This is a genomic window from Frankia sp. R43 (assembly GCF_001306465.1).
In the GTDB taxonomy this organism is placed as follows: Bacteria; Actinomycetota; Actinomycetes; order Frankiales; family Frankiaceae; genus Parafrankia; species Parafrankia irregularis.
Window position 1 is genome coordinate 1 of sequence record NZ_LFCW01000014.1, and the last position, 115,343, is coordinate 115,343.

General features: G+C 67.8%; 89 protein-coding genes and 4 pseudogenes. 36 read left to right on the forward strand and 57 right to left on the reverse strand.

What is annotated here, in order from left to right:
* The 17 genes from ACG83_RS38755 to ACG83_RS38835 form a co-directional block, all read right to left on the reverse strand.
* A partial coding sequence (locus ACG83_RS38755; protein WP_152991641.1) for a LysM peptidoglycan-binding domain-containing protein occupies window positions 1–1,100 on the reverse strand: 1,100 nt, incomplete at its 3' end.
* Window positions 1,097–1,525, reverse strand: a complete 429-nt coding sequence (locus ACG83_RS38760; RefSeq protein WP_083473928.1) for a pilus assembly protein TadG-related protein — start codon at window positions 1,523–1,525, stop codon at window positions 1,097–1,099. The genes ACG83_RS38760 and ACG83_RS38755, both read right to left, overlap by 4 nt.
* Window positions 1,518–2,213 carry a hypothetical protein gene (locus tag ACG83_RS38765; RefSeq protein ID WP_054571256.1) on the reverse strand — a complete coding sequence of 232 codons (696 nt, stop codon included), beginning with the start codon at window positions 2,211–2,213 and terminating at the stop codon, window positions 1,518–1,520. Before ACG83_RS38765 ends, ACG83_RS38760 begins: the two co-directional genes overlap by 8 nt.
* The gene (locus ACG83_RS38770; RefSeq protein ID WP_054571257.1) at window positions 2,210–2,737 is read right to left on the reverse strand and encodes a TadE/TadG family type IV pilus assembly protein; all 528 of its coding nucleotides are present in this window, start codon (window positions 2,735–2,737) and stop codon (window positions 2,210–2,212) included. Before ACG83_RS38770 ends, ACG83_RS38765 begins: the two co-directional genes overlap by 4 nt.
* Complete coding sequence (locus ACG83_RS47690) at window positions 2,734–3,420, reverse strand: TadE family protein (protein WP_083473929.1); 687 nt, start codon at window positions 3,418–3,420, stop codon at window positions 2,734–2,736. Before ACG83_RS47690 ends, ACG83_RS38770 begins: the two co-directional genes overlap by 4 nt.
* Window positions 3,417–5,762, reverse strand: coding sequence for a TniQ family protein (locus tag ACG83_RS38780; RefSeq protein WP_054571259.1), 2,346 nt, complete (start codon window positions 5,760–5,762; stop codon window positions 3,417–3,419). Before ACG83_RS38780 ends, ACG83_RS47690 begins: the two co-directional genes overlap by 4 nt.
* Complete coding sequence (locus tag ACG83_RS38785) at window positions 5,759–6,916, reverse strand: ATP-binding protein (RefSeq protein WP_054571260.1); 1,158 nt, start codon at window positions 6,914–6,916, stop codon at window positions 5,759–5,761. Before ACG83_RS38785 ends, ACG83_RS38780 begins: the two co-directional genes overlap by 4 nt.
* Complete coding sequence (locus ACG83_RS38790) at window positions 6,913–9,018, reverse strand: Mu transposase C-terminal domain-containing protein (protein WP_200931456.1); 2,106 nt, start codon at window positions 9,016–9,018, stop codon at window positions 6,913–6,915. Before ACG83_RS38790 ends, ACG83_RS38785 begins: the two co-directional genes overlap by 4 nt.
* The gene (locus ACG83_RS38795; protein WP_369812951.1) at window positions 9,015–9,692 is read right to left on the reverse strand and encodes a TnsA-like heteromeric transposase endonuclease subunit; all 678 of its coding nucleotides are present in this window, start codon (window positions 9,690–9,692) and stop codon (window positions 9,015–9,017) included. Before ACG83_RS38795 ends, ACG83_RS38790 begins: the two co-directional genes overlap by 4 nt.
* Window positions 9,693–10,087: 395 nt before the next feature.
* On the reverse strand, window positions 10,088–10,285 hold the full coding sequence (locus ACG83_RS38800) for a hypothetical protein (RefSeq protein ID WP_054571261.1): 198 nt from the start codon (window positions 10,283–10,285) through the stop codon (window positions 10,088–10,090).
* Window positions 10,286–10,313: 28 nt separating this feature from the next.
* On the reverse strand, window positions 10,314–11,222 hold the full coding sequence (locus ACG83_RS38805; RefSeq protein WP_054571262.1) for a type II secretion system F family protein: 909 nt from the start codon (window positions 11,220–11,222) through the stop codon (window positions 10,314–10,316).
* On the reverse strand, window positions 11,219–12,127 hold the full coding sequence (locus ACG83_RS38810) for a type II secretion system F family protein (RefSeq protein ID WP_054571263.1): 909 nt from the start codon (window positions 12,125–12,127) through the stop codon (window positions 11,219–11,221). The genes ACG83_RS38805 and ACG83_RS38810 overlap by 4 nt, the downstream gene beginning before the upstream one ends.
* The gene (locus ACG83_RS38815; protein WP_054571264.1) at window positions 12,124–13,569 is read right to left on the reverse strand and encodes a CpaF family protein; all 1,446 of its coding nucleotides are present in this window, start codon (window positions 13,567–13,569) and stop codon (window positions 12,124–12,126) included. Before ACG83_RS38815 ends, ACG83_RS38810 begins: the two co-directional genes overlap by 4 nt.
* Entirely contained in the window at window positions 13,566–14,393 is an 828-nt protein-coding gene (locus ACG83_RS38820) for a hypothetical protein (protein ID WP_054568648.1), read from the reverse strand. Before ACG83_RS38820 ends, ACG83_RS38815 begins: the two co-directional genes overlap by 4 nt.
* A gap of 4 nt (window positions 14,394–14,397) precedes the next feature.
* A complete protein-coding gene (locus ACG83_RS38825; protein WP_235498157.1) occupies window positions 14,398–15,171 on the reverse strand; it encodes an SAF domain-containing protein in 774 nt (257 codons plus the stop codon).
* On the reverse strand, window positions 15,164–15,937 hold the full coding sequence (locus tag ACG83_RS38830) for an ATP/GTP-binding protein (RefSeq protein WP_235498156.1): 774 nt from the start codon (window positions 15,935–15,937) through the stop codon (window positions 15,164–15,166). The genes ACG83_RS38825 and ACG83_RS38830 overlap by 8 nt, the downstream gene beginning before the upstream one ends.
* Window positions 15,938–16,176: 239 nt before the next feature.
* Window positions 16,177–16,701, reverse strand: a complete 525-nt coding sequence (locus tag ACG83_RS38835; RefSeq protein ID WP_235498467.1) for a hypothetical protein — start codon at window positions 16,699–16,701, stop codon at window positions 16,177–16,179.
* Window positions 16,702–17,318: 617 nt separating this feature from the next.
* On the opposite strand from ACG83_RS38835, the gene ACG83_RS47355 reads away from it, so the two are divergent.
* Window positions 17,319–18,797: a hypothetical protein gene (locus tag ACG83_RS47355; protein WP_235498477.1), complete on the forward strand. Its 1,479-nt coding sequence runs from the start codon at window positions 17,319–17,321 to the stop codon at window positions 18,795–18,797.
* Complete coding sequence (locus ACG83_RS38845) at window positions 18,794–19,444, forward strand: 2'-5' RNA ligase family protein (RefSeq protein ID WP_054571267.1); 651 nt, start codon at window positions 18,794–18,796, stop codon at window positions 19,442–19,444. Before ACG83_RS47355 ends, ACG83_RS38845 begins: the two co-directional genes overlap by 4 nt.
* 56 nt (window positions 19,445–19,500) lie before the next feature.
* On the opposite strand, the gene ACG83_RS38850 is transcribed toward ACG83_RS38845, so the two are convergent.
* The 5 genes from ACG83_RS38850 to istA form a co-directional block, all read right to left on the reverse strand.
* On the reverse strand, window positions 19,501–20,316 hold the full coding sequence (locus ACG83_RS38850; RefSeq protein WP_235498468.1) for an HAD family phosphatase: 816 nt from the start codon (window positions 20,314–20,316) through the stop codon (window positions 19,501–19,503).
* The gene (locus ACG83_RS38855) at window positions 20,313–20,765 is read right to left on the reverse strand and encodes a hypothetical protein (protein WP_054571269.1); all 453 of its coding nucleotides are present in this window, start codon (window positions 20,763–20,765) and stop codon (window positions 20,313–20,315) included. The genes ACG83_RS38850 and ACG83_RS38855 overlap by 4 nt, the downstream gene beginning before the upstream one ends.
* 475 nt (window positions 20,766–21,240) lie before the next feature.
* Window positions 21,241–21,555, reverse strand: coding sequence for an NUDIX hydrolase (locus ACG83_RS38860; RefSeq protein WP_054571270.1), 315 nt, complete (start codon window positions 21,553–21,555; stop codon window positions 21,241–21,243).
* Between the two features lie 24 nt (window positions 21,556–21,579).
* Window positions 21,580–22,368, reverse strand: coding sequence for an IS21-like element helper ATPase IstB (gene istB / locus ACG83_RS38865; RefSeq protein WP_054565634.1), 789 nt, complete (start codon window positions 22,366–22,368; stop codon window positions 21,580–21,582).
* Window positions 22,365–23,990 (reverse strand): IS21 family transposase, encoded by a 1,626-nt coding sequence (istA, locus tag ACG83_RS38870; RefSeq protein ID WP_054566491.1) that lies wholly within the window; start codon window positions 23,988–23,990, stop codon window positions 22,365–22,367. The genes istB and istA overlap by 4 nt, the downstream gene beginning before the upstream one ends.
* Window positions 23,991–24,360: 370 nt before the next feature.
* Between istA and ACG83_RS38875 the strand changes: the two genes are divergently transcribed.
* A complete protein-coding gene (locus tag ACG83_RS38875; RefSeq protein ID WP_054571271.1) occupies window positions 24,361–25,407 on the forward strand; it encodes a phosphotransferase enzyme family protein in 1,047 nt (348 codons plus the stop codon).
* Between the two features lie 14 nt (window positions 25,408–25,421).
* On the opposite strand, the gene ACG83_RS38880 is transcribed toward ACG83_RS38875, so the two are convergent.
* From ACG83_RS38880 to ACG83_RS38990, 23 genes are all read right to left on the reverse strand, one after another.
* On the reverse strand, window positions 25,422–26,708 hold the full coding sequence (locus ACG83_RS38880; protein WP_054571272.1) for a glycosyltransferase family 2 protein: 1,287 nt from the start codon (window positions 26,706–26,708) through the stop codon (window positions 25,422–25,424).
* 7 nt (window positions 26,709–26,715) lie between these two features.
* On the reverse strand, window positions 26,716–28,218 hold the full coding sequence (locus ACG83_RS38885) for a glycosyltransferase family 2 protein (RefSeq protein ID WP_152991643.1): 1,503 nt from the start codon (window positions 28,216–28,218) through the stop codon (window positions 26,716–26,718).
* A gap of 77 nt (window positions 28,219–28,295) precedes the next feature.
* Window positions 28,296–28,994, reverse strand: a complete 699-nt coding sequence (locus tag ACG83_RS38890; RefSeq protein ID WP_054571274.1) for a PIG-L deacetylase family protein — start codon at window positions 28,992–28,994, stop codon at window positions 28,296–28,298.
* On the reverse strand, window positions 28,991–29,590 hold the full coding sequence (locus tag ACG83_RS38895; RefSeq protein ID WP_054571275.1) for an NUDIX domain-containing protein: 600 nt from the start codon (window positions 29,588–29,590) through the stop codon (window positions 28,991–28,993). The genes ACG83_RS38890 and ACG83_RS38895 overlap by 4 nt, the downstream gene beginning before the upstream one ends.
* Window positions 29,587–30,702 (reverse strand): DegT/DnrJ/EryC1/StrS aminotransferase family protein, encoded by a 1,116-nt coding sequence (locus ACG83_RS38900; RefSeq protein WP_054571276.1) that lies wholly within the window; start codon window positions 30,700–30,702, stop codon window positions 29,587–29,589. Before ACG83_RS38900 ends, ACG83_RS38895 begins: the two co-directional genes overlap by 4 nt.
* Window positions 30,699–31,730, reverse strand: coding sequence for a Gfo/Idh/MocA family protein (locus tag ACG83_RS38905; protein ID WP_054571277.1), 1,032 nt, complete (start codon window positions 31,728–31,730; stop codon window positions 30,699–30,701). Before ACG83_RS38905 ends, ACG83_RS38900 begins: the two co-directional genes overlap by 4 nt.
* 149 nt (window positions 31,731–31,879) lie before the next feature.
* Window positions 31,880–32,341: an NUDIX domain-containing protein gene (locus ACG83_RS43350; protein ID WP_083473930.1), complete on the reverse strand. Its 462-nt coding sequence runs from the start codon at window positions 32,339–32,341 to the stop codon at window positions 31,880–31,882.
* A 35-nt stretch (window positions 32,342–32,376) separates the two neighbouring features.
* Window positions 32,377–32,991, reverse strand: a complete 615-nt coding sequence (locus ACG83_RS38910; RefSeq protein WP_054571278.1) for an AAA family ATPase — start codon at window positions 32,989–32,991, stop codon at window positions 32,377–32,379.
* Window positions 32,991–33,767 (reverse strand): hypothetical protein, encoded by a 777-nt coding sequence (locus ACG83_RS38915; RefSeq protein WP_054571279.1) that lies wholly within the window; start codon window positions 33,765–33,767, stop codon window positions 32,991–32,993. Before ACG83_RS38915 ends, ACG83_RS38910 begins: the two co-directional genes overlap by 1 nt.
* Window positions 33,760–34,800 carry a radical SAM protein gene (locus tag ACG83_RS38920; RefSeq protein WP_054571280.1) on the reverse strand — a complete coding sequence of 347 codons (1,041 nt, stop codon included), beginning with the start codon at window positions 34,798–34,800 and terminating at the stop codon, window positions 33,760–33,762. The genes ACG83_RS38915 and ACG83_RS38920 overlap by 8 nt, the downstream gene beginning before the upstream one ends.
* A 328-nt stretch (window positions 34,801–35,128) precedes the next feature.
* Window positions 35,129–35,986, reverse strand: coding sequence for an NAD(P)-dependent oxidoreductase (locus ACG83_RS38925; protein ID WP_063793355.1), 858 nt, complete (start codon window positions 35,984–35,986; stop codon window positions 35,129–35,131).
* Window positions 35,983–37,599, reverse strand: coding sequence for a hypothetical protein (locus ACG83_RS47360; protein WP_235498478.1), 1,617 nt, complete (start codon window positions 37,597–37,599; stop codon window positions 35,983–35,985). Before ACG83_RS47360 ends, ACG83_RS38925 begins: the two co-directional genes overlap by 4 nt.
* A gap of 182 nt (window positions 37,600–37,781) precedes the next feature.
* Entirely contained in the window at window positions 37,782–38,933 is a 1,152-nt protein-coding gene (locus ACG83_RS38935; protein WP_054571283.1) for a hypothetical protein, read from the reverse strand.
* Complete coding sequence (locus tag ACG83_RS38940; protein WP_054571284.1) at window positions 38,930–39,775, reverse strand: thiopeptide-type bacteriocin biosynthesis protein; 846 nt, start codon at window positions 39,773–39,775, stop codon at window positions 38,930–38,932. The genes ACG83_RS38935 and ACG83_RS38940 overlap by 4 nt, the downstream gene beginning before the upstream one ends.
* A gap of 12 nt (window positions 39,776–39,787) precedes the next feature.
* Window positions 39,788–41,026, reverse strand: coding sequence for a lanthionine synthetase C family protein (locus ACG83_RS38945; RefSeq protein WP_054571285.1), 1,239 nt, complete (start codon window positions 41,024–41,026; stop codon window positions 39,788–39,790).
* Window positions 41,023–44,118 (reverse strand): lantibiotic dehydratase, encoded by a 3,096-nt coding sequence (locus ACG83_RS38950; protein ID WP_054571286.1) that lies wholly within the window; start codon window positions 44,116–44,118, stop codon window positions 41,023–41,025. Before ACG83_RS38950 ends, ACG83_RS38945 begins: the two co-directional genes overlap by 4 nt.
* A gap of 85 nt (window positions 44,119–44,203) precedes the next feature.
* Window positions 44,204–44,365, reverse strand: a complete 162-nt coding sequence (locus ACG83_RS38955; protein WP_369812952.1) for an FxLD family lanthipeptide — start codon at window positions 44,363–44,365, stop codon at window positions 44,204–44,206.
* A 104-nt stretch (window positions 44,366–44,469) separates the two neighbouring features.
* Window positions 44,470–45,696 (reverse strand): methyltransferase, FxLD system, encoded by a 1,227-nt coding sequence (gene fxlM, locus ACG83_RS38960; RefSeq protein ID WP_054571287.1) that lies wholly within the window; start codon window positions 45,694–45,696, stop codon window positions 44,470–44,472.
* Window positions 45,697–46,656: 960 nt separating this feature from the next.
* Window positions 46,657–47,145 carry a hypothetical protein gene (locus ACG83_RS38965; RefSeq protein ID WP_152991644.1) on the reverse strand — a complete coding sequence of 163 codons (489 nt, stop codon included), beginning with the start codon at window positions 47,143–47,145 and terminating at the stop codon, window positions 46,657–46,659.
* Between the two features lie 203 nt (window positions 47,146–47,348).
* Complete coding sequence (locus ACG83_RS38970) at window positions 47,349–47,705, reverse strand: hypothetical protein (protein WP_054571289.1); 357 nt, start codon at window positions 47,703–47,705, stop codon at window positions 47,349–47,351.
* 17 nt (window positions 47,706–47,722) lie between these two features.
* A complete protein-coding gene (locus ACG83_RS47365) occupies window positions 47,723–49,972 on the reverse strand; it encodes an ATP-binding protein (protein WP_235498469.1) in 2,250 nt (749 codons plus the stop codon).
* Window positions 49,969–50,778, reverse strand: coding sequence for an SAM-dependent methyltransferase (locus tag ACG83_RS38985; protein WP_054571290.1), 810 nt, complete (start codon window positions 50,776–50,778; stop codon window positions 49,969–49,971). The genes ACG83_RS47365 and ACG83_RS38985 overlap by 4 nt, the downstream gene beginning before the upstream one ends.
* 392 nt (window positions 50,779–51,170) lie before the next feature.
* Window positions 51,171–52,061 (reverse strand): class I SAM-dependent methyltransferase, encoded by an 891-nt coding sequence (locus ACG83_RS38990; protein WP_054571291.1) that lies wholly within the window; start codon window positions 52,059–52,061, stop codon window positions 51,171–51,173.
* A 694-nt stretch (window positions 52,062–52,755) separates the two neighbouring features.
* Here ACG83_RS38990 and ACG83_RS38995 point away from each other — a divergent pair.
* On the forward strand, window positions 52,756–53,133 hold the full coding sequence (locus ACG83_RS38995; protein ID WP_054571292.1) for a hypothetical protein: 378 nt from the start codon (window positions 52,756–52,758) through the stop codon (window positions 53,131–53,133).
* Between the two features lie 202 nt (window positions 53,134–53,335).
* Here ACG83_RS38995 and ACG83_RS39000 read toward each other — a convergent pair whose 3' ends face one another.
* Window positions 53,336–53,794, reverse strand: a complete 459-nt coding sequence (locus ACG83_RS39000) for a MarR family winged helix-turn-helix transcriptional regulator (protein WP_054571293.1) — start codon at window positions 53,792–53,794, stop codon at window positions 53,336–53,338.
* 97 nt (window positions 53,795–53,891) lie between these two features.
* On the opposite strand from ACG83_RS39000, the gene ACG83_RS39005 reads away from it, so the two are divergent.
* The gene (locus ACG83_RS39005) at window positions 53,892–54,623 is read left to right on the forward strand and encodes an SDR family oxidoreductase (protein ID WP_054571294.1); all 732 of its coding nucleotides are present in this window, start codon (window positions 53,892–53,894) and stop codon (window positions 54,621–54,623) included.
* A gap of 1,116 nt (window positions 54,624–55,739) precedes the next feature.
* On the opposite strand, the gene ACG83_RS39010 is transcribed toward ACG83_RS39005, so the two are convergent.
* Window positions 55,740–56,156, reverse strand: coding sequence for a zinc-binding dehydrogenase (locus ACG83_RS39010; RefSeq protein WP_161934847.1), 417 nt, complete (start codon window positions 56,154–56,156; stop codon window positions 55,740–55,742).
* Between the two features lie 207 nt (window positions 56,157–56,363).
* Here ACG83_RS39010 and ACG83_RS48260 point away from each other — a divergent pair.
* The 3 genes and pseudogenes from ACG83_RS48260 to ACG83_RS39020 all read left to right on the forward strand — a co-directional run.
* Window positions 56,364–56,707: pseudogene (locus ACG83_RS48260) on the forward strand (hypothetical protein); the annotation flags it as partial.
* A gap of 165 nt (window positions 56,708–56,872) precedes the next feature.
* Window positions 56,873–57,646, forward strand: a complete 774-nt coding sequence (locus ACG83_RS39015; protein WP_054571295.1) for an SDR family oxidoreductase — start codon at window positions 56,873–56,875, stop codon at window positions 57,644–57,646.
* Window positions 57,647–57,677: 31 nt separating this feature from the next.
* The gene (locus ACG83_RS39020) at window positions 57,678–58,130 is read left to right on the forward strand and encodes a MaoC family dehydratase (RefSeq protein WP_054571296.1); all 453 of its coding nucleotides are present in this window, start codon (window positions 57,678–57,680) and stop codon (window positions 58,128–58,130) included.
* A 241-nt stretch (window positions 58,131–58,371) separates the two neighbouring features.
* Here the strand turns inward: ACG83_RS39020 and ACG83_RS47375 are convergent.
* From ACG83_RS47375 to ACG83_RS39035, 3 genes and pseudogenes are all read right to left on the reverse strand, one after another.
* A pseudogene (locus tag ACG83_RS47375) lies at window positions 58,372–58,972 on the reverse strand (transposase).
* 298 nt (window positions 58,973–59,270) lie between these two features.
* A pseudogene (locus ACG83_RS48265) lies at window positions 59,271–59,576 on the reverse strand (diguanylate cyclase); the annotation flags it as partial.
* Between the two features lie 303 nt (window positions 59,577–59,879).
* Window positions 59,880–60,506, reverse strand: a complete 627-nt coding sequence (locus tag ACG83_RS39035) for a TetR/AcrR family transcriptional regulator (RefSeq protein WP_054571299.1) — start codon at window positions 60,504–60,506, stop codon at window positions 59,880–59,882.
* A gap of 267 nt (window positions 60,507–60,773) precedes the next feature.
* Between ACG83_RS39035 and ACG83_RS39040 the strand changes: the two genes are divergently transcribed.
* The 12 genes from ACG83_RS39040 to ACG83_RS39085 all read left to right on the forward strand — a co-directional run bounded on the left by ACG83_RS39040 (window position 60,774) and on the right by ACG83_RS39085 (window position 76,201).
* Window positions 60,774–61,454 carry an SGNH/GDSL hydrolase family protein gene (locus ACG83_RS39040; RefSeq protein WP_054571300.1) on the forward strand — a complete coding sequence of 227 codons (681 nt, stop codon included), beginning with the start codon at window positions 60,774–60,776 and terminating at the stop codon, window positions 61,452–61,454.
* An 801-nt stretch (window positions 61,455–62,255) separates the two neighbouring features.
* Entirely contained in the window at window positions 62,256–63,770 is a 1,515-nt protein-coding gene (locus ACG83_RS39045; protein WP_063793357.1) for an ABC transporter substrate-binding protein, read from the forward strand.
* Window positions 63,771–63,830: 60 nt separating this feature from the next.
* A complete protein-coding gene (locus tag ACG83_RS39050) occupies window positions 63,831–64,769 on the forward strand; it encodes an ABC transporter permease (RefSeq protein WP_054571362.1) in 939 nt (312 codons plus the stop codon).
* Window positions 64,766–66,616 (forward strand): dipeptide/oligopeptide/nickel ABC transporter permease/ATP-binding protein, encoded by a 1,851-nt coding sequence (locus ACG83_RS39055; RefSeq protein ID WP_054571302.1) that lies wholly within the window; start codon window positions 64,766–64,768, stop codon window positions 66,614–66,616. The genes ACG83_RS39050 and ACG83_RS39055 overlap by 4 nt, the downstream gene beginning before the upstream one ends.
* Complete coding sequence (locus tag ACG83_RS39060) at window positions 66,613–67,455, forward strand: ATP-binding cassette domain-containing protein (protein ID WP_054571303.1); 843 nt, start codon at window positions 66,613–66,615, stop codon at window positions 67,453–67,455. The genes ACG83_RS39055 and ACG83_RS39060 overlap by 4 nt, the downstream gene beginning before the upstream one ends.
* Window positions 67,456–67,475: 20 nt before the next feature.
* A complete protein-coding gene (locus tag ACG83_RS46325) occupies window positions 67,476–67,622 on the forward strand; it encodes a hypothetical protein (RefSeq protein ID WP_200931459.1) in 147 nt (48 codons plus the stop codon).
* 22 nt (window positions 67,623–67,644) lie between these two features.
* A complete protein-coding gene (locus ACG83_RS48270; protein ID WP_369812953.1) occupies window positions 67,645–67,896 on the forward strand; it encodes an alpha-L-rhamnosidase C-terminal domain-containing protein in 252 nt (83 codons plus the stop codon).
* Between the two features lie 53 nt (window positions 67,897–67,949).
* Complete coding sequence (locus ACG83_RS39065; protein WP_054571363.1) at window positions 67,950–70,133, forward strand: glycoside hydrolase family 3 C-terminal domain-containing protein; 2,184 nt, start codon at window positions 67,950–67,952, stop codon at window positions 70,131–70,133.
* 9 nt (window positions 70,134–70,142) lie between these two features.
* Window positions 70,143–71,126 (forward strand): alpha/beta hydrolase, encoded by a 984-nt coding sequence (locus ACG83_RS39070; RefSeq protein ID WP_054571304.1) that lies wholly within the window; start codon window positions 70,143–70,145, stop codon window positions 71,124–71,126.
* On the forward strand, window positions 71,126–73,687 hold the full coding sequence (locus ACG83_RS39075) for an alpha-L-rhamnosidase (protein WP_161934850.1): 2,562 nt from the start codon (window positions 71,126–71,128) through the stop codon (window positions 73,685–73,687). The genes ACG83_RS39070 and ACG83_RS39075 overlap by 1 nt, the downstream gene beginning before the upstream one ends.
* A gap of 94 nt (window positions 73,688–73,781) precedes the next feature.
* Window positions 73,782–74,918 carry a serine hydrolase gene (locus tag ACG83_RS39080; protein WP_054571306.1) on the forward strand — a complete coding sequence of 379 codons (1,137 nt, stop codon included), beginning with the start codon at window positions 73,782–73,784 and terminating at the stop codon, window positions 74,916–74,918.
* Window positions 74,919–74,932: 14 nt separating this feature from the next.
* Window positions 74,933–76,201 (forward strand): ABC transporter substrate-binding protein, encoded by a 1,269-nt coding sequence (locus tag ACG83_RS39085; RefSeq protein ID WP_255354842.1) that lies wholly within the window; start codon window positions 74,933–74,935, stop codon window positions 76,199–76,201.
* A gap of 18 nt (window positions 76,202–76,219) precedes the next feature.
* Here ACG83_RS39085 and ACG83_RS39090 read toward each other — a convergent pair whose 3' ends face one another.
* Genes ACG83_RS39090 through ACG83_RS39110 form a run of 5 tightly spaced genes read right to left on the reverse strand, consistent with a single transcriptional unit; the run spans window position 76,220 to window position 81,153 of the window.
* On the reverse strand, window positions 76,220–77,488 hold the full coding sequence (locus ACG83_RS39090; protein WP_083473935.1) for a lysylphosphatidylglycerol synthase transmembrane domain-containing protein: 1,269 nt from the start codon (window positions 77,486–77,488) through the stop codon (window positions 76,220–76,222).
* A 49-nt stretch (window positions 77,489–77,537) separates the two neighbouring features.
* Window positions 77,538–78,566 (reverse strand): zinc-binding dehydrogenase, encoded by a 1,029-nt coding sequence (locus ACG83_RS39095; protein WP_054571309.1) that lies wholly within the window; start codon window positions 78,564–78,566, stop codon window positions 77,538–77,540.
* On the reverse strand, window positions 78,563–79,426 hold the full coding sequence (locus tag ACG83_RS39100; protein ID WP_054571310.1) for a fumarylacetoacetate hydrolase family protein: 864 nt from the start codon (window positions 79,424–79,426) through the stop codon (window positions 78,563–78,565). Before ACG83_RS39100 ends, ACG83_RS39095 begins: the two co-directional genes overlap by 4 nt.
* A 51-nt stretch (window positions 79,427–79,477) precedes the next feature.
* Complete coding sequence (locus tag ACG83_RS39105; protein ID WP_054571311.1) at window positions 79,478–80,389, reverse strand: SMP-30/gluconolactonase/LRE family protein; 912 nt, start codon at window positions 80,387–80,389, stop codon at window positions 79,478–79,480.
* The gene (locus ACG83_RS39110; RefSeq protein WP_054571312.1) at window positions 80,386–81,153 is read right to left on the reverse strand and encodes an IclR family transcriptional regulator; all 768 of its coding nucleotides are present in this window, start codon (window positions 81,151–81,153) and stop codon (window positions 80,386–80,388) included. Before ACG83_RS39110 ends, ACG83_RS39105 begins: the two co-directional genes overlap by 4 nt.
* Window positions 81,154–81,279: 126 nt before the next feature.
* Here ACG83_RS39110 and ACG83_RS39115 point away from each other — a divergent pair, with 126 nt between their 5' ends.
* The 4 genes from ACG83_RS39115 to ACG83_RS39130 all read left to right on the forward strand — a co-directional run bounded on the left by ACG83_RS39115 (window position 81,280) and on the right by ACG83_RS39130 (window position 91,860).
* Window positions 81,280–83,010 carry an IlvD/Edd family dehydratase gene (locus ACG83_RS39115; RefSeq protein ID WP_083473936.1) on the forward strand — a complete coding sequence of 577 codons (1,731 nt, stop codon included), beginning with the start codon at window positions 81,280–81,282 and terminating at the stop codon, window positions 83,008–83,010.
* A complete protein-coding gene (locus ACG83_RS39120; RefSeq protein ID WP_054571313.1) occupies window positions 82,997–85,792 on the forward strand; it encodes an FAD-binding and (Fe-S)-binding domain-containing protein in 2,796 nt (931 codons plus the stop codon). Before ACG83_RS39115 ends, ACG83_RS39120 begins: the two co-directional genes overlap by 14 nt.
* The gene (locus ACG83_RS39125) at window positions 85,789–86,484 is read left to right on the forward strand and encodes an SDR family NAD(P)-dependent oxidoreductase (protein WP_054571314.1); all 696 of its coding nucleotides are present in this window, start codon (window positions 85,789–85,791) and stop codon (window positions 86,482–86,484) included. Before ACG83_RS39120 ends, ACG83_RS39125 begins: the two co-directional genes overlap by 4 nt.
* Before the next feature lie 477 nt (window positions 86,485–86,961).
* Window positions 86,962–91,860, forward strand: a complete 4,899-nt coding sequence (locus ACG83_RS39130) for a diguanylate cyclase (protein WP_054571315.1) — start codon at window positions 86,962–86,964, stop codon at window positions 91,858–91,860.
* 91 nt (window positions 91,861–91,951) lie between these two features.
* Here the strand turns inward: ACG83_RS39130 and ACG83_RS39135 are convergent, their stop codons facing one another.
* Entirely contained in the window at window positions 91,952–93,136 is a 1,185-nt protein-coding gene (locus ACG83_RS39135) for a serine hydrolase domain-containing protein (RefSeq protein ID WP_054571316.1), read from the reverse strand.
* Between the two features lie 257 nt (window positions 93,137–93,393).
* Between ACG83_RS39135 and ACG83_RS39140 the strand changes: the two genes are divergently transcribed.
* The 9 genes from ACG83_RS39140 to ACG83_RS39180 all read left to right on the forward strand — a co-directional run bounded on the left by ACG83_RS39140 (window position 93,394) and on the right by ACG83_RS39180 (window position 107,781).
* Window positions 93,394–93,990 (forward strand): TetR/AcrR family transcriptional regulator, encoded by a 597-nt coding sequence (locus ACG83_RS39140; RefSeq protein ID WP_063793367.1) that lies wholly within the window; start codon window positions 93,394–93,396, stop codon window positions 93,988–93,990.
* Window positions 93,991–94,531: 541 nt separating this feature from the next.
* Window positions 94,532–96,958 carry a glycoside hydrolase family 2 TIM barrel-domain containing protein gene (locus ACG83_RS39145; RefSeq protein ID WP_054571365.1) on the forward strand — a complete coding sequence of 809 codons (2,427 nt, stop codon included), beginning with the start codon at window positions 94,532–94,534 and terminating at the stop codon, window positions 96,956–96,958.
* A 207-nt stretch (window positions 96,959–97,165) separates the two neighbouring features.
* Window positions 97,166–98,320: an acyl-CoA dehydrogenase family protein gene (locus tag ACG83_RS39150; protein WP_054571318.1), complete on the forward strand. Its 1,155-nt coding sequence runs from the start codon at window positions 97,166–97,168 to the stop codon at window positions 98,318–98,320.
* 362 nt (window positions 98,321–98,682) lie between these two features.
* Entirely contained in the window at window positions 98,683–100,203 is a 1,521-nt protein-coding gene (locus ACG83_RS39155; RefSeq protein ID WP_054571319.1) for a long-chain fatty acid--CoA ligase, read from the forward strand.
* Between the two features lie 257 nt (window positions 100,204–100,460).
* Window positions 100,461–101,654, forward strand: a complete 1,194-nt coding sequence (xylA, locus tag ACG83_RS39160; RefSeq protein ID WP_054571320.1) for a xylose isomerase — start codon at window positions 100,461–100,463, stop codon at window positions 101,652–101,654.
* 15 nt (window positions 101,655–101,669) lie between these two features.
* On the forward strand, window positions 101,670–103,139 hold the full coding sequence (locus ACG83_RS39165; RefSeq protein ID WP_054571321.1) for a xylulokinase: 1,470 nt from the start codon (window positions 101,670–101,672) through the stop codon (window positions 103,137–103,139).
* Window positions 103,140–103,230: 91 nt separating this feature from the next.
* The gene (locus tag ACG83_RS39170) at window positions 103,231–104,136 is read left to right on the forward strand and encodes an SMP-30/gluconolactonase/LRE family protein (RefSeq protein WP_054571322.1); all 906 of its coding nucleotides are present in this window, start codon (window positions 103,231–103,233) and stop codon (window positions 104,134–104,136) included.
* A gap of 316 nt (window positions 104,137–104,452) precedes the next feature.
* Window positions 104,453–105,742: an alpha/beta hydrolase gene (locus tag ACG83_RS43380; RefSeq protein ID WP_200931461.1), complete on the forward strand. Its 1,290-nt coding sequence runs from the start codon at window positions 104,453–104,455 to the stop codon at window positions 105,740–105,742.
* Window positions 105,743–106,074: 332 nt separating this feature from the next.
* Window positions 106,075–107,781, forward strand: a complete 1,707-nt coding sequence (locus ACG83_RS39180) for an AMP-binding protein (protein WP_054571324.1) — start codon at window positions 106,075–106,077, stop codon at window positions 107,779–107,781.
* A 484-nt stretch (window positions 107,782–108,265) separates the two neighbouring features.
* Here the strand turns inward: ACG83_RS39180 and ACG83_RS47385 are convergent.
* A pseudogene (locus ACG83_RS47385) lies at window positions 108,266–109,308 on the reverse strand (transposase); the annotation flags it as partial.
* A gap of 544 nt (window positions 109,309–109,852) precedes the next feature.
* Here ACG83_RS47385 and ACG83_RS39190 point away from each other — a divergent pair.
* The 3 genes from ACG83_RS39190 (at window position 109,853) to ACG83_RS43390 (ending at window position 115,238) form a co-directional block, all read left to right on the forward strand.
* On the forward strand, window positions 109,853–110,557 hold the full coding sequence (locus tag ACG83_RS39190) for a hypothetical protein (RefSeq protein WP_152991647.1): 705 nt from the start codon (window positions 109,853–109,855) through the stop codon (window positions 110,555–110,557).
* The gene (locus ACG83_RS39195) at window positions 110,526–112,766 is read left to right on the forward strand and encodes an alpha-L-rhamnosidase (protein WP_054571326.1); all 2,241 of its coding nucleotides are present in this window, start codon (window positions 110,526–110,528) and stop codon (window positions 112,764–112,766) included. Before ACG83_RS39190 ends, ACG83_RS39195 begins: the two co-directional genes overlap by 32 nt.
* A gap of 948 nt (window positions 112,767–113,714) precedes the next feature.
* A complete protein-coding gene (locus ACG83_RS43390; protein WP_235498480.1) occupies window positions 113,715–115,238 on the forward strand; it encodes a CocE/NonD family hydrolase in 1,524 nt (507 codons plus the stop codon).
* The last annotated feature ends 105 nt before the right edge of the window (window positions 115,239–115,343 follow it).

Here is a 115,343-nt window from a genome sequence, read left to right on the forward strand (position 1 = left end):
AGCCGGGCGGCGACCACGGCGGCGGCGAGTGCGGCGATGAGGCTGAGCGGGAGGACCGCGCCCGAGGGCAGTCGGACCGGCCGATCCTGACCCGGTGGGGCCGGGTGCGGTGCGGGCGTGTCGGTGCGTGGGGCCGGGCTGGTGTGCGGGGCCGGGCCGGGAGTGGAGGGGGCCGGGTCCGCGGGGATGGTCGGGGTCCACCCGGGAGCGGAAGGGGCGGGCGAGAAGGTGCCCGGTGCGGCAGGTGCGGCAGGTGCGGCAGTCCCGGGTGCCGTCGGTGGCAGCGGTGCCGGGGTGGTCGTGGGTGGGGTGGCGGGACCGGAGGCGTGGGGCGCGGCGGTGGTGTCGGGCCCCTCCGGAGCCATCGGGGGCGTCGGGGGTTGGGCGTCGGGCGGAAGGCGCAGGATCCAGCCGGGGCGCAGCAGGTCGGGGTTGGTGAGCGCGGTCCCGTCGGCCTGGACGCGGCCCTGGTTCAGGGTCCAGATCTCGCGCCAGCGCAGCCCGTCGCCGTGCAGCCAGTCCTCGGCCAGTGACCACAGGGTGTCGTAGGGGGCGACGGTGCACTCCAGCCCGGCCGGCACCATGGCGTTCGCCGCCGCAGGGGGCCGCGCGGCGTCAGCGGTGGGATCGGCCGGGGCGGTGACGGCCGCGGGCCGCGCGTAGGCGGTGAGGACCGCGGCCGTCGGCGGGCCGGTGCTGGCACGGGCGGTGGCGGTGAGAAGGCCGGCGAGGACCGTGCCGACGAGGACCGCGGCCAACGCCTGCGCGGGGCCGGCGGTAGGCAACCGGGGCCGGGTCCAGCCACCGGCCGTGGCCACGACCTCCACAGCCACCGACAGCACGAGCAGCGCGTAGGTGTACCAGAACAGGGCGCCGATCAGACCGAGGATCAGGTCCTGCGTCAGCGGTCCGGTCAGGCCGGCCACGACGTCATCCCAGGCGGGGACGCGGTCGGGCAGCGGCCAGCCGACCAGCCGCCACATCACGGCGGGCGCGGCGATCAGCAGCACCCCGGAGGCGGTGAGGGCGCCGAGGGCACGTGCCAGCCCGGCGAGACGGTGCAGCGGCCCGACACGGCGGGGTCTGTGTCGGCGGCTCATGGGGCACCGGCCGGGGCGGTGACGCCGTGGACGGGGGCGGCGCTGGCCTGTCCGGTGACGGTGAGCGTGTCGATCCCGACTATCCCGAGGAGCTGGGTGGGGACACGTACTGTCACCGTCACCGTCACCGTGGCGGCGGTCGCGGTGACGGTCCCTTCCGTGCCGGCGGTGGCCAGGTACTGCTCGGCCCGCCGCTCTGCGGCGGTCGGGTCGAGCTGGATGACGCCGCTGGCCCGGTAGGTGGCCAGGTCCAGGCCCTGCGCGCCGGCGCGGGCGGCCTCGGCGGCGAGGCTGACCGCGGCGGACTTCCGGTCCAACGCGAGCCCGCCGTCCACGACGAGACCGGTCACCGCGAGTAGCGCCACGGTGAGGACGACGAAGAACGCGGTCACCGTCCCCGCGTCCTTCCGGGTGGGGTCAGGCACGGCGGAACCGATCCCACCCGGCCGCGGTCACCGCGGCCGGGCTGTCCGTCTCCGGTACCCGTAGCCCGGCGGAGGGCAGGGTGGGGTGGAGGTCGGCGAGGCGCCAGTCGTCCCCGTCCCAGACCAGTTCCCAGGTCACGGAGCCGACGAGCACCGTGGGCCGTCTGGTGCCCGAGACGCGGCTGGCGTGCAGGACGGCAATGACCGGCTGGTCGGGGTCGGTGGCCAGGAGGTGGGTGCCGAGCGGGCGGAAGAACAACGCGCTTCCCGGAGCGAGATCGGGTGGGGCGTAGACATGATCGAGGAGGGTTCCCGCGGTGCGTTGCAGCAGGTAGCTCGGGGTCGCGATGGTGGTGAGAATCTCGGCCTGGTCGGCTTCTGTGCGTGGCAGGAGCAGCGAGGTCCAGCGGACCGCCGCCGAGACCGCTCCGGAGGTGCTGTGCGGGAATCCCAGCGGGACACCGTTGTCGGTGATCGTGTTCCCTGGCGGCAGGACAGGCAATGCTGCCTCTGGGTCATCACTGAGTGCCGGCGTCGAGGTCGGGGTGCGCGGCTGCTCCTGGCCGGCCCGGGTGGGAGCCGTGCAGGCCGCGAGGACAGCGAGGAGGAGCAGTGCGGCCACACAGGGCCGCGGTGCGACGGTCAGGCCCGGGTGCCGCCGGTCGGCGGTGTGCGGCGGTCGTCTCACACCTGCTCCCGTGAGGAAGAGTCTGTGCCGGCCGGCGGCCAGGCCGCCGCGGTCGCGGTGACACCGCGGTAGAGGTCGATTGGCACGGCTGCGGCGGCGGTGACCGTGCGCCCGCCGGGGACGGGAAGGCCGGCGGCGAGGTCGGACTGGTCCAGCCGGCAGGCCACTGTCGCGCGGACCACACCTCCGGGCCGGAACTGGCTGGTGTCCACCTCCACCGTCAGGGCGGTGCAGGGACCTGTGTTCCCGGTGAGGTCCGGGGCGACGGCCGCCTGGGCGGCGGCGATGGCCAGGGTGGGTGTGCGGGCGAGGCTCGCGGCACGGGCGGCGGTGTGCGCGGCGGTGTCGACCTGCCCGCGGGCGTTTACCGCCCGCCCCGCGTAGACGATCAGCAGCAGCATCAGGATGATCAGCGGTGCGAGCAGTGTCAGTTCGACCGCGGCCGACCCCGCGTCACGGTCTGTGCCCGGCCGGGTCGGCGCGCCCTGGCGCCCTCGGCGGGACAGCCCGATGATGCTGATCATGGTGTTGGCCGTTCGAGGGTTCCGGTGGCGTGGCCGGTCACCGGCAGGGAGATTCCGGGCAGCAGGCTGACCGCGTTTCCCGTGACGGTGACGGTGACCGTCTCGGGCCGGCGGTCGAGCTGGACGCCCGTGCCGGTGAGAACGGTGCCGCCGAGCTGGGCGAGGATGAGCCGCGCGGCGTCGTCTCCGGCGGTGGGTGCGGCGCCGTAGACGCGGGCTGCGTCCGCACCGCCACGGGCGGCGCTGGCCGCCACATGGCTCGCGTGCGCCCACAACGCGAACTGGATCACGACCAGGAGCATGGTGATCAGCAGCGGGGTGGCGATGACCAGCTCGACGCTGGCCGCCCCGGCATCCCTCGAGCCGCGCCCCGCCGCCCCGCCTCGGCCCGGGGCGGGGGGTGCCGCCTGCCGAGCGCGGCGGCGGGCGAGTCGCCGTGGCAGCGGGCCGTGGGGAGGCCGGGGATGACGTCCGCTCGGACGGCACGTCGCGCGGTGAAGGTGTCCCCGGAAGGCGCGTCGCGGCCTTGTGGCACCTCTGCGCGCTGCGGAGTTGTCAGCTGTAGGGAGGCCGGCGAAGATGTCCATTCGGGTGCCGTGATCGTGTCCACTGGGGGTTTCCCGTGCTTTCTTGGGGGCCGGGGTGGTTGTCCATTTCTTCGCTGTGCCTGTTCGTGTCGTCATGGGTGGCTGGTGGTGTCGTGGAGGATGTGGGCTTCTATCTGGAGGTGTAGTGCCTGTCCGAGTTCTGTGGGGCTGTCGAGGCGTCTGGGGTGGTGGCGGCGCATGAGGGTGCCGCCGCAGACGCGTTCGAGGTAGGTGAGCTGTTCGGAGAGGGAGGCGGGGGTGACGCCGGCTTCTTCGGCGGCTCTGGTGAGGTTGGAATGTCGGACGATCATCGTGAAGCGTTCGAGGCGGAGATGGGCTTGGTGGCCGGTGAGGGCGCTGCGTAGTGGTTCGGGTAGTTGGGAGGGGTGGGTTCCTGTGAGGGTGTGGATGTGGTGTGAGCCGCCGGATGGACGTAGCGGGATTCCGTGTTTCTCCGCGAAAGCCCGGAGGGTGCTGTAAACGCAGCCGATTTCGTCGGCGATGTCTGCGAGGGTGCGTTTCCAGGTGACGTATTGTTCGTGGAGCCAGGTGGGGTCGACGTAATGGATTCCGGGTTTGTGCTGCTGGCTGGTGTCGGGGTGGAGCGGGAGGATCGCTCCGGCGCGGTGGGTGGGATAGAGCGGGCGTGGCAGCGGGTGTAGCCGCACGGCTTGGCGGACGTGCTCTGTCGACATGTGGAGGGTTTCGGCGACCTGCTGCGGGGATCGGTGCTGGCGGGTGAGCAGGTCGTGGATGGGGGCGGGGTCGGTGTGTTCGAGATCGGCGCCGGGCCAGTCGTGGGTGTGGACCCAGTGCGCTGGCGGGGCCCAGCGCAGCGGCTCGTCGGTGACGCCGGCGTGGAGAAGCAGGGCGTGGGCGTGGCTGGTGAGATCGTCGGCGAGCGGCGCGGGCATCCCGAGGACGAACTCGTGGTAGGCGGGGCGTCGCGCGGGGTCGACGATCCGGTAGGGCGGTGAGGCGATGGCGAGGTTGCCGTCGGTGAGGAGTTCGTAGAGGTAGGAGCGGGCGAAATCGAGGCGGCGTCGGTGCCCGCGGCGCAGCTCCCCGGGGCCGAGGAAGCTTCTCCAGGTCGCGCGGTCGATCAGCTCGGTCGTGGCGGCGAGGTGACGGCGGCGCGTGTAGTCGATCGGGATGGGGTGGGTGTCGCAGGCCAGGGCGAGTTCGGTGAGGATGCGCAGCGTGGTGCTGCCGGCGGGGCCGCGGGTCAGTTTGCCGAGCTGGTGGGCGACGGTGCCGCCGGTGATCTGGTCGCTGACGAGGGCGGTGATCTGGTTGAGCCGCAGAGCGCTGTGGGGAAGCAGAAGCGCCGCGATCGCCGCGGGGCGGAAGGTCACCGGTTCGAGGGAGTCGTCGTCGAGGAGACGGATCGTCCAGACGGGCCAGAGCTGGTCGGGTAGGCGTGCGGCTCGCAGGACGGCCGGGTCCGGTTCGCCGCTGGTGGGGTCGGTGGTCGGGGGATGCAAGGTGGGCAGGGTGGTGGCGTGCCGGAGGCGTTCGATGGGACGCAGGAATCCGTCGCGGCTGTGCGCGATGCGGGTTGTCAGGCTGGGGCTGGCGGATTTCCAGGACTCGGGCACTGCCAGGGGCCGGGGCCCGGCCGAGTGGTGGGCGACCAGGGGCGCGAGGGGGTCGTCCGGGCGGCCAGCGGTGGGGGCGGTGAGCAGCTGGTAGGCGGTGAGCAGGGTGTCGGCCCGCAGGTCGCCCGCGACGGGTGTTCGCTGGCGGCGGGGGCGGTCGTTCGTCGCGATGTGGGCGGCGAGGATGGTCAGGTCGGTGAGCGTGGCGAGGGCTTCGTGCCGGGCGGTGGCGTCGGGTGGGAGGCGTAGCCGCGCGAGGCTGCGGTCGATCAGCTGCTGGGCGGTGTGGGCGGCGGCGGGATCGGCGCAGGTGGGGTGGGGGGGCTCGGTGAGGTCGAAGCCGCAGCGGGTGGTGGTCGCCGCGGCGGTGACGTGGCGGGTGCAATGACCGGGTGGTGTCCGTCCGGACGGGTGCCGGACGGGTTGGGTGGACCCGCAGCGCGGGCATCGGTCCGCGAGTGGCTGGCCGTGATCGAGGCAGAAGAACGTCCAGCGCAGCTGCCAGGCCAGGGCGAACCGGCCGGGATGTTCGGCCAGGCAAGTCGGGCAGAACCGGCTGGTGCGTCCCGCGGTCGCCGCGGTGCGCAGGGCGTCGGGGGTGCGCGGGGGCAGATCCGGGAGCGGAGGGTGGAACATCGCGGCGAAGGTCCGGGGGGTCAGACCGGTCGCGTCGGCGACCGTGAGCGGCGTGGTGACGGCCGGGGGCGGGTCGGCGGTGAGGCCGAGGGCGCGGGTGAGTTCGCTGGTGGTGACGCGCAGGCGCCGCGCGTAGGCGGTCGTCCAGCTCTCGAACGATTCCCCGGGCAGCGGTGTCAGGGTGAACGGGAGCCGGCGGGTCATGCCGCGCCCTCCCCGCCCAGGCGCGTGGTGGTCTGGCGGGCGGGCCGGCTGGTCAGCCGGCCCGCGCCGAGCGCGGCGTGCAGGTCACGGCGGGCTTTCTCCGCGGCCTCGTCGATGCGGACCGCGTCGAGCAGACCGGCGGTGAGGGTTTCCGCGCCGGTCCTGACGGCCCGGTAGCAGCCCCGGGCGATCAGGGACATCAGCGAGGCGAAGTGCCCGGAGCTGCGGGCGAACAGGTAGTCCGACAGGTCCTCGGCGACCGTTCCCCGGCCGAGTTCGGCGAGAACCAGGTCGCGTTCGATACCGAGGAGCAGGTTGCGCCAGGTGCGCCGCCCGGCCTCGCTGTGGATCTCGAACGGGGTCAGGGTGAGGACGTTCCACCGTCGCGCGGTCTGGGAGAACGCGGCGTCGGCGCCGGTCAGGCCCTCGGTGAGCAGCCCGCGGGCGCGTAGCCCCACCCCGACGAAGAAGAACGTCACCGGGAACGTGTTGGCGAGCCACTTGAAATGGTTGGCGACCTCCCGGCCATCGCGACGGTGGACGTCGAGGAAGTGCACGTCGTCGACGACGACGAGACGGGTCTTGCACCCGGCGACGCATTCGGCGGCGCGGTTCGCCAGGCGTGTCGCGGTGCCGCGGTCAGGGGCGGGCAGCGCGTAGAAGCGGCAGAGCATCGCGTTCAGGCTGCGGATCGTCGTGTTCGAGGTCAGCCCGAGGTAAACGACCGGCACCCGCTGCCACTGGCCGCCCGTGGCGGGAACCGTCGGCCCGTAGAGGTCGACCTGTTCGCGGTGGAAGGCGCGGGCGAACGCCAGCGCGGCGGTCGTCTTGCCCAGCCCGGGAAGCGCGTCGAGGACCGCGGCGGGTTTGACCTTCTCCCCGTCCTGCCGGTTCGATCCGCAGATCTCGTCGAGCTGCTCGAAGACGGTGTCCATGCCCGGGGTCGCGACGGGGCCGAGGTTGGCGTGCCAACGGGCACGGGTCTCGTTGTAACGCAGCCGGACGGTCCGCGACATCCCCGCGATCTCGCAGGCGCTGTGCCGCGGCGGGCGGGTCCTCGGCGGGGTGTCGACCATCGCGAACCAGCCGTCCTTGCATGACAGGTTCCAGTCCCGCTCGTCACGGTCGGACAGCACCGCGTCCGGGCGGTTCATGGCACGACCCTCAGCGCGTCGGCGTAGAACTCCTCGTCGGCGATCCTGGCCGGTTCGTCGGCGGCGGCGCCGTCCAGCTCACCGTCGCAGTCGTCGTCACCGGCCCGCCACGAACCCGCCGGTGTCCCGGCGGGTTCCAGCCCGGCGCTGACCGCCGGCAGCTCGCAGGCCGCCGCGAGGTCGCCGCCGACGGCGGCCTGCAACCGGGCCTGGCGCTGCTCGCTCGCGCGGATCGCCATCCGACGTTCGGCGGGATGACGCACGAGCCCCGCGTCCCACCGGTCCAGCAGGTCCGCCAGGGCGAGCCGGTCATCGACGTGACGGCCCTCGGCGAGCGCGAGGCGGCGGGCGTAGGCGAGCGTGTCCGCGGAGAACGGCATCCCGACACCGCCGGCGTGCTCCCAGACCAGCGTGTGCCAGCGCTGGTCGGCCGGGTCCTGGAAGTAGACCCGTGAGATGTCGTCAGTGTCGTAGCGCACCGGCCACTTGCCGGCGTGCCGACCGGTGAACGGGCTGAGCCGGTTGCGGTAGCCGCCCAGCACGGGGCCGTTGTAACGAAGCCCGTTGACCTCGATCCCGTAATGCTGGATGGTCCGCCAGGCGACCGGCAGAAGATCGAACACCAGATCCGTCCGCGCGGGCACCCGCAGCCGACCGGCCCGGACCAGACCGTGAGCGAACATCTCCGCCGGACACAGATCCAACCCCGGCACCGCCGGGTCCACCAGCCCGCCGTGCGGACGCCGGTGGTAGATCCCGACGATCCACTGGCGGATCACGGTCTCCAGCTCGTCGACGAAGAAGTAGGCGCAGCCCTGCGGATCCTTCCCACGGCTGTGGACATCCGGCCCCTTGTAGCCGGGCAACGCCGCCAGCAATCCTTCTCGCAGGGTCCGGAAGAACCGCTCCACCGGCGCCTTGTCAGTGGGGGTCAGCGGCCGGGCCGGCTGCACCGACACCCCGAGGCGCTGACACACCGACAGCAGATGCTCCGACAGGAAGATCTTGCCGTGGTCGACGACGATGCTCTCCGCGGCCACCCCCGGCAGCCCCGGCTCCGCCTCGACGACGACGGTGTCCGGCAGCCCCGCGTAGGGCAGCAGACCGCCGCCGCTGCCCCGGGCCGTGTCCACCACCAGCGACTCGTAGAGCACGACCGCCGCGTCGACGGACTTCGTCGACACCGGGGAGAGCCGCAGGCCGGTCACGCACCGCGAATACAGATCGAGCGCGACGGTCAGCTCGACCCGGACCCAGCGCAAGGTCAGCGGTTCCATCGCGAACACGTCCAACCCGGTGGTGTCCACCAGCACGTACTCACCCGGCCGGGTCGCGCGCAGCCGCCCGTAAGGCTGTGTCGGCCGGTTCGCGATCGACCGTTTCGCCGCCGTCGCGCCGGTGAACGCGTGGGTGGCCCGGGACAACTCCTCCAGCACCAGCCGGGCCCGCCGCCGCCCCGGCGCCCGCACCGATCCGGCGCCGTGCTCGGCGTCGAGCCGTGCCGCCACCCGTTCCAGCAGCAGCTGCCGGGTCGGCCGGCTGGCGTCGGTGTGTTCGTCGAGCACCAGCCGACACATCGCCAACCACCGCTCATCGACCCCGGTGAACGGATCGGCCAGCCGCACCATGCGCTGATCGACCAGCCCCGCGGCGCCCGCTGTCTGGACCGCGCGGACCCAGCGGCGCACCGTCCGGACGTCCACCCCCACCTCCGCGGCCTTCGCCGCGTAGCGGTCCATCAACGGCACCGCCATCTCGTAGGCCGCCCGCGGCTCACCGGCAGCCGCCAGCGTCACCGTTCCTGAGACGTAGCCGGTCAGCACCTCACGCACATGCCCGAGCCGCGCCAGCACCTCGGCGCGTCGCGGCCCGTCCAGGCTGTCCAGTACCGGCCCCAACGCCTCCATCGGCGCCACCGGCTCCCCGTCCGCCCCGAGCACCGAGGTCGCGGGATTCGCCAGCACCGTCGCCGTGTGCACCAGCTCCTCGCGGCCCTGCCCGTCACGCAGCCGCAGCCGCTGCGCTTCGATACCGACGACCGTGCGCATCTCGCCGTCGTGGACCAGCCTCGTCCCGATCGTCACCGTCACCGTCGCGCTCACACCACACGCTCCAGCACCGACACCGGCGACAACGGCCTGTCCAGATCGACGCGGAACACGCCCCGCCACACCAGATGCAGCAACGCCGGCCGGCACACCTCGACCGCGAACCGGCCCGCCAACCCGGCCTCCACCTCACCGAGAGCCACCCTCCCCGTGACCGTCCGATCGATCTCCTCGACGGCCTCGGCGTCGACCCGATCAGCACGCCGATAGGCCGCCAGGAACCGCACATTTCCCAGCACCGCCGCCGGCGCCCCCGACCAGACCTCATGGCACCAGCCGGCCCGCGTGAAAACCTGGCCCGCCCAGGCCAACGCTTCCGCGACCTTCTCCCTGGCCAGCTGCTCCGCCGGCTTCACATTGACCACGGTCACCAGCCCGCCCGGGTCCACCAGCAGAAAGTCCGGAACATGCCGCCGGAGCCGCCCATCCACCTCCGCGGTCAGGCAGAAAGGCTGCGCCGCGATTCCCACCACCGAACAATCGAAATCGGCGAGCAGGAGCCGGGCAAGCTCCAGCCGGCTTTCATAAACCACATGGCCCGCCATCGTCACCGACCAATACCAGCCCGAGTAGTGCGCCTGTCCCTGCCGCCATCGAAAAACCCGCCACGGACACCCAGCCACCGTCGCGGCAAGGTCAACCAGCGACAGATCCTCGTACGTCGACACCGCGCCAGTGGAATCCCTGACGCTCAATTGAGCATCAGTCACCATCGCTACCATCTCCCCAGATAGAAGACATGATCCCAACTGGCACGGTAGATCACTGGACATCAGTCCGGTCGCTGGACACGCTGCGGACAAACAGGACGCCAGTGCACAACGTCTCCGGTATCACGCAACCTAAATCCGCATAGAAATCTCCTTCCCTGCCCTGTTTCACGGGCTCGTCGAGGGCTTCCGTCGCCTTTGCCCCGGCTTGCCGTAGCCCCGGTAGTCCGCTGTGGACAGAACACCGGTCGTTGGACATCGACTGGACATATATCGCGGCCATTGGACATCTAGACCGGCGTCCCTACAGGTCCCTGACCGGACGGAGCCGGGCGGTCATCGTCGGGTGCCTGCTACTTGAACACCACGCTACGCGCGGCGTCCAGGATCTGCGGGCCGAAGATCCCGATCACGGTCAGCGCGAGCGCCGCCAGGAACGCGATCCAGATGACGGTCTCGGTGGTGTTGGAGCCCCGGTCGGGTTTGTCGGGCGGCGCCTGAGCGCATCGGTTGTGGATGCGGGACCACCAGGTCTGGAGACGGCGGGACACGGTTCCTCCGATGGTCAATGAGTGTTTTCTACAGGGATCGGGTGATTTGCGTCAGAGCGGGATAGAAGACGAACAGGATGAAACCGATCGCGATCAGGACGCCGGGGATACTCATCCGTTCGGTCGCGGCGTTGGCGTCGGCCTCGGCGTCCTGGGCCTGGCGGACGCGCAGCGCGGCGGCTTTCGCGTCCAACGACTGGCGGACGCGGGCACCTTCGGTGCCGGCGAGCGCGACCGCGTCGGCCAGTTCGACGAGTTCGGAGATCTGAAGCTCCGCCCCCAGCTGGCCGAGCGCGGTCCAGGGGCTGATCCGGGTCTCGCGGGCGGTGCGCAGCGCGCGGCGGATTGCCACGAACGGCCAGCCCTTCCCGATCGCCGCGGCGTCGGTGAGCGCGGTCTCGACGCCGGCGCCGCCGGCGAGCAGCACCTGGATCAGTGACAGATAGGCCGACAGGGCGTGGCGGAAGGTGCGGCGTTGCCGGTCCGCCTCGGCCCGCACGGTGAGGTCGGGAAGCAGGAACCCGACGACGCCGAGCAGCAGGGCGACCGCGACCGGCACCGTCCATGGAAACGGCCGGCCCCCCGCCGTGAACGCCAGCCCCACCATCGAGGGAAGCAGCAGGCCGGCCACCGCGGCGGTCACCTTCTCCGCGAGATGGGCCTCGGGGGAACGACCCAGCGCCGCCAGGTCTCGGCTCAGCGCCGCGGTCGGTAGGCCCGCGGCGCGCAGGAGACCGACGAACGGCCGGCCCATCCGCACCGCCCACCCGTCCTGCTCCGCCGGCACCGTCGACGGGGTCGGCGAAGCCGGGGCCGGGGTGGGATTGAGCCGGGCGATAACCTCCTCCAAGGAGGGCCGGGCTGGGAACAGCCACATGACCAGCGCCCACAGGCCGGCCCCGACCCCGGCGCCGAGCAGCATCAGCAGGACACTCATCGGGATTCCCGCCCCACCGTCGCCGGAGCCGTCCCCGTGGCCTGCGGCGCCATCGGATCGTCCTTTTGCAGGAATCGGCCCGGGTTGTCCATCTTCGCCATGCGCTTCAGCCACACGAACCCGGCGACGAAGATCGCCCCAACGGCGAGCAGTACCAGCTGACCGGCAGCGGTGCTGTAGGGCTCCAGGAATGCACGGTTGAAGATCACCAGTCCGCCGGCGAAGACCAGCGAGGTCACGACAACGACTCGCATCGTGGTGCGCATCCGTGCGCGGCCGACCTCGATGCGGCCCAGCATGTCGACCTGAGCCCTGGCCGTGGCGGCGAGCTGGCCGAGCAGCCCGGACAGCTGGCGGGCCTGATGTTCGCTGGCGAGGATCAGCGCGCCGATCACCAGGTCGGCCAGCGGGTCGTCCAGGTCGTCGGCGAGGCCGCGCAGCGCCGGGCCGAGCCGTTCACGGCGGTCGATCCGCGCGGCCAGCAACGTGATCTCGCCGCGGATCGCGGCCGGCGCGGTCTGCGCGGTGGCCAGGATCGCCTGCTCCAGACCGGCCGCAGCCGCGAGGGTGTCACGCAGCTGCTCGGCCCACACCGCGATGCCCTGGGTGCGGGCGACCTGACGGGTCTGGTCGCGGTCCGGGCCCAGCATCCGTGGCAGCCCATACACGGCCATGGCGATCAACAGCCCGCCGACGACCCAGCCAGTCACCGCCCCCGCCACGATCCCCGCGGCGGCCGAACCGGCGGCCCACCGGCCGAACCGCGGATCGGTCCGCCACGGCCACGCCTGCGGCCGGCGCGTGGGACGGTGCGCGCCGTCGTCGGGCACACCGCGCCAGCCGTAGACGATCAGTAGCAGGCCGGCGCCGACACCGAGACCGAGCAGCCCGAACACGCCGGTCATCCCCACCACCCCCGGGACAGCACGTCCGGGTCGAACCCGACGTCGACCAGGTCATCAAGCAGGTCCCCGGTCGGAGGGGCGGCCGGCAGGCCGCGCCGGTCGGGGCCCGGCCGGTACAGCTCGTTGGTGATCACCTGGGTTCCGTCGGCGTCGACCACCTCCCGCACCGACGAGGCGACGCGGCGGCCTCGTTCCCCGCGCGGCTCGGCCAGGTGGACGACGACGTGGATCGCCGAGGCGATCAGGAGGTTCGTCGCCTCGACAGGAAGCCGTTCCGGGCCCTGCACGGCATAGCTGGCAAGGCGGGTGAACACCCCTCGGCTCGTCGAGGAGTGCAGCGTGGTCATCGAGCCGTCGTTGCCCTGCGACATGGCATTGAGCATCGGGATCACTTCCGGCCCGCGGACCTCACCGACGATCACCCGGTCCGGGGACATCCGCAGCGCGGCCCGCACCAGATCGGAGGCGGAGATCGCGCCTTCGCCTTCGGTGTTGGGTTCGCGGACCTGCATCGCGACCACGTCCGGATGAGCCCGCTCGTCCTCGTCGAGCCCGAGCTCGTACACGTCCTCGACGGTCACCAGCCGCTCGTGCGGGGGGATCTGATCGGCCAACGCGAGCAGCATCGTGGTCTTCCCGATCGCGGTGCCCCCGGCGACCACGATGTTCTTCCGGGCCGCCACCAGCGCGGCCAGGAGCGCCTCCAGCCCGTAGTCGATCGTGCCGTTCGCGCGCAACGCCGCGAGGCTGACGTGGCGGAACCGATGCCGGCGGATACTGACGGACGGCCGTTGGGTAACGGCCATGACCGCGAAGACGCGGCTCTTGTCGGCCAGGTGGAAGTTGACCATGGGGGCGCCGCGGTCCCAGCGGCGTTCTTCTACCCCGGCGTGCGCCGCCAGGTCCCGGATCAGGTCGATCAGCTGGATGTCCGAGTCGGTGATCGCTGGGAGTCGTTGTCGGCTGCCGTCGGCCCGGCGGATGAACACCCGGTCCCCGTTGATGTTGATGTTCTCGATCGACGGGTCGGCCAGGAGCGGTTCGAGGCCGCCGAGCCCGAGGACCTCGGCGAGGACCTCCGCGAGGACACGCTGCTCGTCCTCGGGTGTCAGGACCCCCGCGCCGCGGGCCAGCTCGGCGGTGGTGTGCGCCTCGGTCAGGTCCACGAGCACAGACCGGGCGAACGCCTCACGCGCGCCTGCGGTCAGCGGCGGGGAGCCGGCGTCCTCGTCCATACGCAGCCGGCGGGCGAGCGCGGCCCGCAGCCCGTCCCGGAGCCGGCCGCGCAGGGAATCAGCCGCCGTCCCCGAGGCCCGGCCCGGAAGATCGGTCGGCGTGGGGCCCGCACCGCCGCCGGTCCAGGACGTGAGCGGAGCGGGCCAGCCTGCCCCGTTACCAGACGCCGCCGGGCGGTGCGGGTCGGGCCAGGACGGGCCCGTCATCGCCGCACCGTCCTCGTCGGCGGCAACGCGGCCCGGTCGTCGAACCCGGCTGATCCTGCGCCCAGCGCTGGGGTCGCCGCGGCGACCGGCACCGTGGCGGCGAGATAGTCCGCCATGCCTGCCACCGTCCGGCCGAGCTTGGAGCGGCTGATCCCGGTGCGGGTCTGGCGGCGGCCGACGAGCACCTCCGCGGCCGTGGTGTCGTAGGGCACCGGGCCCAGCACCCGCGACCCGAGCACGCGGGCGATCTCCCGGACCCGGTAGTCCGGTGATCGGTACGGCTGGGCGACGACGACCACATACCAGGCCGGCACGCCCCAGCCCTGCACCACGTGCATCCGCGCCGCCAGGTGCGCCAGCTCGTCATCGCGGGCCCGCGCGACCAGCAACAGCACGTCCGCCGCCCGCAGTGCCGGCCCCGCCGGCGACCGCGGATCGAGCCGGCCGCAGTCCACGATCACCGTCCGGCCGCCGGCCCGCGCCGCGGACCACAGCAGCGACCAGCCCCCGCCGTCGAGCTCGCCGAGCACGTGGCTGGCCTGCTCGGCGCCCGCCGGCGCGGGGATGACCGCAAGACCACCGGGCAGCTGGTGGGCGTGCTCCTCCGCGGAGCGCTGCCCCCCACCTCGACGGCCGGCGGCGGCGAGCGTCACCAAACCCCGGCCGCCCGCCAGCAGTCCAAACCGGGCGCCTAGATCACCGCCAGCGGGGTCGGCCTCCACCAGAAGGGGATCTCCGGCGTCTGTGGGCCAGCGGTCCGCCAGTGCCAGTGCCAGCGTCGTCGCGCCCGGCGACGCTTTCAACGAACCCACGGCGATGATCACGCGGTCACCGATTCGTTCGGTTGACCGTGACGACGCCGATCTGCCCGGCCGGTGCCGCCGCCAGCGCGTGGGCGTCGGCTTCGGCGAGCTGGAGCGAGATCACCGTCGTCTGCTCGGTGTCCGCCGCCACCACGGCCACGACTGTCGCCGGCCACGACCGGGCCTCGCCGGCCGCCGCGGTCGACACCGCACTGGTCGCGGGAGCGACGACGACCGTCACCCGGGAGCCCGGTGCCAGACCGGTGGGGAACTGGCCGGCCTTCAACGCCACCGCCGCGATCGCCTCGCCCGCCGGCGGGACCTGCGCGGCCCCGACCGCCGCCCGGCTGAGCACCGTGCCGGCGGGCAGGCTGTACGCGACCGGCTTGCCAAGCACCCGGTCCCGTTCGCCGGCGCCGACGGTGTCGACTCCGTCGGCGGAGATCCGCACCTCCCGCACGTCCTCAGCGGCCAGGACATGGCCCACCGTCACCGGCCGGGCGAGCACCAGCACCGGCTCCCGCGACCCCACCCGCGCGCCCGCGACCAGGCCAGCGACGGCGCAGCCCACCACCAGCACCACACCCAGCAGCAGATACGGAACCCGGCGACGGCGCCGCGGACCGCCGGTCAACCGGGCCGCAGGGGCGCCGCCGGTCCGCCGGCCGGCGCGGTCTGGACCGGCCGCCCGCGGCGTCGAGGGTTGGGCCGTCACCATCCGATGCTCCCCGGTCCGGACCTGGCACAGCCGTCTGGCCCGCCCGCCCTGGTGATGCCGGTCACGGTTGTCATCAGCCACCGCCTGTCGTCAGCGCGGGAACATCGATCACCCGGGCCCGCGTCGCCGACACGGTCGTCAGCCCCGGGAACGCGCCTGTCTGGCCGGCGCCGGCCCAGGTCACGTCCCAGCGGACCGTCGCCGTCACCGCGAACGTCCCGCCCGGTTCGTCGAGTGACCGGCGCTGGTAGACGTGGCCGCAGTCCGGCGACCCGCTCTTCGGATCGGCCCCGGCCGGGAACGGCGTGCCCGGCCCCGTGCAGGTCACCGTCCCGCCATCCCCCAACGTCCAGACCACCTCCACGGGCCGGGCGACCGCGCTCACCGACACCCCACCCGCCGCGGCGGTCGCCGCCACCTCGTTCCATCCGGCGGAGTCGAGCCACAGCCAGGTCGGCAGCCGCACCAACTGGTCGGCGACCGGGCTCATCACGATCGCCGGGCCGGCCAGCCTCAGCTGGTTGCGGGCCTGCTGCGCCAACGCCTCCGGGTCCGGCGTGGGCGCAGCCCCCGGGCCCGTGTCCGGAATCCACACCGGCGCCCGGTACAGCGCGTCCCGCTCACCGCTCGATGTGCACTGGTAGATGTACCAAGCGCCAGGCCCCTGCCCCGGCTGCGACGCCACCGGACGCACCGACAACCCCGACGAACCGAGCGTCGCCGGCCGCACCACCAGCCCACCCTCTCCCGGTAGCTGATAGGAGGCGGGCCGCGCACCTCCGGCGGGCGGCTGATAATCGCTGCGGACATACGCGCAATCCGCGATGTCGAGCGACGGTTCACTCAACGACCGGTCGCCTGGAGGTGCGCTATTCGGTTGACCACGCCCCGCTTCAGGAACGTCGCCGGCGGATGAGGGGCCACCGCCCGGTGCTGGGACCGGGGCCTGCCCGTCGCTGCCCGCCAGCAGGCGGCATCCCGGATAGGGATTCTGATCGCACTCAGTCGAGCCGTAGCCGTTCGCGAACGCAGGTGAGGCGCTGATACCGATCGCGAGGGCGACGGAAGCGATGACACAGCCTCGCCTCAGCACGATCCCGCCGCCCCGACGCCGAACTGCGTCACGCGCCAGAGGCCGTCGGTGTGGATGCGAACTTCCGCCATGATTCTGTGAAACCCGCCAGGCGTGTCCGTAAACGCCGAACCATCAGCCTTGTACCGCACCCAGTTTCGGCTATCACTACAGTCCGAGATCATCACGGTTTTCGGCGTATCCGGCGGCTCCACCGATGTGACCTCTGGCCTGTTGATGGGCTCGCCCCGAGAGACAAGTCCATTGGCGTGATCCGCGTAGAGGCCACCGGTGAGGACCTGCAAAGCCTCACCGGAGGCATAACGGGAAAGAGAGGGCGCCTGCCAGTCCGCGGTGCGACCAGCCTGCGCGTCGGCTTTCCACATCCCCACGTACGCCGCGACTGCGTCGCGGCGCGCGAGGTCCGCCGGGGACGTCGGCGTCGGCGACGACGGCGCGGGCGAGGAGACAGTGCCGCCGCTGACGTCCGGGTCGGGCGTGGAGCCGCCGTCCGAACCACAGGCAGCGAGGAGCAGCACGACAGCGACCACGACGCTGGCGCCGGCGGCGCTCAGCCGCGTCCGGCAACGCCGTCCTGATGTACGAGCCCGGACCGCCACAGTGCCCACCTCGCAGGAAATCCCAACGAATGGTCAACTCGCCTGGAAGGGAAAAACCCTCCATCTAGGACTACTCCGGCCGTGTTGCATCGCAGCGGTCCCGCTACGCAGCGGGACCGACATCCCAGCGGGAAATGACTCATCCGGACTAGTCGCTATCACCCGATCGGACTACTGCACTAGATCGCTGTCATGGCCCGAACAGAGGTTGTGAGGCGTGCAGGTCCTCGTTGAGCCGCGGACGGTAGGCGACAGCACGCCACCAGCGATGGGCACCGCGGACGGCACACCCCCATCCACAGGCACCCATCAGCAGCTGCGAACACATCTCAGGACCGCCGAGGCAGAGAACAGCTCGCCGACCCGGCACAGTGGGCCGCGCTGGACCACTTGGGACGATGAGGATCGAGGGCTACTGTTGGCGCATTCCGACTCGCTGTCCGCCACCAGCGGTGGTGCAGGACGAGGGAGGAGCCCAAGACCTCGTGACGAACAGGCCCAGTCTGCGGGTGGAGCAGGCGGAGCTACGGGAGCGGATGCGCACGGCGGGTATGTCCCACGACGAGATCGCCGTCGAGTTCGCCCGCCGGTATCAGCTGCGCCCCCGCGCTGCCTACCGCGTCGCCCACGGCTGGACCCAGACGCAGGCCGCGAACCACATCAACGCCCACGCCGCCCGTATCGGTCTGGACCCCCGTGACGCCGCCCCTATGACCGGCCCGCGGTTGTCGGAGCTGGAGAACTGGCCGCTGCCGAACAATCGCCGCCGGCCCACCCCTCAGATCCTCGCGCTGCTCGCCGAGGTCTACGGCACCGGCATCCACAACCTGATCGATCTCGACGACCGCGAAAACCTCGCCCCTGCCGACAATCTCCTTATCAGCAAGACCCCGAGAACCCTGCGGGTCAGCCTCGAAGAGCTGCCGAAACCCAGGGACGCAAGCCAGGCCGAGATCGCCGGAAAAGGTATCAGAACGCCCGCCCTGGCGATGACCGCGACGACCGCGACGGCGACCGGTTCCTTTGGTGGAGGATTTGACCGACAGGCGGAGATGTTCGACGTCGGCCTTCGGCTGCGATATTTCGCAGGACCCTCCACGCAAACCCCATTTCTCGATTATCTCGACGTTTTCGTCGAGGACTGTGTCGCCTCCTATGAGGCGCGGGGCCCAGCGCTTTTGTTGCCTCTTGTTGTACGCCAGCGGAAGGTCGTGCAGACCCTCGTCGAGGGCTGGCAGCTGCCCCGGGACCGGGTCCGGCTGCTGCGGGCCGCGGGGCGGCTGTCGGGGCTGGCCGGCTATATGGCGGTGAACCTCGGGGACTTCCCACTCGCGCGCGCCCACTGTGTGGAGGCGTTCACCCTCGCAGTGGCCGTCGAGGACCGCGATCTGGCGGCCTGGGTACGGGGCACCGAAAGCCTGTGCGCCTACTACGCCGGTGACCACCGGCTGGCGTTGGAACGGGCACGCGAGGGACAGACCCACGCCGCAGGCGGGCCGCAGGCGATCCGGCTGGCGGTCAACGGCGAAGCCCGCGCTCTAGGCCAGCTCGGCGACCGCGACGGCGTGCGGGAAGCCGTCGGCCGCGCGTTCGAGCTCGCCGAACGCGCCGAGCTACCCGAGGGCATGTCGCCGTGCATCTCCTTCGGCGCCTACAGCCTCGCGCGGGTCGCGGCGAACGCCGCGACCGCCCACGTCGGCACCGGCGACACCGCCCTCGTCCAGAGCTACGCCCAGACCGCCAGCGGCATGCCGGGCGCGGACCGTTCCCGGTGGAGCGACGTCCTGATCACCCTCGATGTCGCCACCGCGCTGACGGCCGGCGCCGATCCCGACCCGGAACACAGCGCCGCGCTCGGCGTGAAGGCCCTCACCCGCGCCGGTGCCGCCCCGATCGAGTCGATCCGCCAGCGCGGCCAGGAACTGGCCCGCCGCACCGCGCCTTGGCGGGCCCTGCCCGCCGTCGCCGAACTCGCCGAGGTGTCCCAGGCACTGCCCCAGAGCGCGCCGCGGTGAGCGAGCACGACCCGGTCCACGACGACTGGGAACGCTTCCGGGTCCTACCTTCCATGATCGATCACTGGGACCGGCCCGGATGGACCCCGGGTCGGAGCAGCTTCCACTGGTTCCTGACCTTCGACAGCGCGGCGCTACGCGACCTCGCCGCGACCTGCCAGCAGCAGCTGCGCACGTTTGACTGTCTCGACCCGGTACCCGCCGACGGGTTGCACCTCACCGTGCGCCGGCTCGCGTTCACCGACGAGATCGACCCCGCCACCCTCGCCGCGGTCACCCGCCGGGTCGCCGAACAGTGCGATCACCAGCCGGCGTTCGGGCTGCGGGTCGGACCGCTGGCCGGATCGAGCGGCGCGGTCCGCTTCACCGTCACCCCCTGGGAACCCCTGATCAGACTGCGGGACGCCGTGGACGACGTGTCCTCCGCCTGCGGCCTGCCCGCCGTCAAGCGGTGTTTCCGTCCGCACGTCGGCATCGCCTACTGCAACCGCGACACGCCCGCGGAATCGATCATCCACCGGGTCGCGGGGCTGCGTGACCTGCCCCCGGCCGAGGTCTTCGTGGCCGATCTACGGTTGGTTCGGCTGTACCGGGAAGGCCGGACCTACCAGTGGGACACCGTGGCCGTCGTCCCTTTGAGCGCCTGACACGTCTCGTCTGGTTGCCCGGGTCGGACGGCGCGAGCCGCACCCATCGGATGCCGTCATTGGTGGTCCAGCACATCGGCCGTTGGAGGGGACGCTGCGGCTTCCTCTGGCCTGGTGTGAGTGGCCCCCTGAGGGTCGCGCCCCGCGCCACGCGGTGCGGGGGTTGCAACAGGACGGGCAGGGGTCTCGCCGGTCGGGACACCGAGGGCGGTGCGCAGGTGTGGAGCGTGGAGGTCGGTGGCGGTCAGGTGGGCGGCCAGGGAGATGGTCGGGTGTGCCGGGACGCCGATGACGTACATGCCGGCGGTGCGGGCGGCGAGGACGCCGGGGGGTGAGTCTTCGATGGCGATGCTTCGCGCTGGCGTGGCGCCGAGTCGGGTGCAGGCGTGGAGGTAGATGTCGGGGTGGGGTTTGGGCTGGTCGGTGTCTTCGGCGCACAGGACGACGGGGAAGGCGTCGGTGAGCCCGATCGTGGCGAGGTGCTGGTGCACGAGGGCACGGGGCGCGCTGGAGGCGACGGCGAGGCGGTAGCCGCGGTCAGCGAGGGCGCGGACGAGGTGGATGGCGCCGGGACGGGCGGGGGCGCCGGCGGCGAGTTCGGCGAGGGCGAGGTCGAGGATGTCGCCGGCGAGGCGGGTGCTGTGGTGGGTGGGGAAGCCGAGGATGGTGGCGAGCAGGCGGCCGACGACGGGCATGGGCTGGCCGATGAGGGTGGCGTGATCGGTGGCGGTGAAGGCGCGGCCGTGGTGGCGGAACAGGGTGGTGTAGGCGCGGTTCCAGCAGATCTCGGTGTCGACGAGGGTTCCGTCGCAGTCGAACACGACGGCGTCGGGAGGTGCGGGTGGCCGTCGTTCCGATGGGACGTGGCTCATGCGGGGTGTGGAGCCGGAGCCGGTGTGCGCGGCTGGCCGTGGGGGGTGTCGAGCATGCGGGTCCAGGCGGCCGGGGCTGGTGAGGTCGGCGGTGCGGCGAGGAAGGCCGCGGCGGTCGCGGCGAGCTGGCTGATGGGCCGGTCGGCGTCGAGGATGAGGCGTCGGTCGTTGGGCAGCATGGCGAGGTAGCGCAGGCTGGCGTGGTCGTTGGCGACGATGAAGCGTGGGTCGACGAGGTGGGGTTGCACGGGGCCGCGGTGGCGTTGCCGGGCGAGGACGGTCTCGCGGGGCAGGCGCAGGTACAGGTAGCGGTCGGGCGGCAGGGTCATGCCCGTGTGCACGGCGTGGGTGAAGATGTCGGCGGCGTAGTGGGGGTCGGCGGGGACGTCGAGGCGGGAGATGGCCTGCTGGTAGGCGATGCAGGACAGGGGGCTGCGGTCGAACAGCACGAGGTGGGTGCGGAGGCGCCGCGCGAGGTCGGCGCGTTGTTGTTCTAGGCGGCACAGGTGGTCGAGGCCGGCGTGGACGGGGTGGGTAGGGCGGCAGTGGTGCGAGGTCGGCGTATTCGGGGATGGCGGTGGCGCCGAGCTGGCTGGCCAGCACGGTGGCGAGGGTGGTTGGCTCCGGTAGCGAGTTCTGGCCCCATCTTCCAGCGGCTCCTGGCCCCACTTGTCGATCTTCCGGGGCTGGTTGGGGAACGAGTTTTGGCCCCACCTGGCCGTGACGGTGCGTGTTCGCCGCTGTCTGCCGCTGCCCGGTTGGCAACGAGATCACGCAGCCAGAGTGATTCTGATCGGTGTGCGGAAGCCCAGGTTGCTAGGGCAATGCGGCTCGGGCGAGCGTGATCGCGGTGATCTCGTCGTTCGGGGCGAAGGCGTTGTTCGGGGTCGCGTGCGCGGCGCAGATCGCGGCGTATTCGGCGCGTTACTCGGGGCCAAGCGCGAACCGCGCGTAGCCGGCGAAGGTCAGATCATCGACCTGGCAGCCAGCTTCCTCGTGCAGCTCGCGAATGGCTGCCTGGCGTGGTTTTTCGCCTAGGTCGATCATCCCGCCCGGCAGTTCCCAGCAGGCGCGCTGTCGGTTGAACACGAGCAGCAGGCGGCCGTCGTGCCAGAGTGCGACCAGCGAGACGGTCAGCGGTGCGTCGCGGACGCCGATATCGTCTCCGGCCGGGTGGAACGCGAGCAGGATGTTCCCGTCATCATCCGCGGCGAGGTGTTCGAGATCCCGACCGACCACGCGGTCATTATCTCCTGACGGCGTTCAGCCGGTGGTCTGCTTGCCGCCGCGGGTGGTGGCCCAGCGGTAGGAGGCGGTCCCGGTCTCGATGATGTTTCCGCCGAAGGTGAGGCGGTCAACGATCGCGGCGCAGAGCCGCGGATCGGTGAAGGTCTTCGTCCAGCCGGAGAACGACTCGTTGGAGGCGATCGCGACGCTGTTCTTCTCCTCGCGTTCGGTCAGGACCTGGAAGAGCAGCTCGGCGCCGCGCCGGTCGAGTTCCATGTATCCGAGTTCGTCGATGCAGAGCAGGTCAACGCGGCCGTAGCGGGCAATGGTGCGGTTGAGCTGTTTGTCGTCGGCGGCCTCGACGAGCTCGTTGACGAGTTTCGCGGCCAGCGTGTAGCGGACACGGAAACCGGCGAGGGCGGCTTCGGTGCCGAGACCGATGAGCAGGTGGGACTTGCCGGTGCCGGAGTCGCCGATGAGGCATAGCGGCAGGCCTTTGCGGATCCAGTCGCACTTCGCCAGCGTGTGGATGACGGCGGGTTCGATCGCGGGGTTCGCGGTGAAATCGAAGTCCTTGAGCAGCTTCTGGCGGGGAAAACCGGCGGCCTTGGCGCGCCGTTCGGAACGGCGCCGGTCGCGGTCGTCGCACTCGGCCATGAGTAGTTCCGCGAGGAAGCCGCGGTAGGACAGGTGCTCACGTTCGGCGGCGTCCGCGGTGGCGGGGAACACGGTGCGCACCGTGGGCAGGCGCAGGACCCGGCAGGCGGTGTCGACGGCGGCGTCGGCGGCCTGGTCGGTCAAGCCGCGGGTGCGCTGGACGGTCATGACGTGCCTCCCTGGCGGGTGCGTGGATGACGAAGCAGCTGGTCGTAGGCGGCGACCGACGGCAGCGGCCGGCTGTCGACGGGCAGGGTGGCGAGGCGCTTCGCGGTCAGCGAGGTCACCTGCGGTGCTGTCCTGTCGACCGGCGGCGCGGCCAGCTCGGCGTCGGTGTCGGCTTGGGCCGCCCGGCGGGCCTCGACGGCGACCGCGTCCGCGGTCAGCGCGCCGGCGGTCAGCGCTGAGGCGATCCCAGCGACGACATGCTCGTGGGCCATCGTCCGGTGCAGCAGGAGCACCTCGACCAGGGCGCGGGTGCCGGCCGCGTCGCCGTGGGCGGCGCGGGCGGCCTTCCACCAGGCGTCATGGACCGGAGTGAACCGGCCTGCCGCGCGGGCCTGCTCAAGTGCAGAGGCCCCCGGCAGTGCGCCGGGCTTGCGCACCAGCGCCTCCAGGTAATGATCAAGATCGAGGCTGTTCTGCCCCTTGGCGATCAGCCGGGGATGACGAGCCACCAAGGCCCGGCCGTCGTAGATCTCCAGCTCGGACGCTGAAAGAAGGACCCTCACCTGCCGGCCGATGAGGCGGACCGGCACCGAGTAGCGGTTCATCCGGACCGTCACCAGCGCGTAGCGGTCGACCCGCGGGGTGAACAGCCGCGCCGTCGCGAACTCGTCGTCTGACAGCGGGGCCAGAAGCGGCGCCTCGACGGCGAAGTACTCCCCGACCGTGCGCGCCCGCGCTCCGATCCGCCGGCCGTCGTCCTCGACATCCCACCCGTCGATCATCGCGTTGAGCTCGTCGAGGGAGTCGACCTCGGGAACCGGGACCATCCGGTTGCGGCGGAACCGGCCGACCTCGCCCTCGACCCCGCCCTTCTCATGCGCGCCCTCACGGCCGGGAAGGCAGTAGAACGCGTCCAGCCCGTAATGCGACCGGAACGCAACCCACCGATCCGTCTCGGTTCGGGTCCGCCCGAACGTCACCCGCGACACCGCCGCCGTCAGGTTGTCATAACGCACTTTGCCCCGCGGAACCCCGCCCAACGTGCGCAGCGCGTGGACATGCCCCTCGAAGAACGCCTCCTGACCGCAGGTCGCGAAAACCCGGTGCACCGCCTTCCCCGAGTACGACATCCGGAACACGAACAGGAAACACTTCGTCGATACCCCACGAAGCACGATCCAGACGTCGCCGAAATCGACCTCCGCGTCCATCCCGGGAGCGTGGCGCTGCGGGACAAACACTTCGGCAGGCCCCCGTCCCGCCTCGACGCGGACCTCTCTGCGCCGTTTCGTGACGTAGTCACCGACCGTCGAATAGGAGACGCCCTCCATCTCGCACTCCGCGACCAACCGATCGAAGATCCGCCGAATCGTATGCCGCTGCTTCACCGGGGCATCCAGATCCGCCCGCAGGATCTCGTCGATCGTCGCCTTGAACGGATCCAACCGCGAACCCCGAGGCGCCATCTTCTTCCGCGGCGCCGGCCACGCTCCCGACAACGCCTCCCGCACCACCCGCCGATGCACCCCGTACTTGGCCGCCAACGCACGCACCGACAGGCCCTCGACCCGCGAGTCCCGACGGATCGCCGCGAACAACTCGACCTTTGACTTCGGCGCCACCGACCGGCCCTTCTCCACCGCCGTGCACGCCGATCATCGGGCCGTCCCGGACCCGCCGCGCCGAACTCGGCAAGACGGCCCACACCCGGCCTACGGGTCGTCACCCACCGTCATCGCTCCAGGTGGGGCCACAAGTCACCGAACCAGCCCGACCGACCCTTCCAGTGGGGCCAACTCTCGCCGGAAGGTGGAGCCACTCGAATCTCTCAAAGCCAGGTGGTCTTGCCGGTGAAGCATCCGCCGTCGAGGGCGACCAGCTGGGGGCCGGCGGGGGGCTGAGGTGGCGGTGTCATGGTGTCTCCGGGGCGGGGTGAGGGCCGGTGTACGGTGCGGACCGTAGCCGGAGGGACCGACAGTTGTGAGGACGGCCATGGCGGTGACCGCGGAGACCGGACGCAGCGAGGTGAGCCAGGACAGCGGTCCGGTGCTGCCGCTGTCGGTGTTGCGGTTCTGGCCGATCGGGGTGCCGACCGGTGTGCGGTATCTGGCCGAGGGGCTGATGAACCGCAACTGGCAGGTCACCATGTCGGCGGGGGTGTTCTTCGTCAAGCAGTTCCTCGACATCGACCAGGAGCAGATCGGTTTCCAGCAGGAGGTCACCAGCCAGCTGGCGGCAAGTGGCCTGCCGGTCCCGGCGGCGATGCCGACCGTGGACGGCGCCCGGCTGGTGTGCGCCGCGGAGGGCCGTTTCGCGGTCTACCCCTGGATCGCCGGGCGGCATCGGAGGGGTCTGGAGCTGACCGCGGGTCAGTGTGGCGAGCTCGGTGGGCTGCTCGGCGGGGTGCATCGGGCGCTGGGAGACCTTCTTCCGCCGGTCCCGGAGGCGGCGTGGAAGCCAGCGGCGGACCCGGCGTCCACAGGGGAACTGATCGAGACGCTGGTCGGGCGGTTGCCGCCGCCGCGGTCGCGGGACGCCTTCGACGAGAGGGCCGCGCGGGTGCTGGTGGAGCGCCGCACGATGCTCGCCGAGCTGGCCGACCGGCGGCCCCCGGACGGCCGGGCGAGAGCCGGCGGTCACGTCCACGGGGACTTCCACGCGTTGAACCTGCTTTACGACGACGCGGGGACGGTCGCGGCGGTCCTGGACTGGGACCGGCTTACGGCTGGCCCTCTGGCCGCGGAGGTGGTCCGCGCGGCGACGCTGCTGTTCGGGTTCGGCGACGAGCGCGGCCTGGACCTCGAGCGGGCGGGAAGGTTCGTCGCCGGCTACCAGCGGGCGTCCCCCCTGCCGGTAGAGGATCTCGCTGGGGCGGTGTGGCGGCTGTGGTGGGAACGGCTGCACGACTTCTGGATGTTGGAGTGGCGGTATCTGCGCGGCGACCGGTCCTGTGACCATCTGTTTCCCGGTGCGGCGGCGCTGGTGGTCTGGTGGACCCGGTACTACGAGCAGGTGCTGAAGGTGCTGGCCCAGGGCTGAGAGGCCGGGGGTGGTCACAGGAGGATGCGGGGCTCGCCGACGGTGCGGGTGACGTCGTCGAGCACGGCTTGGACGTCGATCACGCCGCCGTTGGCGGCTCGTCCGCCGGCGGTCAGGCCGTCGTGCCACGCGGCGCGCCGTTCTGCCAGGTTGGGCGGGCGGGTGATGGTCAGGGAGTGCACGGTCGCGTCGATGACGAGTTCGCGGTGCATGCGGGTTGCCCAGGCGTGGCCGCCGGCCGGGCTGTGCGCGACGAAGAACGCGAAGAAGGAACCGACCATCTCGGTGAGGAGTCGGCGGTCGGGGACCCGTGCGCCGGTGTTCGTCCGTGGCACGCTCGACAGGGCGACGAGGTCGGCGAAGGGCCGGTCGAGGACGGGTACGACGGTGTCCAGGTCGTCGGGGTGAAGGGGGAACCGGCCTACGGCGCCGAATTTCAGGTGGGGGGCGGACAGCCGCGGGTCGGGCGTGAAGTACAGGCCGACGCCGGCGCGGGTGAGGTCCGCGGACAGGTGTAGCGCTTCGGCGTAGGCGCTGCGCCACCGGGTCTGGTCGGCGAACCCGCCAGCGCGGGCGAGCAGCCGGCGGTCGGTGAGAAAGGTGCCGCCGACGAGCTGGACCGGCAGGGGGGCGAGCAGGCCGCTGGCGGTGTCGAGTCGGGGCGCCGGGCCGTGGAGGTAGGGGGCGGGGAAGGCGTGGAACCGGGTGGAGAAGCGGGCGGTGGTGAGGTGAAGCCTTCCGATCTCGTCCTGGTCGACGACGTCGCGGGGGCGTAGGGCGCGGTAGTAGAACGGCAGCATGACCAGCCCGGCCTTGCGGTCGTGGTCGCGCAGGCGGGTGAGGGTGTGCGCGGCGCCGGCGGCGTAGTGCGGGCTGAACAGGCAGTCGTCGTCGCCGAACAGCAGCCAGTCGCAGGAGGCCGCCTCGACGGCGATGTTGCGCCCGACGGTCATCCCTGCGTTCCCGGCCAGCCGCACGGGGCGGACAGGCACGTCGCCTGGCAGCGCGGCGTAGTGGTCGAGGACGTCGCCGGTGTGGTCGGTGGAGCCGTCGTCCACGACGACGATCTCGGCGAGAGTGTCGCCGGCCTGGGCGAGCAGGGTGTCCAGCGCCCAGGTCAGCGGGTTGTCGCGGAGCCGGCCGGCGGCCGGGTCGAACGGGCACCGGTTGTAGGTGGTGAGCAGGGCGGACACGCCGCGCCGGGTGCGATGGCTGCCCGCCACGGTGGTGAGGTCGAGTGGGGTGGCGGTCAGGTCGGTGACGAGACGGTCGAGCGTCGCCGTGGTGGTGGTGAGGGTCATGGGGGTGTCACCGTTCGGTCTTGTCGTGGACATAGCGGTGGCCGGTGGCCGCGCGGTGCAGGCCGTTGGCGAGGCACCACCAGGGCCCGGCGCTGTGGGTGAGGTAGACGGCGAGCAGACCGGCGACCTCACCCGCGTGGAGACGGTCGGGGCGCAGGCCGCGGCGGCGTAGCTCCTCGACGATCAGGTAGCCGGGCACGAGATAGATCCCGGTCGCCGCTGCCGCGGCGAGCAGGCCGGCGGCCGGGCGGCGCGCGGCCAGCGGAAGGGCGAGGGTCGCGGCGAGGGTGGGTGAGGTCGCTAGCCAGATCGCCCCGCGGCCGAGGCCCTGGGCGGCGAGCAGCCCCCGTACCCCGCCCGGCGCGGTGTGTTCGCCGGGCAGACCCGTGGCAGCGAGACGCAGCAGGGTCGGGTAGTCGACGTAGGACCAGAACCACTGCCGTTTCTGCCGGATGACCTCGGCCGGGGTGGTCGGGCTGTCAGCCCATTCCACGGCGGGGATGGGGTCGATGGGCACACCGGCGGCCGAGGCCAGGAATCCCAGCGCGAGGTCCTCGTTCATCGTGCGGGTGGGCAGCCCACCCCAGCGCAGGAACGTCTCGGCGTGCAGGAACAGGCCGTGGCCGGTGCAGTGGGCATAGCGCGGCCAGCGCAACCGCAGGCCGGTGCGGGTGGCGGCCGGGCGGCGGTGGCGGCGCCAGGTGGGGATCTCGTGGGCGAGGCTCCACCGGGACTGGAGCAACGCCGCGCCGGTGAGGTACCGGCCGGCCGGCCCGGTGGGGAACGTGGGCAGGTTGGCGAGGAACAGCGCGGACTGTTGCAGTACCCGCGGCGGCTGCCCGGTCGCCTGGTGCAGGTCGGCGATGCGGCGGGCCGCGACGGTGAGCGTGTCGGGGTCGGGACGGGAGTCGGCGGTGTACTGGGCGAGGTACACCCCACTCGTGTCCACGCCGTCGGCGGCGAGCCGGTCGAGTTCGACGCGGGCAGCGTGGTTGACCTGGTCAGCCATCGTGCCCCGCGGGCCGGGGTAGTGCAGGTGACGCAGCACCGGGTAGTCGCGGGCCAGGTCGGCGGCGAGCTGGCTGGTGGTCGGCAGCGCCTCGAACACGGCCTGCACGGCGGCGGCGCAGTCGGCGGCGGTGGACCCGCGGCAGGTCTCGGCCAGGCCCGCCAGCTGCGCGGCGGGCAGCAGGCCACGGAAGGTTCGGTTCAGACGGTCGACCGGTGTTCCCGCCGCGAGGGCCGCGGCGAGATCCGGCAGGCGGGTGGCGGCCCGGTCGCGCTCGGCCTCCTCACGGGCCGTGGTCACGACCACGACGCAGGCGCGGCCGTAGTCGGCTGCCATCCGGCTGAACAGGCTGACCGTGTCGGTGATCAGCCTCTGCTCCCGCAGCATCGGGAGGGCCAGGACGAAGAAGGGCCGTGCCTGCCCGGACGGTACCGGGTCCGCGCGGTCGGGGGCCGTGCGCAGCCAGCGCAACGAGGAGACCGTGCTCGCTGTCCCGTGCACGCCACGGGCCGCGGTGGCCGCTGCGGCGGCCCAGCACCACCACCTCCACGTACGCCACCGGGGCCGGGGCGGGGGCCTCACAGGGGGACCGTTCCGAGGCGGTGCACGGTGAAGGCTTCCCGGAACCCGCCACCGGTCATCGCACCGCGATAGCCGGCCAGGTAATGGGCCGGTTCGCCGATGTAGTCAGCCTGCCCGCCGCCCTTCGCCGCCTGGGTCTGGGACCGGTAGCAGCCCAACGCCGCGACCTTGGCGTCGAGGGTGTCGGTGATGTCCTCGGTGTAGACCGGGTCGACGATCGGGCTCCACACCTCGTAGCCCAGGATCGTCGGGACCCACCAGGGCTGCCCGCCCCACTCGGGGAAGTTCGCGCTGCCCGCCATCCCCGCCGCCCGCAGGCACAGGGCGGCGGCTTCCCGGTGGTCGAACGAGCCGTCGTCGGGATGCGGCAGGTACAGCAGCGTGGGCCGCAGGCGGCGCAGGACCGTCATCACCGCACCGACCTGGTCAGGGTCGCGGACGTCGAGCCCGCCGTCGGGGAACCGCAGCCAGGTCAGCGCGTCCGCGGGCACCCCCAGGGCCGCGGTCGCGGCGACCGCCTCGCGTTCCCGGATCGGCCCGAGCTCGTCGGGGGGCACGGTCGGGCTCGCGTGCTCGCCGGAGGTCAGGTAGAGCACGCGGACGGTGCGCCCGGCCTGGCGGTGCCGCGCGATGCTGCCGCCGCAGCCGAGCACCTCGTCGTCGGGATGCGGCGCGGCTACGAGGACCCTGGTCATCGCGCCACCCGCCCGAGCGGCGTCCAGAACCGGCGTGTGCGTCCCCGTCGGCCGTCCTGTCCGGGCACCGTGTCACTGGCCACGCTGAGCTGGCCGCCTGCGGCCCGGGTCAGGACGTCGCCGGCGAGCCGGCGAGTCCCGTCGAACATGTCCAGACCGCCGAGGTCCTGGGCGAGGAACCACCGCAGCACAGGCCGGCCATGTTCGGAGCTGTCCGGCGCCTCCGCACCCGCGACACAGACATACAGATGATCCACATGGATGTGAGGTGCGGGATACCGATCGGCCGGGACGGGTTCCTCCACGATCCACCACGGCATCGCCATGACCGCTTCCCCGTCCACGCCGAACCCCCACGGTGTCGGGAGGCGATGCGGCGGGGCGGCCAAGGTCGCGGTGTGGCCGGTTTCCTCGACGAGTTCACGCAGCGCGGCCTGAGCGGGGTTCTCGGCTTGCTCGACATGACCACCGGGCACCATCCACCGGTCGAAGCGGGGATGACGGATCAGACCGAGCGCCCAGGGCCCGCCGGCTATGGGCCCGCGAAGAAGAAACACGCTGGCCGTCGCGTGACGCACTCCCGGCAGGCCCGTCATGCGCCGACCACCTGACACACCGTGGCGATCATGCGCTGCTCGTCGGCCGGGGTCACTCCCTCGTGGCAGGGCAGGCTGACCAGCCGAGAACACAGCTCCGCGGCGTTCGGGCAGGCGCCAGCGGGGACCTCTGCGAACGCGTCGTAGTCGTACAACGGCCGGTACCCGTACCGGCGCGGATCGGAAACGAACCCGGCCGCCGCGAGCGCCTCGGCGAGGACAACCGCCAAGTGGGCGTCATCGGCCAGGAGGAGCATGGCGTATCCGTTCGGGATGCCGTCGCGGACCGGGAAGGATGTCACCCCGTCCACCGGCCCCACCGCCGTGGCCAGCCGGTCCTGGATGGCCCGCCGCGCTATGACCCGCTGATCGAGCCGGGCGAGCTGGCGCAGCCCGAGAGCCGCCGACATCGCCGGCAGCTTGAAGTTCAGACCGAAGCCGCGGCCGAACTGCCCACCCGAGGCGGCCTTCCCGGCATTGCGCAGCGCGACCAGCCGGTCCGCGGTGGTCTCGTCGTCGACGAGCAGGAACCCGCCCTCGCCGGTGTTGACGAGCTTGCGGAGATGGGTACTGAAGGCGCCGATCCGGCCGCGGGTCCCGACGAGACGATCGCCGGTCCGGGTGCCATGGGCCTGCGCGGCGTCCTCGACCAGCACAAGCCCGTACCGATCACACAGCCTCGCCAGCGCGTCGCCGTCGGCCGGGTACCCCCACATCGCCACCGAGATGACCACCCGCGTACGAGCACTGAGACGGGCCTCGACATCGGCCAGACTCACCGCGAACGACGCGCTGTCGGTGACATCGACGAAGACCGGCCGGGCACCCACGGCCAGCACCGGCATCGCGGTCATCACCGGCGCGGTCGCCGGCACCATCACCTCATCCCCGGCGCCGACACCGTGGGCCAGCAATGACAGGTGAACCGCGGCGGTCCCCGACGAGCAGGCCACCGCACGGTTCACACCGAACGTCTTCGCGAGGGCCCTCTCATAGTCGGCGACGACCGGCGCCGTACCGGACAGGTCCCCGCTCGACAACGCCGCCAGGACCCCCGCCGTATCCGTCTCGTCGAGCAGAGGATGAGCGGTGTCGACCGTTCTCGTGGTCACGCGGCTGCCCTCCGCTCCACCAGGTCAAGCAGTTCGAAGGTCGGCAGCAGATCGGCCAACCCCGGCGTGAACGGCACCCCGGAGGCGGCGGCGGTCAGGAAGGCGCGCAGCTCGTGCTGGAAACCGGTCCGCTCGAAGCCGGTGTCCAACGGGCTGGGACGCCACTGCTGCGACCAGCCACGCGACCCACCCGCCGCATCCGCGACCGGCAGCCCCGTCACCGTGAGCTCCGCCAGCCCCGTCAACGTGATCCCGACACCGGTATCGGTCAGGATCTCCACCCGGCTCTCGAACCGCGGCGCGTACGTCCCGGTCAGGACGTTGCCGACCGCCCCGGACGCGGACTGGGTCTGCACCGAGATCAGGGTGTCCGTCCCGTTGTGCAGGCACACGGGCTCCACCGCCGTCGGCGGGCCGGTCAGGCTCAACAGCAGGTCGACCGGATGGATGGCCTGCGCGAGCAGGAAACTGCGCAACGGCGGCAGGTCCCACAGCGCCCCCCGCGGCTTGCTGGCCACATGCCGCACCATGACCGACACCGGCACGCCGACCTCCGGCCGCGCCAACAGTTCACGAATCCGCAGGTAGGGGCCGGCGTACCGCATGTTCATCCCGACACCCGTCGTCACCTCCCGTGCTTCGGCCGCCTCCGCGAGCTGCCCAAGCCGCGCGGTGGAGACCGCGGGCGGCTTCTCCAGAAACACCGGAACACCGTGCTCGACCGCCACCTGAGCGATCTCCTCGTGGGCCTGCGGCGGGCAGGCCGCGACCACGGCGTCCACCGCGACCTCGCCGAGCAGTGCCTCGACGGACCCGAACCGGCATGACACCCCGAAACGGTCCCCGACCCGGTCGACGACGGTGTCGTCCGCATCGACCAGAGCGCTCAGCCGGACACCGTCAAGATGCACCAACGCGGGAAGCAGGTGCGCCACCGCCTGCTCACCCGCACCGACAACCGCGACCCTCACCTCCACCCGGTCCACATCCGACGAACTCCCGGAACGTTCCGTCTGCGCCAGGGGCATGAATGCTCATCCTTCTCACTTCGAGCAACGCGACATAGATCGGCAAGGAAAAAAGAAAATGGGCAGGAGTAGACAGCGGCTACGCGAAAGGAAGCGGTGCGCGGGCATTGTCGACCCTGGTGCCCGCAGTGATGGGAAGCTGGATATTCCTAGCCCGGAGGTGTGTGAATGATTCCAGCCTGCCAGCCGGCCGCCGCGAAATTTCCGCCACTCCGGTAAAGGTCCACCCCCGCGCGGGTATAATGATAGGTGTTGTCTGGAAGGCTGTCGAGGGGAAACCAGCGGATCTCGGCGCACTTATGTGGCTCGGTGTTGACAGGTTCACCCTGCCAGCGGTCCGGCCGGAAGAACAGGCCGAGGCGCCCTTCCCCGAACGCGTTCCGAAAATGCACTGTCGAAGCAAGGATCAGCGATGAAGGATCGATGTCAAGGCCGACCTCTTCGCGGGCCTCACGACACACGGCGGTGGCGACGTCCTCTCCTTCCTCCAGCTTGCCCGAGGGAACATTCCACCAGTTATCCGCAAAACCAGTACCGGAGCGCAAAGCAAGCAGAACCGTGTCATCTCTGACGAGTAGGAGCATGACGTCGATGACGCTGCGGTACGGCATGGCGGCAGTGCACTCCCAAGGGTGGGCTGAGATGGTCAGCGACTGGTCGGGTCGAGCCCAAGAAGGGTCAGCTGCTCGGCGATCCAGCTGACCCGTGCGCTCGTGGACATGTTCGGCGGAATATCGTAGATCCGCTGTCCGACGGTGGCGCAGATACTACGGACGACCCTGTCGGCAGCGGGTTGAATATCGAGGACTTTGGACCGGTAGGGGTCACCGATCTGGTGCTGGTCGAACTTGTCGGTGCAGTAGAACACAGCGTCGTAGAACGGCGCCCATGCTCGGCAGAACGTCTCCATGGCATGCAGCACGGGGGCGTGGGGTCCTTCGGGGCCGCCGGGTAGGACGAGCCAGGCGTAGGCGAGGACGTTCGCGATCGTCTTGTCCGCGATGACCATCGTGTGCTGGCGGGCGGTGCGCAGCAGGCTGGATAGCTGGGCCGCGAAGAGGTCGACCTCGGTCTCCAGGTCGAACTCGCCGCGGCCGTGTACGACGATCTCCTCGATGAACGGGCTGTTGCGCGCGGGCTCGGGGACGCAGGCGACGTGCACGCCGCGTTCCCGGTAGTAGGCGGCGAGGGCATGGGTGAGGGTGGTCTTCCCGGAGGCGTGGGTGCCCTCGACAGCGATGACACGGCAGTTACGCAGCATCAGCGGCCTCCCTCCGCAGCCGACATCTGGCCGTCGCGGCCGGCCGGGACGGCGTGGCGAGACGAGCGTTGTGCCGACGGAGTCGTCACGGAAGTCGCCGCAGTCTGGTCCCAGGCAGCGGCCTCGACGACCGTGTCCAGATCGAGCTTGTCCCACTGGTAACAGCCGCTGCTACGCGCCGCTACGAGTGCGATCCCCAGGGCGCGAACGAGGACCCGCTGAAGGGTCTGTGGGGTACCCGCGGAGGCCATGGGCACCGCCGGGACAGGGTCCGGGTCGGTGGGCAGGCCGTGGAGGTGAACGGCGGCGCACACCTCGTGCAACGCGGCCGGTGGGTGGCCGTGCGCCGTGTCGTGGAGCCGGGCGAGACCGGGCTGCGCGGTCGGACCCGGCCAGACGGCGGCGAGCGCGGTGACTCCCCGCGTGGATTCGCCGGCGGCGGCGAGCCTCGCCAGGTCGCTGGCGAAGCGGTGGCCGGCGAGGATCGCCGCCTGACGTCGGGCCTGCACCAGCAGGGCATCGAGCCGGGCCGCGACAGTGGGAGCCTCGGCCGGTTCCTCGGCTGCGACGGCGTGGAAGCCGAACCGCAAGGTCGCCTCGGTTACCGTCACGGTGCGGCCGCGTGGCAGGCGTAGGTACACCGCCCCCATGGCGGCCGGTACCGCGGCATCGCACAGGACGGCGAACGCGGCCAACAACGGGGTGCGTTCGGCGAACGGCCGCCGTTCCGCGCCGAACGGCGTGTCGGCCCAGCCCAGGTTCGTCGCCTCACGCATGGCTGATCCGCAGCACAGGACGCTCGGCCGGCGGCCGGTCGGCGCGGGTGAGGGCGCGGATCGACCGCCCCAGGTATTTCGCGTAGTGGTTGCGCCCGAAGCGGTACCGCGCCCAGATCACGTCGATCGGCTCGTCGAGCAGGTTCCCCAGCGGTTCGAGCAGGTCGGGGGCGTCGTAGACCGGCCAGGCACTGGCCTGCCCCGACGGCCCGATGACGATCATGTGGCCTTCGGTGTCCGGGGTCCACGCCGTCAGTCGCAGCGCTGGCCGCCAGTCGTGCACCGTCCGCAACTCGGTCAACCGGTCGAACGTCGCGGTGGCCTCCTCCAGGCTGAGGAACTCGTTGTCGGCGAGGTCGAGCGCGTTGCCTTTCCTCAAGGGCATGATCAGCTTGAGTTTCCCGGCGTCCAGCAGATCGGCGATCTGGTAGGTGAACGGCAACGCGGCCACCGTCGAGCGGTAGACCACCGCCGACAGCGACAGCGGCAGCCCCGCGTCCTGGAACGCCCGTATCCCGGCCATCACCGCGTCGTAGTTGCCGCGGACGCGGTTCGTGGTCGCCCGCGGCCCTTCCAACCCGACGTTCACGAACGTGACCTTGCCGGACAGGCGTGCGGCCTGCTGGAGGCCGCGGGTCGCGTTGGTCGGCACACCGATCACGGTCCCCGCGAACATGTCGACGATGTCGACGAAGTCCCGGCGCAGCAACGGCTCGCCGCCGGACAGGAACACCCGGGGCACCCCGGCCAGGTTGTCCCGCATCCGTTCCAGCGCGTCCAGCGTGGGGTCCTGTTCCTGGAGCGTCTCGGAGCAGAACGAGCAGTCGAAATTACATTTCTTCGTGACCTGAAGAATCACTGACAGCGGCCCTGTGGCCGCGGTGGCGACGGCGTCCAGATCCATCGGAGCCCGCAGCTGGAAATGGTGCCCGTCGGTGAAGACGACAGGCTCGCCCGCCCGTGTGTAGATCTCATCACGGCCGGGCCTCGTCGTGGTATCCGCGGCTGGCGGGGACGGAGAAGTGGCGATCATCAGGTCCTCCTTGATGTAGGGCCTCGACGACCGAGCCAGCAGACCACCGCCATCGTGACGGCAAGCTGACGCGCCGACGCTGAACGTCCTCAGCTTCCCAACCGGCCGCATGCCAGTCATTCCCCGGGAAACGAACATCCGCTTCGGCCCCGTACAGCGCCGCTGACCTGCGGCGACGGCAGTGGCCGGGCGTATTTCTTCGACTCGAACCCGCTGATTCGTTCGGCTGACGCCGTCGACACCTGAGCTTGGCCTTTGTCGTGTGGCGCCTCAGATAGCTCGGCACTACTCCTGGCCTTGCCTCCGCCTCCGGGGAGCGGAGGGTTCTCTAGGCGCCACCCTGCTGGTCAGTTCGCAGTTCGCGGAGGAGTTGGTCGAGGGGGGCGTGCTCGATGTCTTTGTGCTCGCCCCACGTACGGAGAAGTTCCTCCGCACCGCGGAGCATCGTGTCGGGAAGTCCGACGGTCCGGTAGGCCTCGCCCGCCTGGGCGAGTTCGGGCGCCCAGCGCCACGCACGGGCTGCGACGGTGGCGAAGAAGTCAGGTTCGGCGAGAGCTGGTCGGCTACGTCTACGGGCTTCGCCGGTGAGCGCCTGCTGAACTCCGTACTCGGCGGCGAGTGCGTGCGCGAGCGCGGCGAGAACCCGCGATGCCTTCGCGAACGACGAGTGAGCGATCTTCAGAGCGGACGCCGCGCCCACTCCGCCGTCCAGAACGACGACATCCAAGCCCGAGCTGGCGAACAGCACGGAGATTTCATCGGTGAGGTGCGTGGCCCCGGCCAGGTACAGGCGAGTGGTTCCCGGCCGGGTTGGGACCGGGCCGATGAGGCAGCCATCGACGATGCTGCCGCCCGCCTTGGTCACGAGGCTGCTAATGACGCCCATACGTTCGGGGTTGACGGCGTTGGCATCCACGTACAGGCCCGTGAATCCCGCTGTGACCACGTTCTGTGCCACGTCGAGCGCGGCCTCCGGCGGACACAGCGACAGCAGAATCTCAGTTCCTTCGCATAGATCTTCCAGATCATTGACCGGCCGGAGATCTGCTTCCTGCGCCCGCTGGATAGTCCGCGGGCTTCGTTCGGCGCGGCAATACTTCACCTCATGCCCACCAGCTCGCAAGATCTTGCCGAGCTGCGCCCCCATGCTTCCCGGATGCAGCAGCCCGATCCGACGGGGCGTCATGAGACCGGTCTTCCGTAGCCGGTGGTGGCGGAAAGGTCTGCCGCCGCGGGCTGGGACCGCACGACTGTCTGCGATCTGATCTGGTCGCGCAACTCGCCAGCGAGCGTCTGCCCCCGGTACGTCGGCCGTTCCAGAACGGTCAGGACCTGGGCGAGGCGGCGCATCGCGCTCTCGACACGCCGGATTGACGACATCTGGATCACGACGCGGACCTCGGACACCGCACCTTCAAGATCACCGCTCAGGATGCGGGCGAGGGCAACATCCGTGTGCGCCAGAGACTCCTCCCCGACACGCCGTTCTCCCTCTGGCAGCGCCTCCAGGAGAGCGACTGCGGTGGCCGCGTCCCGCTCGGCCGTCTGGAGGCTGGTGCGCGTCGGGGTCAGCCACAGGCTGGCGGAACTCGCGTAGTACAACTGCTTCGCCAGTGGGAAGGCCAGCATGCCACCAGGATCGTCGTCGAGTGTGACGCGGTCCCTGGCCTCTGCGACGCGGCCGAGGGCCGCGGGTGTCTCATGACTGTCACCCATCCGGGCCAATGCCCGCGCTTCCAGCGCCGCAAGGCGCACCTTGGCGGTCCCTCGCTCCGGCTGGTAGCGCCAGCCGTCCTGAGCCAGTTTCACGGCGTCACCTGGCTGGTCGTCCCAGTAGGCGAGCATGCTCTGGGTGCCTCGGATCCAGGCCCGCAGGCCGTTATGTCCCGCTTGGTCTGCGCAGGCGAAGGCAACACGAGCATGTGTCTGCGCGGAATCGAGCGAGCCCAGATCGAAGGCGGCGTTGGCGAGGACGCCACTCAGAAGCCCCGCCCTATAGCACAGATCGCGCGATAGGTCCGGCCGCTGTCTCACCGTCAGCAACGGAAAGACTCTGGCCCGCAAGGCGCGTACCTCAAGAAAGGTGGGTAGTGCGGGACGCTGTGAGTAGAGGTTGACGATTCTTCTTATATCGGCGTCGATCTGTTCCAACGTGAGCGCGCTAACAGGAGCCGCGTCGATGGCATAGAGGACGTCGGCGGATTCCTTGGACGCGCCCTGGAGAAGCTGCTCCACCGTTCTGGGGGCTGGGAACGACTCGACGGCGACGGTCGGCCCGAGTGTCTCAATCACTGGCGGCCATACAGATGAGATCGGCAACGGCATCCCGAGGTCCGCCGGGAGCTCCGTGCGCACCACCAGGGAGCCTGGCTGGGAGAACTCGGAGCCCGGAAGCGTAGCCGGCGGGGCGGGCAGATCGCGGGCATGGTCGGGCCCAGTACGATCGATGCGGTTGATCAGGAGCAGGTCGGCGGGGGTGAGGTGTTCGCGGTCGTCGAGGTCGATGAGGTTGTGGATGCTGGTGCCGTAGACCGCGGCGAGTAAAGCAAGGAGCTGAGGTGTGGGTCGACGGCGGTTGCTCGGCAGTGGCCAATTCTCCAGCTCCGACAATTTCGGGCCGGTCATGGGCGCGGCGCCGTCCGGGTCGAGGCCGGTGCGGGCGGCGTGGGCGTTGATGTGGTTCGCGGCCTGTGTCTGGGTCCAGCCGCGGGCATGGCGATGGGCGGCGCGGGGCCGCAACTTGTAGCGGCGGGCGAACTCGACCGCGATCTCGTCGTGCGACATCCCCACAGCACGCATCCGCTCCCGCAGTTCGTCCTGCTCCATCCGCTGACTTGGCTTGGTCGTCACGACGCGTTTGACCCCCTCCGAAGCCAGCTGACCGATCTTCCGTTCCTGATGACTGGAACCATCTCAGGGTAATCCTTCTGTCACGGAACGAGCGGTAAGGGGATGGTGCAACCTCTCCGTCGGCCCGTTGTTCAGCTTGGCGTTGTTGTGCACTCGCAGCGCCTGGCGTGCTGGCTCAGATGTCCGCGTAGCTGGGCTTCGGCGGAGTTCACCGTGTCCATCAGGTCGCCATACAACGGTTCGGGGACGCTGCCGGAATCGAGCCCGGCGGCACGGATGACATCGCTCAGGGCATGGCGCTGCGTCGTGGTCATCGACTCCTGGAGGCGGTGTGCGAGCGTGTCGCGGGCCGTGTACGCGTCCTTGAACGCACCCGCGATCAGCGCCCGGCGTAGTGCGTCGATGCACGGATGGTCGTGGCCGTCGGCGAGGTCGAGCGCGATCATGCCTGCTCGGGCACGGAAGACCATGGTCGAGGGGTCGGACTGCCGCATCAGAGTGAGTGCGGCGGTGAGGAGCGGGGCGATCTGCGGGCCGGTGTCGGTGCCGGCCTGTCGCAGGCAGTACACCCGCAGGATCGTTTGAACCGCCTGTTCCCAGGGCTCGGGGGTGGTGCTCTGGTCGACCAGCGCTGCGGCCTGCTCGGTGTGCCCTGCCTGGGCGAGTGCCAGGACGGTTGCTTGTCGGCCGTCGAGGAGCCGGCGGCCGACTCCTCTGTGGGCCGCGGCTTGTTCGGCGGCTTCGTGCCAGCGCCCGGCCCGTGCCAGCGCCCGGACTCCGTCCGCCAGGAGCGCCGTCCAGGTCAGGGTGCGCATGGTCCGATGGTCGTCGGGGGCGCAGGTGACGTTGCGGAGACTGATGGACCGTCCGTCGACCAGTGCGCTGGTCTGCGTGCGCGCGGCCTCGTGCAGGGCCTGGAGGATCGCGTAGGCGCGGTTGCCCTCACCGTCGCGTATCCATTGGCGCGGCAGGTTGAGCACCGGTTGGAGGGCGAGTTCGGCGGCCGAGGCGGGCAGGGGGCGCGCCTGATCGAAGACCATGTGTTGGCGCCAGCACATGTCTTGGGCGAGGTCTGGTTGTCCGGAGTCGGAGGCGATCAGCGCCGCCTTGTTGCAGATTTCGGCGGCTCGGACGAGTGGGAGGCCGTCCGCTGTCCGTGCGGCCAGACTTTGTAGTTGTCTGACTCGGTCTTCGAGGGGGAGGCCGGGTGGTCGGGGGCGTTGGACCAGCGGGAACCAGGCGAGCAGGTTCTCGTCGGCCGGGTCTGTTCCGATGTTCGTCATGCCGGTTCCCGATCGTGCGGCTGGTGATCGGAGGCGGGGTCGTGCCCGAACACCACGGTCCTGGCGGTGTGCGCGAGGACGGCCTGCGCCGCGTGGGGAAGGCCGTGCCGGTTCCAGGCGAAGATGATGTGGTGGGCGAGGACGGCGCGCAGGCCGCGGCGTAGCCGGCCGTCGGTGGCCAGGGCGGCCAGTTCGGTGCCGGCGGCGGCGAAGGCGCTGGTCCAGTCGGTGAAAGTCGGCGGCAGGGTGTCCGTGGCCAGGCTGTCGGTGTCGATGCTCATCAGGCGCCGCAAGCCGTCACGCAGGGTGCGGAGCCTGTGGTCGGGGGTGCGCTCAGGTGGTTGCCGGTGCTCGGCGACTCGCGCCCACACGTCGCCTTCCTCGTACCAGTCGAGCCCGGCGGCGCGCATCAGGTGCGAGCACAGCAGAACCGACAGTTCACGGCGGCGCCGGTCGGCCGATTTGTGGCTGGTGGCGTTCAGGTAGGTGAGCAGGTGTCGGCTGTCGAGGTGGAAGAGCCGGTGGGCGGTGTCCATGCCTTCAGCGCCGCCGAAGGCATGGCTTTCTGGTTCGTAGAACGTGGACGTGGCGTCCTGGATGCGGCGTGTCTCCCGGAGATCGGCGAGACGTGTGTGGACGTACGCCTCGGCCGCTCCTGCCGGCTGGTGGGGCAGGTAGCGGATGCGCCAGCACGGCGCCTTGCGCACGAAGAACCAGGAGGTGATGAGCCCGTCAGTCTCGGCGGTGTCCAGCAGAGGGGCGAGGTGGTCCACGGCGGTGCCCTCGGCGTTCGCCCAGTCGGGGAAGGTGACGTTGACCTGCTGCCAGGTGCGGGTGTCCATGTCGGCTCCTGATCAGGCCAGCAGGAGGAAGGCGTCCCAGCCCGACGTCGGGGCGGCGCCGGTGCCGGCGGTGTGCAGGGCGAGGGCGGCGCCGGCGGCGCCGTCGAGAAGCTCGGGGTCGCCTGCGGTTGTGCCCATCTGCGCGATCAGCCTGGCTGACAGGCCGGGGAGTTCGGCGGTGATCTGGGGATTGTGGGAGTCGGCCGCCATGCGCCAGGCGGACTGGAGTAGACCGGCGGTGCCGTGACACAGGCCGATCTCGGTGAGCCGGTCGAGTTGCACCTGATCGCGAAGTGCCGCGAGGAGCGCGTTCTCGGCGGCTTGCTGGCGTGCGGTGTCGCGCAGGGCCATGCCGGCGAGCTGTTGGGCGCGGGCGGTGCCGCTGACGCCGTAGCACCAGGAGGGGCGGGGCCGCAGGGCCGCGGCGACCCTGCCTTCGCGGACCTGGCGGAGGGTGATGAATCCGGGCCACCAGCAGCCGGTGTCGCCGTGCTGGCACCAGCGGTCGGTCCAGGCACAGATCCGTGCGATCGCCTCGTCGGTGCCACGGACCGGCAGGCCGTGCAGGTGGGCCAGGGAGAGCAGGGCGAGGACGGCGCCGATGCCGTGCGCGAGGCCGACGTTGCCGTGTCCTTGGGGGAACTCGGGGCTGGGTTCGCCGTTGGGTGCAGAGTCCGTCCACCAGGGTGGGAGGTCGTCCCTTCCGGTCAGTGGTTCGGTCAGTCTGACCAGGTACGACAGCAGTTCGCCGGTGATCGGGTGATCGGGGTGGCGGCGCAGGTGGTAGACGCCGAGTCCGGACAGGCCCCGGATCAGGTCGAACTCCTTCATCGCGGGCCGCCGACCCTGCTCGATGCGGGTGTGGGCCGCGGCGAGTCGGGTGCGGGTCATGGCGACGACGGCCAGATCCAGGTTGGCGAGGGCACGGTGGTACCGGCCCGATGGTCCGGCTGCGGTGTGCAGGGTGAAGGCCAGGGCCGGAGCGCCCAGGTACAGGCCCGCATTGGCCGCCGCGGTCAGGTCGTCGGACGCGGCGGCGGACAACCAGGCGTGCGCGGTGCTCCAGTCGCCGTGCCCGAAGTGGGCACGTTCGATGTGGAGCAGGGCGACGCCCGCCGCGCCGCCGGCGAGCGACTGCGGCCACGCCCTTCCCCCGGCCGGTCGCTGGGCGGCCCAGGCGGTGTGCGGGTCGGCCAGTGCTTCGGCGACGGCGTCAGCGGCGGCGAGCGCGTCCGGATCGGAGCTGGTCATGATGGGTTCCTCGTGCGCGCGGTCCAGCTCAGTGCGGCGGCGCGCGCCAGGTGCAGGCAGGCGCGTTCCCCGGCCAGGCTGACTCCGGCCATACGGACATGGTGAAGATGCAGAAGATCAGGCAGTAGGGCGCTGGGAGCCTCCGCGCGGGTTTCCTGGAGGACGTGTCGGTAGGCGGCGAGTGCCTCGCGCCGGTGCGCCCAGCAGGAGAGGACGCGTTCGCCTCCGGGCTGTGCGGCCAAGGCGCGTGGGTCGGCCGGGTTCGCTAGGGCGACGGCCTGCTGGTACAGCGTGCGGGCCGGGGCGGACGACTCCGTCCGGGTGTGGCTGATCAGCCAGCGTGTCGCCTCGGCGGTGTCGCCGATCAGGCCGGTCACGATGTCGACCACGCTGGCGGCGGTCAACGCCCGACGGTCGGGCCCACTCTTCTCCCTGGAGGCGGCGAGCTGGGCGAGGGCCGCCGCCGAGTCGGCGGCGAAGTACGCCTCCGCGGCGTCCATCGCGGCGGTGCCCCCGAAGCGCGAGGTCTCGGGGAAGTAGGTGTCCCACTGCGCGCGGGAGATCAGGCCGGCGCGGCGGAGCCGCTGGGTCCAGGCGCCGATCCGGTCGGCGGTCGGCGCCACACCGTCGGCGGTGACCGCGAGCCGCAGGCGCAGATGGTCGTCGGGGTCGTGGTAACGCAGGAACCACCACCGAGCCTCGCCCGTGGCCTGCTCGTTCAGCTCGTCGACGAGGTGCGGCAGATGGCGGGTGAGGATGTCGTCCTGGCAACCGAGGCCGGCGTAGAGCTTGACCGAGAACCGTGCGTCGCAGCCCGGCAGATGCCCGTGATCACGGCCGACGACCTGCGCCCGGCTGAGCCAGCCCGGTGACGCCGCCGGCGCGGCGACCGCTGCCAGGGGTACGACGATCTCGTGGGCATGCCCGCCGACCCAGCCGGCCGCGTCGGTGCCGGGGGCGGCGCGCAGCAGCGCGGCGCCGGAGCGCTCGAGGTGGGAGCGCAGCAGTACCCGGTGGGCCGGCTCGGACAGGTCCAGTCCGATGCGCTGGTCACCGTCGCCGAGATAGACCGCCGAGGGGAGGTTGACCTGCTCCCGCCAGCTGGCCAGGGCACGATCCCACTCCGTCCAGCCGGCCGCGGAGCCGGGCAGGTCCGCGGCCCCCAGCAGCCAGCGCGCCGGCGAGAGGACCGTTCGTCCATGCCTCAGCGCCGGCAGGAACGGCAGCCGAGCCGCGACCCCCCAGTCGAAGGGGGCGCAGGGAACACTCAGCGCGGCCGGTGCCTCAGCGAGAAAACGCGCCAGCGGATGCGCGCGTCGCACCGGCTCCACCGCGTTGAGCGCCACCGGTTCCACCAGCTGGCGACGGGAGAGCGAGAGCAGATAGATCCGGTGCACATCGGCCGTCACCACGATGTCGTCCAGCGACAGCGAGCCCCCGCCCTCACTGTCGTCGTACTCACCGAGGGACAGCCGGTGCGCCATGACCTGGGGGGCGCGTCCCACCGTGTCGGTGTTCGTGTAGCGGGCGGGCGCGGAGATCTGCACGCTCAGCGCGTCGCGGCTCGCGGTGGGAAGACCCGCGTACAGCGCGCGCATCCGCGCACCGTCCTGCGCGTCAAAGAGGTCCAGGAATCGTCCGGTCGTGGTGCCGGCTCTGCGCGACACCCCGACGACCGCGAGCGTGAACGCGCCCTCGTCGAGCGAGCGGGTGCGCGCGGCGTGGACGCGCAGGGTGAGTTCCGTGGTGGGCTGAACGCGGGCGTCCTGATCGACGACCGTGAGGTCGCTGATCATCCTGTCGTCGAGGACGATCTCCCGTTCGCGGCGCAGCGCGGCGTTCTGCGCCAACGCAAACAGCTTCGCGTCCCGATCGGTGAACGTCACGCCCACGGGTGGTGCGGGACTTCCGGCATAGCCGGCGGGATAACCCAGTCCGATCTCGGGGTCGACCGCGTCGAGAACGGGAACCAGAGCGCACGGCCCGTACCGTTCGAGGAACCGGCCATGCCAGGCGTCCCAGCCGGAGCTGAGCGTCGAGCGCCGCGCCAGGCGCACCAGCACGCCCGCCGCCGCGGCGGCCTCGGCCGCGACCGAGCGGGGCACAGCAAGCGCCCAGTCCATCCGCAGATCAACCCGGAGTGCCGGCTCCGCCGAAGGGTGGACCTCAGCCATGTCCTGGCCGAGGCGCTCGCGGCTGCTGCGCGCGACGGCCCAGCTCGACGCGCTGTCATGGTTCCGCAGCCCATCGACAATCCTGTTTAGGCGTTCGGCGACCCGGGCCGCCTCGGCGGTGACCGGCGCGCCGTCCAGGGTTGCCTGGAGCACATCCACGACCTGATGGAGAGGGTCGGTCGCCGTCATCGGAGGCCGCAGGTTCGTGAGCAGGAACCGCTGCGCCACCAGATCGGCCAGAAGTCTGTCGACGACGTCGGCCGGGACCGGAGCGAACTCGGACGCGAGCCTGGCCGCGAGGTCGGAGAGCCGCACCGAGCGGCAGCTGATGCCCATTGCGGCGCGGACCGGTGCGTGCGCCCGCACCTGCACGCGCGTGGGGGCACCGTCGGTGCCTTCTCCGGCACGGTGCTCCAGCACCAGATGGCCGTCCCGCTCGAACACGAGGTTGTTCGCCACCACATCCAACCGCGCTCGGACGGCCGGATCGGCTTCCAACCGGTCGACCACCGCGCAGAGCCAGCCAGCCTCGACCCGCGCGACGGCACGGTGCGCCGCGCCTGCGCGCACGGAGGCGTGGTCAGCGACACACGCTGGCGCGACCCCTGCGAACAGGCCGAACGGCGTCGCGCGTCCCGACGCACGAAGCAGGTAGCGCATCACCGACAGCACGGCGCGCCGCACCCCGGCCTCGGGCACCTGGCGTCCGTCGCGGATCTCCCGAACGCGGCGAGCGAGAACGGGGCTGGCCTGCTCCAGCGCCGTCTCGAAGGCGCGATTCTGCATCACCTGCCGTAACCAGAGGCGCCAGGACTCTGGTAAGGCCGCCGGTCCGACCAGGTCGGGCCATCGCTCGACCGCGTCCACGGCCGGGTTCACCGCGGCACGCACCACCAGGAAGTCGAGATGCTGATACACCAGCCGCTCCGCAGTCGGGCGGCGTCCGTCCGGCCGCCGAGGCCGGCCGGACGGACGCCGCGTTCTCAGGTCGTCGGGGCGCTGGTTACGGGCAGGTGGTCGAGCAGGCCGACTGGCACGTCGTGCCGCAGCCGTCGTCGGTCATCCGGATGAGCCGGTCAGCGGCCGGTCCGGACTCGACGATCGAGACGTCCAGGTCCCATGTGGTGAAGTCCTCCTCCTGGTCCCGCCGCGCCTGCGGGGGCATGGTCAACACCGGGTCATCGAGCTGGATGGGCATGAAGACCTCCTGGGTTGTGGTGGTGGTGGTGCGATTCCGGCGCCCGGACATCCGTTCGGGAGCGCGGAAACTCAGGGCCAGCGGACAGCGACAGCGCCATGCCGTTTCGGCACCAGCCCCACGAGCGGCGCCGGCGTCCCTGCGGCCTTCGGGACGTACTGGATGCGGGCGGCACCGGAACGGCGGTGATCGCTGGCCCACCGGCGGAGCAGTTCCACGTAGTGCTCGGCAACGCGGTCAGCGTCGGGACCATGCGCGACGACGCCGCTCTCGAACCCGCCGGTCTTCTCGTTCGGGCGCTTGGTGCGGTAAGCGAAACTGCCACCGTTGACCAGCGTGGGAACACCTCTGGCGGCCGAGGGCGCGAATCGGCCGTTCTGGACCTGTGTCTCGTCTACATGCAGCTGTGCGACCTGAGGGAAATTCGTCACGAGGAAGAGTTCCAACTCGTCAGGGAGATCGAAGGCCGCTCCGGACCAGCGTTCCAGTTTCGGCGTGTCCAGCGCGTCGCGCAGCCCCTCGACGTCGAACTCCTGGGACGGGTCGTCGACCTGAAGCACGACCTCGTCGGTAATAGGCACGAGCCTTTCGCGAAACGTCCCGAGCCCCTGCATCGGGACGAATCCGCACAGGCGATAGCTGCGACTGACCAGACCGACGTCACCGTATTCGTCGACCCAGTCGAACGCGATCGACCGGGTCAGCCCCCGCAGGCGGAGCGGCACGACGAGCCTGCCGTCGTTCGTGAGCTGCTCCTGCCAGGCTGGTGGGATGTCCCAGGCCCCGGCGGTCACGATGATCCGGTCATAGGGTGCTCTTTCGGGTACGCCGGCCTCGGCGTCGGCCGCCACGACTTCAACATTTCGATAGCCGGCCGCGCCCAGACAGGCGCGGGCCCGGCTCACGATCTCCTGGTCGATGTCGACGGACGTCACCGAGCCGCCGTTACCGACCATCTCCTGGATGAGGGCGGCGTTGTAGCCGCCCGAGCCAACCTCCAGGACACGCATTCCCGGTTCAAGTTCGGCCTGCTCCAACATGACCGCCTGAATGTGCGCGGCGGACAGCGAGCTGAGCGCCGCACCGTTCCCATCACGTTTGATCACAAGTGCTTTGTTCGCGGCGTAGACCGCCTCCAGCGGTTCGTCGGGTGCGAAAAGGTGCCGAGGCACCCTGCCCACAGCTGCGGCCACCTGCCCAGTCTTGATCGCGTCCCCCGTGGTGCGAAGCTGGTCCACCATCGCGGCACGCAACGTGGCCGCACTGTCGGTGGCGCTCGAATCTTGGACTGAAGTCATTTTTCGACACCTTAATGAGACGGGAAATGGCAGTCTAGGTCGCTCCTCTGACCCAGAATATGGAAGTAGCGATGAGCTAGGTGAAGGGAATGCTCTGATGATGTGTCGGCGGCAATGTCGAGTACGGCCGGGTGAGAACGACGCGACTGGGTCCCTGTCTGTCCAGCGCCAGCCCTTCCGGACGCCGACTCTCGCGAATGGTTCGATTGGGAAGACGTACCGCACCGGTGGATCGGGTCGGCCATCCGCTTCGCGGCTACGGCCACGCCGGGTGCGTAGGTAGTACAGGTGATGTGCTCGAAGCCGGTACCGGCCCCATTGACCCGACGCAGCTTCCCCGGTCGGCCAGGGCAGACCGTCGGCGAACGCCGATCGTCCCAGGGCTGCGGGGGGACGGCGAGACGCGCGCCCGCGGATTGGGCGCGAACGCGACACAAGGACATGATCATCTCGCTTCCCCTCGGGTGGTACGGCCCGCGCACCGATCAAGATCGGTGGATGCTGCGTATGGCGCCACGCCACGATGGCTGGAGCCCGGGGGGCAAGTCATTCCCACCACGACGAAGCTTCTCTTCGGCTCCCGAGAGACACCTGACCTGCGCAGACAGTGGTGTTAGGATGCATCTATCCGGCGTGATCATGCCGATTCGTTCGGCAGGCCCGCCGGCCTCGACCTCGATCACCTGTCTGGGACCACGGCGACCTGAACCTGTTCCCGCGTTCCGACGGCGTCTGGTCCGGCTCCACCGAGGATGCGGCTCCTTCGCTCGACCCGCACCCTCTCCCTGCTGAGCCTGAGCGGACGGCTACGGGCTCGGCCGGCAGCAGCAGGAGGCGGCCCCCGGCCTCAAAGCTGATCGACTGCCGGTGCCGGCCGCGTCAGGGCAGGCGTACCGCTGTCCTCGGCTGCGGCGGCTAGGTGTGCGCTTCGGCCTTGGTCTGGCGACATGTGCCGGGCGGCTACGGCGTTGGCCAGGGGCTCCGCCGACCCGCGTCCGGACTGGCGGCAGGTCGCCTCTCCTTCGAGGTGCCCGCGACATCGGCCGATACGGACACGCACGAGCTCGCCATCGCTGCCGCCAGGTCACGGGGTGCGGTTCGCGGTGATGTCGCGGTGTGCGGGGCGTTTATCGGGCGGGGGACGGCTCGACGCTCGTGGACGCCACTGCTCGGTTGGTGCTCAGCGCCGCCGTAGCGCAAGTGGAAGATCATGGCGGCGATGTCGACCTGGTTCCGGGCCTCCTCGGTGCTCAGGCCGAACTGTGCCGCCTGGTCGTAGGCGTCCAGCGCCGAGCACAGGCCGGTCCATTCTGGTGCCGTCGGGGCGACAGGCGGGTCGAAGGCGGCGAGCAGGTCCGCCAGCCGCGCTGGCGGGAGTATCTCGCGCATCCTGGCGAGCAGCACGATCGGGCGGAGTGCGGGTGGGACAGTGCGGGGGTGAGGTGACATGCGGGCCGTTTCGCCGTCGCGGGTCTGCGGTCGCGCGGACGCCTCGCCGGAAGAGGCCGGCGGGCTGATCGCAAGGCGCAGTCCACTGAGATCGGATTCCTGTCGAGTGCAGTGGGTTGAGTGGCGGCGTGCCGCTCTACTGGCTGGCTATCGTCTGTCCGGCTGGAAGTGCCCGCGGACCTTCAGGCGCGCGACGGGGGGTGTCACGCGCGGTCATCCGGCTCTGGAGAGGGCTGTGTCTGGGCGTTGCGGGCGGCGGCGACCGCGCGGGTGAGGGTCGCGGCGAGGAGGGCGGCTTCGTCGAGGGTGAAGGCTTCGCTGTCGGGGTCCTCTTCTCCGGCGCCGAGGGAGATCATCGGCTGGTAGGTGGTCGTCGCGGTGACGTACTGCTCGATCGCGACCTGGATCGCTGTCTGGTCACGGACCCCGGGGATGGGTGGCAGGTCGATCACGGTGAACTCGGAGGCGTGGTAGTCGCCGGGGCCGGCGGGCACGACGTCGAGGTGGCCGGCGGGCTGCTCGCACCACGACGGGCAAGAGCTGGTAGCAGGGTCAGGCATGGCGTTCGCCTCTCGGGTCAGGTGGCTGGGTCGTGATGGCCGGAGCCCGTGGGTGTGGGGCGTGCCGGGTGGATGTCGAGGGTGCGCAGCCGGTCGCGGACCCGGTGCAGCAGGTCGAGGTCGAAGACGTCCGGGGTGGGCGGGGTCGCGGCGTGGGCGGCGAAGCGTTCTCGTCGTGGCAGGCCGTCGGTCGGGGCGGTCGGAATGCGGTGAGGGCGAGGGGTGTGGTGGGGTAGGGCGGCCCAGACGACCTTGCCTCGCTTCTGGTGGCTGCCGTCGGGGGTGTGGTAGCCGGTACGCGGGGCCAGCGCGGTGACCAGGTGCAGGCCGCGGCCGTCCTCGGCGTCGAGGCCGGCGGCCCTGCGGGTCGGGTGGCCTGGTCCTCCGTCCCAGACTTCGACGATCACATGGTGGTCGCTGTAGGTCAGGCGCATCGCGATCTGGGACGTCAGGTCGTCGTCGCCGCGCAGGCTGGAGGCGAGCGCGTTCGTGACCAGTTCCGAGGTCAGCAGGGTGATCGTGTCGATCACGTGGTCGAGGTTCCGCTGGTGGAGTTGCCCGGTGACGTCGCGGCGGGCGGCGCTGGCGGACTGGGGTCTGGTCGGGTAGTGCCAGACGCGGTGCGGGAGCAGGTGAACGGCAGGTTCGGGTGCGCTGGCGGTGGTGGTGACCACGGCGGTGGTCATGTGGCTCTCCTGGCTGTTCTCGCCGTCGCGTCGAGGGGGCGTGGGCGGGTGGGAGGAGATGCGGCTGGCCGCCGCCCGTGGTGTGACGGCCGCGCGGCCGGGGCTGGCGGAGGCGGGTGGGGCGTCGTGGACGAGCATGAGGTTGTTCTCGGCGAGCACCACCACGCGGCACGGCCAGGCGCATCCACACTTCTCGCACGCACCGTTGCGTTGGACGTGCCGGTCCAGGAGGCGCACCGCGCTGCCGCGCAGCAGCTCGAACGCACGCTCGGGCGGCTGGGCGGTCGTCTTTGGACCGAGAGCGATCAACGGGTCGGTGGATCGGCCGCGAACGGCGACGCCCTGACCGGGCGGAGAAGCGGGGGCGGAAACAGGCGGCGCGGGAGGGGCGGGGTGTGGTCGGCTGCCCGGTGGCCGGCTCAGGCTGATAGCCATGGACGTGCACCTTCGGTCTGCGAACGGGTAAAGGTCAGTGGTCAGCGGAGTCGAGCTGCCGTGCCGGCTGGTCGGCCGGGCTGTCGGCGAGGGCTGCGAGGGCGCGTTCAGCGCCGCGTCGGCGCAACTCCCGGGTGAGCACGTGATCGCCTGGTCGTAGACGGTGGCCGCCCAGATGGTCAGGACGGCGTGCAGCCAGTCCCGCCACTGGTCCCGGCTGGCGGCCAGCCGGCCGGACAGCCACGCCTTGACACCGTCGACGAGTTCCGTCCGGACCGGTGGCGAGCAGCCGAGGATCAGCGGGTGCAGATGGCCGAGCAGTGTTCCGGTGTCCACGAGGTCCCCGCCGGGTTCGAGCACGGGGGACACCAGGACCGCCCGTGACGATCCGTCGGGATACAGCACGCCGCGTGGGCTGAGGTTCCCGAACGCGACGCCGCCGCGGCAGAGCAGCATCGGGTCCAGCTGGGCGGCCAGCCGGCCGAGCCGCGCCGACAGGCTGCCGGCGAGCGCCCGAAGCTCCCCGATCTCTCCTGCCGTCGTGTCGCCGACGTGGAGGTGGTCCACCGGATGGCTCAACGCTTCGGCGACGACCCGGGGCAGCGCGCGGGTCGTCGCCGCGGCCTCGGACAGGTGCGCGGGTGGATTCCGGTGCAGGTCGCTCAGGTCGTCCATCAGCGCCGTCACCACCCCGGTGAGTCCCGTCGGCCGGGCCCGGAGCAGGGCGGCCAGCGTGGCGCCGTCCTCCCAGGGGGTGAACATCACCCCCTCCGTGGAGGCGATCGGGGGAGCCACCCACAGGCGGGTGTAGGCCGCCAGCGCCGTGAGCTGCTCGGCCTGGCCGGCGATCGCGGTCGCCGCGTCGCCGTCGCCGTCGGCGAGCACGGTGGCGAGATCACCAGGGTCGCCGCGGACGAGGCGTGACAGCGCCCGGCCTGCCGGGAGAACCGTCGCGCACAGCGCCACCCCGCCGACACGGACCTGGCGATACACCGCCCCGCCCGCCGTGGCGATCGGCCCGAACGTCGCCTCGCTGTGGGGCCATCGCTGGGCGGTCGCGGTGGCGATCCACCCGTCGGCGTGGGACAGCAGATCGCGGACGTCGCCGTCGCCCCAGCAGGTCGAGCAACCCGAACGTGGGCTCACCGGACGCGGCCGACACCGGCGTAGACCGGCAGCCGACCCTCCGCCAGGTGTGACCGGCCTCGCTGCCGGTCGCGCTCCCAGCCCGGGAGCAGGACCACGCCGGGGTCGACCAGATCGCAGTCGTCGAAGAACGACAGCACCTCGGAGCGGTCGCGCAGCTGGAACGGCGCGGTCGTGCGCCGATACACCTCCGCCGCCTCCGCGACCTGCCGGGACTGTCCGTCGCCGGTGGCGTGGGTCACGACCAGATGACTGCCCGCGGGCAGGACGTCGCGCAGCTCGGCGACCAGGTGCCGGGGGCCGGTGTCGTCGGGGAAGAAGTGCAGGACCGCGACCAGGAGCAGCGCGACCGGCTGCCCCCGCTCCAGCAGCCGGGACACCTGCGGATGGTCCAGGATCTGATCGGGCCGGAGCAGATCCGCCTCCACGGCCACGGCCTGCGGGTTGGGCGCGAGCAGGATCTGGCTGTGCGCGACCGCGACCGGGTCGCTATCCACATAGACGACTTGGGCCTCCGGGGCCAGCTGCTGGGCGACCTCGTGGACGTTCCCCATCGTCGGCATACCCGACCCGATGTCGAGGAACTGGCGAATACCGACCTCGCCGGCGAGGTAGCGGACCGCCTCACCCAGGAACAGCCGGTTGACCCGGGCGGCGTCGCGGATCTGCGGCCACGCCCGCTCGACCTGCGCCGCCGCTTCCCGGTCGGCCGGGAAGTTGTGCGCGCCACCGAGAAAGTAGTCGTAGACCCGTGCCACGTTCGGCCCCTCGGCCCCCACAGCGGCGACGCCGTCCGTCCCCCTCACGGCCGCCCTCGTGACCAGCGCGCCGTGGTGGCGACACCGCTTCGCGGCGGACGCGGCCGGTCCGACCGTGTGACCGGGCCGGTTCTCGTCCCTGTGGGGTGGTCACGATGCGTAGACCAGGCGATCCTCATCATGGGAACGGTCCTCGCTGACGGTAGGCAAAACGGAACCGTTACACCATCGTCCTAACGGCGTCGGGTGGTCATCCCCCTCACCGCGAAGAAGCCGTTCACCCGTCCCGACCCCACCTGAGCTGGGAAAACACCGAGGGGAACGGCCGTCTCTTCGCTCGTTGCCAGCCCCTATCTCCCCGGAGTGTGATCGTTTTCCTACGGTGGGCGTGAGGTGTGAGGTCTCGGGAAGCGGTGGCGGCGACCGCGCGGCCGGAGGGGTCAGGGGGAGACGTCCGGCTTGATCGCGGTGATGTAGGTGAGGGAGGTGTGCAGGAGGATGGGGCGTCGGCGGGCGGTCGAGCGCCACGCTTCCGAGTAGCGACGGGCGAACGCGGCGCCCAGGGTCCGGCCGATCACCTGATAGGTCGACTCACCAGCCGGCCCCGGGGCGTGCAGCGCGGCTTCGGCGTCGCTCACGTTCTCCAAAGGGGCGGTGACCGTGTCCTCGGTGTACTCGACCTCGGTGAGCCCCGCGAGACGCGCGTTGCCGACCGCATGGGCCGGTGTGAACGCGTACGCGGCCGGCCGAACGGCGGCCATCGCCTTCTCCACACGGCTGACGTCGTGGGTGCTGAGCCCGTCCAGCTCGATGGGCTGACGTCGGGCGAGCACGAGCTCGCAGACCGACAGACGTCCCCCTGGTCTGAGGACCCGTGTGATGTCGATCAGCATGCGGCGGGGATGACCCAGCGGTGCCAGGACACTGAAGCCGATGACCGCGTCGAAGCTGGCATCGGGCAGCGGCAGGGGCCGCTCCGTGAGATCCCATACCGATCCCCACGTCTGGCCGTTCTCCGGGGTCGGCCGGATCTGGCTCAGTGCCGTCCCGGTCGGGGCCAAGGTCGTGACGCTGCCGCCGGGCACGACGGCCGCGAGCGCCGCGGGCGTCAATCTGGCGCCCAGGCTCAGGTCCAGCAGGTCCTGTCCGGTACGCGCGGCGGCGCCGTCCAACACGACGGCCGCCAGCGCGGAGGGCCGCTGACGGGGATCGCGCCGGTCGGCGCGGTGCACGGTCAGCAGATCGGAATCGACGTGTTCGCCGGCGGGACGGCCGGACCGGCTCTGGGTCCGGCCGGCGCGTGCGGTCTTGGTCGGATGCTGGGACGTCACGAATCACTCTTCTGGTCGGTGGTGCTACCCACTCGGGCGACGGCGGGCAGCGGTCACAGCGAGCATCACGGTCATCGATCGGGCCGTCATTCCCACAAGCGGGAACGATTCGTTCACCCCGCCGCGACCGCCGTGACCTGCGAAGACCATGGATGCCGTCCTGGTTTGTTCGCCATGGGGTCTGCCGGACGCCCACAGCCGCCCTGCAACGGGGCGGACCGCGATGGATCAATCGGCAATCGACCTTCCACAGGCTGTGGTGACACGCCGACGACTGGCGGTGTTCGCCGCCGACGAGCGGAGCAGGCGACGGTGACGATCAGGGGCGGCAGGCGCCATGTCGCACCCCGGGAATGGGGGGTCATCGCCGAAGCAAGAGCCCACCGCCGGCATATCCGCGCAGGTCGGAAGGGCAGCACGTCCCGAACAGATTGTTCGTCAGCGAGGGAATGACGCCCGACCTCCGTCCAGGCGATGGTGTGACCGTTCCACCTCTCCCGCCAGAAAGGACCACCGATGCCCGCGGACGGGGACCGCGCCCCTGCCACGCCGGTGTTCCACTGCTCTCCCGCGGACCCGGCGGAACTCCGACCGGCCCCGGTTCCGGCCCGCGTGGAAACCGGTACCGAAGGGCGATGCGCGGTCGCGCGAGCGCACCGCCTGCCCAGTGCTATCCGGAAAGGACACAGACCACATGACCGTTGAACCCCGCATCCAGCCCGACGATCGTCTCCGGGCTGATCTGGCCTGGCTGGGCGCCATCCAGGACACCCCCGGCATGCTGGAGACCTTCGTCGCCGGACACGCGCCTCGCATGTTCGCGCTCGTCGAACAGGACATCGGCATGTTGGAGGACACCGTGTTCGGCTGGGGACTCCAGTTCAGCGACCACGCCGCCGTCGTCGCGTGCGGCGGGACGTTCTCCACGGTCTGCTCCCACGCGGACGACGCTGTGAAGATCTTCGCGGTGACCGGACGGAGCCTCCGCCTCGTCTGGCACAGCCCTCCCGCCCCGACGACGTCCTCCGCCGGTGGCCGCGATCTCCTGAAGCGTCGGCGGGTCATCCGATGACCGTCAGCGGCTCCTGCCCCGCGTGGTGCCAGCCGCATTGATCTTGATGGTTTTTGATCTCAAGTCGAGAGCTTGCGCCTTTCCTGTGATAACCGGCGCGGTCTCGGTCGTTGCGAGCCGGATGTCGACACGAACGGGAAGCCCGGAGCGAGTAGGTCGGCGGTGGCTTCGAGCGCCGGCCACCAGAGGTACAGGCTGAAGATCAGGATCGGTCGTTGGTGTCGCCGCTCGGGCGTCGCGCGGCCAAGGCGTTCTCGATTCGCCGCAGGGTCGTGTTGACAAGATCGATTGTTTCGGGTTCGTCCACTATCCCCGCGAGCGTCTGACTCCATGCCTGGCGCAGCCGCTGGAGGTTCTCGTGTGCCTGCGCCGTGGGGTAGAGGCGTACGCATCGGGCGTCCAGGGGATCAAGGTCGCGGCGTACGAGCCCCTTGTCCTCGAGGCCGCGTAGGACTCTGCTGAAGTTGCTGGAGCGAAGCAGCGTCGCCTGGGCTGCCGCTCGGGCGGAGGTGCCCGGGTGGCGATCGATGAAGCGCATGACGGCGCTTTCGACCGGCGTGCACATCTCAGCCGCATGGTCCTGCGGGGGGCGGATCTGCCGGCCGACCGCGAAGATCAGGTCCGCGAGCTCGAAGAGCCGGGAGATCTCGTTGTCATCCACAGCCTGACAATATAGCTTCCGTACGATAGCTATCTTCTGATAGCTTTGGTGACGCGATTCGATCAACTCGACTCGCGTAAGCGAGAGGTGACGTTCAGTGAATATTGGCGAGGCTGTTGTCTTCGTGACGGGGGCATCATCAGGCATCGGCGCGGCCACGGCACGGGCCGCATCGCAGGCCGGGGCGCGTGTGGTGCTGGCAGCGCGTCGAGAGGATCGCATCCGGCAGATCGCCGACGAACTCGGCGACGCGGTGGCTGTTCGATGTGACGTCACCGACGCCGGCCAGGTCGAGGTGGCGGTACGTACTGCCATGGACACCTTCGGAAGGATTGACGTGCTGTGCAACATCGCCGGTCAAGGGCTGCACGTACCTCTGGAGAAGATCGATCCCGACGACTTCCGTGCCGTCCTCGAACTCAACCTCGTCGCACCCCTGGTCACCATGCAGGCGGTGGTCCCAGTCATGCGCAGGCAGGGCGCAGGAAGCATCGTGAACGTGAGCTCCGGAATCACCTTCTCGGCGCTCCCCGGCTCGGCTGGATATGCCGCGTCCAAGGCGGGCCTGTCAAAACTCTCCGCCGTGGCACGAGCCGAACTTGCCAACGCCGGCATCGTGGTATCCACGATGTTTCCGTTCATCACGGGCACCGAGTTCACCCGATCACTGCGGGGCGACACCGAGTCCGCGTCGCAACTGGAATCAAGCCACGCGCCTAAGCCGCAATCACCCCGACAGGTCGCCGACGCAATACTCGACCTCATCAGAACGGGCGCCGAGCAAGCCGACCTCGTTCCCGAACAGTTCGGCGGCAGCTACAAGTCCTGAGGCTCCGCCCCCGGGCATCACGGAGGTCGCTGTCCCTGAGGTTCCCGGATTGCGATCCGCGGTCAGCGGCTCGCGTGTGGATCGAGCAGGTCGTCACGGCGTCCACCGCGAACCCGGAGGTCATCGGCGCTGACTTCGTTGACCGCACCCTCACCCGTGATGTCTTCGAGTACCTCTCCTTGTAGGAAGCGCAGGCTCTCGCCTGAAAATTGATCCGCACCGCAAGCAGCATCGACGCCAGAGCCTGGCTTCGGCGCACGGACCGGCAGACGGGAGGTGACATAGCGGGTAGGCGGGTCTGACAGCAGTGGCTCGATGAAGAACCGTGCCGACGGGCGGGAAGCCATCGGATACGGCTGACCGTCTCCAGCGGAGGACCGTTCGGAGATCGTAGAGAAAACGCCTGGTGAAAAAGAGCCGTGAGTGCTGTGACCTGTCGATTCCGTAAGTCGGGATCGACCCGTGGAAGGTCGATGGGAAGATGATCGGGCCCGGACGCTGTACGGACGCCGGTCCAAGGCTAGGTGTGATGAGAACCATCGTCCCTGCGACCCATGCCGGCGGAGCAGGTACGTCGACGCCGATGGTGGGCTGCGGCACGGCGTCGCTGCCCAGCCACCCGACTGCCGTAGGCGGCCGGGATCACCGAGCTTAGGTCGGGTCGGTATTGGATACGTTTGAGTATGGTTGTTACCGCAGCGGTGAGCAGGCCGATGCGTCCAAGCGGTGTGGTTGGCGAGCTGGCGTTTGACGTGCACGCAGACACCTTCGGTCGGGTGGAGATCGGGGGCGCAGGCGGGCGCGTCACGACAGGCGCCCAGTCGGCGTGGGCGGTGCAGAACCGCTGCATGGCCTGACTGCGGTAGGTGTTGAGGTTGTCCCAGCACAGGATGATCGGGGCGTGGAGCTGGTGGTGAGAGGCTGCGATCAGTGTGGCGTAGTCGTTCTCGGCGAAGCTGCGGCGCTCCTCGACCCGTCCGCAGCGGGTGGCCAGCCTGTAGAACAGCCGGGCCGCCGGCGAGGGCGGTAGCAGCCCGCAACGGAACCCGGCCCGAAACCTTGCCGCAGTTCCTGCCGATCAGTGGGGAGTGGGACAGTCCTACGGGCGCGGCGGCATCAGGCCTTCGCTTCTCGCGCCTGCTCGTGCGGAGTTGGCGGGTGAACGACGATCTTTCCGGTGTGCTGGCCGTCCAGCATGAGCTGGAGACCCTTGTCGATCTCCCGGAGGGGTCGCGCCCGGTCGATGACTGGACGCACGCCGGTCGCGTCCATCGTCCGCAGCATGGCGACGAGTTCGGGACGGGTGCAGCCGGTGGAGCCGAGGATGCGCTGCTGCAGGTAGAAGACCCGGGCCAGGTCCGCTCGCGGGTTGGTGCCGGCGGTCGCGCTGGTGACCGACGATGGTTCTGCCGGGCCGCAGTGACCGGAGCGAGTACGACCAGGTCGCCTTCCGACCGTCTCGATGGCGACGTCGGCCTTCCCCGGCAGCCTGGCACGAGGGTGGATGCCCCGCAACGTCCTCAGATGGCTCACCCTGTCAATCGGCGAAGGCAGCGCCACTGGGGCGGCAGGTCGAGGCTGTGGTCGCCTGAGTTGGCCCATGAGCACACATCCTTGACGTCGAATAAAGAAGTGACTATCTTTACTTGGAGTAAACATATCTCGTCGTGGCACCGTGAGGTCGGATACCTCCGATCGGCCGCGACCACTCTGGAGATGCCATGAAGCGACGTCGTTCGCGTCGAAGCCTCGAAGCGGGTGCTCGCCCGGTCCGGCCTCGCTATCCGCGGCATCTACCTTGTGGAGCTCAACGAGCCCGTTGCGCTCAGGTGATTGCGTGAGCCTGTGAGCTTGGCATGGAGGGGGAGGGGCTGAACGTGAACGGCGGCGCGATCGCGGTCGGCCACCCGTTCGGCATGACTTAAGCTCCGATCACCAGCACGCTGATCAATTCTCTGCAATACCACGACTAGCAGTTCGGCCCGGAGACCATGTGTGTCGGCTGGGGCCAGGGGATCGCGATGGTTCTCGAACGGCTGAGCTGGGGGGCGGTAGGACCTCGGGGTGAGCATGAGTGTCCTTGACGCCGAGCCCGGCAGGTCGTCGTTGACGAGAGCGGGCCCGACGTGCCTGGTGCCCGTCCGATCGGCATGCCCGCGTTTCTGAGCCCGATGCAATGACTCCATGCCCTGGTCGCACCCGTGCTCGCTGATCCCAGAGTCGACCTTCGCACTGACAGGAGTGACTTCATGACTAGCATCGCCTCCAGCTCCGCTCTTCGAACCGCGGTAGTGACCGGCGCGGCGCGTGGTATTGGCGCCGGCGTCGCGAAACGCCTCGCTGCCGATGGCCTCGCGATCGTGGTCGTCGACCTGGATGAGGCGGCCTGCAAGCCGGTCGTCGAGGCGATCGAAGCCGCCGGCGGCCGGGCACTCGCGGTTGGACTCGACGTCACCGATGAGCAGGCTGTCCAGGCTGGTGTGGAGCGGATCGCGGTGGAGTTCGGCGAGCCCACCGTGCTGGTCAACAATGCCGGAATCATTCGCGACAACCTGCTGTTCAAAATGACCGTGAGCGACTGGGAAGCGGTCATGAACGTACACCTGCGCGGCTCCTTTCTTATGGCTCGTGCGGTCCAAGGTTACATGACCAGGGGCTGCTGGGGTCGCATTGTCAACCTGTCCAGCACCTCGGCTCTGGGTAACCGTGGTCAGGCCAACTACTCTGCGGCGAAGGCGGGGCTGCAGGGCTTCACCAAGACATTGGCGGTGGAGCTCGGAAAGTTCGGTGTTACCGTGAACGCGGTCGCCCCTGGTTTCATTGAGACCGAGATGACCGTCGCCACCGCCGCGTCGATCGGTATTCCCTACGAGCAGTTCAAGAAAGCTGTAGCCGCGCAGACCCCGGTTGCCCGCACGGGAACCCCCGATGACATTGCGCACACTGTCTCTTTCTTCGTGAGTGAAGGCGCCGGCTTCGTCTCCGGTCAGGTTTTGTACGTCGCTGGCGGGCCGAAATCCTGACCCAGACGGTCGATTTCATGAGGAGTAGAAGATGATGGTCTTCCGTGGCATCAGCGAGTTGGAGCGGGCGGTTGGCACCTACCTGGGGCATTCCGACTGGTATACCGTCACCCAGAAACAGATCGACGCCTTCGCCGAGGCCAGCGGTGACTTCCAGTGGATCCATGTCGACCCCGGCAAGGCGGCACAGGGACCGTTCGGTGCCACCGTCGCCCACGGCTTCCTGACTCTTTCGCTGGTACCCCTGCTAACCAGGCAGATTTACCGGGTCGAGGGAGTGAAGATGAGCGTCAACTACGGCGCCGACAAGCTTCGCTTCCCATCGCCGCTCCCCGTGAACTCGAAGGTGCGGGCCGGTGTCGAGCTTCTCTCTGTAGAGGCAGGGAACGGTGGGTATCGAGTAGCTGCCCGGGTAACTGTCGAGCGTGAAGGCAGCAACAAACCCGCCTGCGTAGTCGAGGCGCTCAGTCTTGTACTGCCCTGACGAGGGTGAATTCGGGTGATGCGGCAGCGCTCGCCCGATCTATGCAATTTCAGATCGTGGCCCTCAACTGTTCAGGATCGAAGGTGTGTAGCCTCCGCGGATGCAAAGGTCGGAGCCGGAAATGCGAGTGCGGCAGGTCCGGGTAGTCCGGCACAGGTGGTCGGCCGTTCCCGGAGTGCGGTGCGCAGGCGGGCTTGGCGGTGGCCGGGTGCGCGGTCGCGGTGTGCGTGACGCCGACGACCTAGACCAGGCCGCGGTCGGTCAGGCCTTGGCGGAACAGCGCGCAGTTTCCGTAGTCGGCGTCGGCGAGTACCGGCCGGGCGGGCACATCCCAGCCAAGGATCTCGTCGAGCATGTCCAACGCGAGGCGCCACTTCTCCCGGTGCCGCGCAACGTCGGGGATCCCCGCTCGGGCACGGCGAGCCCGCACTGCGGCGGCCTCGGCCGGGTCGGCGACTCCGGTGTCGTCCCAGCTCGCGGGCAGGAACAGTCGCCAGTCCAACGCCGCGGACGCCCAGTCCGTGACCGCGTACATGGACACCCTGACCTGGCAGTTCCCCAATCTTCGCCCCCGGGGACGCCGGGCCGCCCTTGGCGAAGCCGGTGTCGTCGAAGACCAGCGCCTCGGGCTGGACGAACTCGACCGCCCAACCGGCCAGGCGGCGGCGGACCTCGTTGTACTCGCAGGTCGAGTTCCGCAGGAACTGCTGCAACCCCCGATGACCGACCCCAAGCCGCAGCGCCATCGGCTGCAGGCTCTTCCGCCTCCCGCCGACCATCAGCCCACGGACGTACGACTCACGCTTCGCCCGCTGGCCCCTGCGCGGCAGATCCGCCAGCATCCGCGCCGTGAGCTCCTCCACCAGTGGACGCCCCTCCTCCTCCGGTGCCTCACCCAGCAGCGGTCCAGACTCGGATCCGCACCTCGAAACCAGTCGATCAAAAATCTAACAAAGTCCTAGTGGGCGCCGTTTCGGCTCTCGTTAATGTATGTCGTGAACGGCCCGAACACTCGACCCGCGCGGAGGAAGGGATCCACCTCAATGAACGAATGGAGGCCGCCCGAATTAACAGGCGGAGCCGACCGGAGCCATCTTCAGCTGATACCGTCCTTCGTGTTTCGTGTGGTACAGCTCCGCTTCAGCCAGATCGGCAATCCGTGACGCCACATCGTTCGGTGCCGGGACCACTGCCCTGAGGTCGATACTCACGGTAACGATCCCATTGATGCCGAACGGGAGGGTCTCGGTCATGTCCGGTGTCCGGAATTCGTAGGGTGAACTCCTCACCTCCGTAACGAACGGCCAGATCGGCGGTACAGATCCTTGCGGTCACGCACGCAGCGACCTGTTTGATACATCGGTAGCCGGCGGCCTGTCCGAACGGGTCGTTGTACTGCTTGAAGTGGTCTGTGTCGATCATCATAAACGCGATGAATATCGCCTGTTTCTGGGCCTGTCGTCCCTGGCCGAGGGCCTTTTAAGACGTCTTCTAATGGCCAGTCGGGTCAGCTGATCCGTCTCTGAGAGTCGTTCACGCGTCATTTAGCGGCGGCCGGCGCCTCGGTTCTCTGGGCGACCTGGCATTCGAGTAATGCATACATGACGTGCGGACCTCGGGCCTCCGCGCAATGTCTGCGCGATCCCCGTCAGTCTCGGATGGCCTCGGCGTGCCTGCGACCGGCGTTCAAAGGCTCTGGGCCGGCATCGAGGAGCCACGGCAACACCGAGCCTCCGTTGAGGGGCCGGATCACGTGGTCAGCGCGTCAAAATCCAGATTGCGGAACGCGTTCTCGATGAAGCGGGCTGCGAGATGTTGGGCAGCCTTCAGGTCGCCGCCGTGGTCGATGGTGTGCTCGCAGACCTGGAGGGTGACGCCGACACAGGCAGCGGCAAGTGTGTGAGCGTTCGCTCCGAGGCTGGGTCCGAAAGTCTCTTGTCGGCGCGTGATGAGGGCGGTGAGTTGCTGGGTCACGCCGTTGACGACCTCCTTCCGTAGCGTAGCCGGCCGATCGCCGGTCCGGTCGCCCCGGAAGAGCAGATCGAAGCCCTCGGCCCGCTCTGCCGCGAAACGGAAGAGCGGATCGGTGCCCACTGCTGCCAGTTCGGTGAGGGGGAGGCTGCTGCCCTGCTCGTAGGCGTCAGCGACCCAGTCCCAAAAGATCGTGGCTTCGCGTCGGACGACGTGCAGGTAGATCTGCTCCTTGTTACCGAGCCGAGCGTAGAGAGTCGGCTTGGTCGTCCCGGCCCGCCGTGCGATGTCCGCAACCTGCGCGGATGAGTAACCCTCTGCATGGAAGACAGCACGCGCCGCGTCGAGGAGGTCATCTTCGTCGAATCGGCGACCGCTGAGACTGCTGACTGAGTACGCGGACACCTTGAGGAGTCTACGAAGATAGAGCCTTGACTCCAAGTAAAGACATGGATAGCTTCACTCGGCGTTAACACATGTCGCTGCGGCCGCGCGACCCTGACCACCTCCGACGGGCCTACGACCTCCTCTGGAGACACCGTGCAACGACGCCGATTCCGCTTACTCTCCCTACTTGCGGCCCCTCTCTGCTTACTGTCCGCACTCACGGTGGTTGCCGCTCCCGCCGGCGCGGCGCCGCCTCCATACTCCTCGGCCACCCGGTACGTGGCGATGGGTGACTCCTACTCCTCCGGCCTCGGAGGCTCAGGGGTAAGCCTTGACTGTGGCCGCAGCCCGCAGGGGTACCCGACACTGTGGGCCAACGCTCACGGCATCACGACCTTCACTGACGTCACCTGCGCTGGGGCGGTGACTGAGGACGTGCTTGCCAACCAGGTTTCGGGGCTGAGTGCGCAGACTGACGTTGCCACCATCACGATCGGTGGCAACGACGTCGGGCTGGGATCACTGGTGTCGAACTGCCTACTAGCCACCGACCAGGGCTGTGCCCAGGCGGTCCAGCAGTTCCAGGCCAGCCTGCCGGCCCTCAACGCCAAGCTCGACACCACCTACGCGGCGATCCGCCAGGCGGCTCCTACCGCGCAGGTCTACGTGCTCGGGTACCCGCATTTGTTCGAGACGACCTGGACATGCTTCGAGTTCCCTGCTCTCAGCCAGCCGAAGCGTGTGGTGATCAACCAGGGTACCGACGCGCTCAACAGCAGCATCGCCCAGCGCGCGACGCAGGCCGGCTTCCAGTTCGTCGACGCCCAGGCGAAGTTCAACGGGCACGCCCGCTGCTCGGTCAACCCGTGGATCTTGCCCGTTTTCAGTCTCCCTGCTCCGCTGCACCCCAACGCGGACGGATACCGGTACGGCTATCAAGCGGCGCTTACCGCAGCTACCGGCTGATCTGAACCCCTATCTGCCCACGTAATCATAGAGAGCCGAGTAAGGCGGTAGGCGACCCCACGTCGACAATCAACCTATTCGGCTGATCTGACTGAAATATGCGATTGCCATCAGCTGGGAGGTGAACGGGTGCGGCTGCAGCTAGGCGGAGATCAATACTGCTCCTCGACCAGTGGTAAATTTCAACCGGAACGGCGGCACGGTGGTCGCAGAGAAGGTCACCTGTGTCGAGCGGCCCGGTCTGTACTTCTGGTGGACAGTTCCTGGCTGCTGCCGCACCACTTTACGTCCGGCTGTATCGACCGTGAAGGGGCGGCCGGTGTACCGGGCTTCGTTGCCGCAGGTCGTTCCAAACCATCAATGTGGACGCCGGAGAAAAAGGGCCAATACTTCTGCATCCGAGTATCTGGTGCACCGGGTCCGTGCCGCGCGAGCACGGTGTCAGAGCTAGGCCCGCTTCGTCGATCGAACTCCGGTTTGAGTCTTGACCCGACTCTTTTGCCAGCGCCCATCTCCATCCAGGCTGCAAGTCGCCAGAAACCAGCGGCGAGAGCGACAACAAGAGCTGTGAAACGGATCGCGAGGCCTCATGGTTCCAGGGCTTATCCCGGGCTCATCCGGCCTCTGATCCGGCCGAGGTTCCCATATGAATCCTCGCCCGGTACCGCTAGGAAAGTTTGTACCTTCGGCGTTCAAGAATTTTTCCAACAGGCGCATTTGGTCGGATGGATCTCGCTTGAATCCCCGGGCCCAGATGAGGTGCTGGCCCGCGGAACGGTTCGGGTTAAGGGGAATGACACGATGTTCAGATGGAAGTCGATAGTAGGCGCGGCGGCAGTTCTCGCTCTCGCAGTGACCGGCTGCTCCGGGGCAGGAGAAGCGACCGGCTCGAAAGGTGGCGGAGCGGCGACGCTGATCACCGTCGCCGCTCCGGGCTCGCTTGATCCTGCCGCAGCCTCGATGGGCCCGATGGCGGCCTACTACGAGGCGGTATACGACACGCTGCTTCGTTTGGACTCGGCGGGAAAGCTGCAGCCGTGGCTCGCGACGAAATGGACCTACGACGACAAGCGAACCAAACTGACCCTCACGCTGCGCGATGACGTGACCTTCACGGACGGGAGCGTACTCACCGCGGACGTCGTAGTCGCGAATCTTGAGAGGTTCAAGGCCGGAACCGCGCAGAACGCCGGCCGGCTGGCAGTTGTCGCGGCTGTCGAGGCGGCTGATGACAAGACAGTAGTCATCACACTGTCGCAGCCCGAGCCCAACTTTCTCTTCTACCTGGCATCGGACGCCGGACTGACCGCTTCAGGCAAGGCGCTTGCAGATCCTGACCTCGCGACCGACCCGGTCGGATCCGGTGCGTACGTGCTGGACAAGTCGGGGACAGTAATCGGTTCCACGTATCATTACACCAAGAACCCTAACTACTGGAACCCAGATGTCCAGCATTTTGACGAGCTGACCGTGAAGGCGTTGCAGAATGTTGGCAGTATCGCGAACGCGGTCACTGCGGGTGAGGCGGACATCGTGCAGCTTCCCAAGGAAGCGGTCAGCCCCGCAAGAAGCGCCGGTTGGACAATCAACGAGATCCACTCCGGAGGTTTTACCGGACTCATGTTCTTCGATCGGAACGGCGAGGTCTCGGAGCCGCTTGGGAAGGAGAAGGTCCGGCAGGCGATCAACTATGCGTTGGACCGTCCGGCGCTGATAAAGGCCCTCAATGCGGGTGTCGGTAGTCCTACCACACAGATCTTTCCGACGGCCGGCCGTGCTTACGACGCCGAACTGGACAGGGCCTATCCCCACGACCCTGCAAAGGCGAAGAAGCTGCTGAGCGAGGCCGGATACCCCGACGGTGTCACGATCACCCTTCCGGACTTCGGTAACCGGGACAACTATGCGATCCTTGTGCAGATGCTCGGCGAGGCGGACATCAAGGTCGAGTGGAGCGAGAGCCAGCTGCAGAACTCGATCACGGACATCCTGTCCAAGAAGTTCTCGGCGGTGTACTTCGCGCTGGGCGACGCTACTGACTGGGGAACCGTCCAGCAGGTGATCACGCCGAACGCCGCCTTCAATCCGTTCAAGACGAAGGATCCGGCGCTGGATGAACTCATCCAGCAGCTGCAGGCCGGCGATGAGGCCACTCAGGCAGAAGCGGGGCGCAAGATCAACAAGTATGTCGTGGAGCATGCGTGGTTCGCGCCGATTCAGGGCAGCTTTTCCCTTATCGGCTCAAGTCCTGATGTATCTGTCACCCCGCCGACGATGACGACGTATCCCTCGATCTTTGATATCCAGCCCAAGTAGTACCATCCCGCCGGGGCCGGTACTGGGCCGGCCCTGGCCGACAGGGACTTGGACGGCATTATGATCAGATACATCACCGGGCGGACACTCTCCGGCATCATGCTGGTGGCTGTCGTCGCGTTCGGCACATTTGCGATGCTTTACGGCTCCAGTGGAGATATTGCTCGCCGCCTCCTCGGTGAATCCGCAACTCCTGAGACGGTGGCGCGGAAGTCCGAGGAGCTGGGACTGAACCGGCCTCTCTGGGAGCAATTCTGGGAATGGGTTTCGTCTGCGGTCACGGGTGATCTTGGCCGCTCGTGGGTGAATGGTCAGCGCGTTTCGGATGCCATCGAAAGCCGTCTTCCTGTCACTTTGTCCCTTGTCGTTCTAACGGTCGCGCTCACAGCGATCATCGCGATTTTTTTAGGTATGCTCGCGGCCTATCGTGGGGGTTGGGTGGACTCGCTGATCCAGATCCTCAGCGTGGTCGCGCTCGCGATCCCGGGTTTCCTTATCGCGCTCTGGCTGGTGCTAATCTTTGCGGTGGGTCTTGGCTGGTTCCACGCGACCGGGTACACACCGATGACCCAGTCTTTCAGCGGCTGGCTCGCGTCCGTGATTCTGCCGGTCATAGCGCTCGCGATCGGCGCCATCGCCGGCGTCGCCCAGCAGATCCGGGGCTCGATTCTCGACACGATCGATCGGGACTATGTACGGACCCTGCGTAGCCGTGGACTCCCGATGAACCACGTGCTTTATCGCCACGTGCTCAGAAATGCTAGCGGGCCCGCGCTTACGATCCTCGGCCTGCAGTTCATCGGATTAATTGCCGGCGCCGTCTTCGTCGAACAGATATTCGCGCTTCCCGGGATCGGTCAGCTGGCTATCAACGCAACCCTGTCCACCGATGTCCCGGTGGTAATGGGTGTGGTGGTGGTCATCGCCGTAGTCGTCGTCGTTGGCAACCTGCTCATCGACCTCGCACAAGGTGCGCTCAACCCGAGAGCGCGCCGATGACTGAGATCGTCGCTCCCACCTCAGTGGATGCGCAGCCGGTATTGTTCCGTCGGCTTCTTCGGCGCCCGCTGAGCGCGGTGGCCATCGGGCTCCTCGCGCTCATAGGCCTCGTCGTCGTGCTAGGGCAGTGGATCACTCCCTACGACCCGTCGCTGACGTCGATTGATGACATCCTCGCGTCACCGAGTGCAGCGCACCTGCTGGGTACCGACGGCCAAGGTCGTGACGCGCTCTCCCGGGTCATCGCCGGAGCGCCGCTGACGATCGGGTCAGGCCTGTTCACTCTGGTGACTGCCGTCGTCTTCGGTGTCGGTGCCGGCCTCGTCGCCGGGTACTACGGGGGCTGGCTCGATGCGGTGCTGTGCTGGGTTGTAGGCATGCTGATGGCGTTGCCTGGCATGGTGATGATCGTCGCGGCCCGCGCGATCCTCGGGCCCTCGATGCTATCGATGATGTTCCTGCTGGGGCTCTTCATCTCCCCGGTGTTCTTCCGGATTGTCTACGGAGCTGTCCGTGCTGTACGGGTGGAGCTCTACGTCGACGCTGCGCGCGTCTCGGGGCTCAGCGACGCCCGGATAATCGGCCGTCACGTGCTGTCGGCAGTGCGTGCGCCGATCATCGTCCAGGCGGCGCTTGTCGCCGGGATGTCAGTCGCATTGCTCGCGGGTCTCGAGTTTCTCGGGCTCGGAAACCCGAACAAGCCCACCTGGGGATCGCTCCTCTCCGCGGGCTTCCAACAGGTCTACACCGCCCCATGGCTTGTAGTCGGCCCCGCGATCGCGCTGGGGATCACGGGCATCACATTCGTCCTGCTCGGTAACGGACTTCGGGATGAGCTCGAGCGCACGGCGTCTCCACGCCGCAACAAGCGGCGCACTATGGCGGTCACCAAACAGGCCGTCACAGCTGCGGAGACACCGACTCCAGCCAGTGCCGACGACCTCGACTCAGCTCTCGATGAGAAGGCCGAGAACAGTGCACTCGTCATTCACGAGGAGCCAGAACCTCAGGATGCGAGCGCAGTCCTTAGAATGAGCGACCTCAGGGTCGCTTACAGCCGGCCCGACGGATCCGAGATCGAAGTGGTGCACGGTGTCTCGCTCGAGCTACGTAAGGGAGAGATCCACGGACTGATTGGCGAGTCCGGTTCCGGTAAGACTCAAACCGCGCTATCGATCATTGGTCTACTGCCTCGTGGCGGGCGCGTCACCTCCGGTGAGATAATTTTTGACGACGTGCAACTGGAGGGGGCGGACGACCGAACGCTTTCTAGCATTCGCGGCCAGCGGATCGGTTACATCCCACAGGAGCCGATGAGTAATCTGGACCCTTCCTTCACCGTGGGTAGCCAGCTCGTGCACCCGCTCAGGCTCCGGATGGGCATAGGAAGACGCGAGGCTAGGGACCGCGCGCTCGGATTGCTGGAGCGCGTCGGTATTCCCAACCCGGTACGGACCTTTGACAGCTATCCCTTCGAGCTGTCGGGCGGCATGGCGCAGCGAATTCTCATAGCTGGCGCGGTTTCCATGGATCCGGACGTTCTTATCGCAGATGAGCCCACCACCGCGCTCGACGTCACCGTTCAGGCCGAAGTGCTGGATCTCCTGCGTGACCTGCAGGAGGAACGTAACCTGACGATGCTCCTCGTCACGCACAATGTTGGCGTCGTTGCCGACCTCTGTAATCGTGTCACGGTCATGCGGCACGGCGTGTTCGTTGAGTCTGGACCTGTACGCGAGGTACTGACGGCCGCACGGCAGCCGTACACGAAATCGCTGCTGGAAGCCCTCCTGGAAGACACCCCACCGCGCTCAGCCCGGAAAGATGCCCAAGGCGGCGAAGTATGAGTTCGATCCTTGAAGCCCGCGACGTAGTGGTTTCCTATCGCGGCAAGGGCTTCCGCGCAGCGTCGTTGCTGGCGCTGCGCGGCGTGTCCATAGAGCTCCGTTCTGGCGAGACCCTCGGCCTTGTCGGTGAATCCGGCTCGGGTAAGACCACGCTCGGCCGCGCAATACTCGGGCTCGCACCGGTGACAGGCGGAAGCATCACTTACGACGGGAGGGAGATCACGGATCTGCGCCGTCGGGACCGACGCTTGCTCGGCCGCGAGATCCAGGCCGTCTTCCAGGATCCATATTCCTCGCTCAGCCCGTCAATGACAATCGAGAGCATCCTGTCCGAGCCACTGACGGCTACCGGGATGCCGAAGCGGGTGGCCCGGGAGAAGATCGCGAATCTGCTCGATCGCGTCGGGCTTCCCAGCAGCGCACGCTCGAGGCTGCCTCGAGAGTTCTCCGGAGGCCAGCGACAACGGATCGCAATCGCCAGAGCCCTAGCGCTCAACCCACGCGTCATCGTCTGCGACGAACCGGTGTCGGCCCTGGACCTGTCGACCCAGGCGCGTGTGCTCGATCTGTTTATCGAGATCCAGGAACGCACCGGCGTTGCCTATCTCTTCGTATCGCACGACCTTTCTGTTGTAAGGCACATCAGCCATCGAGTTGCGGTGATGTATCGCGGCGAGATCGTCGAGGTCGGCGACGGAGATCAGGTCACGGCACGACCGGCACATCCCTACACGCAGCGGTTGTTCCTCGCGGCGCCAGTATCGGACCCGGACGCACAGCGTGAACGGCGTGCCCAGCGGCGTGAGCTCGTGGCCCTTGACGCTGGTCTAGAACCGTAAGGACTCAGTTGATCACTCCCATGCTTGACAATGTGCAGATGGTCACCGCGGCGGACGAGTTTCAGGCCTTCGTTCTCAGTGTCGAGACCCGTCTCGACGCCACGGAGCCGATCAGGAGAGCCGTCCTGCGAGGCACCCGCCCACGGCGTCTTCGAAGCTCGTACTGACGGCAAGGCGGTGAGCGCAGGTGTGCTGGCGCCGGGTTGGGTACTCCAGGATCCGCCGCTTCCCGGCCGAGGCCTGGACTGGGCGAAGGGTGCACTTGAGACACGGTCCGGACGGGTCGAGTGCGTCTGGCGACGCAATCGCGACCAGACTGTCACGGTCCACTGTGCCGTTCTCGAGGGCCTCGCTGCGGAGCTACACCTACCTGACGGAAGTGCCCGGATGCTTGAGGGAGGCTCCTACGAGATCTCGCTCAGAGAGGACCCACAGAGGTGACTGAAACCACGGAGAACCAGGAACAGCATACAATCACGCTGACGACAGAACAGATGGTGACGCTTCTGTCGGGACGAGACACGTGGTCGACGCAGCCAGTAGAAAGCGCCGGTATCCGCTCAGTCCGGCTTTCGGACGGGCCACACGGCTTGCGTGTTCAGGAAGAGGGCGGCGACCCCCTGGGATTCCTGCCAAGCCTGCCCGCGACCTGTTTTCCCCCTGCGGTTGCGCTTGGATCAAGCTGGGATCCTGGGGTCGTCGCGAAGGTCGGTGAGGCCCTCGGACGGGAGGCTCAGGCTGCTGGCATCGATATCATACTAGGGCCCGGGGTGAACATCAAGAGGTCCCCTTTGTGTGGGCGAAACTTCGAGTATCTATCGGAAGATCCTTTGCTCTCAGGTGTTCTCGGTGCCGCCTACGTGAAGGGCGTCCAGAGTACGGGAGTCGGTGCGTCGGTGAAACATTTCGCTGCCAACAACCAGGAAACCGACCGCATGCGGGTCAGCGCGGATGTGGATGAACGGACGCTCCGTGAGATCTACCTCCCGGCATTCGAGCGGGTGGTCAAAGAGGCAGAGCCCGCGACGGTAATGTGTGCCTACAACAAGATAAACGGGGTTTACGGTTCGGAGAACCGCTGGCTGCTGACCGAAGTCCTCCGCCGTCAGTGGGGCTTCACCGGTGCCGTGGTGTCGGACTGGGGTGCCGTTCACGACCCGGCAGCGGCGGTGCGCGCCGGGGTGGATCTCGAAATGCCTGGGACCAGGGGACGAAGCGTCCGCGAACTGATGGCAGCCGTCGTGGCAGGTGAGCTCGACGAGGCGGTGGTCAGTGAGAGTGCCGAGCGAGTGCGCCGGCTCGGCAGATACGGCCTGGGCGAGACGAATGCTGTCGATCCAGATGCTCATCATGCGATCGCACGGGAAGCGGCTGCGGCCTGCACCGTTCTTCTGAAGAACGAGGATGTCCTGCCCCTTTCTCCCGATGCTCGGATCGTGGTCATCGGCGAGTTCGCCAGAACTCCGCGCTTCCAGGGTGGGGGCAGCTCGCATGTCAACGCCACCCGGATCGACTCGTTCCTGGGCGCGGCCGAAGAGCACGCCCGCGGTCCGATCGAGTTCGCGGCAGGCTATGACGTTGATGGGGATGGTGACCCCCGACCCCTGCGGGAGGCCGCGGTGACCGCGGCCGCCGCGTGCGAGGTCGCAGTCATTTTCGTCGGACTCGGTGAGGCGGATGAGTCGGAAGGCTTCGATCGCACCTCCATCGACCTTCCGGAAGCGCAGACTGCGCTCATCCGGGCGGTGAGCACGGTTTCCGCGAAGACGGTGGTCGTGCTGTCGCACGGTGGGGTAGTGGGGCTCGAAGGATGGCACGACGATGTCGACGCGATCGTCGACGGGTTTCTTCTCGGTCAGGCTGGGGGCAGCGCTCTCGCGGAGATTATCTACGGCGTCGTGAACCCTTCCGGCAAGCTTGCGGAAACTATTCCGATGCGGCTCGAGGACACGGCCGCATTCACCAATTTTCCGGGTGAGCAAGGCCATGTAGTCTACGGTGAACGACTTCTTGTTGGATACCGGTCCGTCGCGACGACCGGGGTTGCTGTTCGCTATCCGTTCGGTCATGGCCTGAGCTACACGACTTTCCGTGTCCGACGCTTCCAGGTCTCGGTTACCGGCTCCGACCGGGTCACGGTGTCCGTCGCAGTCGAAAACGTGGGTGACCGCGACGGTGCACATGTCATTCAGATCTACGTGGATGCGTCCTCCCGCGGGTTTGTGCAGCGGCCGGCCCGCGAGCTGCGTGCGTTCGCGAAGGTCTTCATTCCGGCGGGTCGGTCTGCCGACCTCGAGCTGGCGCTCGATCGGAGGGCCTTCGCCTACTGGGACACCGAGCTCTCGGACTGGTGTGTGACACCAGGTGAGTACCGAGTGATTCTTGGCCGTGACGCGCTCACCTCGGATGCGGAGGAAACCGTGATTCTCGGCGGCGACCATATTGTCCGCGAACTCACCCTGCGGTCGACGGTGCAGGAGTGGTTCGATCATCCGGTCGTGGGGCCGATCCTACTCGAAACGCTGGAGTCCAAACTGTTGTTCGGTCTCGCCCAGCCGGGCACACTACGTGTGCTCGGATCGCTTCCGATGCAGAAGATTGTCAATCTCGTTGGCGAGGGGATTCCGCCCGGGGCCATCGAGTCATTGATGGCGATGACCGTGCACTCGGAAAAGTAGGAAGATACGATGAGTGACCCGTATTTCGACCGCATCCGGGCTCTTCACATGGAACTTGAGGCCGTCCGCCCGGACGCACAGCAGCCAGGCGACCCGGAGTTGATAGCACGGCTGATGCGGCCGCGGCCCACGGAAGCCGGCTATGCGGCGCCGGCCGCGGAGGTCAGCGAGGTCACCATAAGGGTGGCCTCAGACGCGTTCAGGATCCGGATCTATCGGCCTTACACCGCTGGGGCCGACCGGCCGCTACTCGTCTGGAGCCATGGCGGGGCGTTCCTCGGCGGCGACCTTGACATGCCCGAGGCAGATGCCGTCGCACGTGAGCTGACTGCTCGGGCAGACGCCGTGGTCGTCTCAGTGGACTACCGCCTGTGTGTCGAGGGCGTGCACTACCCGGCGCCCAACGACGACGTGGTCACGGCGTTCGGCTGGGCAGTTCAGCACGCGGAAGCGTTGGGAGCGGACCCCGCCCGGGTCAGCATCGGCGGCGCGAGCGCCGGTGCGTGCCTGGCTGCTGGAGCCGCGCTTCGCCTACGCGACGCCGGTGAGGCCCAAGCCGCCTCCGTGATCCTTGCCTACCCGGTAGTTCATCCCGTGCTTCCGATGCCGTCCACCGAGCTTGCGGAGAAGCTGGCCTCTCTCACTCCCGCGATGGCCTTCGCTCCCGAGATTTTCACCCCTGTGCTCGAGAACTACCTGGGATCGCCGGCCGACGAGGCGGCGGCCTACGCGACGCCCGGAGTGTTGGCGGCTGATCTCCTCGGGCTGCCACCGACACTCATCTTCAACTGTGAGTACGACGGGCTACGCGCCTCCGGAGAGAAGTTCGCCGAGCAGCTCCGTGCTGCAGGTGTCGAGGTGGTCTCAGAAACCGTGCCAGCTGTGCTTCATGGACATCTGAACCGACCGGGCCTGCCGGAGGCCGACGAGACCCTCACTCGCATGAGTGAATGGATCACCACCCATCGTCACGCGCCTACGGTGACCCGCTGATGCGAGTCGAGCGTCTCCGCACACTCCACCGGATCGAGCCGGTCGGCATCGACCAGGTCCCCGAGTTCTCATGGTGCATCTCCAGCCCCGAGCGTGACACCCTGCAGACCTCGTACCGGATCACGGTCGAGGACGGTGATCGCACAGTGTGGGACACCGGGCTCGTCGCCAGCGAATCACAGTCGTTCGTCGAATACTCAGGCAGCCCTCTTCGCAGCCGGACCCGCTATCGCTGGGCGGTCACGGTCGAGGACAACCATGGCAACACTGATACGGCCTCCGCGGGTTTCGAGACGGCCTTCCTCGACACGGCCTGGACTGCGAGGTGGGTGGAGAGCACGATCCCACGGCCCGCAGCTGAGAGCTGGGGGCACGGGACACAGCCGCCCGCCGTCGAGTTCCTCAGGAACTTCGCGGTTCACCACCCAATTCGATCCGCCCGCCTCTACGCCACGGCACTCGGCGTCTACCGCTTGACCCTCAACGGGCTCCGTCCCGATGACCGTGAACTCGCCCCCGAGTTCTCGGTCTATCGGAGGAGGCTCTACTACCAGACCTACGACGTCACCGCCCAGCTGCGGGAGGGGGCGAACACCCTATCGATGTACGTCGGTGACGGATGGTATTTCTGCCCGGTGACGCGTCCGCTCTCGTACGAGCTTCGCGAACTTCCAGCGGTTCTTTTCCAGCTGGAACTCGAATACGAGAATAATCTGACGGAGACGGTCTTCTCGGATGGCAGCGAGATCTGCCGAACCGGCCCGGTGCGGTCGTCGGACCTGTACTGGGGCGAGCGGTTTGACGCGAGGGCTTCGTTCGATGATCCGCGACCGGTCAAGATAGTCGATCTTGGCTACGGCAATCTCGTGGCTCAGCCGATCGATCCGGTCCGGCCGGTGGCGCTCGTTCCCGCTGTGGTGACCTATACGTCCCCGGAAGGGGATCTCATCGTCGACTTCGGTCAGATCGTGGCCGGCCGGTCTCGTGTGAAGATCGACGCGCCGCCGGGCACCGAGATCACCCTCGAGCACTTCGAGGTGACCACCGCCGACGGCGGTTACTTCAACTCGATGATCGCGGGTCAGAAGGATGTATACGTCTCGGACGGCGCCCGTCGCGAGTACGAGCCCCTGTTTACGTTCCACGGCTTCCGGTACATCCGCGTGTCGGGTCTTCCGTCGGTGAGCAAGGACGACTTCACGGCCGTCGTTCTCACGACACCAAAGGAGTGTACCGGCACCTTCGAGAGCTCGGATCCACGCCTCAACCGGCTCCACGAGAACATTCTCTGGTCACAGCGGAACAACATGATGTCGATCCCCACCGACTGTCCGACACGGGAGAAGGCGGGCTTCACTGGCGACATCCAGATATATGTTCCCGCAGCCTTCGTCAACGAAGACATGACTTCGTTTCTGTCTGCCTGGCTGCGAAATCTCTCGGCTGAGCAGCGCGCGGACGGTGTCGTACCGATGACCGTTCCGTTCACGAATCTCTACGAGCGCCTCTCGCTCCGTACCAGCGAGCAGTTCGGCGGCGAGGGCGTGACTGGAATTGCAGGATGGAGCGACGCAGCGGTCATTGTTCCCTGGGAGATGTATCGTGCGACCGGGAACACCCTTGTGCTGCGCGAGGCATTTTCCTCGATGAAGTCATGGTGTGACAGCATAATCGCCACAGCGCGGAACCGGCGCGGCCCTGGCGGCCTCCCCGAAGAGCTCGACCGCTATCTCTGGAACACTGGTTTTCACTTCGGCGAATGGCTCATCCCGAGTAGGAAGCAGGAGGAGGGCGACTTCGAGGTCACGAGAGAGTCTAGTGCGTACGTAGCGCCATTCTTCGGCTATCGGTCCGTTCGCCTCCTCGCCGATGTCGCGGACGTGCTTGGCCGCGTTGACGACCGTGACTTCTATGCTGCGCAGGCGGCCAGGATGAAGGACGCGATCCAGCAGGTTTTCATGACCGGTGACGAGCTTCCGACGGAACTTATGGGTGGCTACGTCCTCGCCTTCGCGTTCGACCTCGTTCCTGCTGACCGCAGGGACCCCTACGCTGCCAAGCTGGTCCAGCTGATCGAGGAGAACGGCGGCCTCCTCGACACGGGCTTTCTCACCACGCCGTATTTGCTGGACGTCCTTGTGGAGATCGGTCGGGCCGATCTCGCGGTCGAGCTGCTCTGGGAGACCCGGCAGCCATCGTGGCTGTACCAGGTCGACATGGGTGCGACGGCTATCTGGGAGAGCTGGGACGCGATGTCCCTCGATGGCACGCCGGCAATCTCCAGCTTCGACCACTACGCGTTCGGGTGCGTCGATGACTGGATCTGCAGAGAGGTAGCGGGGATTCAGGCGACAATCGCAGGATACAAGCATACCGTTATCGCCCCGCGCACCGACACGCGCCTGACCTCATGCGCGCGGACCCTTCTGACCGAGTTCGGGGAACTTGCTGTGCGGTGGACAGGGGATCGGTTGGAAATCACGGTGCCGTGCAACACAACCGCGACCGTTCTCTGGAACGGGCAGAGACATGAGATCGGCAGCGGCCGATATAGCTTCTAAGTGGCTGTCGCGAAGACAGATGTCCCACAGGCCCCGAGCGGGGCGCTCCTCCGGGTAACCTCGCCAACCCTCCACCGCGAAGGACAATGTGACGATGAGCTTCGAAGAGCTCGACCAACTGATCGCAGGGCTTGTGTCAGACGGCCAGCTTGCGGATGGGCAGTACGCGTTCGGCCGTGATGGTCTCATCGTCACCGCCCAGGCGTTCGGCGAGGCCACGCTCGACAGCCGCTTCTGCATCTTCTCCTCGACCAAGCCCATCTTTGCCTCGTTGGTGTGGCGTCTGCTTGACAACGGCAAGTTGGACCTCCAGACAAAGATCGCAGAAGTCTGGCCGGAGTTCGGTGCTCACGGGAAGGACCGGATCACGATCGAGGACCTACTCGTCTTCACCGCAGGCATCCCAAGCCCCATGATTCCGCGTGACGCCGTGGGCACACGCGAGGGCCGTGCTCGGCACATGGAGCAGTGGGAGGTTGAGTGGGAGCCGGGCACCCGGTACGAGTACCACCCTTTCTCGGCAGGCTGGGTCCTCGGCGAAGTCGTGGCCCGGGTGACCGGGCTGGATCACGGCACGGCGCTCCGAGAGCTCGTTCTCGATCCGCTAGGAATCGCTCGCCTCGAACTCGGTGTCTCCGGTGATCGGATCGGCGAAATCCGGCCCGTCCGGTATATCCGGTCAGCCCCGTTCGACATCCTCGAGGCCCTGACGGGCGAGCCATCTACCGCGGAGTCCGAGGAAAAGGTGCTGTTCGACATCCGCTCCTTCGCGAACGACCCTGTCGTGATCGGGGCGGGAGCGCCCGGAGGAGGTGCGATCTCGGATGCAGCATCCGTGGCGCTCTTCTATCAGGCGCTGCTGCACAACCCCGAACGGCTGTGGAGCCGGGAGATTCTCGCCGACGCCACTGCCAACATCCGGAACCGGATGCCGGATCCACTTCGTCTCGGAGCGCCGGCGAACCGCACGATAGGACTTCTCGTCGCGACCGAAGAGAATCCCAGGCTGAGTATCCCGGAGCACCACATCGACTTGGAGATGCATCCGTTCGGTCCCGCGGTGTCGCCGTCGACCTTCGGGCATGGCGGTGGAGGTGGGCAGATCGCGTTCGCGGATCCGGAGACCGGGGTTTCCTTCTGTTTCCTATCCAATGTTATCGATCGTGATGCATTTGCGGCATTTAACAACCAGCAGGACATCGTTGCGGCGGCTGTCTCCGCGATGACATGACGAGGTTGGGGGAAATGGTACTTCGGCGAAGGAGAGGCGGTTGCCAGGAACGCGTGAGCTCGGCTCGACGTGGAAAATGGCTGCCGGTTCTAGGGGTAGGTTTACTCTTGGTCGGAGCAGTCGGCTGCGCCGTCGGTGGTCCCCGAGGACAAGAGGCTATCAGTGCATGCGACGCGCCGGGTGTGGCGCCAGATGAAATTCGAATCGGGCTCATGTACTCCGATACCGGTACGTCCTCTACGGCCTTCGGTATGGCTCGGGCTGGCGTCGACGCACGTATAGGCCTGGCCAACGAGGAGGGGGGAGTACACGGGCGCAAGGTGGTGTACGAGTGGCGGGACGATCAGATGTCTCTTGATGTCAGCAAGCGCGCCGTCGCGGACCTCGTTGAGAATGTCGGCGTCTCGGGTCTGGTGACGAGCAGCTTCCTCGCGGGCGCATCGGCATCGTATCTGGAGGACCGGAAGGTCCCGGTGACCGGTCTGTACGTGGACTCGAAAGTATCGGTGGGCGGCAGGAAGTTCACCGCGGTTGATCTGGTGGCAACGATGGCTGACGCCTGGAGCCAGTATATTCAGAAGTTCCATAGCAAAAGGGTCCTGGTTGTCGTTTCCGACGGTCTGTCGCCCGCGAGCTCATTCGGGGACTATCTTCGCCAGGCGCTGAGTGGGGCTGGTATCGCCACCATCGGAACCGAGGTCTATGCATCTGCGGTGGGAAGTCCTGACCAGGTTGCACAGAGAGCTGTCGCGCTGAATGCGGACGCCGTGATCTTTCTATCGGACCCGGAAGTATCTGTTGATGTCATGAGGTCTTTGCGTCGGATGGGGGCTCCCGTCAAGGTCGCGCTGTCCTTCTGGGGGTACGACGGGAATCTGGTCCAGACGGATCAGGCTGCCATGGCCGGATTGTCGGTGATGTTGTACCATGCCCCGCTCGAGGCTGGAGGGCCAGCAGTCGAAAGGTACAAGAATGCGATGGCCCGATATGCTCCATACGCCGGCCGGGTGGAGCAGGAAATCGCGGTCCGTGCCTACATAGAGACGGACAGGCTCATCACTGCACTCACGGCAGCGGGCCAATGCCCGACTAGCCAGAAAGTGAATAGTGCGCTGGACGGAATTGTTAACTACGCGGCAGGTGGCCTGCTCAGGCCCGTCACGGTCGACCCGGCGACGGGCGCCTTTCAGCAATGTTATGCGTTCGTCCGCGTTAATGATAGGGCGGCGTATTTCGATATTGTGGACAATCAGATCTGCGGACGTGCTGCCGCAGTGAGGTGATCTCGCCCCTCCGGGGTTCTACGGGGCCGGAGGAAGCGGAGATATGGAAGCTGGCTCTGGTGGCTTCACCGTTGCCAGACTGGCACTGGTCATTGTTGCCACCGCGGTCGTAGATTCGCTCGGTTGCGACCCGTGCGTGATGCGTCCGTTCATCCAGAGCCCCAGCGGAAGCCCGACCGCGGCGATATGCCAGTACGAGAAGGCCCGGTAGATCAGCGTGGTCGCGCTGGCGTCGGTCACCGACGCTCCGGCAGAGGAGAGCAGCAGTGCGAGCGTCGGCTCGACGATGCCGAGGCCACCCGGCAACGGTGAGACGTACCGGCCCACCTGGACCGCGAGATAGGCGAGCCCCAGGGTCTGCGGATCCGTGTCCGCGCCCGTCGCCCGGGCCGCCGCGGCGAGGGCGAGGGCGTCCGTTGCCCAGTTCAGCCCTGCCAGCCCCACGGCGACGAACCAGTCGCGCTCACGCAGCGAGCGCGTCGCCACCACGATCGCCCGGCCGACCTCGCGTGCACGCCTCATCCAGAACCGACCCCAACGCCAACGGCACGCGACGAGCGCCGATGTACGCAGGCGACGCGTCGGATTGGCGGCCTGCCGTCGGCGGCGGAACGCCCTCTCCGGCAGGGATCTGACGGCGACCGGCAGGCAGCAGATGAGCGCCATGACCACAAGTACCGCCGCGACCTGCGGCGCTCCCGGCGGCCAAGCAGCGCCGAACAGCACCGCGCCGACGGCGTACAACCCGCACAGACCCAGCAGCGATGCGATGCCTGACAGCGTGAGTGCCCCCAGCGCCGCGTCGACGGTGATGCCGGCAGCCCGCAGATTGCTCAGGGTGTAGGCTGTCCCGGCCGCGGACCCGCCCGGGACGATCATGGTGATGGCTGTCTGTGCGTAGGTGACCATGAGTGCGCGTCGGGCACTGAGCTGTGCGCCCAGCGCGCGTAGCAGCACCAGTTGCTGGCCGGCGAACGCGAGGACGGACAGGACGGACAGGCCGCCTGCGGCGAGCACCCAGCGGCCGTCGGCCGTGGCCAGCACGGACGGGCTTTTCGGCAGGTAGCGGGCTTGCCGCGACAACATCACGACAGCGGCGATGACGACGAGGGCGGTGCCGGCCAGCCGCAGCCGCCGGGTCCATGCCGTGGCCCCGGCGCCCGCAGCCCGATTCGCCGGAACAGCGGCCTTATCCCGCGGAACACGGGACGTCTGGGTGGACTGGCTGCTGTTCGGCGGCGAGCTTCCGGTCACGTCCGCGTCTCGCTGCGGTCCGACCAGTCCCATCGCACGGTCTCGCCCGCGCCCGCGATGAATGCGTCGACGTCGTCGCCGGTCACAGGCGCGGGTCAACGTGGAGCTTCGGGCCGGGGCCGGCGTGAAGCGGACGATCACCGGCGAGCACGGAGCCGACCTCGTCCAGTCGCACGGTCGCGGCAACAAGCGGGCGTGGGTCGACCTCGCCGGAAGCGAACGCCTCAATCGTCGCGTCAAGTCCAGGCGAAGCGGAGAGAATGCCGACAGCCTTGACATCCTTCAGCGCTAGCGCTCGGCTATCGATCAGGCTGGGTCTGGGCGCCAGGCCGACGTACACGAGCCGTCCCCCGGGCTCGACCAGATCGAGGGCGAGTCCTGGCAGGTGCGGGGCGTTGGAGCACTCGACGATCGCATCGAATGGCAGGCCGGGTAGTTGCTCCTCGGTCCAGCAGTTCTCGAAACCGATGGTGCGCGCGAAGTCCAGGGAGGGCTCCGACTGGCCCATGAGGTGGACTTCGGCGCCCTGAACGCGCAGGAACATGCCGACCAGCAGGCCGATGGTGCCCGGGCCGAGGACGAGCACGCGGTCGCCGGGCCCGACCTCGGTGGCACGCGCTGACCGCAGGGAGTTGCCACCGGGCTCCACCAGAGCGCCGAGCGCCGGGTCCACGCTGGCGGGTAGCTCGTGGAGTGAGGACACCGGCACCGAGATCTGCTCGGCCAACGCGCCTGGGCGGCCGTCGCGGACACCGACCTCCCCGCGAAATTCGCAGACGTGCTGGTTACCCCTGCGGCAGCGACGGCAGTTGCCACATCCGATCATGGTGTCGCCCATGACGCGCCTGCCCACCCACGCCGCGTCGAAGTCGTCCCCGACGGCGGTGACCAGACCGCACCATTCGTGCCCCAGCCTCAGGGGGTACGACGAGTGCCCCTGCTCGATGTAGGCCATCTTGCCGGAGTAGAGCTCGATGTCGGTGCCGCAGACGCCCACGCGCTCGACGTCGACCACCGCTTCACCCGGTGCCGCCGATGGCGCGGGGACTCGCTCCACGGCGAACTTCCGAGGGCCTGTGAGCACGAAGGCCCTCATGGTGGCACCGGTCATCGGGGCCCGAGGACATTCTGCCGAGCGGCGCCGAGTCGCTCGATGCCCAGCTCGATGACATCGCCCGATTGCAGCCACACCTGCGGGTTCATTCCCATCCCGACACCGGGTGGGGTGCCTGTGTTGATGAGGTCGCCAGGTTCGAGGACGAGGTACTGGCTGAGGTGGTGGACGATAAAGGAGGGGTTGAAGATCATCGTGCTGGTGGTGCCTGTCTGGCGGCGCTCGCCGTTGACGTCGAGCCACATGTCCAGTTTCGTAGGATCGGGGATCTCGTCAGTGGTGGCCAACCAGGGCCCGGCGGGGTTGAAGGTCTCGGCGGACTTGCCCTTGATCCACTGGCCGCCGCCACCGTTCATCTGGAACTCGCGTTCGCTGACATCATTGACCAGCACATAGCCGGCGATTGCGTCCTCGGCGAGGTCCACTGATTCGAGATAGCTCGTGCGCCTGCCGATGACGATGCCGAGTTCGACCTCCCAGTCCGGTTTCGTGGCGCCACGCGGGATGCGGACGTCGTCGTTCGGGCCGATCAGCGTATTGGGTGACTTGGTGAACAGGATCGGCTGCTCGGGGACCGCCTGGCCGGTCTCGGCGGCATGGTCGGAGTAGTTGAGCCCGATGCAGAGGATCTGGTGGGGCCGAGCTATCGGCGCCCCAATTCGCTCACCCGCGAATGTCGCGACGTGACCGGCTGCGGCGCGTTCGGCGACGACGGGGCGGATCCGGTCGATGCCGCCGGAGCCGAAGAACCTCTCGTCGAAGTCGGCCACGACGTCGGAGAGATTGACGTATGTCGTGTCGTCGAGGCGTGCGACCGGCTTCTCGGCGCCGGGCGCGCCGATGCGCATCAGGTACATGGGGTGTCGCTCCAGGGTCGGGCGGCGTTGGCTGGGTGTGGGCTGCGGGCCTCAGGTGCCGCCGAATGCGGAGGTCGGTCGCCACGGCGCGACCGGGATGCCCGGCACGGGGGCCCGTACGGTGAACAGGCGGCCGGAGAGCGGGAACTGCTCATGCTGGTCGGCCGTGAGCTCACTCGTGGCGGTGGAGATGACGAGGAGATCGAGGTCGCGGCCGGCGAAGGCGATGCTGGAGGTGTGCGGAGCCGGTACGGCGATGCGATCCACGAGCGCCCCGTCGGGGCTATAGCGACGTACTTCGCCCTCGCCCCACATGGCCACCCAAAGATGGTCCTGGACGTCCATGGCGATGCCGTCGGGATATCCCCTGTCCATCCGCACATGGAGTCGGCGTTCACCGACCGCGCCTGTCGCGGTGTCGTAATCACGCAGGTAGATGACCTGCCTCAGGGTGTCGACGTTGAACATCCGGGTGCCGTCGGCCGACCACGCCAGCCCGTTGGACAACATCAGGTCGTCATCCAGAGTCGCCAGCGAGCCGTCCTCCTCGAGGCGGACCAGGGACTCGTTTCGGGAGCCCTTGCTGAGCGTCAGAGTGCCGACCAGGAAGCGGCCCTCCGGGTCGGTGCTGCCGTCATTGCAGCGCCGGTCGACGCCCGCTGGCACCACCCGAGGTCCGTCGACCCGGGTGCCGTCCGGCCCGAACAGCACAAGTCGTTCCTGCGCAGCCACCAGTAGTGAGCCGTCCGCCGCGTACGTCACCGCACCCACCATCTCGCCGAGGGAGCGGCGACAGGTCACGGCGATCTTGGACCCGTGCCCGCCGCCGTCGACGACCTCGCCCTCGAGGATGTCGCCCTTGAGGATGTCGACCCAGAGCAATCGACCACGGGTGGCGTCCCAGACCGGTCCCTCCGCGAGGTGGAACGATTCCTTGGTCGCCACCTGCGCGATAGCGGTCAACTCTTGGCCCCCGGGGCAGCGAGTACATCCCGGATCTCGCCGACCCGGCTGACCAGGGTGGCAAGCGGCGTGCGGTAGGCCAGTGCGCTGACGCTGACCCCCCCGGGGGGCTTCGTCTCGGACAGCTCGACGACCGGAAGGGCAATGCAGGTCACGCCCATCTCGTTCTCCTCGTCGTCGACGGCATAGCCGCGCTCTCGGGTGAGATCCAGCTCGCGGTGCAGTGCCTCGGCGGTACAGAGAGTGTTGGAGGTCTTGCGGGGCAGAGGCGCCCCGCCGATCCAGCTCCTGATCGCCGTGAGGGAGGTCAGTTCGTAGGCCAGCAGAAGCTTGCCGACGCCGGTGGCGTGCGCTGGGTTACGTCCACCGATGGTCGAGGTGAGACGGATGGCTCCGGTAGGCGGATCAACCTTGGCCCGGTAGACGACCTCGCGGCCGTCGAGCACGGCGTAGTGCACCGTCTCACCGAACCGCTCCGCCAGCGTGTCCAGCACCGGCCGGATACGGACATGATCCGGCCGCGCCTCGTGATACGTGAACGCCATGCGAAGCAGCTCGTCGCCCAGGAGGTAGCGGCCGCGGCTGTCCTGGCTCGCCAGGCCTGCTCGCCGAAGCGACGCCAGAGCCCGGTGCACCGTCGGTTTGGCGCTTTCGATCGCGCGCGTCACCTCGTCCAGGGTCACACCGTCGGGATGCCTGGCGAGCTCCTTCAGCACGGCCAGCACCCGATCGGCCCCGACCAACCGCTCGTCGTCCACCGTCACGTTCCGAACTTTAGACTACCATTCCAGTGAATGGAACAGGGCGGTAGGCTGCCGGCATTGGCCTCCTGCTCGTCGGGTCCGTGTTTCGCAGATTGAATTCCAATAGTTGGAACGAAGGTGGGCTCTGTGGATGAACGGCGACCAGGTCGCCTGCGCAGCTCGCAGTGGTACGGCGGGGATGACCGCAACGCCTACATCCACCGGGCGTGGATGCGCCGGGGGCTGCCGCCCAGCGCGTTCAGCGGGCGTCCTCAGATCGCCATCGCCACCACGGCGTCGGACCTCACGCCCTGCAACGCCCACCTGAACGAGGTGGCGGCATCGGTCAGGAACGGGGTCTACGAGGCCGGCGGTATCCCGCTGGACCTTCCAGTGGTGTCTCTGGGGGAGACCCAGGTCCGGCCGACCGCCATGCTCTGGCGCAACATGGCCGCGATGGCGACCGAGGAGATGCTTCGCGCTAACCCGATCGACGGCGTGGCGCTCCTCGGTGGCTGTGACAAAACGATCCCGGCGTTGCTCATGGCGGCGGCCTCGGTCGACCTGCCAGCCGTGGTGATCCCGGGCGGCCCGATGCTCACCGGGACCTTCCGCGGCACGCCCCTGGGCTGCGGCACCGACGTGTGGCGGCTGTCTGAGGAGGTCCGCGCCGGAACCCTGTCGGCGGCGGATTTCACCCGCTCGGAGTCGTCCATGATCCGCAGCCGGGGGCACTGCAACACGATGGGGACCGCGTCAACGATGGCACTGGTGGCGGAGGCGCTGGGCACGGTGATCCCGGGCCTGGCCGGCACACCTGCCCCGGACAGCCGCCTGCTGGAGGGTGCCCACGACACGGGTCGGCTGGTGGTCGAGATGATCGGAGCGGACCGTCGCCCGCGCTCCGTCCTCACCAAGGGCTCGTTCCGCAACGCCATCGTCACCTTGGCGGCGATCGGCGGCTCGACAAACGCCGTGGTGCACCTGCTCGCGATCGCCGGTCGGCTCGGTGTCGAGCTCACCCTCGACGACTTCGACCGGATCGGATCCGGCGTCCCGGTGCTCGTCGACCTGCTGCCCGCGGGGCGCTACCTGATGGACGACCTCCACCGCGCCGGCGGGCTGCTGGCGGTCCTGCGCGAGGTCGAGGACCTGCTCGACCCGGAAGCTCTCACGGTCACGGGCCGACCGCTCGTCGATTACCTGGGGAAGGCATCGAGATGGGATTCCGAGGTCATCCGCTCCCGCGCGGAGCCGCTGATGGGTGACGGTGGGATCGCCGTGCTGCGCGGCAATCTCGCGCCGGCGGGCGCGGTCGTCAAACCCGCCGCCGCCTCGCCCCAGTTGCTGCGACACCGGGGCCGTGCCGTGGTTTTCGACAGCATCGAGGACTTCCATGCCCGGATCGATGACCCCGACCTCGACGTGCACGCCGACTCTGTCCTCGTGTTGCGTGGCTGCGGGCCGAAGGGCTACCCCGGGATGCCCGAGGTATCCAACATGCCGCTGCCCAAAAAGCTGCTCGAGCAGGGAGTCCGGGACATGGTCCGGATCTGCGACGGCCGGATGAGCGGCACGGCCTACGGCACCGTCGTCCTGCACGTCGCTCCGGAGGCCGCCGCCGGCGGTCCGCTCGCCCTGGTACGCACCGGTGACGTCATCGTCCTCGATGTGCCCGGCCGACGTGTTGACGTTGACGTCCCGGCCGAGGAACTCGCGCGGCGAACGCCGAGCCAGACCACCATCGCAGGGTTCGCCAACCCCGAGCGTGGCTGGGAACGGCTCTACGTCGACCACGTCCTCCAGGCCGACACCGGAGTCGACCTCGACTTCCTCGTCGGCTCGTCGGGATCGCGGGTAAGTCGTGAGTCCCACTGACACGGCTCTGCTCGCCGTTCTGAAGGCGGCTCGCGCCGGCGTTGTCCGGGCCCGAGCGGCGGACCGGCTTTCACACGCGCACGACGCGTCGCACTACCTGCTCGAGCCCAAGGCCGTCGTCGTCGCCCGCGATACTGGGGACGTCGCCAGGCTGCTTCAGGTAAGTGCCCAGCAGGGAGTGCCTCTCACCTTCCGCTCAGGCGGCACGAGCCTGTCGGGTCAGGCCGGCACCGACGGACTGCTCGTCGACGCCCGCCAGCACTTCCAAGGCGTCGAGATCCTCGGTGACGGGCTCCGGGTACGGGTGCAACCCGGCGCGACGGTGCGTGCGGTCAACGCTCGGCTGGCCCGCTATGGACGCAAGCTGGGTCCGGACCCGGCGAGCGAGTCCGCGTGCACAATCGGCGGCGTCGTGGCGAACAACTCCAGCGGGATGGCCTGCGGCACCGAGCAGAACACATATCGCACGCTGGAGTCGGCGGTCCTCGTCCTGCCCAGTGGAAACGTCCTCGACACCGCCGAGCCGGACGCGGGCGAGCAACTGCGCGCCCTCGAGCCGGACATCCACGCGGGCCTGTTGGCGCTGCGGGACCGGGTCCGCAGCAACGCCGATTCGGTCGCCACGATCCGACGGCTGTTCTCGATCAAGAACACCATGGGGTACGGCGTCAACGCCTTCCTCGACCACGATGATCCTGTCCAGCTTCTACTCCGGCTGGTGGTGGGCAGCGAGGGCACACTTGCGTTCGTCGCCACCGCTACCTTCCATACCGTCCCCGTCCAGGCGCATGCCGCCACGGGACTTCTGCTCTTCTCCGACCTGTCTGAGGCCACCGCGGCGCTGCCCGAGCTGGTAGCTGCCGAGTTCGCGACCATCGAACTGCTGGACGCAACAAGCCTTCGTGTCGCGCAGCGAGACCCGCAGGCCGGCCAAGGGCTCAGAGGCCTTGCGGTTCGCGACCACGCCGCGTTGCTGGTTGAGCATCAGCAGCCGACGGCAGACGCACTGGCCGACCGGATCGCCATGGCAGGCAGGCTCTTCGGCACGCTCGGGCTCCAGTCCCCCGGGGAGCTGAGCCGGGATCCGGCCGGCCGGTCCGCGCTGTGGCACATCCGCAAAGGCCTTTACGCCACGGTCGCGGGTGCTCGGCCTTCCGGCACGACCGCGCTGCTGGAGGACATCGCCGTCCCGGTCGGAAACCTGGAGCCCACCTGCCGCGAGCTCACCATACTGTTCACCAGGCACGGTTACGCCGACAGCGTGATCTTCGGGCATGCCAAGGACGGCAACATCCACTTCATGCTCAACGAGCGCTTCGACGACTCGGCTCTCCTCGGCCGCTACCTCGCCTTCACTGACGACATGGTCGACCTCGTGCTCGGCCTCGACGGAACTCTCAAGGCAGAGCACGGCACGGGGCGGATGATGGCGCCCTTCGTCCGCAGGCAGTACGGCGACGAGCTCTACGACGTCATGCGGCAGATCAAGAGGCTGCTCGACCCCAGTGGTCTGCTGAACCCGGGGGTTCTCCTCGCCGAGGACGCCACCGTGCACGTGCGTCACCTCAAGTCGACCCCGACAGTGGAGGCCGAGGTCGATCGGTGTGTGGAGTGTGGCTACTGCGAACCGGTCTGCCCCAGCAGGGACCTCACCACCACGCCTCGGCAACGCATCGTGCTGCGCCGCGAGATCGTACGCGCCCGACAGGCCGGCGACTCGGCGCTCGCCGACGAGCTCGCGGCCGACTTCGACTACGACGCGGTACAGACCTGCGCCGTGGATGGGATGTGCAGCACTGCCTGCCCGGTCCACATCAATACCGGCGACCTCACCCGGCGTCTGCGCGCCGAGGGGGTCGGGCGCGTCGCGGAGCGCGGCTGGCTCGCCGCGGCCAGGCACTGGGACGGCGCCAGCCGTGCCGCCGGAGCATCGCTCAGCGCAGCCAAAGCCATGCCCGCACCGATCCCCACGGCCGTCACCGCGGCGGCCCGGAAGGTGCTTGGCGACGACGCTGTACCGTCATGGTCCGCCGACCTCCCTCGCGGTGGCCCGCGACGGCGACCGTTCGAGGCCGAGGCGGTGGTGGCGGTCTACTTCCCGGCATGTGTCTCCACGATGTTCGGGCCGGCGGCCGAAGGCCGCGGGGTGCAGGCGGCCTTCCTGGGCCTGTGCGCACAAGCCGGTGTCCCGGTCCGCGTGCCCGAAGGCATCGCCTCCCTGTGTTGCGGCACGCCGTGGAAGTCAAAGGGACTCACGCGGGGTCACAAGGCGATGCGCGACCAGGTCATGCCCCTTCTGCAGCGGGCCACGAACGGTGGTGAACTGCCGGTCGTGGTGGACGCCGCCTCCTGTACGGAAGGCCTCCACACGCTGCTCGCAGACGACGCCTCGCTGCGGGTCCTCGACGCCGTCGAGTTCGTCGACGCGATGGTTCTGCCGCGACTCGATGTCCGCCGTGCGTTGTCCTCGCTGGTCGTGCACCCGACCTGCTCCTCCACACAGCTGGGCCTCAACCCGGCGCTGCTGCGCATCGCGGCGGTGGTGGCGGAGAAGGTCGTGGTGCCGGAGGACTGGAGCTGCTGCGCGTTCGCGGGCGACCGCGGGCTCCTGCACCCGGAGCTCACCGCCTCGGCGACCGCGGCGCAGGTGCGCACTGTCGCCATGGTGGACGCGGCAGCCTACGCATCGCTCAACCGAACCTGCGAACTCGGGATGAGCCGGGCAACCGGCCGCCCTTACAGACACGTTCTCGAAATCCTTGCGGAGGTAACGAGCTCATGACCGCACCGGACGTGACCGCCAGGACGGCCCTGGTCACGGGCGGACTGAGTGGCCTGGGTGCCGCCGCGGCCGAGCGGCTGCGCGCTGACGGCCTACGGGTGCTTACCCTCGACCTCACTGACGGGGCGGACTTCGTCGCCGACGTCAGCAACGAGGCCGCGGTCGACCACATCGTGCGGGCGGCGGGGCCGGTTGACGTTCTGGTCAACTCCGCCGGCATCGTGGGCCCGAACAGGCCACTGCTCGACACCGGAGCGGACGAATGGCGGCGCACTCTCGACATCAACGTGCTTGGCACCGTCAACTGCATGCGTGCCTTCGTCCCGGGAATGGTCGAGCGTGGTTGGGGGCGGGTGGTCAACGTCGCGAGCATGGCTGGTAAGGATGGCAACCCCAACCTCGCGGCGTACTCCGCCTCCAAGGCGGCTGTGATCGGCCTGACCAAGTCCGCTGGCAAGGAGCTCGCCACCACCGGCGTCCTGGTCAACGCCATCGCGCCCGCGGTGATAGCCACGCCCATGAACGCGACCACGGCACCAGAGGTGCTTGACCACATCGCTAGCCTGATTCCCATGAAGAGGATCGGACGCCCCGAAGAGGTTGCCGAGCTTGTCTCCTTCCTCGCCTCGGTTCGCGTCAGCTTCTCCACCGGCGCCGTCTACGACATCAGCGGCGGCCGCGCCACCTACTGAGGTGGATGACCTATTGATGCGCGGATTCCACATGGCCGCCTTCCGTGCGGTGAATTCGAGTCAGCCTGCCAGGCGCCAAGCCGGACCTTGTTGTCGCGGACGAAAGCCGTGAATCCGTTCGCCTGCCAGGGCCGAAAAACGGAAGATCTGCCGTCACGGGAATCATTAGGGATTTCCCACCGTCCACGGCATGAACCGACGTGACCAGCTGTCCGGCTAGATATTTGTCCGGTTGTACGTAAGATGGCATGGGACGCCGGCTTCGGCCCGGATGTGGTGGGCGGGCGGAGATTCGCCGCATGTCGGGTTCATCGCCGGCTACGGTCGGTCGTGGATCATTCCGCCCGGCCAGGTCGATGGCTAAAACCTTGGAAACATCTCTTATCGGACAGTGTTGTTGCCGTCAATCGGGCCAGATGCAGACTGGATGGATGGGTTGAACGTAGGCCGAGACGGGGCACGAGGTGCGGGGTGTAGATGGGATCAGAGAGGACGGAGCTGGGCCGACATCCGCCAGGCATAGTGCGGATGGACGTGCTACACGAGACGGAACGGACCCGAGTGACCCGGGTGATGTTGCCGGCTGGGAGTCTGATCCGGAAGGAGCCGCTGGGGCCTGGTGCGGAACGGCGGTTGGGTCATGAGATCGAGATCCTGAAGCGGCTGTCCGGTGTTGACGGGGTGGCACAGTTGGCGGCTGATGCGCCGCTCTGCCCTGGATCGATCCTCCTGACTGACGTCGGGGGAGTTGCTCTGCGAGAGCTCCCCGCTCCGTTACCCCCGGCCAGACTGGTCGAGTTGGCTGAGTCGCTTGCGCGCGCGGTGGCCGGGGTGCACCGCCTGGGTGTGGTGCACCAGAACATCAATCCGGCGAACATCGTGGTGTGTGGGGACGGGAGTGCCCCGTATCTGGTCGATTTCGCCCTTGCGGCCAGTATCGCCGAGCTTCGGCCGGCGTTTCTCCATCACAGAGAGATCGTGGGAACGGTGCCGTATCTGGCGCCGGAGCAGACCGGGCGGACCGCCCGCCTGGTCGACCAGCGGGCCGACCTGTATGCACTCGGGGCCACCTTGTACGAGCTGGCTACCGGCGCGCCGCCGTTCGGTTCGAGCGACCCGTCAAGGATCATCCAGGATCACCTGGTGCGGGTTCCAGTGCCACCCGCGGCGGTGAACCCGCTGCTGTCGGCGGAGTTCTCGGCGATCATCATGCATCTGTTGAAGAAAGAGCCGGACGATCGCTACCAGACTGCCGATGGGCTGGTGCATGATCTCGCTCGGCTCCGCCGCGGTGAGCGGGTACGCGATCCCGGCGCGCACGACTCTCCGCTGCGCCCCCTGACACCGTCCCGGCTGGCCGGGCGGGAGGACGAGATCCGGGCTTTGGATAAGGCGTTCGCGGAGGCGATGGCGGGCGGCTGCCGCGGTGTCCTTGTCAGCGGCGCGCCGGGAGTAGGTAAGACATCCCTGGTCAACGAGCTCCGGCCGATTGTGGCCGGACACAACGGCTGGTTTGTGGCCGGCAAGTTCGACCAGTTTCGCCGGGACGAGGAGTATGACGGTGTTCGCCAGGCGTTCCGGGCACTAGGCCGGTTGTTGCTGGCCGAGCCAGAAGAGTATCTGGCCAAGGTCAGAGCCCAGCTCCTGGAGGCGTTGGGACCCAACGCCGAACTGGTTGCCGCTGCCCTTCCGGAGCTGGCCGCGCTATTGAAGGTCGCTCCTGACCCGGGTGATCCGATGACGGCCCAGGTGCGGCTACAGCGCGCTTCAGTCGCGGTACTGCGCACCGTCGCGTCCTTGCGGCGGCCGGTGGTGTTCTTCGTCGACGACCTGCAGTGGGCTGGGCGGACACCACTGGGTTTCATCGACCTGATCCTCGGCAGTGAGGAACAGGCAGAGGGGTTACTTCTGGTCGGTGCCTATCGGGACAACGAGGTAGATATCGCTCACCCGCTGACACCGATGCTCGACCGCTGGGGTCACCTGCCGGTACAACCTCGTCATCAGCGGTTGGGGAACCTGTCGCCCGCGGGGCAGAGGGCCATGGTCGCCGACGTCCTGCGGATTGCCCCTGAGTCGGCCGCGGAGTTGGCGCGGATGATTGAACCTATTACCGAGGGTAGTCCATACGACACGGTTGAACTGTTCAACGCGCTGCGTCACGAGGGCCTGCTCATTCCTGGAGCGAGCGGCTGGCAGTCGGATCGGGCCGCACTGCGTTGCCGGCTTGCCGTCCTGGACATCAGGAAGCTGCTGGCCTCCCGCGTGGCATCGTTGCCCGCGCAGACCCGCGAGGTGCTCATGGTTATGGCCTGCCTGGCCGGGCGGGTTGAGCTGGATCTCTTGGCGGTGGGGACCGGGCTTGCAGCCGAGGAGGTCGAGCGACGGCTCGCGCCCGCCTACGCCGCCGCCTTGCTGGTGCGGGAGTACGACGACCGGCCGGCCATCCGGTTTCATCACGATCGGACGCAGAAGTCACTCCTGGACACGATCACCGCGACCGAACAGCGTGCCATCCGGCTGTGCCTGGCCCGGCGTCTGGCCGAACGAGAGGAGTTCTTCGCTGTGGCGGCGGCGCAGTATCTGCTGGTCGCCGACGTGGTTCAGGCCACGGAGGAGCGGCAGCTCATGGCCAGGCTCTTCCGACGGGCCGCCGGCCAGGCTCGGGTGCTCAGTAACTACTCGCTGGAGGAACGGTTCCTGACCGCGGCGATGCCGCTCATCGATCCGGCTGATACTGAGCAGCTGATCGCGGTCGGCACCGAGCGGCACGCCGCCCTTTACCGGCGTGGTCTGCTGGAAGACGCCGATGAGGCCTACGAAGCTGTCTGTCGGCTCTGTAGCCATCCAGCCCAACGCACCGCGGCCGTCGAGGCGCAGGTTGTCAGCCTGACCAACCGAGGCCTGGCTCGGGAGGCGATGCGGCTCGGCCTCGACCAGCTCGGGCACCTCGGTTTCGCCTTCCCGGAGCGGGATCATCTGGACGCGGACATCGACCGCGGGCTCGACGAGCTCCGTCGGTGGATCGATCGGACCAACGAGTCGGATGATCTTCGACGGGCGGGTTGTATCGACCACTCCCTACTCGCCGCCTGCAGGGTCATCGACCGGCTTCTGCCCGCGGCCTACTTCTGCGATCAGGCGATGCTGGGCTGGCTGACCGTGAAGGTATTGGAGATGTGGGCACAGCATGGCCCGCATCCCACCTTCCTCGGTCCGGCCGCCTGCGCTGCGTTTGTGACCATCGGCCGCCATGGCGACTATCACACCGGGTACCGCGTCGTGCAGCGCCTCCTCTCGGTGAGCAGGAAACTCGGCTATGACCTTGAGATCGGACGTGCCCAGTTCCTCTACGCGGCCGGTGCCGGACACTGGTTCGACTCCCTCGATGACAATATTTCCAGGGGCCGTCGTGCCTTGGAGGCGCTTGTCCACAGTGGGGATCTGCAGAATGCATCCTTCACACGTTACATGCTGACGTACAACCTGCTGGATTGCGCCCCGTCTCTCGACGCTCTTCTTACCGAGGCCGACGCGGCGCTCGCATCTGCGGTGAGCACGGGCAATGCGCATCTTGTGGAGACCGTCCAGCCGTGCCGCCATCTGATAAAGATTCTGCGTGGAGAGGCCGTCGAATCGGAAGCCGACGAGGCGTCTGCCCTGAACAGGCTGGCCATCAACCCGCTCGCACTCGCTCACCTGCACGTCACCTCGGCGCTCGCCGCAGCAATCTTCGATCATCCGACCAGGCTGGCGCGGCACACGGCGGCGTCGATGCGGTTGCTTCCGGTGGTCGAGCCGATGTATGTGACAACGACAGCACGCCTGCTTAGGACTATGTCGCTCGCGGCACAGGCACGGGCCACTGAAGGCGGTCAGCGTGAGGCCTTGCTGGCCGAGCTGGACGAGTTGGTCGCCTGGATGTCCGCGCGCGCGGCCGACGCGCCGGTCAACTTCCTCCACCTGCTGCGTCTGGTCGAGGCAGAACAGGCCTGGGCTGTCGATGATTTCCGCAAGGCGGCGTACACGTTCGACATCGCGCAGCGCGAGGCGTCGACGAGGGAACGCCCATGGCACCGAGCGCTGATCCTCGAACGCACCGCCCGGTTCTACTTCGCCCACGGCATGCTGGAGGCCGGAAGCGCTCCGCTCGCGGCTGCCCGCCGTCAGTATCTGGCCTGGGGCGCGACGGCGAAGGTCAGCCAGCTCGACTGGGTCCATCCGGTGCAGCGCATCGAGTTCACCACCATGGATCCCGATGCGCGGCGGCTGGCGGAGCCCGCCGGGTGCAGGCCCGCCGCCACGACCCGAACCATCGACCTGTTCGGTATCGCGGCCGCGTCCCAGGCACTCGGTGCGGAGACCACCATTGACGGTCTACGGGCAAGGGTCGGAGGAATCCTGTCGGAAATGACCGGGGCCACCAGCGTCCACCTGTTGCTGCATGAGGAGGCGAAAGCCGGCTGGTCCGTGCCGGTAGGCGACGGCGGCACCGTCTCACTCGACGAGGCCGGCCGGCGGCATATGCTGCCGGCCTCGGTCATCTGGTACGTCGATCGGACCCGCCAGCCCCTGGTCATCGACGACGCGACCCACGACGACAGGTTTCGCCGCGACCCCTACCTCGCAGATCTTGACCGTTGCTCCCTACTGGCCCTGCCGATCACAATTCGCGGCACGCAGGGAGCGATGCTTCTCCTGGAGAACCGGATGATCCGAAGCGCGTTCACGATTGAACGCCTCGACGGAATCATGCTGGTTGCCGGGCAGTTGGCGGTCTCGCTGGACAACGCCCAGATCTACGCATCGCTGGAACGCAAGGTTGCCGAACGAACCCAACAGCTCTCCGTCGTGAACCGCCGGCTGCTACAGCTGTCGACTACCGATCCGCTGACTGGCCTGGCCAACCGCCGGCGCCTCAGCGAGGTCCTCGATGTGGAATGGAACCGCGCGGGACGCCATCTCACGCAAATCGCGCTGACAATGGTCGATATTGACCATTTCAAGCTTTACAATGACCACTTTGGGCACGGCATAGGTGACCGGTGTCTCAAAAAGGTATCCGCCTGCCTCGCCAGGAATGTCCGTGAGAACCATCTAGTTGCTCGCTATGGTGGCGAGGAGTTCGCCATTGTGATGCCACACACCGGCCTGGGTGCGGCCGCCCGGCTCGCTCACCGGAGCCGTTTTGCAGTCGAGGAGCTGGCCGAACCACATCCGTTGGTCGACAGGGGAGTCGTCACCGTGAGTATCGGTGTCGCGGCGACGACTCCCACCCCCGACGGCGATCTCAATGCCTTCTTCGAGGCCGCCGACGCCGCGCTCTACAAGGCCAAGCGCCGCGGCCGCAATCGGATAGCCGTGGCACGTCGATAGTACGGCGGATCGGTCACATCGGATGGCCGGACCGTCGCGGCGACCGAGCGCGGCGGCTTGTCGCATGCTATGACTGAATGGCTACCCTTTGTCATCCTCTGTTGTCCAGAGTAATACGTAGAGCATCAATGATCGGACCGAATGGGGGAGTGGCGCGCACGCGATTCGTGAGGTAAGCGAACGCAATGCCGTAGTCAGGGTCGGCGAAGGCCGTCTGGCCGCCGGCGCCGTCATGGCCGAGTGAGTTGGGTCCGAGCCATGTCATCGAGCCGGAGCCGAGCTGCACACCGGCGCCCCAGCGTGGGTGCGACCCGGACACGCTGTCGTCGCCGGTCAGCTCGCCGTCCGGAGTGACGAGTCGCTGCTCGCTGCCATCCTCTGACAGAGCATCCCAGCCGGCGCCCTCGCTCCGCACCGCGACGAGACGCTTGACATCCTCGTCGCCTAGCAGCCGAACACCGTAGGTCGAGGCGACCGTCGCCGACCAGATCCGGGCCAGGCCAGATGCCGTACCGAGCCCGGCCGCACTCACGAGGCCAGCCTTCTGCACCCGGGGATCATTCACGCCGCCTGCTCCGACCAGGTCCGACGGCAGCGCGCCGCCGGCGGTGAACGCACGCAGTGCCGCCTTCGGTAGCACCTTCTCGATCAGGGCAGCCTGATTGCTCCATTCCGTCGACGCCGTAACGTGCGCGACCTGTTCAACGTCGTGGTCGTCGGCCCGAAGGGTGACGGCCGCGTCCAGGGGTGTGGCGATCTCCCGTGCGAACACCTCCGGAAGATCTTCACCGGTGGCGCGACGCAGGATCTCGCTGATGAGGGGACCCCAGGTGAACGGGTGGTAAAGGTGCTTCGAGGCGCTGGGCCACAAGGGTGCTTGTGCTGCGAGTCGGGCCGCGAAGGCTCGGATGTCGATCAGGTCGTCAATCGTCATGTCATCGTCCGGGGCGATGAGGCCGGCTCGGTGGGCGAGGACGTCGCCGACCGTGATGCTCTCCTTGCCCTGAACAGCGAATTCGGGCCACACGCTGGAGACGGGCGCGTCGACATCCAGTCGGTTGTTCGCCACCAGCCAGGCGGCCGTGAGAGCCGCGAGTCCTTTGGTCGTTGAGAACAGGACTGTCTTGGTGTCCTCCGCCCACGGGCGTTGCGTCCGGACGTCGGCCAAGCCGCCATAGATGTTGACGACCTCCTGACCGTCGTGCCAGATCGACAGGGCGGCACCACCTGCTGCCGGGTCGAAGGTCGCGCTGAAGGCCTCGACGACGGGCCCCATCGTTTCAGGGAACGTTCCCTGGACAGTTCTCAACGACTCTCCTCGGAGACGGAGGTGGTCGGACTCGCATCGAGGCGCGAGTCTGGGCGGCGCGCCCAGCCGGTTGACCCGGCCATCCGGACGCGTCGACGCTACGGTCAAATCTATCCATGTGGAAGGGTTTGAACGATGGTGACTGTACCCTCCTGAGTACTCTCATGAGGAACAGAGGTGTCCATCGAGCGCCGAGCCCAGTTCGGATGGCAAGGGGGCAGATCATGGCAGGCGCGGTTCGCGGCGAGTACGCAGGCACCGCCCAGCGCCGGCGGGACATCATCGCCGCCGCAGTCCAGGTCTTCTCCGAGTACGGGTTTCGGGACGGCTCGCTGCGTGATGTCGCCGAGCGCGCGGGCATGACCCACGCCGGCATCCGCCACCACTTCCCGAGCAAGGTGAAGCTACTCGAAGCGGTTCTAGCCTGGCGCGATGAGGAGGCGCTCGCGCGCGGCGGCGAGGGTCGACCCGCAGGGCTCGACCTGCTGCGGGTCTGGATCGGGGCCATCCAACACAATACCGACACGCCCGTGCTGGTGGAGCTCGAGATGACACTCAGTGCCGAGGCGGTGGCACCTGATCACCCGGCGCACCACTACTTCCGTGAGCAGCGCATGGCCGCCATCGCGCTGCTCGAGCGGGCCTTTGTGCTCCTTCAGGAGCGTGGCGAGCTGGTGTGTGGGTTCAGCCCGGAGGGTGCTGCCCGGATGGTCGTGGCATGCACCATCGGACTGCAGTCGATGTGGCTGCTGGACCGCTCGATCAACCTGTACGAAGAGCTGCGGAGATCGGTTCAGACGCTGGTCACGGTCCAGCTCTGAGCTCGCGCCTCGGGCTGTTGCCCTGAGGGATGATCATTGCTTTCGCGGCCCCGGATGGCGGCTGCGGCGCTCGGCGTGATCTATCGGCCGTTGAAGCCCCGAGGTGGGCTGCGTCTTCCTGCTGGGGCCTCGAGCCTGTAGGGGCCGGGGATCGCTCCCGGACCGTCCTGGTCGAGAGGTGTGCAGGTGACCCACCGTGCCCGGTGGGTCCCGGCGTGCCTCTAGCGCGCCCGTCCGAATCCCTTCCATTTGGGAGATTTTTGCTGTAATCTTGATCACGTCATGCTGTGCGGTTCGCAGCCTCGGAGTCGCGGAGGGTCGGCCTTGTTGCGATTAAGGTCCGCGGAGGGCTTCACCGCGGACGCAGACTTGGTGCTCACTGGATTCAGGAGTCGTGGCCAGGCGAGTACGTCGCGGGTCGGGGCGGTGCCGCCCAGTGAGGTGATCGGGTCACCGCTCTGTCGAGGACACCTGTGGTTCCCCATCTTGAAGCAGGCGGAGCCGAGTTCACGGATGCAGGCGGCGAGTGCGGGGAGCCCTGGTGATTCGAAAATCCTTTAACGAAGGCTGGACTGTCGCGCCCAAGAAAACGCTCTATGCAGTGCTGGCAGGTGGTGCGCCATCGCGACCCGTGCGTCTGCCGCACGACGGAATGCGAGATCTTGATCGAGATCCGGCCAGTCCGAGCGGAAGTCGGAGTGGCTACTTCCCGAGCGCACACCTTGCCTACGAGAAGACGTTCGACGTTCCCGCTGAATGGCGTGACAAGACTGTTGCTGTCGAGTTCGAAGGCGTCTATCGCGATGCCATGGTCTACGTCAACGGAGACTTTACCGCACAGCGACCCAATGGCTACAGCCCGTTTTCGCTGACGCTGGATCCCTTCTTGCGCTTCGGTCAGCGCAACGTCATCAGGGTCGAGCTCCGGGCGCATGACGACAGCCGATGGTACACCGGCGCGGGAATATATCGCAACACGTGGCTCGGGGTTGCCGACCCCGTTCACATCCCCTTCGGTGGTGTCCAGGTCCGTACATCCGACATCGAACGTGATCTCGCCGTCGCTGCCGTGCATGTCGAGGTCGCAAATCCACTGCGGCACGCGGTTACCGTTCGTGTCCACAGCGAGATTCGGGACGCGGCCGGGCGCTCGACCTCGCGGTCGTCGATTCCGCTGACTGTGCTGCCAGGCGAGCCAGCAATAGCGCGCCTGCGGCATTACGTCACTCATCCGCAGCTGTGGGACGTCGATGAGCCATCGCTCTACTCGGTACAGGCAGTGGTCACCGACGAGAACGGCGCCCAGCTCGACGAGGCGGCGGCCACCTTCGGTTTCAGGACGGTGCAAGTCGATCCCGTGAACGGCCTGCGCCTCAACGGGCGCACAGTGAAGCTGCGCGGCGGCTGTGTACATCACGATCATGGCCCGCTCGGAGCCGCTGCCATCGACCGCGCGGAGTACCGTCGCGCTGAGATTCTCAAGGCCGCCGGCTTCAACGCGGTGCGTAGCGGTCACAACACCATCAGCCCGGCCTTCCTCGACGCGTGCGACCGCGTCGGCCTCCTCGTCATGGACGAGTTCGCCGATGTGTGGACCGAGAGCAAGACCTCCCACGATGCGGCGCTCACCTTTCCCGAATGGTGGGAACGAGACATTGAGGCGATGATCCGCAAGGACTTCAACCACCCTAGTGTGATCATGTATTCGATCGGCAACGAGATCCTCGAGGTCGGTCGTCCTCTCGGCTCGGCCTGGGGACGTCGTATCGCGGACAAGGTGCGCTCACTCGATTCCTCGCGCCTTGTCACGAACGCCGTCAATGGCCTACTTGCGGCCACGGACCTGCTCCTCGGAACCAGCCCGACAGACGAGCCTTTCGACATAAATGTCATCCTGTCAAAGGATGGCGTGAGCGCCTTTGGTGCATCGGAGCTGGTCACGCGTAGGACCGAGGAGACGCACTCTCAGGCCGATGTCTGCGGCATCAACTACTCCGAGGCGCGCTACTCCCTCGACGCGCAGCTTTTTCCTGAGCGCATCCTGGTTGGTTCCGAGACCTTCCCCGGAGCCCTCGACGTGCTCTGGGAGTTGGTCGAGAAGCACCCGCAGGTCATCGGTGACTTCGCCTGGACCGCGTGGGACCACCTTGGGGAAGCAGGAGTGGGTCGCCCCGTCTATGCCGACGACGCGGACCAGCCGACCGGGCTCGTATCGCCCTATCCGTGGCTGTTGTCCGGTGCTGGGACCATTGACATCACCGGACGGCGTCGGCCAATCTCCTATTGGCGGGAGACGGTCTGGGGTTTGCGGACGGAGCCGTACATCGCGGTGCACCGCCCGCAGTTCCACGGGCGCCAGGTGCGGCTCACCGCGTGGTCGTGGGACGACGCGCTCGAGAGCTGGAACTGGGCGGTCGCCCCCGGCTCGCCGATCGTCGTCGACGTCTACAGCGATGCCGACGAGGTGGAGCTTCACCTGAACGAACGGCTGCTTGGCAAAGCGTCGGTCGGAGCAGTCAGGTCCTGTATCGCGCGATTCGAGACGGCATACGAGCCCGGCACGCTGACGGCAGTGGCGTATCGAGACGGGCTGGAAGTGGGCCGCGCTTCGTTGCGGAGCGGACAGGGCGACCTGAGGCTTGTCGCGTCCATCGACCGCGACCGGATCGCCGCCGATGGGACTGACCTGGCGTACGTCGAGATCGCGATCGCTGATGAGAGCGGGACCGTCGCGAACGAGGTGGAGGCCCTCGTCAGCCTCAGGGTTGACGGCGCTGCTGAACTGGTGGGTTTCGCCAGCGCGCGACCGGACAACACCGAACCGTTCGGCTCCGATGCTCATACGACCTATGAAGGTCGCGTGCTCGCGATCCTGCGGCCGACCCGGCCAGGCCGGATCTTGCTCACAGCTGAGGCGGACGATCTTCCCAGTACATCGGTCTCGGTGACAGCCGTAGCCGAGGGATGAATCTGTGTGACCAAGATACATATATTTTAAAGAGTGACGTCGGAGCGACGAGCCGTGGCACAGATGTCGCATCATGGCGGCTGGTGGGAAGCATGGTGTTGCCGATTATCGTTATGTCTGTGGCGCAGGTGCCTCCCTTTCGGGCTCACGCAGAATATTGGTGTGCGGGTCCGGCCTGACCGTCCTTGAATGAGGAGAACTTATCTAATGCGTCGTACTGTGTTTACTCAAGATCATGATTCTTTTCGGCGGATCCTGCGCACTTTCATCGAGAACGAGGTCCAGCCACACTATTCTGCTTGGCTGGAAGCTGGTCAGGTGCCACGGGAACTCTACAAGCACCTGGCGGCCTTGGGGCTGTTCGGGATCGAGGTGCCAGAGGAGTATGGCGGTGCGGGGATCGAGTCGATCAAGTATCTGGCGGTCGAGTCCGAGGAGTTGGCCCGGGCTGGAGTGGCTTTCGGCGGCTCGGCAGTGCACGTTGCCCTCTGCCTGCCGTACCTGCTGGCGCACGCGACAGAAAAGCAGAAGGTGCGGTGGCTTCCGGACTTCATCTCCGGGGACACCATGTTCGCGATAGCCATGACCGAACCCGGCGCCGGCTCGGACCTAAGTGGCATGCGGACCACGGCGACACTGTCGGAGGACGGCTCGCACTACATCCTCAACGGCTCCAAGACCTTCATCACCGGAGGTGTGCTCGCGGACCGGGTGATCGTGTGCGCACGTACTTCTCCCGTCGATAGGAACCCGCGCCACGGAATCACTCTTCTGGTCGTCGACACGGCCGCTACCGGATATACCGTGGGGCGCAAGCTGGACAAGCTGGGACTGAAGGTCTCCGACACGGCTGAGCTGTACTTCGACTCGGTCGAGGTGCCCAGCGAGGATGTGCTGGGTGAAGTCGGAGAGGGTTTCAACTACCTGATCCGGCACCTGCCTCGGGAGCGGCTCACGATTGCGATCTCCTCTGCGGCGCAGGCAGCTGCCGCCCTACGCTTCGCGATCGAGTACACCCAGAACAGATCCGTGTTCGGCCGTCCGGTCGCGGACTATCAGAACACCAAGTTTGAGCTGGCGTCATGTAAGGCGGAAGTCGACGCCGCACAGGCCGTCTCCGACCGAGCGATCGAGGCTTATGACGCCGGCGAGCTGACCGCCGCCGAGGCCGCATCAGCCAAGCTTTTCTGCACCGAGGTTGCTCACCGCGTCGTAGACCGCTGTCTGCAGCTTCATGGAGGCTACGGATACATGAACGAGTACCCGATCGCGCGACTGTACGCGGACAACCGCGTGAACCGCATATACGGGGGAACCTCGGAGGTCATGAAGATGCTCATAGCCAAGGATATGGGCCTATAGTGCAACACCTCCGGTCCGCCCAATCCAACCGGTCTGGTGCTCCAACTGCCCCTGTTGTGGGGAAATAGCTTAGCGCTGATGCTGCGGACCGATCGCGTCGCGGACGTCTACGTGTTTCCTGCCGGGCTCTTGGGTCGGTGAAAGCTACCGAAACTACGCACCCGTGGTCGGTGACTGAACGTCGCGATCCTCGAACTGGCGAACCTCTGCCCCTGTGAATGACTGCTGATCCGACCGGGCCGGCCGGTGTGATCCTGATTTGGAGTCTGGTCTGTGGTGGGCCGGAAAATCTCCTGAAGGTCGTTTCACTGTGGCTGCTCCTCGACGCCCCTCCTACCCGCGAACCCTCCTAAGGAGAACTCATGTCGTTCAATCTGGCCGGCATCCTCCGTGAATCGGCCAAAGCGCGTCCAGGAAGCCTTCTGTGTCAGATCAATGAGACGCCCTTCACTTACTCGCAGGTCGACGAGATTTCCGGGCGAATCGCAACGAGCCTGCTGGGACTGGGACTGGATCCGGGTGACAAGGTTGCGGTTCAGCTGCCCAATCTTCCCCAGTTCGTCTTCACCTACTTCGCGGTCCTCAAGGCCGGTCTGGTGCTGGTTCCCTTGAACCCGCTGCTGAAGGCCCCTGAGGTTGCATACCATCTGCGTGATTGCGACGCCAAGCTCCTGGTGACTTTCGAAATGTTTGCCGCAGAGGCGCGGCGTGGCGCGGTGGAAGCCGGCGGCGTTCCGACGTATGTCGTCAACCTTCCGGACAGCACCGCGCTCCCGGAAGGGGCGAAACACTACGACGAGCTCTACTTCGCCGAGGACGGTCGAGACCTCCACCCGACGAATGCCGACGACACCGCGGTTCTGATCTACACGAGCGGAACTACCGGGCAGCCCAAGGGCGCCGAACTCACCCACTTTCAGCTGTACATGAACTGCACCATAACCGGGGAGCTGTTCGGGCTGCACCGCGAGGACATCCATCTCGCGGTGCTGCCACTGTTCCACGTTTTTGGACTGTCCAGCGTGCTGAACTGCACAGTCCGGCACGGCGCGGCGCTGGTGCTTGTCCCCAGGTTCGAACCCGAAGCCGTGATCGATGCCATCGAGAAGAACCGGTGCACCGTGTTTTCGGGCGTGCCGACGATGTACGCCGGTCTGCTCAGCATCGACACCACGCAGCGAGATCTGTCATGCCTTCGGGTTGGGGTGGCTGGCGGCTCCTCGCTTCCCGGTCATGTGATCAGATCCTTCGAGAAGAAGTTCCAGAGTTGCGTCATCCTCGAGGGATATGGGCTTTCGGAGTCTGCTAGCGCGACGACGTTCAACATCAACGCCGAGCAGCGCAAGGTGCTCTCGGTCGGCAAGCCGATCTGGGGGGTCGAAGTTCGGGTGGTGGACGAGAAGGGCAATGAACTGCCGTCTGGACCTGAGCACATCGGCGAGATCGTGATTCGGGGTCACAACATCATGAAGGGATATTACAAGCGACCCGAAGCCACTGCTGAGGCCCTCCGCGACGGCTGGTTCCATACCGGCGATCTGGCGTACACTGACGGTGACGGCTACTTCTATATTGCCGACCGAAAGAAGGATCTTGTCATCCGGGGTGGCTACAACGTCTACCCGCGTGAGGTCGAAGAGGTCCTGTATGCACACGACGCTGTGGTTGAGGCAGCCGTGATCGGGAAGCCCGACGACCGGTTGGGTGAGGAGATCCTCGCGTTCGTTGCCTGCGCGGAGGGTGTATCGGTATCCGCCGATGAACTAATTGAATTCACCAAGGAGCGACTCGCGGCCTACAAGTATCCCCGCGAGATCCGCTTTGTGGCTGAATTGCCAAAGGGTTCTACCGGCAAGATTCTTAAGAGAGAGTTGACGCCCTGAGTCGGTGCCGATTCCGGCGAGTTCACCCATTCCGGCAATATCAGGCGTGCTGGTCACGATCCTGCTCGACCGTGGCCGGACAGTCCAATCCTGGAAGGTCAGAAACCATTCGGCGATCTCGAACGTGCCGCATCCGTGCCCGGCGCAATAGCTGCGATCCAGGCCAGGGCAGGGCTCGGCATGACGTTGGGCGATCCGTCCCGGCGGCTTCATGTTTTCGGCAGTACAAGGCTGCCGGCAATGGCGAGAGGTGTGAGATGGTGCGGCAGCCGACGCGTGAGGACAGGTTCTCCTTCGGCCTGTGGACGGTCGGCTGGACCGGCGCGGATCCGTTCGGCGCGGCGACCCGTCCGCCGCTCGACCCGTGGGAGTACGCGGGCCGGCTCGCCGAGCTGGGGGCGTGGGGGATCACCTTCCACGACAACGACGTGTTCCCCTTCGACGCGGATGAGACGACACGGGACGCGCGGGTGGGAAGGCTGAAGGCGGCGGCGGACGACGCCGGGCTGGTGATCGAGATGGTGACCACCAACACCTTCACCCACCCGGTGTTCAAGGACGGTGGGCTGACAGCCAATGACCGGTCAGTGCGCAGGTTCGGGCTGCGCAAGGTGCTGCGCGCGGTCGACCTGGCGGCGCGGGTGGGCGCGACGACGTTCGTGATGTGGGGCGGCCGGGAGGGCGCCGAGTACGACGGCTCCAAGGACATCTACGCGGCGATGGAACGCTACAAGGAGGGCATCGACACCGTCGCCGGCTACATCCGCTCGCAGGGCTATGACCTGCGGATTGCGTTGGAGCCGAAGCCGAACGAGCCCCGCGGCGACATTCTGCTGCCGACGGTGGGGCATGCGCTCGCGCTCATCGCGGAACTCGACCACCGCGACATCGTCGGGCTCAACCCGGAGACCGGGCACGAGCAGATGGCGAACCTGAACTACACGCACGCGCTCGGCCAGGCGCTGTGGAGCGGCAAGCTGTTCCACCTCGACCTGAACGGCCAACGCGGGCTGAAGTACGACCAGGACCTCGCTTTCGGGCACGGTGACCTGCTGTCGGCGTTCTTCACCGTCGATCTGATCGAGAACGGCTTCCCCGGCTACCCGGATGGCCCCCATTACACCGGGCCGCGGCACTTCGACTACAAGCCGTCCCGTACCGAGCACCTGGACGGAGTGTGGGCGTCGGCCGCTGCCTGCATGTCGACCTACCTGATGCTCGCCGAGAAGGCGGCCCGCTTCCGGGCGGATCCGCGGGTGCGTGAGGCCATCGCGTACTCGGGTGTGCTGGAACTGGCCGAGCCGACGCTCGCACCGGCGGAGACCGCCGCGGACCTGCTCGCCAGCGGAGCCACCGGTGCCGTCGACAACTTCGACCCGGATAAGGCTGCCGAGCGTGATCTCGGGTTCGTCCACCTCCAACAGCTCGCCCTCGAACACCTCCTCGGCTGAGCGGGACGGGTTGTTGTGACACTGGTCGCGGGCATCGACTCGTCCACCCAGACGTGCAAGGTCGTCGTCTGCGACGCCGAATCCGGCCGCGTCGTCAGATCCGGGACGGCGCCGCATCCCGACGGGACGGAGGTCGATCCCGAGGCCTGGTGGACCGCACTGCTGATTGCCGTGGAGCGGGCCGGTGGCCTCGCGGATGTGGCGGCCCTGTCGGTCGCTGCCCAACAGCACGGGCTGATCTGCCTGGACAGCGCCGGGCAGGTGATCCGGCCGGCGCTGTTGTGGAACGACACCCGGTCGGCGCGGGCCGCCCGTGACCTGGTCACCGACCTCGGGAACGGCGACCAGGCCAGGGGCGCCCAGGCCTGGGCCGCCGCGGTCGGGTCTGTGCCGGTCGCGTCGTTCACCGTGACGAAGCTGCGCTGGCTCGCCGACCACGAGCCCGCCGCCGCGGCCCGGATCGCCGCTGTCGCGCTGCCCCACGACTGGCTGACCTGGAGGCTGTCCGGGGCCCACGCGCTCGCCTCACTGCGGACCGACCGCTCCGACGCCTCGGGAACCGGCTACTACGACGCATCGGGAACTGGCTCATACGATCCGCCCGGCGGCCGCTATCGACGTGATCTGCTCGCGCTCGCACTGCGCCACCGTCACACCGATGCGGACCGGATCGTCCTGCCCGCGGTTGCGCGGCCCTGGGACGCGGTCGGGCGTGGCGACCCCGCGTTGGGTCTCGGCCATCTGTTGCTGGGCCCAGGTTGCGGGGACAACGCCGGTGCGGCGCTCGGCCTGGACCTGCGGCCCGGGGACTGCCTGATGTCGCTGGGCACCTCCGGCGTGGTCGCCGCCGTCTCCACGGCGAGCACGGCGGACGCCTCTGGTGGCATCGCCGGGTTCGCCGACGCCACCGGCCACCACCTCCCGCTCGCCTGCACCCTCAACGGCAGCCGCGTGCTCGATGCCACTCGCCGGCTACTCGGCGTCGACCATGACGGATTCGACCATCTCGCTCTTGCCGCCCGGCCTGGCGCCGACGGCTTGGTCCTCGTTCCGTACCTGGCGGGGGAGCGCACCCCGAACCTGCCGACGGCGACCGGGAGCCTGCACGGGCTGACCCTGGCCTCGATGACGCCGGAGAACCTCGCCCGCGCCGCTGTCGAGGGCCTGCTCGGTCATCTGGCGGGCTGTGTGGAAGTCCTGCGCGCACAGGACGTGGCTGTCGAACGGGTGACCCTGGTCGGCGGCGGCGCCCGCTCCCTGGCCGTTCGCGAGATCGCGCCGGAGGTACTCGGGATCGACGTGACAACCCCCAGGCCGGGGGAGTACGTCGCCATCGGCGCCGCCCGCCAGGCCGCCACGGTGCTCGCGGGCCACCGGCCCTGTTGGGAGGAGATCGAGGCCGTCACACACACGGCCGCGCCGGCCCCGCCCAAGGTTCTTGACCGGTACCGAGCCGCCGCGGCGAAGGCGGCACGGAATCAATGATCTCCATATCTCCCGCGCTGGAGGAAAAGAACCCGCGGCGGTTGCCTCAACGGCGCAATTCTGTGAAAGGTAGTCAGGCAGGCCTGCGGCTATGGAGATAGAAAGGATCACAGCCTCGGTCACGTCCCATGGGGAGAGTCCGGTATGGGCGCCGGCCTGGGGCGGCCTCCATCTCGTTGATCTCCTAGCTGGCGACGTCCTCTCGCTCGACGTTCATACGGCAGCGGTATCGCGCAGGAACCTCGGCACGATCGTTGCCGCGTTGCGCCCGCGAGCCAACGGCGGAGCCGTGCTGGCGATGGAGCGAGGTTTCGCGCTTCTGGACCCGTCGGATGCGGTGGGCCTCTCCCCTTTCGGCGCGGATCGGGACGGTCGACGGTCTCCGCCGCTGCGCCTGCTGCCGGAGCTCTGGTCCGTGGAGGCCGGGATACGTATGAACGACGGCGCATGTGCTCCGAACGGGAACTTCTATTGCGGCTCCCTGACGTACGTCTCGGAACTCGGGGCAGCGGCACTTTACCGCCTCGACACCGACGGCTCTGCCACCGTGGCGCTGACCTCCGTCGGCATCTCCAACGGACTTGCCTGGAGCCCGGACGGCTCTCGCGCCTACCACATCGACGCGGCATCCGGCTGCATCGACGTCTTTGACTACGACCCGGACACAGGGCTGAGTAGCCGCCGACCGTGGGCAGCCGCGTCGGCCACGGACGGTACACCGAACGGACTCACCGTTGATGCCGATGGCGGAGTCTGGGTCGCACTCTGCGGGGGTGGGGCGGTGTGCCGCTTCGATCCGCGGGGCCGCATGGACGCAGTGCTCCGGGTTCCGGTGCCCCGCGTCACCGCGTGCACCTTCGGCGGTGACAACCTGGACACGCTCTACATCACCACCTCACAGACGGAGACCGATCGCGAGCGGCATCCCGCCGCGGGGGCCGTGTACGCCGCCCAAGTGGGCGTGCGCGGTTTGCCGGTCTCACTGTTCGCAGGTTAGTGGGCTTCGGGGGCTCCCGGTGAGGTCGGGAAATGCCAGCTCAGGCTGTCCGTTGTCGCCGCAACTGACCGACCAACCGGCTGGTCGTCAGTAGTCCTGGGGCGGCGGGTTGGCAATCGAAAGTCGGAAAGTGGCTCGCCATCGAGAGAGCTTGATGCTTCGGGCTGGATGCCCTTCCAGGACACTCGCTGCTGACCGAAGGGCTGCCGGGCAGGCCCAACCTGCAGTGATTCGCTGTGCACCCCCGCCGGCTGCGATCGGGCCTGTGGCGGCTCCAGCGGACGCGCGGGAGGATCGGCCACGGCTTGGCCCGGGGGTGAAAACCACCCGGATGTGTGGTTTTATGGACGAGTCGCGGCTGGCAGTGCTGCGCAGCAGGCTAGCGGAGGACTTGAACGTGATCTGGGTAAGCGGCCTTCTGGCTGCGCTCTCAATGGTGTTGGCGGTCGGCACATTTGCCTGGCAGGCTCCGGGGATCGGGCTTGTCGGTTCACTTGGTGGCTATGTTCCGGGGTGGCTGCTCGTCATGAGTTCGGCGGGAGCGGCGGCTGGCATCGGCGCGTGGCTGCTGAACCCCTCTGTTGTGGCCCTGATCATGATCGCGTTCTGTGTCCTCTCGGCTGCGGCCGGCGTCAAGGTAATTGTCGATCAGCGTCGGCAATTGAAATCGTTTGGTGTTCGATCATCAGCGAAGGATTACTTTGGCCGGCTTTCCTGGTCGAAGAATGGTCCGGACGACATCGTCACCTATGGTCCCGTCGACGGTCATTCACCGCGTATGGCTGTATATATGCCACGAACGTCTGTCGCCGCTGCGCCGGTTGTCGTCCACATCCATGGTGGGGGCTGGACGGCGGGCAGTGAGACGATCGATACGGCGTTCGCCCGGCATCTCACGGATCGCGGATTCCTCGTGTTTGCCCCCACCTACACGCTCGCGACCGAGAGTTTTCCGACCTGGGAGCTAGCTCCGCGCCAGATTGCGTGCGCGCTGGCGACGGCAAGAAAAATGAGCGAGAAGTACGGCGGTTCCTCGCGGCACTTCTACGTTACCGGCGGTTCTGCCGGTGGAAATCTTGCCCCACTCGTGGTGAATCGCATCGCGCGAGGAGAATCCTTCGGTCATGAGGGTGAGATGCCCGTGATAAAAGCGGTGGCCGTGAGTATCCCCGCCGTAGATCCAGGCTTCGCCGAAGGCAACCCATTTGCGATCTCCGGAACCCTGGCTCGACATTTTGCACAGAGATATACGGGTGGTACCCCGGAGGAGTTCCCCGAGCGATACGCGGCCGTCTCCGCTACTAACTTTGTTAGCCAAGCCTCGCCGCCGACATTGCTTGTGTATGGCCCCAACGACTGGCTGGTGCCGAGCCAAGGAATACTGACATACGCTCAACACGCACGCGCGATGGGTGCCGCTGTGAGTGCTGTTCCAGTCCCCTGGACGGGACACCTGATCGGCCTGAGTGGCGCCGGTAGCAAGGCAATCATCGAGTTGACCGTGAACTGGTTTGAGGCGCACTCGGGCATCGGTGAAACGGAGGAAAAGAAGGCCCACGATGAGTTGGCTGATGTGGCCGCGACCGCACAAGACTCTCTCGGGTAGTGACTTCGAAGCGCGGGGCGAGGATGCGGACAGTCGCACCCCATGTCCGTTATCGTGGTGGTTAGATCGTCGGCTCCGGGAGAGTTCGATCGATACATGGAGACGGACAGCGGCGGCGTCTTCCATGGTTCCCCCAGTGAATGACGTCCGCCAATTAGCCCCATGCCCGCGACGCACGGGCGTCACCGGTGGTGCTACCCCAGTGCGGGGGAAGCGCGGGAAGGTGCCAGCCGGCGGGGTCGCTCTAGACGAGGGAGGCGCATCCTCGCACCTGCGACTCCGGCGCTCATGCGCTGACTACTTGCACTTCGGCAAAAAGAATGGGAGCGACAATGAAGGCGACCGATGTCTACCGAGAGAGTAGAGACGAACTACTGAAGCTTTCGGGGAATCATGGACGGGCAGTACAGGAATTCCGGTGGCCGTCGCTCGGGGAACGATTCAACTGGGCGGTCGACTGGTTCGATGTCATTGCACGCCGAAATTCCCGTCCGGCGCTGATTATCGTCGAGGTGGACGGTTCTTCGACGCGCCGCTCGTTCGACGAGATGGCTTCCTCCTCGGACCGTCTTGCGGCCTGGCTAGCCGGCCACGGCGTCGGCAGGGGCGACCCGGTGCTGCTCATGCTGGGAAATCAGGTCGAACTCTGGGAGTCGATGCTGGCTGTGATGAAGCTGGGCGCCGTCATCATGCCGACGACGACCGCCCTCGGCCCTTCGGACCTCATCGAGCGGACCGTTCGGGGCGCCGTCCGACATGTCATCTGTAACGCGCAGGACACGAGCAAGTTCAACGATGTCCCAGGCGGCTACTCTCGGTTCAGCGTCGGCGCGGCACAGGGGTGGCTCGACATCAAGGCGGCCGAGGCCATCGAGACGGTACCGGCGCCGCACCCGGGGACCGCCCCGGACGACCCGCTGCTGCTCTATTTCACCTCGGGCACGACGTCGCGGCCCAAGCTGGTGCGGCATACACAGATCTCCTACCCGGTCGGGCACCTGTCGACCGTCTACTGGATTGGCCTGCGGCCTGGTGACGTCCATCTGAACATCTCGTCGCCAGGCTGGGCTAAGCACGCCTGGTCCTGCTTTTTCGCGCCATGGATCGCGGAGGCGACGATACTCGTCGTCAACTATCGACGCTTCGAGGCCGGACCTCTGCTGGATAGCCTCCGTGAATACGAGGTGTCGACGTTCTGTGCGCCCCCGACCGTCTGGCGCATGCTGATCAACACGGATCTGTCCGAGCGACCCGCGGCGCTGCGGGAGGTGCTCGGCGCAGGCGAGCCGCTCAACCCTGAGGTGATCGAACGGGTTCGCGCAGCCTGGGGGCTGACGATCCGCGACGGCTTCGGGCAGACGGAGACCACCGCCCAAGTTGGTAACACACCCGGCTCGCCTGTTCGACCGGGCTCCATGGGCCGGCCGCTGCCCGGGGTGCCCGTGGTGTTGGTCGATACGGTCTCCGGGGAGCCGGTGGTCGCTCCCGGCGAGGGTGAGATCTGCCTGGATCTCTCGGCCCGTCCCCTGCCACTGATGACCGGTTATCAGGACGATCCGGAGCGCACTGCGGAGGCGATGGCAGGCGGTTATTACCATACCGGGGATGTGGCGAGTGTCGATGTCGATGGATACATCACATATATCGGTCGTACGGACGATGTCTTCAAGGCCAGTGACTACAAAATTAGCCCTTTCGAGCTGGAATCGGTCCTGATCGAACACCCCGCGGTGGCCGAGGCGGCGGTTGTTCCCGCGCCGGACCCCGTCCGCCTGGCCGTCCCGAAGGCGTATGTCGCATTGGTGCCCGGGGTGGAGCCGACCGCGGCGACCGCGGAGTCCATCCTGCGGCACGCACGTGAGCGGCTGGCTCCCTACCAGCGAGTCCGGCGCATCGAGTTCTACGAACTACCCAAGACGATCTCCGGGAAGATCCGCCGGGTCGAGCTCCGCGCTCGTGAGAAGGACCTGTGCGAATGCCCGGCCGACAGCGCCAGCACTGAGTGGCGCGACGACCAGTTCCCGAGCCTCAAGAGCTGACCGGTCGGTTCTGAACCAGTGTTCGTCGGGTACATCCGTCACTCCGTGGCGCGCTTAGAGCACCTGGAGTGCGTTTGGGTGCGTATCTGTTCATGATCAAGGTGCGGTTCGCGCAAGCTGTCGGTTCCAGGTCTTGTCGTGGCGGGTCGCGACTCTTCGCCGGGCCTTCAGTTTGTTGATCAGTCGGTCGATGGCGTTCTGTTCCCGGTGCAGCTTGGCGTCGTGACAGAAAGAACGGCCACCCTCGCGGCCCTTGTTCCGCCGGTTCGCGGCTTGGTCGACCTTCTGCGGGACGACCGCCCTGATCCCACGGCGGCACAGGCAGGCACGGTTGGCCCGTACGAGTTACTTTTGTCACCGGCGACCGCGCTGGGTTGGGTAAGCGGACGACAGGCCGGTCCCCGCACTCCTGGCTAGCACGGGGATGGATTAAGCTTGATCTTTTACCTGTGCGGTGTTGGTGGGCGGTTATGGTGAGGTCCCGTCAGATGGTTTTTCCGACGTCGTGGTGGGGTGCGGGTCTGCGGTTGCGTGAGCCGGTAAGGGCGGCCGGGGCCAGCCTTGGTGGGTTTCGGTGTGCTGGCGGGGAGGGGCGTGATCGCGCGGATGTTCCGGAATCCTCGTCGGACTCGGGCGGGGGTGAGTCGTCCTGGTGGGGCGGGTTTCTCCCAGGGGCGGTGTAGGTCGCGGGCCAGGGGTCGGGCGAGGCGGAGCTGGGTGTGGACGGTGATGATTAGCCAGGTCCAGCGGTCGGCGGCCTGCGGGGTTCGGATCTTCGGGCGGGTCCAGCCGAGGGTCTGTTTGAACAGTCGGAAGGTGTGTTCCAGGTCGAACCGGCGCAGGAACGTCTGTCAGGCGCGGTCGATGTCGGCGGCGGTGGCGTTGGTGGCCGACGACCACAGCCAGACGGGCTTGGGATCGCGGTCGCCGGGCAGGTGATCGACCTGTAGGCGGATGAGGGTCCCTCCGATGATCGGTAGGTCTCCGGGGTGGTCGAGCCAGCAGGTGCGGTGGGTGAGCCGGGGTCACGTCGTACCCGGCGTCCATCACGATCAGGATGTTCGGGTCTCCGTCGTGCCAGTGCCCGGCGGCGATCAGACGGCCCACGACCGCCCGGAGCTGGTCGGCGGTCACCGCTGTGGCGTCGTCGGTGGGGCCGAGGCGAACTGCGTCCAGGACCGCGGTCCACGACGTCCGGCCGGACTCGAGGGCCGCGACGAACGAGTACGGCCAGCCAGGAATCAGCTGGGACTGGTTCTTCGTCCGGCCGTGCACATGGCAGAACAGCCGCTCCGCGCTGGTCGAGGCGTCCGAGCGCAGCCATGGGCTGACATCGACGGCCAGCACGAGTCGTCCGTCAGCGGCCGCGGGCAGCGGAAGGTCCGCGAGCGCACGTCGCAGCCGGGCGATCTCTCATCGGCCGCTGTTCAGCCCGTCGTACAAGGCTCCATGACCGCGACGGTGCTCCGGGGCCAGTGTCAGGTCGACCAGCGTCCGGACCGGGCCGCCGGTGCACAGCACCGCCTCCGGTTCGCCGTCCCGGGTGGCGGCTGCAACGCTCGACGTGATCTCTCGGACGGCAAAGTCCGGAAGGAGGCGGGTCTTCCTGCTGGGCTCTCGAGCTGGTGGAGGTCGGCAGATCTCTCCCAGGCTGTCCTGGTTGAGGGGTGCGGCAGATGATCTCGGTCGTGCACGGTGCGTACGCCGGTGGCTTCAAGCGCCCGCGCGAATCCCTTCCATTTGGAAGATTTTTGATGTAATCTTGATCACGTCATGCTTTGCGGCTCGCTAGTCTCGGAGGAGCAGAGGATCGGCCTTGTTGCGATTAGGATCTGCGGCGGGCTTCACTGCGGGTGCTGCCTTGGCGCTCGCGCGGTACAGGAGTCGCGACCAAGTGAGTGCATCGCGGCGCGGAGCGGTCCTAACGCAGCGCGATGATCGTGTCGCCGGGCCGTCGGGGGCGTGCCGCGCGACGAATTGCGGGATCTGGATCTGGATCGGGATCCGGCCGGTCCGAGCGGAAGTGGGAGTGGCTACCTCCCGAGCGCGTACCTTGCTTACGAGCCCGCTTTTGCTCACGCTGGATCACCTCCTGCGTTTCGGGCGGGACAACGTCATCAGGGTAGAGCTCGGGGCGCATGACGACAGCCAGTGGTGCGTGATCACGTGCTCGATCGGCAACGAGATCCTCGAGGTCGGTCGCCCTCTCGGCTCGGCCTGGGGACGTCGTATCGCGGACAAGGTGCGCTCACTCGATGCCTCGCGCCTTGTCACGAACGCCGTCAATGGCCTACTTGCGGCTACGGACGTGCTCCTCGGAACCAGCCCGACAGACGAGCCTTTCGACATCAATGTCATCCTGTCAAAGGATGGAGTGAGCGCCTTTGGTGCATCGGAGCTGGTCACGCGTAGGACCGAGGAGACGCACTCTCAGGCCGATGTCTGCGGCATCAACTACTCGGAGGCACGTTACGCTCTGGACGCGCAGCTTTTTCCTGAGCATATCCTGGTTGGTTCCGAGACCTTCCCCGGAGCCCTCGACGTGCTCTGGGAGTTGGTGGAGCGGCACCCACAGGTCATCGGTGACATCGCCTGGACCGCGTGGGACCACCTTGGAGAAGCGGGTGTGGGCCGCCCGTCTATGCCGACGACGCGGACCAACCGACCGCGCCGTACCGGGCTCGGATCCGAACGACTAGGCGGCGCGGGAAGCGCGCCGCCGCACGCTTGCAGAAGCCCACGGCATGACACGACAGGAGAACACCTTGCTGGCTGACGCTGAGCTCATAACCGCCGTAGACGCGCCGGGCGCTTTCACTCTGCACACCCTCATCGCCCTGGACCACGACCAGGTGCGTGCGGCCACGCTGCGTGGCACGGCCCACGGCGTGTTCGAAGCACGCATCGACGGACAGCCAGTCGGTGGGGTCCTCGCGCCGGGTTGGAGCGCATACGACCGACGTCTGCCAGTTGAACAGCACGATGTCACCGCGCTGATACGAGACGGCGCTCAGCTCCAGATCCTCGTCGGTAACGGATGGTGGCGCGGCAAGCTGGGCTTCGAAGGTCTGGGCCTGGATTATGGCGGCCGCATTGGGTTCATTGGAGAGATCGAGATCACGTACGCCAGCGGGCGTACCCAGCGGGTCAGCACCGACACCACATGGACCGCCCGCACCGCAGCCATTTCCGACAACAGTATCTACGACGGCGTGCGGATCGACGCGTCTGCGCAACCCCGGCGGCTGGAAGTGGAGGCACTGCCCATCGACCGCGCAGTGCTGGTTCCGCAGATCAAACCGCCGATCGAGCGTCAGGAGGTGATTCCACCCCGACGGATTTGGACTTCACCATCTGGTGGCACGCTGATTGATTTTGGGCAGAACCTCGTCGGCTGGACCAGACTGCGGGTGACCGGTCCGCGCGGAACGACGATTACTGTCCGCCATGCCGAGGTCCTCGAGAACGGCGAATTGGCGACGCGCCCGCTGCGCGGGGCCCGTGCCACCGATACATACATCCTCTCTGGTGGGGACGACCTGTTCGAGCCGACGCTGACATTCCACGGCTTCCGCTATGCGGAGTTCACTGGACTACCCGGGGAACTCGATCCCACGGCCGTCGAGGCGATTGTGGTGCACTCCCGGATGCGGCGGACGGGAACGTTCGAGTGCTCGGATCCGCGCGTTAATCGCCTAGTCATGAACTCGGTGTGGGGCCAGAAGGGGAATTTCCTCGACGTTCCCACCGACTGCCCCCAGCGTGATGAGCGTCTCGGCTGGACCGGTGATATCGCCGTATACGCGGCGACTGCATGCTACCAGTTCGACTGCGCGGACCTCCTCCACGGATGGCTGGAAGACCTGCGCGCGGAGATGGAGGTCGCCGGCTACGTGCCTTTTGTTGTGCCGAACGTCCTGAAGTTCGCGCCGAGAGAAGCATTGGGAGCGCACGCGCACATCGTCGGCCCCACCGCTGTGTGGGGCGACGCGGCTGTCTGGGTACCAGAAGCGCTGTGGCAAGCGTTCGGCGACTTGGAACGCCTCGCCGCACATTATCCTGCGATGGTTCTGCACCTCGAATCGATCCTGCCGCGTCTATCCGACACGGGGGTCTGGGATACGGGATTCCAGTTCGGCGACTGGCTGGATCCCACCGCGCCTCCGGAACAGCCACTCGCCGCGACGGCCGACCCTTCGGTCATCGCCACAGCGTGTCTTTACCGAACTGCCCTGATCGCAGCAGATGCTGCCGCGCATCTCGACCTGAAGGCGGACGAGCGACGATGGCGGAAACTCGCAGAGCGTACGAGGTCGGCGTTCCAGGCGCAGTATGTCGTGGAGGGTACTCGAATCACCTCGGATGCCCAAGCTGTGTATGCCCTGGCGATCCACTTCGGCTTGCTCGATGACGTGCAGAAGGCGGAGGCTGGCGAAAGACTCGCCTGTCTCATCGCGGAGGGCGGATATCGGGTCGGGACCGGATTCGCCGGGACACCGTTTGTGGTGTGGGCGCTGACCGAGACCGGGAATGCCGAGGTGGCGTATCGGCTACTGCTGCAGGAGGAGCCGCCGTCCTGGCTATATATGGTGGCGATGGGGGCGACCACCATCTGGGAGCGGTGGGATTCGCTGCTACCTGATGGCACGGTGAATTCGGGTGAGATGACGAGTTTCAACCATTACGCCCTGGGGGCGGTCGTCGACTGGCTGTATAAGTGCGTCGCCGGCATCCGTCCCGCCCAGCCTGGGTACGCACGTCTGCACCTAGCGCCGATCCCTGGGCCCGGACTCGACTGGGCACGCGGACAGGTGGAAACCCGCCGCGGACGGGTGGAGTGCGGATGGACTCGGCACAGCGATGGCGTCATCACGATCGAGTGCGTCGTCCCCGACGGCGTGGAGGCGGACCTGCACCTGCCCGACGGAACTACCCGCCTGCTCGCGAGCGGGTCACATCGCATTCGAACGGAGAAGGGCGCGTAGTGAAGAACGACAGCACGAAGGATGGGGTGGTGTGACGCTGACAATCGCACAGAAGGTGGAACTGCTGCAGGGGGTTGTGTCCTGAGTCGCAAATTTGGCGACTGATCATGGACTTAGTTCGTATCAACGACTCAGCACACTAGATACTTGGACGACGCAGCGTTTCGAGGGGGAAGTTGGAGGTGTGGTGGTGCGCATGTCAGACGGACCTCACTGCTGGGGCCATCATTTTCATCCTCAGATCTCGGGCCCGCTGTTTGGACGGATCGGTCAAGGCAAGCCCTTCGCACCCGCCTCATCGGCGGTGGTCGGTGTCGTGATGACGCCGGATGCAGGCGAGTTCTTGAACGGATTTTTGATGGGATCTGAGACGAAATGAGACGTGCGGAATATGAGCTTTGAACGGATGAAATGCTGCGCGGTGGAGGTGGCAAATCAACCGGAAAGTGACGGAACCTCATTAATCATGCATGTGCTTGGTTCGTGGCCGGGGAGGCTTGAGTACATCCTCCCGAGGATGGGTGGTGCAAAGAAATGATAGAAGTCGGCGGAATTGTCCCACACGCTTACGTGTGTCAAACTGTCGCCGGCGGCGGAGGTCCGTCGCTCGTCTCGTGCCTGGGAGGGGCGTTCATTTCCGAAAAACTCGGCCTACATGATGCCGAGGCCGCCGTGCAAGAGGTCCGGGTCCAAGCGGGGGCCGTAGCCGTCTCCGTCGACTATCTTGCACTCGGGATCCATTACCCGGCACCGAGTGATGACGCAGTGGAAGCGGCGTGAGGATCATGGCCGGTCGGATCCGCAATAGAGTCCATCCCGGCGGTAGGGCGCACGATGGCAGGTGAACGAATGTCGAAGCCTACTCTTCCGCTGTGGAATCGGTGGCACGCGCGCCGCACCGGCATACCGAAACCGGCACCCTGGCGCGTATGGCCCGTGCGCATTCCGATGCGCGACGGTGTGACTCTGGGTGCTGATGTCTATGAGCCGCTCGCGTCGTCCAGGGGCGTGATTTTGATCGTGGGTCCGTACGGTCGTGGGTTCATATTCACAGTGAGCTCTGCGCGAGCGTTCGCGGGGCAGGGGTATACGGTCGTTTTCGCGTCCACGAGGGGCACCGCCGATTCAGGTGGCGAACTCGACCCCATGCGCACTGACGCGCAAGACGGTCAGGACATCGTCGCGTGGATGCGCAGCCAGTGCTGGTACCCTGGCCGCTTCGCCGCAGCTGGCGGCTCGTACCACGGCTACGCTCAGTGGGCGCTCATGGCAGACCCACCGCATGACCTCGCGGCCGCCGTCGTTGTCATGGGACCGCACGACTTCGCCGAGTACACGTGGGGGTCTGGTTCGTTTCGCACCGACTTGATTGGATGGAGCGGACAAGTTGGCGGGCCACCCGTAAGCAGGAACCCTTTCCGCAACTTGAAGGTGCAAAGGGAGTTCCGAAGGGCGGTCGATGAGGTCATCAAGTCGGTTCCTGTGCTGTCCGCCGCCCAGCCTCTATTCGAAAATGATCGTCCGTGGGTGCTTGAGCGGATGAACCGCGACGATATCGACGAAGAATACTGGGCTCCGATGCGGCACGCTGCCGCACTCGAGACGTCGATGGTGCCCACCCTGGTGATTGCCGGGTGGCAGGACATTTTCCTGTCACAGTCCATGGAACAGTATCGACGTCTGCATGCACGTGGCGTCGACGTGGCGCTGACGGTTGGCGCATGGGTGCATGCCGATATCCTTCTCCGCGGTGGCGGCACAATCGTACGAGAAAGCCTCCATTGGCTGGAAGAATACTTGGGTGACAGCGGAGCGCGCGGAGCGTCCGTGAGAGTGCAGGTGCCGCCATTGAGGAGGTGGATCGAGCTGCCGGAGTGGCCACCCCACGTAGAAAGAAGAATCTGGCACCTGCACCCGGGCGCGCGCCTTGAAAGACATCCACCGGGTAGCGATGCCACCGCATCGGAGTTCGTCTATGACCCAGCGGATCCGACCCCGACCATCGGCGGAAATCTCATCAGCAAGGGCGGATACCGCAACGACTCCGCATACGTCGGCCGGCCTGATGTGCTGGTCTATGACACAAGCCCATTCAACACCGAGCTGGTTGTGCTCGGTGCTCCGGTCGTTACGCTTGCGCACCGTTCAGATCGTCCCGATGCGGACCTTTTCGTGCGGCTGAGCGACGTCGACCCAAGCGGGCGTTCGCGCGGGGTGTGCGAGGGGTACTGGCGTGCCCAGCGCGGCGAGTTTCCTTTCGATCTCTACCTAAACGACACCGCGCATATATTCGCGCGAGGGCATCGTCTGCGGCTGATCGTTGCCGGCGGATCTTTCCCTCAGTACGCGCGCAATCCCGGCACAGAAAAGAACCCGCTCACTGCGACCGAACTCTATTCGAATCGTCACGTGATCAAACATGCCGACGGTGCGTCAACGCTACGGCTACCGGTCGGCTCCTTTCCAGAATGAACCTGTACCCTGTGCCCCAGATTCCGCCGGTGCGGCCCGGTCGGCACGCTGGGCCAGGGCTCCGGCGTGATCGCGGTCTGGCGCTGGATCCGTCCGCGGCTTCGC

Excerpts from the sequence above, each read along its gene's own strand:
- ACG83_RS38770 (WP_054571257.1), bottom strand. The coding sequence starts at position 2,737 with ATGATCAGCATCATCGGGCTGTCCCGCCGAGGGCGCCAGGGCGCGCCG.
- ACG83_RS47690 (WP_083473929.1), bottom strand. The coding sequence starts at position 3,420 with ATGACGACACGAACAGGCACAGCGAAGAAATGGACAACCACCCCGGCC.
- ACG83_RS38780 (WP_054571259.1), bottom strand. The coding sequence starts at position 5,762 with ATGACCCGCCGGCTCCCGTTCACCCTGACACCGCTGCCCGGGGAATCG.
- ACG83_RS38785 (WP_054571260.1), bottom strand. The coding sequence starts at position 6,916 with ATGAACCGCCCGGACGCGGTGCTGTCCGACCGTGACGAGCGGGACTGG.
- ACG83_RS38805 (WP_054571262.1), bottom strand. The coding sequence starts at position 11,222 with ATGAGTGTCCTGCTGATGCTGCTCGGCGCCGGGGTCGGGGCCGGCCTG.
- ACG83_RS38810 (WP_054571263.1), bottom strand. The coding sequence starts at position 12,127 with ATGACCGGCGTGTTCGGGCTGCTCGGTCTCGGTGTCGGCGCCGGCCTG.
- ACG83_RS38815 (WP_054571264.1), bottom strand. The coding sequence starts at position 13,569 with ATGACGGGCCCGTCCTGGCCCGACCCGCACCGCCCGGCGGCGTCTGGT.
- ACG83_RS47355 (WP_235498477.1), top strand. The coding sequence starts at position 17,319 with ATGCGCACGGCGGGTATGTCCCACGACGAGATCGCCGTCGAGTTCGCC.
- ACG83_RS38850 (WP_235498468.1), bottom strand. The coding sequence starts at position 20,316 with ATGAGCCACGTCCCATCGGAACGACGGCCACCCGCACCTCCCGACGCC.
- istB (WP_054565634.1), bottom strand. The coding sequence starts at position 22,368 with ATGACCGTCCAGCGCACCCGCGGCTTGACCGACCAGGCCGCCGACGCC.
- ACG83_RS38875 (WP_054571271.1), top strand. The coding sequence starts at position 24,361 with ATGGCGGTGACCGCGGAGACCGGACGCAGCGAGGTGAGCCAGGACAGC.
- ACG83_RS38880 (WP_054571272.1), bottom strand. The coding sequence starts at position 26,708 with ATGACCCTCACCACCACCACGGCGACGCTCGACCGTCTCGTCACCGAC.
- ACG83_RS38890 (WP_054571274.1), bottom strand. The coding sequence starts at position 28,994 with ATGACCAGGGTCCTCGTAGCCGCGCCGCATCCCGACGACGAGGTGCTC.
- ACG83_RS38895 (WP_054571275.1), bottom strand. The coding sequence starts at position 29,590 with ATGACGGGCCTGCCGGGAGTGCGTCACGCGACGGCCAGCGTGTTTCTT.
- ACG83_RS38905 (WP_054571277.1), bottom strand. The coding sequence starts at position 31,730 with ATGCCCCTGGCGCAGACGGAACGTTCCGGGAGTTCGTCGGATGTGGAC.
- ACG83_RS43350 (WP_083473930.1), bottom strand. The coding sequence starts at position 32,341 with ATGCCGTACCGCAGCGTCATCGACGTCATGCTCCTACTCGTCAGAGAT.
- ACG83_RS38910 (WP_054571278.1), bottom strand. The coding sequence starts at position 32,991 with ATGCTGCGTAACTGCCGTGTCATCGCTGTCGAGGGCACCCACGCCTCC.
- ACG83_RS38915 (WP_054571279.1), bottom strand. The coding sequence starts at position 33,767 with ATGCGTGAGGCGACGAACCTGGGCTGGGCCGACACGCCGTTCGGCGCG.
- ACG83_RS38920 (WP_054571280.1), bottom strand. The coding sequence starts at position 34,800 with ATGATCGCCACTTCTCCGTCCCCGCCAGCCGCGGATACCACGACGAGG.
- ACG83_RS38925 (WP_063793355.1), bottom strand. The coding sequence starts at position 35,986 with ATGACGCCCCGTCGGATCGGGCTGCTGCATCCGGGAAGCATGGGGGCG.
- ACG83_RS47360 (WP_235498478.1), bottom strand. The coding sequence starts at position 37,599 with ATGCGTGCTGTGGGGATGTCGCACGACGAGATCGCGGTCGAGTTCGCC.
- ACG83_RS38935 (WP_054571283.1), bottom strand. The coding sequence starts at position 38,933 with ATGACGAACATCGGAACAGACCCGGCCGACGAGAACCTGCTCGCCTGG.
- ACG83_RS38940 (WP_054571284.1), bottom strand. The coding sequence starts at position 39,775 with ATGGACACCCGCACCTGGCAGCAGGTCAACGTCACCTTCCCCGACTGG.
- ACG83_RS38945 (WP_054571285.1), bottom strand. The coding sequence starts at position 41,026 with ATGACCAGCTCCGATCCGGACGCGCTCGCCGCCGCTGACGCCGTCGCC.
- ACG83_RS38955 (WP_369812952.1), bottom strand. The coding sequence starts at position 44,365 with ATGCCCCCGCAGGCGCGGCGGGACCAGGAGGAGGACTTCACCACATGG.
- fxlM (WP_054571287.1), bottom strand. The coding sequence starts at position 45,696 with ATGACTTCAGTCCAAGATTCGAGCGCCACCGACAGTGCGGCCACGTTG.
- ACG83_RS38965 (WP_152991644.1), bottom strand. The coding sequence starts at position 47,145 with ATGTCACCTCACCCCCGCACTGTCCCACCCGCACTCCGCCCGATCGTG.
- ACG83_RS38970 (WP_054571289.1), bottom strand. The coding sequence starts at position 47,705 with ATGCCTGACCCTGCTACCAGCTCTTGCCCGTCGTGGTGCGAGCAGCCC.
- ACG83_RS38995 (WP_054571292.1), top strand. The coding sequence starts at position 52,756 with ATGACCGTTGAACCCCGCATCCAGCCCGACGATCGTCTCCGGGCTGAT.
- ACG83_RS39015 (WP_054571295.1), top strand. The coding sequence starts at position 56,873 with ATGACTAGCATCGCCTCCAGCTCCGCTCTTCGAACCGCGGTAGTGACC.
- ACG83_RS39020 (WP_054571296.1), top strand. The coding sequence starts at position 57,678 with ATGATGGTCTTCCGTGGCATCAGCGAGTTGGAGCGGGCGGTTGGCACC.
- ACG83_RS39040 (WP_054571300.1), top strand. The coding sequence starts at position 60,774 with ATGGGTGACTCCTACTCCTCCGGCCTCGGAGGCTCAGGGGTAAGCCTT.
- ACG83_RS39045 (WP_063793357.1), top strand. The coding sequence starts at position 62,256 with ATGTTCAGATGGAAGTCGATAGTAGGCGCGGCGGCAGTTCTCGCTCTC.
- ACG83_RS39050 (WP_054571362.1), top strand. The coding sequence starts at position 63,831 with ATGATCAGATACATCACCGGGCGGACACTCTCCGGCATCATGCTGGTG.
- ACG83_RS39055 (WP_054571302.1), top strand. The coding sequence starts at position 64,766 with ATGACTGAGATCGTCGCTCCCACCTCAGTGGATGCGCAGCCGGTATTG.
- ACG83_RS39060 (WP_054571303.1), top strand. The coding sequence starts at position 66,613 with ATGAGTTCGATCCTTGAAGCCCGCGACGTAGTGGTTTCCTATCGCGGC.
- ACG83_RS46325 (WP_200931459.1), top strand. The coding sequence starts at position 67,476 with ATGCTTGACAATGTGCAGATGGTCACCGCGGCGGACGAGTTTCAGGCC.
- ACG83_RS39065 (WP_054571363.1), top strand. The coding sequence starts at position 67,950 with ATGGTGACGCTTCTGTCGGGACGAGACACGTGGTCGACGCAGCCAGTA.
- ACG83_RS39070 (WP_054571304.1), top strand. The coding sequence starts at position 70,143 with ATGAGTGACCCGTATTTCGACCGCATCCGGGCTCTTCACATGGAACTT.
- ACG83_RS39075 (WP_161934850.1), top strand. The coding sequence starts at position 71,126 with ATGCGAGTCGAGCGTCTCCGCACACTCCACCGGATCGAGCCGGTCGGC.
- ACG83_RS39080 (WP_054571306.1), top strand. The coding sequence starts at position 73,782 with ATGAGCTTCGAAGAGCTCGACCAACTGATCGCAGGGCTTGTGTCAGAC.
- ACG83_RS39085 (WP_255354842.1), top strand. The coding sequence starts at position 74,933 with ATGGTACTTCGGCGAAGGAGAGGCGGTTGCCAGGAACGCGTGAGCTCG.
- ACG83_RS39090 (WP_083473935.1), bottom strand. The coding sequence starts at position 77,488 with ATGGGACTGGTCGGACCGCAGCGAGACGCGGACGTGACCGGAAGCTCG.
- ACG83_RS39095 (WP_054571309.1), bottom strand. The coding sequence starts at position 78,566 with ATGACCGGTGCCACCATGAGGGCCTTCGTGCTCACAGGCCCTCGGAAG.
- ACG83_RS39100 (WP_054571310.1), bottom strand. The coding sequence starts at position 79,426 with ATGTACCTGATGCGCATCGGCGCGCCCGGCGCCGAGAAGCCGGTCGCA.
- ACG83_RS39125 (WP_054571314.1), top strand. The coding sequence starts at position 85,789 with ATGACCGCACCGGACGTGACCGCCAGGACGGCCCTGGTCACGGGCGGA.
- ACG83_RS39130 (WP_054571315.1), top strand. The coding sequence starts at position 86,962 with ATGGGATCAGAGAGGACGGAGCTGGGCCGACATCCGCCAGGCATAGTG.
- ACG83_RS39135 (WP_054571316.1), bottom strand. The coding sequence starts at position 93,136 with ATGGGGCCCGTCGTCGAGGCCTTCAGCGCGACCTTCGACCCGGCAGCA.
- ACG83_RS39140 (WP_063793367.1), top strand. The coding sequence starts at position 93,394 with ATGGCAGGCGCGGTTCGCGGCGAGTACGCAGGCACCGCCCAGCGCCGG.
- ACG83_RS39150 (WP_054571318.1), top strand. The coding sequence starts at position 97,166 with ATGCGTCGTACTGTGTTTACTCAAGATCATGATTCTTTTCGGCGGATC.
- ACG83_RS39155 (WP_054571319.1), top strand. The coding sequence starts at position 98,683 with ATGTCGTTCAATCTGGCCGGCATCCTCCGTGAATCGGCCAAAGCGCGT.
- xylA (WP_054571320.1), top strand. The coding sequence starts at position 100,461 with ATGGTGCGGCAGCCGACGCGTGAGGACAGGTTCTCCTTCGGCCTGTGG.
- ACG83_RS39170 (WP_054571322.1), top strand. The coding sequence starts at position 103,231 with ATGGAGATAGAAAGGATCACAGCCTCGGTCACGTCCCATGGGGAGAGT.
- ACG83_RS39180 (WP_054571324.1), top strand. The coding sequence starts at position 106,075 with ATGAAGGCGACCGATGTCTACCGAGAGAGTAGAGACGAACTACTGAAG.
- ACG83_RS39195 (WP_054571326.1), top strand. The coding sequence starts at position 110,526 with ATGACACGACAGGAGAACACCTTGCTGGCTGACGCTGAGCTCATAACC.
- ACG83_RS43390 (WP_235498480.1), top strand. The coding sequence starts at position 113,715 with ATGCGCGACGGTGTGACTCTGGGTGCTGATGTCTATGAGCCGCTCGCG.